Annotated in this window: 113 protein-coding genes and 2 pseudogenes; 62 read left to right on the top strand and 53 right to left on the bottom strand. The window is 65.6% G+C overall.

The window, feature by feature from the left end:
- Positions 1-5: 5 nt before the first annotated feature.
- The 4 genes from ASE72_RS02485 to ASE72_RS02470 form a co-directional block, all read right to left on the bottom strand.
- Positions 6-530 carry a hypothetical protein gene (locus ASE72_RS02485; RefSeq protein ID WP_056016216.1) on the bottom strand — a complete coding sequence of 175 codons (525 nt, stop codon included), beginning with the start codon at positions 528-530 and terminating at the stop codon, positions 6-8.
- Between the two features lie 72 nt (positions 531-602).
- Complete coding sequence (locus ASE72_RS02480) at positions 603-1,154, bottom strand: polysaccharide biosynthesis/export family protein (RefSeq protein ID WP_200916148.1); 552 nt, start codon at positions 1,152-1,154, stop codon at positions 603-605.
- A 155-nt stretch (positions 1,155-1,309) separates the two neighbouring features.
- Entirely contained in the window at positions 1,310-2,359 is a 1,050-nt protein-coding gene (locus tag ASE72_RS02475; RefSeq protein WP_056016210.1) for a polysaccharide pyruvyl transferase family protein, read from the bottom strand.
- Positions 2,360-2,365: 6 nt separating this feature from the next.
- On the bottom strand, positions 2,366-3,283 hold the full coding sequence (locus ASE72_RS02470; RefSeq protein WP_162235453.1) for a glycosyltransferase: 918 nt from the start codon (positions 3,281-3,283) through the stop codon (positions 2,366-2,368).
- 350 nt (positions 3,284-3,633) lie between these two features.
- Between ASE72_RS02470 and ASE72_RS02460 the strand changes: the two are divergent.
- From ASE72_RS02460 to ASE72_RS02445, 4 genes and pseudogenes are all read left to right on the top strand, one after another.
- Positions 3,634-4,929, top strand: a pseudogene (locus ASE72_RS02460) (outer membrane beta-barrel protein).
- A gap of 118 nt (positions 4,930-5,047) precedes the next feature.
- Positions 5,048-7,222 carry a GumC family protein gene (locus ASE72_RS02455; protein ID WP_082445856.1) on the top strand — a complete coding sequence of 725 codons (2,175 nt, stop codon included), beginning with the start codon at positions 5,048-5,050 and terminating at the stop codon, positions 7,220-7,222.
- 58 nt (positions 7,223-7,280) lie between these two features.
- Entirely contained in the window at positions 7,281-8,408 is a 1,128-nt protein-coding gene (locus tag ASE72_RS02450) for a glycosyltransferase (RefSeq protein ID WP_056016195.1), read from the top strand.
- A 542-nt stretch (positions 8,409-8,950) separates the two neighbouring features.
- Positions 8,951-9,754, top strand: coding sequence for a glycosyltransferase family 25 protein (locus ASE72_RS02445; protein WP_056016192.1), 804 nt, complete (start codon positions 8,951-8,953; stop codon positions 9,752-9,754).
- Between the two features lie 11 nt (positions 9,755-9,765).
- Here the strand turns inward: ASE72_RS02445 and ASE72_RS02440 are convergent, their stop codons facing one another.
- Genes ASE72_RS02440 through ASE72_RS02430 form a run of 3 tightly spaced genes read right to left on the bottom strand, consistent with a single transcriptional unit; the run spans position 9,766 to position 13,300 of the window.
- The gene (locus tag ASE72_RS02440) at positions 9,766-11,298 is read right to left on the bottom strand and encodes an oligosaccharide flippase family protein (protein WP_056016189.1); all 1,533 of its coding nucleotides are present in this window, start codon (positions 11,296-11,298) and stop codon (positions 9,766-9,768) included.
- The gene (locus ASE72_RS02435) at positions 11,295-12,434 is read right to left on the bottom strand and encodes a glycosyltransferase family 4 protein (protein ID WP_056016187.1); all 1,140 of its coding nucleotides are present in this window, start codon (positions 12,432-12,434) and stop codon (positions 11,295-11,297) included. The genes ASE72_RS02440 and ASE72_RS02435 overlap by 4 nt, the downstream gene beginning before the upstream one ends.
- A complete protein-coding gene (locus ASE72_RS02430; RefSeq protein WP_082445738.1) occupies positions 12,431-13,300 on the bottom strand; it encodes a glycosyltransferase family 2 protein in 870 nt (289 codons plus the stop codon). Before ASE72_RS02430 ends, ASE72_RS02435 begins: the two co-directional genes overlap by 4 nt.
- A 142-nt stretch (positions 13,301-13,442) precedes the next feature.
- Here ASE72_RS02430 and ASE72_RS02425 point away from each other — a divergent pair, with 142 nt between their 5' ends.
- From ASE72_RS02425 to ASE72_RS02405, 5 genes are all read left to right on the top strand, one after another.
- On the top strand, positions 13,443-14,600 hold the full coding sequence (locus tag ASE72_RS02425) for a glycosyltransferase family 4 protein (RefSeq protein WP_082445737.1): 1,158 nt from the start codon (positions 13,443-13,445) through the stop codon (positions 14,598-14,600).
- Between the two features lie 164 nt (positions 14,601-14,764).
- A complete protein-coding gene (locus ASE72_RS02420) occupies positions 14,765-15,442 on the top strand; it encodes a sugar transferase (RefSeq protein ID WP_327196452.1) in 678 nt (225 codons plus the stop codon).
- 359 nt (positions 15,443-15,801) lie between these two features.
- On the top strand, positions 15,802-16,278 hold the full coding sequence (locus ASE72_RS02415; protein ID WP_056016179.1) for a hypothetical protein: 477 nt from the start codon (positions 15,802-15,804) through the stop codon (positions 16,276-16,278).
- A 256-nt stretch (positions 16,279-16,534) separates the two neighbouring features.
- A complete protein-coding gene (locus ASE72_RS02410) occupies positions 16,535-18,334 on the top strand; it encodes a hypothetical protein (RefSeq protein WP_056016176.1) in 1,800 nt (599 codons plus the stop codon).
- A gap of 112 nt (positions 18,335-18,446) precedes the next feature.
- Positions 18,447-19,928, top strand: coding sequence for a CYTH and CHAD domain-containing protein (locus ASE72_RS02405; RefSeq protein ID WP_056016174.1), 1,482 nt, complete (start codon positions 18,447-18,449; stop codon positions 19,926-19,928).
- A 42-nt stretch (positions 19,929-19,970) separates the two neighbouring features.
- Here the strand turns inward: ASE72_RS02405 and ASE72_RS02400 are convergent, their stop codons facing one another.
- Positions 19,971-22,349, bottom strand: a complete 2,379-nt coding sequence (locus ASE72_RS02400) for a putative bifunctional diguanylate cyclase/phosphodiesterase (RefSeq protein WP_443024704.1) — start codon at positions 22,347-22,349, stop codon at positions 19,971-19,973.
- Positions 22,350-22,446: 97 nt separating this feature from the next.
- Positions 22,447-24,216, bottom strand: coding sequence for a fatty acyl-AMP ligase (locus ASE72_RS02395; RefSeq protein ID WP_056016168.1), 1,770 nt, complete (start codon positions 24,214-24,216; stop codon positions 22,447-22,449).
- A 198-nt stretch (positions 24,217-24,414) separates the two neighbouring features.
- On the opposite strand from ASE72_RS02395, the gene ASE72_RS02390 reads away from it, so the two are divergent.
- The 5 genes and pseudogenes from ASE72_RS02390 to ASE72_RS21085 form a co-directional block, all read left to right on the top strand.
- Positions 24,415-24,948 (top strand): regulatory protein RecX, encoded by a 534-nt coding sequence (locus ASE72_RS02390; protein WP_056016165.1) that lies wholly within the window; start codon positions 24,415-24,417, stop codon positions 24,946-24,948.
- Positions 24,949-25,084: 136 nt separating this feature from the next.
- On the top strand, positions 25,085-25,684 hold the full coding sequence (locus ASE72_RS02385; protein WP_082445855.1) for a cold-shock protein: 600 nt from the start codon (positions 25,085-25,087) through the stop codon (positions 25,682-25,684).
- A gap of 59 nt (positions 25,685-25,743) precedes the next feature.
- On the top strand, positions 25,744-26,262 hold the full coding sequence (locus ASE72_RS02380) for a DUF192 domain-containing protein (RefSeq protein WP_056016162.1): 519 nt from the start codon (positions 25,744-25,746) through the stop codon (positions 26,260-26,262).
- A 71-nt stretch (positions 26,263-26,333) separates the two neighbouring features.
- A complete protein-coding gene (locus tag ASE72_RS02375) occupies positions 26,334-26,726 on the top strand; it encodes an NADH:ubiquinone oxidoreductase subunit NDUFA12 (protein ID WP_056016158.1) in 393 nt (130 codons plus the stop codon).
- Positions 26,723-27,157 (top strand): annotated as a pseudogene (locus ASE72_RS21085) (DUF2155 domain-containing protein); the annotation flags it as partial. The gene ASE72_RS02375 and the pseudogene ASE72_RS21085, both read left to right, overlap by 4 nt.
- Before the next feature lie 35 nt (positions 27,158-27,192).
- On the opposite strand, the gene aat reads toward ASE72_RS21085, so the two are convergent.
- The 3 genes from aat to ASE72_RS02360 form a co-directional block, all read right to left on the bottom strand.
- A complete protein-coding gene (aat, locus tag ASE72_RS02370) occupies positions 27,193-27,915 on the bottom strand; it encodes a leucyl/phenylalanyl-tRNA--protein transferase (RefSeq protein ID WP_056016155.1) in 723 nt (240 codons plus the stop codon).
- Between the two features lie 12 nt (positions 27,916-27,927).
- Positions 27,928-28,638, bottom strand: coding sequence for a ParA family protein (locus ASE72_RS02365; RefSeq protein WP_056016152.1), 711 nt, complete (start codon positions 28,636-28,638; stop codon positions 27,928-27,930).
- A 179-nt stretch (positions 28,639-28,817) separates the two neighbouring features.
- Positions 28,818-29,204, bottom strand: a complete 387-nt coding sequence (locus ASE72_RS02360; protein ID WP_056016150.1) for a hypothetical protein — start codon at positions 29,202-29,204, stop codon at positions 28,818-28,820.
- A 462-nt stretch (positions 29,205-29,666) separates the two neighbouring features.
- On the opposite strand from ASE72_RS02360, the gene ASE72_RS02355 reads away from it, so the two are divergent.
- The 21 genes from ASE72_RS02355 to ASE72_RS02255 all read left to right on the top strand — a co-directional run bounded on the left by ASE72_RS02355 (position 29,667) and on the right by ASE72_RS02255 (position 54,120).
- Positions 29,667-29,855, top strand: coding sequence for a hypothetical protein (locus ASE72_RS02355; protein ID WP_056016148.1), 189 nt, complete (start codon positions 29,667-29,669; stop codon positions 29,853-29,855).
- Positions 29,856-30,015: 160 nt separating this feature from the next.
- Positions 30,016-30,996 carry a cysteine synthase A gene (locus ASE72_RS02350; protein ID WP_056018761.1) on the top strand — a complete coding sequence of 327 codons (981 nt, stop codon included), beginning with the start codon at positions 30,016-30,018 and terminating at the stop codon, positions 30,994-30,996.
- A 71-nt stretch (positions 30,997-31,067) separates the two neighbouring features.
- On the top strand, positions 31,068-31,343 hold the full coding sequence (locus ASE72_RS02345) for a hypothetical protein (protein WP_235532194.1): 276 nt from the start codon (positions 31,068-31,070) through the stop codon (positions 31,341-31,343).
- A gap of 312 nt (positions 31,344-31,655) precedes the next feature.
- Positions 31,656-32,156, top strand: coding sequence for a division/cell wall cluster transcriptional repressor MraZ (locus ASE72_RS02340; protein WP_056016143.1), 501 nt, complete (start codon positions 31,656-31,658; stop codon positions 32,154-32,156).
- Positions 32,153-33,115 carry a 16S rRNA (cytosine(1402)-N(4))-methyltransferase RsmH gene (gene rsmH / locus ASE72_RS02335; protein WP_268795872.1) on the top strand — a complete coding sequence of 321 codons (963 nt, stop codon included), beginning with the start codon at positions 32,153-32,155 and terminating at the stop codon, positions 33,113-33,115. The genes ASE72_RS02340 and rsmH overlap by 4 nt, the downstream gene beginning before the upstream one ends.
- Complete coding sequence (locus ASE72_RS02330) at positions 33,112-33,753, top strand: hypothetical protein (protein WP_056016140.1); 642 nt, start codon at positions 33,112-33,114, stop codon at positions 33,751-33,753. Before rsmH ends, ASE72_RS02330 begins: the two co-directional genes overlap by 4 nt.
- A complete protein-coding gene (locus tag ASE72_RS02325; RefSeq protein ID WP_056016137.1) occupies positions 33,750-35,489 on the top strand; it encodes a peptidoglycan D,D-transpeptidase FtsI family protein in 1,740 nt (579 codons plus the stop codon). The genes ASE72_RS02330 and ASE72_RS02325 overlap by 4 nt, the downstream gene beginning before the upstream one ends.
- 170 nt (positions 35,490-35,659) lie before the next feature.
- The gene (locus ASE72_RS02320) at positions 35,660-37,045 is read left to right on the top strand and encodes a UDP-N-acetylmuramoyl-L-alanyl-D-glutamate--2,6-diaminopimelate ligase (RefSeq protein WP_056018755.1); all 1,386 of its coding nucleotides are present in this window, start codon (positions 35,660-35,662) and stop codon (positions 37,043-37,045) included.
- A complete protein-coding gene (locus ASE72_RS02315; protein ID WP_082445734.1) occupies positions 37,033-38,424 on the top strand; it encodes a UDP-N-acetylmuramoyl-tripeptide--D-alanyl-D-alanine ligase in 1,392 nt (463 codons plus the stop codon). The genes ASE72_RS02320 and ASE72_RS02315 overlap by 13 nt, the downstream gene beginning before the upstream one ends.
- Entirely contained in the window at positions 38,425-39,495 is a 1,071-nt protein-coding gene (mraY, locus tag ASE72_RS02310; RefSeq protein ID WP_056016134.1) for a phospho-N-acetylmuramoyl-pentapeptide-transferase, read from the top strand.
- On the top strand, positions 39,492-40,796 hold the full coding sequence (gene murD, locus ASE72_RS02305) for a UDP-N-acetylmuramoyl-L-alanine--D-glutamate ligase (protein ID WP_056016131.1): 1,305 nt from the start codon (positions 39,492-39,494) through the stop codon (positions 40,794-40,796). The genes mraY and murD overlap by 4 nt, the downstream gene beginning before the upstream one ends.
- A 5-nt stretch (positions 40,797-40,801) precedes the next feature.
- Positions 40,802-42,037 (top strand): FtsW/RodA/SpoVE family cell cycle protein, encoded by a 1,236-nt coding sequence (locus ASE72_RS02300; RefSeq protein WP_056018749.1) that lies wholly within the window; start codon positions 40,802-40,804, stop codon positions 42,035-42,037.
- Between the two features lie 2 nt (positions 42,038-42,039).
- Positions 42,040-43,191, top strand: coding sequence for an undecaprenyldiphospho-muramoylpentapeptide beta-N-acetylglucosaminyltransferase (murG, locus tag ASE72_RS02295; protein ID WP_443019267.1), 1,152 nt, complete (start codon positions 42,040-42,042; stop codon positions 43,189-43,191).
- On the top strand, positions 43,188-44,618 hold the full coding sequence (murC, locus tag ASE72_RS02290) for a UDP-N-acetylmuramate--L-alanine ligase (protein ID WP_056016125.1): 1,431 nt from the start codon (positions 43,188-43,190) through the stop codon (positions 44,616-44,618). Before murG ends, murC begins: the two co-directional genes overlap by 4 nt.
- 68 nt (positions 44,619-44,686) lie before the next feature.
- Complete coding sequence (gene murB, locus ASE72_RS02285) at positions 44,687-45,658, top strand: UDP-N-acetylmuramate dehydrogenase (protein ID WP_156350192.1); 972 nt, start codon at positions 44,687-44,689, stop codon at positions 45,656-45,658.
- On the top strand, positions 45,655-46,608 hold the full coding sequence (locus ASE72_RS02280) for a D-alanine--D-alanine ligase (RefSeq protein ID WP_056016122.1): 954 nt from the start codon (positions 45,655-45,657) through the stop codon (positions 46,606-46,608). Before murB ends, ASE72_RS02280 begins: the two co-directional genes overlap by 4 nt.
- Positions 46,605-47,564, top strand: a complete 960-nt coding sequence (locus ASE72_RS02275) for a cell division protein FtsQ/DivIB (protein WP_056016120.1) — start codon at positions 46,605-46,607, stop codon at positions 47,562-47,564. Before ASE72_RS02280 ends, ASE72_RS02275 begins: the two co-directional genes overlap by 4 nt.
- A gap of 1 nt (position 47,565) precedes the next feature.
- Complete coding sequence (gene ftsA / locus ASE72_RS02270) at positions 47,566-48,828, top strand: cell division protein FtsA (RefSeq protein ID WP_056016117.1); 1,263 nt, start codon at positions 47,566-47,568, stop codon at positions 48,826-48,828.
- A 114-nt stretch (positions 48,829-48,942) separates the two neighbouring features.
- On the top strand, positions 48,943-50,574 hold the full coding sequence (ftsZ, locus tag ASE72_RS02265) for a cell division protein FtsZ (protein WP_056016114.1): 1,632 nt from the start codon (positions 48,943-48,945) through the stop codon (positions 50,572-50,574).
- A 112-nt stretch (positions 50,575-50,686) separates the two neighbouring features.
- The gene (locus ASE72_RS02260; RefSeq protein ID WP_056016111.1) at positions 50,687-52,957 is read left to right on the top strand and encodes an SPOR domain-containing protein; all 2,271 of its coding nucleotides are present in this window, start codon (positions 50,687-50,689) and stop codon (positions 52,955-52,957) included.
- Positions 52,954-54,120 (top strand): deoxyguanosinetriphosphate triphosphohydrolase, encoded by a 1,167-nt coding sequence (locus ASE72_RS02255; RefSeq protein WP_056016108.1) that lies wholly within the window; start codon positions 52,954-52,956, stop codon positions 54,118-54,120. The genes ASE72_RS02260 and ASE72_RS02255 overlap by 4 nt, the downstream gene beginning before the upstream one ends.
- A gap of 69 nt (positions 54,121-54,189) precedes the next feature.
- On the opposite strand, the gene ASE72_RS02250 is transcribed toward ASE72_RS02255, so the two are convergent.
- Positions 54,190-54,483 (bottom strand): hypothetical protein, encoded by a 294-nt coding sequence (locus tag ASE72_RS02250; protein WP_056016105.1) that lies wholly within the window; start codon positions 54,481-54,483, stop codon positions 54,190-54,192.
- A 253-nt stretch (positions 54,484-54,736) separates the two neighbouring features.
- On the opposite strand from ASE72_RS02250, the gene argS reads away from it, so the two are divergent.
- From argS to tatC, 8 genes are all read left to right on the top strand, one after another.
- Positions 54,737-56,461 carry an arginine--tRNA ligase gene (gene argS, locus ASE72_RS02245; protein WP_056016102.1) on the top strand — a complete coding sequence of 575 codons (1,725 nt, stop codon included), beginning with the start codon at positions 54,737-54,739 and terminating at the stop codon, positions 56,459-56,461.
- Entirely contained in the window at positions 56,461-57,186 is a 726-nt protein-coding gene (locus tag ASE72_RS02240; RefSeq protein ID WP_056016099.1) for an SPOR domain-containing protein, read from the top strand. The genes argS and ASE72_RS02240 overlap by 1 nt, the downstream gene beginning before the upstream one ends.
- Positions 57,187-57,255: 69 nt before the next feature.
- The gene (locus tag ASE72_RS02235; RefSeq protein WP_056016097.1) at positions 57,256-58,257 is read left to right on the top strand and encodes a glycoside hydrolase family 3 N-terminal domain-containing protein; all 1,002 of its coding nucleotides are present in this window, start codon (positions 57,256-57,258) and stop codon (positions 58,255-58,257) included.
- A 104-nt stretch (positions 58,258-58,361) separates the two neighbouring features.
- Complete coding sequence (locus tag ASE72_RS02230; RefSeq protein WP_056016095.1) at positions 58,362-59,084, top strand: segregation and condensation protein A; 723 nt, start codon at positions 58,362-58,364, stop codon at positions 59,082-59,084.
- Entirely contained in the window at positions 59,081-59,686 is a 606-nt protein-coding gene (scpB, locus tag ASE72_RS02225; RefSeq protein ID WP_056016093.1) for an SMC-Scp complex subunit ScpB, read from the top strand. Before ASE72_RS02230 ends, scpB begins: the two co-directional genes overlap by 4 nt.
- Positions 59,687-59,713: 27 nt before the next feature.
- Positions 59,714-59,953 (top strand): twin-arginine translocase TatA/TatE family subunit, encoded by a 240-nt coding sequence (locus tag ASE72_RS02220; protein ID WP_056016091.1) that lies wholly within the window; start codon positions 59,714-59,716, stop codon positions 59,951-59,953.
- A 49-nt stretch (positions 59,954-60,002) separates the two neighbouring features.
- The gene (tatB, locus tag ASE72_RS19520) at positions 60,003-60,506 is read left to right on the top strand and encodes a Sec-independent protein translocase protein TatB (RefSeq protein WP_082445731.1); all 504 of its coding nucleotides are present in this window, start codon (positions 60,003-60,005) and stop codon (positions 60,504-60,506) included.
- Between the two features lie 51 nt (positions 60,507-60,557).
- Positions 60,558-61,343 carry a twin-arginine translocase subunit TatC gene (gene tatC, locus ASE72_RS02210; RefSeq protein WP_056016089.1) on the top strand — a complete coding sequence of 262 codons (786 nt, stop codon included), beginning with the start codon at positions 60,558-60,560 and terminating at the stop codon, positions 61,341-61,343.
- Between the two features lie 88 nt (positions 61,344-61,431).
- Here the strand turns inward: tatC and ASE72_RS02205 are convergent, their stop codons facing one another.
- The 3 genes from ASE72_RS02205 to ASE72_RS20750 form a co-directional block, all read right to left on the bottom strand.
- Complete coding sequence (locus ASE72_RS02205; RefSeq protein ID WP_056016086.1) at positions 61,432-61,566, bottom strand: entericidin A/B family lipoprotein; 135 nt, start codon at positions 61,564-61,566, stop codon at positions 61,432-61,434.
- Between the two features lie 276 nt (positions 61,567-61,842).
- Positions 61,843-63,483, bottom strand: coding sequence for a sensor histidine kinase (locus ASE72_RS02200; protein WP_082445730.1), 1,641 nt, complete (start codon positions 63,481-63,483; stop codon positions 61,843-61,845).
- A gap of 11 nt (positions 63,484-63,494) precedes the next feature.
- Complete coding sequence (locus ASE72_RS20750) at positions 63,495-63,656, bottom strand: NepR family anti-sigma factor (RefSeq protein WP_156350073.1); 162 nt, start codon at positions 63,654-63,656, stop codon at positions 63,495-63,497.
- A gap of 269 nt (positions 63,657-63,925) precedes the next feature.
- Between ASE72_RS20750 and ASE72_RS02195 the strand changes: the two genes are divergently transcribed.
- The 8 genes from ASE72_RS02195 (at position 63,926) to ASE72_RS02150 (ending at position 71,995) form a co-directional block, all read left to right on the top strand.
- The gene (locus tag ASE72_RS02195; protein ID WP_056016080.1) at positions 63,926-64,729 is read left to right on the top strand and encodes a response regulator; all 804 of its coding nucleotides are present in this window, start codon (positions 63,926-63,928) and stop codon (positions 64,727-64,729) included.
- Between the two features lie 333 nt (positions 64,730-65,062).
- On the top strand, positions 65,063-65,716 hold the full coding sequence (locus ASE72_RS02185) for a sigma-70 family RNA polymerase sigma factor (RefSeq protein ID WP_056016074.1): 654 nt from the start codon (positions 65,063-65,065) through the stop codon (positions 65,714-65,716).
- 305 nt (positions 65,717-66,021) lie between these two features.
- Positions 66,022-68,709 carry a bifunctional [glutamine synthetase] adenylyltransferase/[glutamine synthetase]-adenylyl-L-tyrosine phosphorylase gene (locus ASE72_RS02175; RefSeq protein ID WP_056016067.1) on the top strand — a complete coding sequence of 896 codons (2,688 nt, stop codon included), beginning with the start codon at positions 66,022-66,024 and terminating at the stop codon, positions 68,707-68,709.
- Positions 68,710-68,861: 152 nt separating this feature from the next.
- Entirely contained in the window at positions 68,862-69,683 is an 822-nt protein-coding gene (locus ASE72_RS02170; RefSeq protein ID WP_443024702.1) for a M23 family metallopeptidase, read from the top strand.
- A gap of 75 nt (positions 69,684-69,758) precedes the next feature.
- Positions 69,759-70,097 (top strand): iron-sulfur cluster insertion protein ErpA, encoded by a 339-nt coding sequence (gene erpA, locus ASE72_RS02165; RefSeq protein WP_056016064.1) that lies wholly within the window; start codon positions 69,759-69,761, stop codon positions 70,095-70,097.
- A gap of 6 nt (positions 70,098-70,103) precedes the next feature.
- Complete coding sequence (gene xth, locus ASE72_RS02160; protein ID WP_056016061.1) at positions 70,104-70,874, top strand: exodeoxyribonuclease III; 771 nt, start codon at positions 70,104-70,106, stop codon at positions 70,872-70,874.
- Positions 70,871-71,665, top strand: a complete 795-nt coding sequence (locus tag ASE72_RS02155; protein ID WP_056016058.1) for a transporter — start codon at positions 70,871-70,873, stop codon at positions 71,663-71,665. The genes xth and ASE72_RS02155 overlap by 4 nt, the downstream gene beginning before the upstream one ends.
- Positions 71,666-71,995, top strand: a complete 330-nt coding sequence (locus ASE72_RS02150; RefSeq protein ID WP_056016055.1) for a hypothetical protein — start codon at positions 71,666-71,668, stop codon at positions 71,993-71,995.
- Positions 71,996-72,008: 13 nt separating this feature from the next.
- Here ASE72_RS02150 and ASE72_RS02145 read toward each other — a convergent pair whose 3' ends face one another.
- Positions 72,009-72,890, bottom strand: coding sequence for a class I SAM-dependent methyltransferase (locus tag ASE72_RS02145; RefSeq protein ID WP_056016052.1), 882 nt, complete (start codon positions 72,888-72,890; stop codon positions 72,009-72,011).
- Positions 72,891-72,931: 41 nt separating this feature from the next.
- Between ASE72_RS02145 and ASE72_RS02140 the strand changes: the two genes are divergently transcribed.
- From ASE72_RS02140 to ASE72_RS20085, 6 genes are all read left to right on the top strand, one after another.
- Positions 72,932-73,669, top strand: coding sequence for a ComF family protein (locus ASE72_RS02140; RefSeq protein ID WP_056016049.1), 738 nt, complete (start codon positions 72,932-72,934; stop codon positions 73,667-73,669).
- A 31-nt stretch (positions 73,670-73,700) separates the two neighbouring features.
- Entirely contained in the window at positions 73,701-73,955 is a 255-nt protein-coding gene (grxC, locus tag ASE72_RS02135; RefSeq protein WP_056016046.1) for a glutaredoxin 3, read from the top strand.
- The gene (locus ASE72_RS02130) at positions 73,955-74,782 is read left to right on the top strand and encodes a carbon-nitrogen hydrolase family protein (RefSeq protein ID WP_056016043.1); all 828 of its coding nucleotides are present in this window, start codon (positions 73,955-73,957) and stop codon (positions 74,780-74,782) included. The genes grxC and ASE72_RS02130 overlap by 1 nt, the downstream gene beginning before the upstream one ends.
- The gene (locus tag ASE72_RS02125; RefSeq protein ID WP_056016040.1) at positions 74,779-75,219 is read left to right on the top strand and encodes a DUF1178 family protein; all 441 of its coding nucleotides are present in this window, start codon (positions 74,779-74,781) and stop codon (positions 75,217-75,219) included. The genes ASE72_RS02130 and ASE72_RS02125 overlap by 4 nt, the downstream gene beginning before the upstream one ends.
- Positions 75,220-75,522: 303 nt before the next feature.
- The gene (locus ASE72_RS02120) at positions 75,523-77,382 is read left to right on the top strand and encodes a DNA cytosine methyltransferase (RefSeq protein WP_235532193.1); all 1,860 of its coding nucleotides are present in this window, start codon (positions 75,523-75,525) and stop codon (positions 77,380-77,382) included.
- Positions 77,383-77,830: 448 nt separating this feature from the next.
- On the top strand, positions 77,831-78,574 hold the full coding sequence (locus tag ASE72_RS20085) for a hypothetical protein (protein WP_156350071.1): 744 nt from the start codon (positions 77,831-77,833) through the stop codon (positions 78,572-78,574).
- A gap of 520 nt (positions 78,575-79,094) precedes the next feature.
- Here the strand turns inward: ASE72_RS20085 and ASE72_RS20080 are convergent.
- Together ASE72_RS20080 and ASE72_RS02105 are read right to left on the bottom strand one after the other, a co-directional pair.
- The gene (locus ASE72_RS20080; protein WP_156350069.1) at positions 79,095-79,334 is read right to left on the bottom strand and encodes a hypothetical protein; all 240 of its coding nucleotides are present in this window, start codon (positions 79,332-79,334) and stop codon (positions 79,095-79,097) included.
- 447 nt (positions 79,335-79,781) lie between these two features.
- Complete coding sequence (locus ASE72_RS02105) at positions 79,782-79,970, bottom strand: hypothetical protein (RefSeq protein WP_056016031.1); 189 nt, start codon at positions 79,968-79,970, stop codon at positions 79,782-79,784.
- 466 nt (positions 79,971-80,436) lie between these two features.
- On the opposite strand from ASE72_RS02105, the gene ASE72_RS02100 reads away from it, so the two are divergent.
- Complete coding sequence (locus ASE72_RS02100) at positions 80,437-80,613, top strand: hypothetical protein (RefSeq protein WP_156350067.1); 177 nt, start codon at positions 80,437-80,439, stop codon at positions 80,611-80,613.
- 78 nt (positions 80,614-80,691) lie between these two features.
- Here ASE72_RS02100 and ASE72_RS20075 read toward each other — a convergent pair whose 3' ends face one another.
- Positions 80,692-80,937 (bottom strand): hypothetical protein, encoded by a 246-nt coding sequence (locus ASE72_RS20075; RefSeq protein WP_156350065.1) that lies wholly within the window; start codon positions 80,935-80,937, stop codon positions 80,692-80,694.
- Positions 80,938-81,426: 489 nt separating this feature from the next.
- Here ASE72_RS20075 and ASE72_RS19515 point away from each other — a divergent pair, with 489 nt between their 5' ends.
- Entirely contained in the window at positions 81,427-82,587 is a 1,161-nt protein-coding gene (locus tag ASE72_RS19515; RefSeq protein WP_082445728.1) for an acyltransferase, read from the top strand.
- Between the two features lie 12 nt (positions 82,588-82,599).
- On the opposite strand, the gene ASE72_RS02085 is transcribed toward ASE72_RS19515, so the two are convergent.
- Together ASE72_RS02085 and ASE72_RS02080 are read right to left on the bottom strand one after the other, a co-directional pair.
- On the bottom strand, positions 82,600-83,676 hold the full coding sequence (locus ASE72_RS02085; RefSeq protein WP_056016020.1) for a hypothetical protein: 1,077 nt from the start codon (positions 83,674-83,676) through the stop codon (positions 82,600-82,602).
- Between the two features lie 167 nt (positions 83,677-83,843).
- Positions 83,844-85,727: an SGNH/GDSL hydrolase family protein gene (locus tag ASE72_RS02080; RefSeq protein WP_056016017.1), complete on the bottom strand. Its 1,884-nt coding sequence runs from the start codon at positions 85,725-85,727 to the stop codon at positions 83,844-83,846.
- A 42-nt stretch (positions 85,728-85,769) separates the two neighbouring features.
- Here ASE72_RS02080 and ASE72_RS02075 point away from each other — a divergent pair, with 42 nt between their 5' ends.
- Positions 85,770-85,967, top strand: coding sequence for a hypothetical protein (locus ASE72_RS02075; protein ID WP_056016014.1), 198 nt, complete (start codon positions 85,770-85,772; stop codon positions 85,965-85,967).
- An 84-nt stretch (positions 85,968-86,051) separates the two neighbouring features.
- On the opposite strand, the gene ASE72_RS02070 is transcribed toward ASE72_RS02075, so the two are convergent.
- From ASE72_RS02070 to ASE72_RS02045, 7 genes are all read right to left on the bottom strand, one after another.
- Entirely contained in the window at positions 86,052-86,501 is a 450-nt protein-coding gene (locus ASE72_RS02070) for a hypothetical protein (protein ID WP_056016011.1), read from the bottom strand.
- Positions 86,498-87,013 (bottom strand): TIGR02594 family protein, encoded by a 516-nt coding sequence (locus ASE72_RS02065; protein WP_056016008.1) that lies wholly within the window; start codon positions 87,011-87,013, stop codon positions 86,498-86,500. Before ASE72_RS02065 ends, ASE72_RS02070 begins: the two co-directional genes overlap by 4 nt.
- Before the next feature lie 113 nt (positions 87,014-87,126).
- Positions 87,127-87,423 carry a hypothetical protein gene (locus ASE72_RS02060; RefSeq protein ID WP_156350063.1) on the bottom strand — a complete coding sequence of 99 codons (297 nt, stop codon included), beginning with the start codon at positions 87,421-87,423 and terminating at the stop codon, positions 87,127-87,129.
- Between the two features lie 113 nt (positions 87,424-87,536).
- Positions 87,537-88,076: a hypothetical protein gene (locus ASE72_RS02055; protein ID WP_056016002.1), complete on the bottom strand. Its 540-nt coding sequence runs from the start codon at positions 88,074-88,076 to the stop codon at positions 87,537-87,539.
- Positions 88,077-88,079: 3 nt separating this feature from the next.
- Positions 88,080-88,256, bottom strand: a complete 177-nt coding sequence (locus ASE72_RS20070; RefSeq protein WP_156350061.1) for a hypothetical protein — start codon at positions 88,254-88,256, stop codon at positions 88,080-88,082.
- Positions 88,257-88,290: 34 nt separating this feature from the next.
- Positions 88,291-88,848, bottom strand: coding sequence for a hypothetical protein (locus ASE72_RS02050; protein WP_056015999.1), 558 nt, complete (start codon positions 88,846-88,848; stop codon positions 88,291-88,293).
- Positions 88,848-93,542, bottom strand: a complete 4,695-nt coding sequence (locus ASE72_RS02045; protein ID WP_156350059.1) for a hypothetical protein — start codon at positions 93,540-93,542, stop codon at positions 88,848-88,850. Before ASE72_RS02045 ends, ASE72_RS02050 begins: the two co-directional genes overlap by 1 nt.
- Positions 93,543-93,599: 57 nt before the next feature.
- On the opposite strand from ASE72_RS02045, the gene ASE72_RS20065 reads away from it, so the two are divergent.
- Positions 93,600-93,923, top strand: coding sequence for a hypothetical protein (locus ASE72_RS20065; protein ID WP_156350057.1), 324 nt, complete (start codon positions 93,600-93,602; stop codon positions 93,921-93,923).
- Between the two features lie 6 nt (positions 93,924-93,929).
- On the opposite strand, the gene ASE72_RS02040 is transcribed toward ASE72_RS20065, so the two are convergent.
- The 18 genes from ASE72_RS02040 to ASE72_RS01960 all read right to left on the bottom strand — a co-directional run bounded on the left by ASE72_RS02040 (position 93,930) and on the right by ASE72_RS01960 (position 108,962).
- The gene (locus ASE72_RS02040; protein WP_056015993.1) at positions 93,930-94,340 is read right to left on the bottom strand and encodes a DUF6950 family protein; all 411 of its coding nucleotides are present in this window, start codon (positions 94,338-94,340) and stop codon (positions 93,930-93,932) included.
- Positions 94,341-94,354: 14 nt separating this feature from the next.
- On the bottom strand, positions 94,355-94,954 hold the full coding sequence (locus ASE72_RS02035; RefSeq protein ID WP_056015990.1) for a hypothetical protein: 600 nt from the start codon (positions 94,952-94,954) through the stop codon (positions 94,355-94,357).
- A complete protein-coding gene (locus ASE72_RS02030) occupies positions 94,954-95,550 on the bottom strand; it encodes a hypothetical protein (protein WP_056015987.1) in 597 nt (198 codons plus the stop codon). Before ASE72_RS02030 ends, ASE72_RS02035 begins: the two co-directional genes overlap by 1 nt.
- Entirely contained in the window at positions 95,550-97,895 is a 2,346-nt protein-coding gene (locus ASE72_RS02025) for a M15 family metallopeptidase (protein ID WP_162235449.1), read from the bottom strand. The genes ASE72_RS02030 and ASE72_RS02025 overlap by 1 nt, the downstream gene beginning before the upstream one ends.
- Positions 97,896-98,221: 326 nt before the next feature.
- Entirely contained in the window at positions 98,222-98,377 is a 156-nt protein-coding gene (locus ASE72_RS21150) for a DUF7697 family protein (protein WP_443024701.1), read from the bottom strand.
- A gap of 32 nt (positions 98,378-98,409) precedes the next feature.
- Entirely contained in the window at positions 98,410-98,925 is a 516-nt protein-coding gene (locus ASE72_RS02020; RefSeq protein WP_156350053.1) for a hypothetical protein, read from the bottom strand.
- A 44-nt stretch (positions 98,926-98,969) separates the two neighbouring features.
- Positions 98,970-99,941, bottom strand: coding sequence for a phage tail tube protein (locus ASE72_RS02015; RefSeq protein WP_056015978.1), 972 nt, complete (start codon positions 99,939-99,941; stop codon positions 98,970-98,972).
- 12 nt (positions 99,942-99,953) lie between these two features.
- Positions 99,954-100,376, bottom strand: coding sequence for a hypothetical protein (locus tag ASE72_RS02010; RefSeq protein ID WP_200916146.1), 423 nt, complete (start codon positions 100,374-100,376; stop codon positions 99,954-99,956).
- A 14-nt stretch (positions 100,377-100,390) separates the two neighbouring features.
- Entirely contained in the window at positions 100,391-101,020 is a 630-nt protein-coding gene (locus tag ASE72_RS02005; protein WP_056015972.1) for a DUF6441 family protein, read from the bottom strand.
- 23 nt (positions 101,021-101,043) lie between these two features.
- Complete coding sequence (locus ASE72_RS02000) at positions 101,044-101,361, bottom strand: head-tail joining protein (RefSeq protein WP_056015969.1); 318 nt, start codon at positions 101,359-101,361, stop codon at positions 101,044-101,046.
- Positions 101,362-101,363: 2 nt separating this feature from the next.
- A complete protein-coding gene (locus ASE72_RS01995; protein WP_056015966.1) occupies positions 101,364-101,621 on the bottom strand; it encodes a hypothetical protein in 258 nt (85 codons plus the stop codon).
- Between the two features lie 85 nt (positions 101,622-101,706).
- The gene (locus ASE72_RS01990) at positions 101,707-102,039 is read right to left on the bottom strand and encodes a DUF2190 family protein (protein WP_056015964.1); all 333 of its coding nucleotides are present in this window, start codon (positions 102,037-102,039) and stop codon (positions 101,707-101,709) included.
- A 6-nt stretch (positions 102,040-102,045) separates the two neighbouring features.
- Entirely contained in the window at positions 102,046-102,351 is a 306-nt protein-coding gene (locus ASE72_RS01985; protein ID WP_056015960.1) for a hypothetical protein, read from the bottom strand.
- Between the two features lie 63 nt (positions 102,352-102,414).
- Entirely contained in the window at positions 102,415-104,463 is a 2,049-nt protein-coding gene (locus ASE72_RS01980; protein ID WP_056015958.1) for a ClpP-like prohead protease/major capsid protein fusion protein, read from the bottom strand.
- The gene (locus ASE72_RS01975) at positions 104,464-105,927 is read right to left on the bottom strand and encodes a phage portal protein (RefSeq protein ID WP_082445727.1); all 1,464 of its coding nucleotides are present in this window, start codon (positions 105,925-105,927) and stop codon (positions 104,464-104,466) included. It lies immediately after the preceding gene.
- A gap of 71 nt (positions 105,928-105,998) precedes the next feature.
- A complete protein-coding gene (locus ASE72_RS01970) occupies positions 105,999-106,223 on the bottom strand; it encodes a hypothetical protein (RefSeq protein ID WP_056015955.1) in 225 nt (74 codons plus the stop codon).
- A 2-nt stretch (positions 106,224-106,225) separates the two neighbouring features.
- The gene (locus tag ASE72_RS01965; protein ID WP_235532276.1) at positions 106,226-108,244 is read right to left on the bottom strand and encodes a phage terminase large subunit family protein; all 2,019 of its coding nucleotides are present in this window, start codon (positions 108,242-108,244) and stop codon (positions 106,226-106,228) included.
- Positions 108,245-108,332: 88 nt separating this feature from the next.
- Positions 108,333-108,962 (bottom strand): hypothetical protein, encoded by a 630-nt coding sequence (locus tag ASE72_RS01960; protein ID WP_056015953.1) that lies wholly within the window; start codon positions 108,960-108,962, stop codon positions 108,333-108,335.
- A 483-nt stretch (positions 108,963-109,445) separates the two neighbouring features.
- Between ASE72_RS01960 and ASE72_RS01955 the strand changes: the two genes are divergently transcribed.
- Complete coding sequence (locus ASE72_RS01955) at positions 109,446-110,045, top strand: hypothetical protein (RefSeq protein WP_056015950.1); 600 nt, start codon at positions 109,446-109,448, stop codon at positions 110,043-110,045.
- 43 nt (positions 110,046-110,088) lie between these two features.
- Here the strand turns inward: ASE72_RS01955 and ASE72_RS01950 are convergent, their stop codons facing one another.
- The 6 genes from ASE72_RS01950 to ASE72_RS01925 all read right to left on the bottom strand — a co-directional run bounded on the left by ASE72_RS01950 (position 110,089) and on the right by ASE72_RS01925 (position 113,466).
- Positions 110,089-110,661 carry a hypothetical protein gene (locus ASE72_RS01950; protein WP_156350051.1) on the bottom strand — a complete coding sequence of 191 codons (573 nt, stop codon included), beginning with the start codon at positions 110,659-110,661 and terminating at the stop codon, positions 110,089-110,091.
- Positions 110,662-110,691: 30 nt separating this feature from the next.
- Positions 110,692-111,186, bottom strand: a complete 495-nt coding sequence (locus ASE72_RS01945; RefSeq protein ID WP_056015944.1) for a hypothetical protein — start codon at positions 111,184-111,186, stop codon at positions 110,692-110,694.
- A 633-nt stretch (positions 111,187-111,819) separates the two neighbouring features.
- The gene (locus ASE72_RS20060) at positions 111,820-112,221 is read right to left on the bottom strand and encodes a hypothetical protein (RefSeq protein ID WP_156350049.1); all 402 of its coding nucleotides are present in this window, start codon (positions 112,219-112,221) and stop codon (positions 111,820-111,822) included.
- Position 112,222: 1 nt separating this feature from the next.
- On the bottom strand, positions 112,223-112,654 hold the full coding sequence (locus tag ASE72_RS01935) for a hypothetical protein (protein ID WP_056015938.1): 432 nt from the start codon (positions 112,652-112,654) through the stop codon (positions 112,223-112,225).
- Between the two features lie 136 nt (positions 112,655-112,790).
- A complete protein-coding gene (locus ASE72_RS01930) occupies positions 112,791-113,231 on the bottom strand; it encodes a hypothetical protein (RefSeq protein WP_156350047.1) in 441 nt (146 codons plus the stop codon).
- The gene (locus ASE72_RS01925) at positions 113,203-113,466 is read right to left on the bottom strand and encodes a hypothetical protein (protein ID WP_156350045.1); all 264 of its coding nucleotides are present in this window, start codon (positions 113,464-113,466) and stop codon (positions 113,203-113,205) included. Before ASE72_RS01925 ends, ASE72_RS01930 begins: the two co-directional genes overlap by 29 nt.
- Positions 113,467-113,535 lie beyond the last annotated feature (69 nt).

Genomic DNA, 113,535 nt, shown 5'->3' with positions numbered 1-113,535 from the left:
GCTGCTTATCTATGGCCACCGATTGGCTGCAGTGCGGCGTCCAGCGGAACATCCGTCCGATGCGGCAGCAACAGCCTCTCGACGCTGATCGGTGATGGTCGAGGGTCGGCGATGATCGGGCCGGTTGCGCGCGGACGCCGGCGCCCCGCGCCTGCAATCGGGCTCCAGCCATCATGCAGCGCGAGAGCGCGGAACCGCTGCGCCTTGAGCGGCACGACCACCGTCCCGAGCGTGCCCATCGTGACCAGCCACCGTGCGACGTCGACCGGCGTTCCCTGGAGCGCGGACCCGAATTCCGCGCCGGTGAGGAACAGCACCGCGGTCATCGCAAGATCGCCACTTCGGATATTGGGAAACGCCAGAAGCAGCGTGATCGCCAGCAGGTAACTGCCCGCGGCCGCACGGATCATGTCGGCCGAACCCTGCGCATAGACCAGCGCGATCCCAATCATGATCGGCGCGATCAGGAGCTGGGCGGCACGCTGGACATGGCGTGGCGTAATGAAACGCAGCGGGTGGAGACGAGACATATGCGCAGTGCATAGACATCGGGACCTAAAAAACGATTAACCCTGCCATATGGGTCATCGCGTACTTGCGGATCAGAAATATCGCTCGCCAACGCGAATCGTATCGCCGGGTAAAACCGGGACGGCGCTGCCACGGCCATTGACCGAACCTTCCTCGGCAGCGCGGGAGCGTCGTATGAATAGTGTCGTCGTGTTGGCCCGGGTGGTAAAACCCCCGGCCGTGGCGACCGCCTGTTGTACGGTCATGCCGTTCATGAAGGGATATTGTCCGGGTCGTACCACTTCACCGAGGATATAATAGGGGCGGTAGTTCAGGACCTCGATACTGACCTTGGGATCATTGACGATATCCTTCCCGAGTCGCGCCTGAAGCGCCGCTGATGCCGCTTCCAGCGTCAGGTTTCTGACGGGAACGAGCCCGACGAGCGGGAAGGCGATCGCACCGGACCCGGTCACGGTATATTCGCCCGTGAGGTTCGGCTCGTTGTAGACCGTGATCCGGAGCTTGTCGTTTGCATCGAGCACATAGGGTTGGTCGATCGTCCCCAGCTGCGCCTGCGATAACGGCGGCGGGTTGACTGTGCATCCCGTCATCGCTGCTGTCGCCATCGCAATCGTCATCATAACCGATATCGTAGTGCGCATATGAAATCCCCTTGATGGCGATATCTATTGAAGATGCTGGCGGCGTTCCAGTATCTATCGACGCGGATGGCTAATACGGCAAATATTTGTACGGATCTAAGTGTAGTACATACTGTTGGGTCGCTAACTCGTTATTATCGAAAGATTCGCTTCTTGGCGGATCGCAGTCCGACACCGACGCGTCTTTGCAGATCATAGGACAATGTCTTGCGTGCACGGCGCAGGTCCGACGATCCGTGTTGATCGGCGCAGGTTTCGGACCTGCGCCGGGCGGCGGCGATCGCAACCGTGTCTGCGGCCGCGGCAAGCGTGGCGTCGTGGCTGTCATGCGCCAGCGCGCGTAGCAGGGCGTGCGGCTGCGGCGTGAAGGGTGCGACCTCGAGGATGGGGGCGAGTGGCGGAATCACGATATGCGGCGCGAATGCCGCCCAGATCGATCGTGCGTCCGTCATGTTCGCGGCGAAGACCGCATCGATGCCGATCGAGCGCGCGAAGTCGGACCATTTGAACGGGACATCGAGATGGCCATTGTCCCAGAAGCAGAAGGGGCGGCCATAGGCGGCGGCCACGATCGCGCCGTGCAGCGAGGCGCTAAGGACGAAATCGGCGGAGGCGATCTGATCGAGCAGATCGCGCAGCGCCGCCTCCGACGCCGCGATTTCCGGATGCACGAGGCAATCTGCCCCTGACAAAGCGAGCAACGCGTCGCGCGACCGGCCGTCCTGGATATGCGGAATGCAGATCGCCTTGCCCGATGTCCGAGGATGCGACGTCGGGCGGTGGAGGAGCGGCGCGAGCAGCCCTGGATCGCCCATGACCGTATCCGCGGGCAGGTCAAGCGCATCGCGCGACAGCGGTCCGCGAATGCCAAAGAACCGACAATGCGCGCGTGTCTGCTGCGTCAGGCCGGCAGCACTGCGTGCGCCGCAGCACCAATAGGCGATCAGCCCCGCGACATGGCCGTTGGTGCGCGCCAGGTCGCGCCGCACCCAGCGTTCGTCGATGACGCTGCCGACAAGGCGGAACATGTCCGCATCGATCCGCGGGTAGGCGAGCAATTCCTTGCAGAACAACTCGGGAAGATAGTCGCCGAAATTCTGCGTCGGCGCGAACTTGATGAAATAGTCGATTCGGTCATCGAGCTCGGCAAAGCCATCGCCCACCCATCTCTGTCGATCGATCATGCGGTTTCACTCATCATGGTTTGCCAGTCGTTGCGGAATCTTGCGGGGGTGAACCGGTCCAGCGATGCGCGCAGCCGGTTTTGCCGGGCCTCGCGTTCGGGGGGGCGTCAGCGATGCCAGCGCGATCATCTGGGCCGCGATCTGTTCGATATCGTGCGGGTCCGCGACGAGCGCGCCGTCGCCGGCGACTTCGCACAGGACACCGCCAGCCGAGACGAGTGGCACGAGACCCCGTGCGATCGCCTCGGCGACCGGAACGCCAAAACCTTCGAGCAGGCTCATAAGCACGAACCCCGACGCGGTATCGTACAGCCAGGCGAGCTGCGCATCGGTCACATAGGGCAACAGCGTGACACCCGGTGTCGCCCGGGCGGCGTCGTCGACCGCGTCGCTACCGGGTTCGCGGGCGCCGCAGAGGACATAGCCTATACCCTGCGCCCAGAGCCCGGACTTCGCATAGGCGGCGATCGACGATGCCTGATTCTTGCGTCGCCCGATGCTGCCGACGGTGAGCAGGAAGGGCGTATCGACCTCGCGGACGGGTGAACCCTGCACCGTATCGAGATCGCGCCGCAGCGGCGGGTAGATGACGCGTCCATCGGCCGGCGCGTCGTAATGGCGTGCGAAGGCATCGGCGGATGCGTTGCTGACGAACACCATCCGGCAGCCCCGCGCGGCGATTCGGGCATAAGCGTGCGCGTAGAGCGCGGCGACCTCGCCCCCGAACAGGTCGGGATGCGTGATCGGGCCGAGGTCGTGACACAGCACGGCGTCGCGGCGCTCCAGCCTGGCATGAAGGACCGTGAACGGGTCGAGGTGCAGCATGCGTTCGCTGGGGCGAAACGCCGGGATGAGCGTGGATAGCGGCGACGCCTGCAGGGCCTGGTCGACGGTGATCGCGCGGCCAAGGCATCTGGCCATCATGCCGGTCGGATGGCGGTTCCGGGGCAGGCGCCAATAATATATTTTCTCGATGACGAGTGCCTGATCACAAATAATATCACGTCCGATGAAAAACTTACCCGTTCGGTTGTACAGTGCGGATGAAAAATCAACCGACCATTTGTCCATCGCTGAATGCCCCCACGATACAACCTCGCAATCAAGATAACAGTGTTGTGTCCGATTTTAATAGCATTTAATATTTTGTACAATATGCCAATCAATAGCGTCGCTTCGCTCGTGTTGTCTTGGTCCGGTGCAAATGACTGCTTGCACAGATCGATGGTTGAGGCCACGAAAGGCAGGGGTGCGGGGGTTAGACTTTGAATGTGATGCTGGTATCGCAACGGGGCGGGTCGATCACTGTCCCTGTCATATTGAAGGCATGTGCGGTTGCCTTTGCAGGGTTGCCAGCACTCGCGTTCGCGCAGGCTGTGCCGTCGCAGACGGGGCTTGGGTCGCGACAGGCGTCAGTCACCGCGCGCGTCGCGTCCGGATACGAGGCGATCGGCATCGATGTCGGCGGCTTCACGCTATTCCCGACGACGACGATCAACACGGGGTATGACACCAATATCTATGCAAGTTCGCGCATCGAGGTGGCGGATGCGTTCGTAACGCTGGCGCCGCGGATGACCGCGCGATCGCAATGGGGACGACATCGCCTGTCGATCGTCGCCGACGCCAACATCTAGCGTTATGCCGAGCGGACGATCGCAAACAGCACGCAATATGGCGCACAGGCCGACGGGGTCCTCGACATCGGCAGCCAGACGCAGGTCACGCTCCGTGGGACGATAGCGCAACGGATCGAGCCGCGCGGGACGGAGGGCGATACCTTTATCGGTGGCGCGCCGATCGGTTATCGGGTGATCACCTCCTACGCGAGCCTGCAGCAGCAGCTTGGCGCGGTCGGGCTTCAGGTCGGCGGCAATTACAGCGTCTTCCGGTACGGCAGGACCCGCGTCGCCAACCAGGTCGCCGACCTGTCGTTTCGCGACTTCCGGTCCGTCGGTCTGGACGGCCGGATCGGCTACCACGTCTCGGCGAGCGTCGCGCCCTATGTGAGCATATCGTACAACAAGGCCAGCTACCCCGAATCGTCGCGAACGATCGATCGCGACTCGCACGGCTATCAGCTGCTCGGCGGCGTGGCGGTCGAGCTGACCTCGCTGCTCGTCGGGCAGGTCGGCATCGGGTACATCTCGCAGAAGTTCGGCAACGCGGTGTTCAGCGATGTCGGCGGGTTCAATTATCGCGGTTCGCTCGTCTGGACCCCGACCACGCTCTCGACGGTGACGCTGCAGGCCAATCGTTCGCTGCAACGCGGGCCGACGATCGGCGTGGCCGGCGTCATTCAGAGCGAGGTGCGCGTCGGAGTCGATCATGAACTGCTGCGCAATCTGATCCTGCACGCCGATGTCGGATATTTCGACGTCGGCTATCGCGGCATCGATCGTAGCGACAACCGCCTCAATGGCGGCGTCTCGGCCCGCTACGCGCTGAACCGCAATCTGTCGATCACGCTCTCCGAGGCATATTCGCGTCAACGTCCCGGAGGGGCTTCGATCACGGGCCGATCCTATGATCGACATCAGCTCAATGCCGGCGTGGCGATCCAATTGTGACGCCCGGCACGCACGACGAACGCCGCGATGGCCGCAGGCATGCCGAACATCAAGAAGGGGGTGACACGTGGTTGCGCTGATCAAAAGCTTTCAGGGGGACGACAATGGAGGCGCGATCATGCCTTATGTCGCACCGACCCCACCGCGGTCGCAGACGGATCGGATCGATCTGCGTGCGCTCGCGGCGATCTTTCGTCGTCGGGTCGGGATCTTCCTGACCGTGCTGGTCGCGGTGATCGTCACCGCGCTGGTGCTGACGACCTTGCAGGTGCCGCGCTATACCGCGACCGCCTCGATCGCGCTCGACGTCAAGCAGGACCAGATCACCCCGGTGGGGCAGACCGATCGATCGCTTCCCTCGACCGTGCCGAGCGACGCGTATGTCGACACGCAGATCTCGGTGATCGGATCGCAGACGATGGCGATGAAGGTCGTCGATCGCCTCGGCCTGGATCATCGGCGGCAGTTCACGCGCCGCGAACCGGCCACCGGCCTCCGCGGCTGGTTGAGCCCCGATGCGGGCGGGCCGATCGAGCCGGCGGTGGCGCGAGCAGCCGCGCTTCGGTACCTGCTCGGCAACGTGACGGGCCGACGCGTCGGCGAGACCTATGCGCTCGATATCGTGGCCGAAAGTGAGGATCCACGCGAAGCCGCAGACATCGCGAACGCCTATGCGATCGAGTACACGCAGGGGGCACTGCGCGAACACCGCGCCGCGAACGAGCGCAATCTCAGATTCCTCTCGGGGCGCCTGCGCGAGGTTCAGGCCGATGCGCAGGCCGCGACGAATGCGGTCCAGCGCTATCGCAATAGCAATGGCCTGCTGACATCGACCACCGCGTCGCTCAACGAGCAGGAGATTTCGAGCTACAACCAGGCGGTGGCGTCGGCGCAGGCGCAGTCCGCGGAGGACGAGGCGCGGCTGGCGACGGCACGCACGCAGCTTCGCGGCGGCTCGACGGGTGGGGATATCGGCGAGGCCTTGGGGGCCCCCGTCATCAGCAACATGCGCGGCACGCAGAGCGCCACCGCGACGCGTCTCGCCGAACTGACGACGCGATATGGATCGGCGCACCCCGAAGTCCGGCAGGCGCGCAGCCAGCTTGCCGAGGTCAACGGGCAGATCCAGGCCGAGATCGGGCGGATCATCTCGAACCTCGATGCAAAGCGCCGGGTATCCGCGCAGCGCCTGTCCTCGCTTCGGTCGTCGCTCGGATCGGCGCAGGGCGGGCTTGCGGTCCGCAACGAGGCGCTTCCCGGTCTGAACGACCTCGAGAAGCGTGCGGCGACATCGGAGGCGCTCTACGAGAGTTATCTCAACCGGTACAAGGAGCTGAGTGCACGCGAGGGGACCGAGCAAGCCGACGCGAGCGTGCTTACCCCGGCGCTTACCCCGACGCGGGCGAGCAGCCCGAACGTGCTTCTCAACCTGATCCTCGGGATCGTGCTCGGGATCGGCCTCGGGATCGCGGTCGCGTTTGTCACCGAGATGGGGTTCGCCGGAATCACCACGGGTGACGACATCGAGCAGCGTCTCGGCGTCCGCTATCTCGGCTCGATCCCGTTGCTCGGATCGGTCATGCGCCGCGGCAAGCAGCCGCCGGTGATGGCGATCCTGAACGACCCGCGGTCCGCGTTCGCCGAATCGTTCCGGTCGCTGCGTGCGTCGCTGCAGTTCGCGCAGGCGGGGCCGGCGCGTGTCATCGCGGTCGCCTCTGCGCTGCCCCAGGAAGGCAAGACGACCACGGCGATCTGCCTTGGCCGCTCGATGGCGATGGCGGGGGAACGCGTCGTGCTCGTCGACTGCGATCTGCGGCAGCATGGGGTCAGCCGTTTCCTGCGCCGGGAGCACGATGCGCCCGGGCTGACTGAGGTGCTGCGCGGCGAGGCGACGCTCGAACAGGCGATCATCGTCGACGAATCGACGTCGATGGCCGTCCTGCCGGTCTCGACGCGGGGCGATCTCGATGCCGAACTCGTGACGGGCGAGCAGATGGACCGGCTGCTCGACGATCTGCGCTCGCTGTACGACGTGATCGTGATCGATACCGCGCCGGTGTTGCCGATCGCCGACGCGCGTCTGGTGCTCGGCAAGGCGGACACGACGGTGTTCGTTGTCCGCTGGCGCAAGACCCCGGATCACGCGATCCGTGCCGCATTCCGCATGCTGCCCGCCAGCCACGTCGCGCTCGCCGGCGTCGTGCTGACGCGTGTCGACATGCGCAAGCAGGCGCGCTTCGGCTATGGCGACGAGACCTTCTATTACCCGGCGTACAAGAATTATTATGCATGACGCGTGTCGCGTGCCCGGGACGGGGGGCGGGACGGGGGGCGGGGTTATCGAACATGCGATGACCCCGCCACCGATCGCGTCGGCGCGCCGCGGCACCGGTCCGCTACGCGTTGCGATCATCCATTACTGGCTGGTGACGATGCGGGGTGGAGAGCGGGTGGTCGAGCGCCTGCTGCATCTGTTTCCCGACGCGGATATCTTCACGCACGTCTACGATCCCTCGGCGGTATCCGACATCATCCGGGCCCGTCCGGTAAAGACCAGCTTCATCCAGAAGCTGCCGGGCGCGCGGCGGCATTATCAGAAATATCTGCCGTTGATGCCGATGGCGCTCGAGGAGTTCGACCTGCGCGGGTACGACCTTGTCATCAGCAGCGAATCCGGGCCGGCAAAGGGCGTGATCGCCGCGCCGGATGCGCTGCACCTTTGCTACGTCCATTCGCCGATGCGGTACCTGTGGGACCATTATCACGACTATCGCGATGCCGCCGGACTGGTCAATCGGCTGGCGATGCCGTGGCTGTTCCACCGGTTGCGGACATGGGACACGGCATCGGCGGCGCGCGTCGACACGTTCGTCGCGAATTCGGAATTCATTGCAAAGCGGATCGAGCGCGCGTGGCGGCGGCCATCGACCATCGTCTATCCCCCCGTCGCGACCAGCCTGTTCCACAAGGCGGACGTAATCGAGCCGCATTATCTGTGGGTCGGTCAGATGACACCGTACAAGCGGGCAGATCTCGCGGTCGATGCGTGCAACGCGCTCGGCCTGCCGCTGCTGATGGTCGGCACGGGCGAGATGGCGGACGCACTGCGCAAGCGGGCAGGGCCGACGATCCGGATCGTGCCGCGGATGAGCTTTGCGGACCTCAAACAGGCCTATGCGACGTCGCGCGCGTTGATTTTCACGCCGGAGGAGGATTTCGGGATCGTGCCCGTCGAGGTGATGGCGTCGGGACGGCCGGTGCTCGCCTATGCGCGGGGTGGCGCGCTGTCGACGGTACGGACTGGCGTGTCGGGGCTGTTCTTCGCGGAGCAGACCGTCGAGTCGCTGATCGAAGGGGTCGAGGCGATGGAGCGGTTTCTGCCCGAATTCGATCCCGACGCGGCGATGGCGCATGCCGAGCGTTTCGCGCCCGAGCGGTTCGATCGCGGAATCCGCGACGCGATCGCGGCATGCTGGTGAGGCGGCCCGTCCGTCGGGTAACGCACGCATGCTGAGCGAGCGTCGGAACACCGTCGCGTCGTTCGCGCGGGCGCGTGCAGCAGCGCCGTCGTGGTCGCGGCTGCTACACGCGACGCCGTCGGGGGCGTCGCCGTCATCGCCGCCCGTGGTCTGTGCCGGCACTCGTTCGACGGATCCGAGCGCGCCAGCCGCTGCCGCGGGCGCTGGTCCGCTTCGTCTCGGTAGGCATGCCGCCACTCGCGTCATCCGGTTTTCTCTGGTCCGCTATGTTGTCTGGGACGCCTCGGACCAAAGTCGGTTTGGCGGCCGGGCGGCGATTCGTAATTTCTGCGGTGGCGTCATGGCTGGCGATGGTCCGTTCGGGATCGGTGTGGACCCCAGGCCGATGGAAGGGGCGGGCGGCGACGCGATCGCGCACGGCACTGCGGCATGGTCGCATCGTGTCGCGCGTCCAGTCCTCTCGCGCGGATCCTCAAGATGGGTGCGCGTGCGGAACTCCGATGTCCCGGACTATTTGGGTTGCGGCTTGGAATGAGGTCGTCATGAAATGCTATTGCATCAACCTCGACCGTGACGTGGATCGGCGTGCCTGGGTCGAGGCGCAGGCGAGCGCGGCGGGGCTCGTCCTGACCCGCGTGCCCGCGGTACTGGGCAGCGCGCTTGGCGCCGAAGAGCTCGCGCGCCACCGCGCGGCCACGGATCACGCAGGGGCCGTCGCGTTGAAGGACTTGTCGCCCAACGATCTCGCGCCGCATGACCTGTCCCCGGGCGAAGTCGGCTGCCTGCTCAGCCATGTGCGTGCGCTTCGGCTGTTCGTCGAGAGTGACGAGCCACATGCGCTCATCATCGAGGACGACGTCCATATCGCGCTGGATGCCCGTAAACTGCTCGCCGACCTCGCCGCAGAGCATCTGCCGGCGTTCGACCTCATCAAGCTCGAGGCGACGCCGATGCGGACGTTCGTCTCGCGGGCCTATCGTCGGCTTTCCGGTGAGCGGCGGCTATACGATCTCTTGTCGTTCAATCTCGGAACGGCGGCGTATCTGGTGAAGCGATCGACCGCGATCCAGTTGATCGAGCGCCTCGAAAGCTCGATGATGCCCTGCGACTATGCGCTATGTTCGCCGGAGACGAACGGCCTGAAGATCGGGCAACTGCAACCCGCGCCATTTATCCAGGACAATTTCACCCATGGGGTGACGACGCTGCGGAGTTCGATCGGTGAACGGCCGTCGCATCGCCGCCGGAAGCATCGACTTCTCTGGGCCAAGGCCTTGGCAAACCAGTTCTACAATATCGTCCAGATTCCGCGGGGGCGGCAGCGGATCCGGATTGTCTGGCGGTGACGCCGGACATCTCACGCGGGTGACGACCGTATGCCGGGCTCGCCTATCATGGCGGTTTCACCGGTCATGACGCCGGATTTGGTGTCGGTCGCGGCGTTGGTTTCGGCCGGGGCATGGCTCAGCGAATGCAGCGCATTCAGGACGTGGCGGCGCAACAGGGCGATACTCATCGCCCAGCCTCCGGCGCCGAGGATGATGACGATGACGAGCTGCGCGATCGCGTCGCTGGCGACATGTGCGGCGATGATGTCACCCGTGACCGCAGCGATGACCGTCGCGCACAGCGGTATCACCATGACCGCCGCAGCGGTCCGCAGCTGGCGCGATCCGAAACCACCCTGCCTCGCTGCGAAATACACCAGCCCCCCTCCCGACACGACGGACGAGCAGGCGGCGGCGGTTGCGGCGCCGATCACGCCCAAGACGGGGGCGAACAGCAATGTCAGGCCGGCACTGGCAATCGCGGTCACGATCTGGATGATCAGCACAAGACGTTGACGATCATAGACGAACAGCGAGGTGCCGGCGAAGATCGTGAAGAATCCCCCCATCCGCGCCATGCACAGGATCGAGATCACCGGGCCCGCAGCGGTCCATTGTTCGCCAAGCGCGATGGGAGCGAGCCGGTTCGCGACGATCGCCATGCCGGCGAGTGCGGGCCAACCGAACAGCGCGATGCCCGACAGCATCGTCAGCCACTGGCCATCGGCGGGGTTGCCCGCGGCATATCGGCGCGACAGGCCGGCCATCGACATGATCGCTGCCGGCTGCGCGAATATGTCCGACGCTGCCCCGACGATCCGGCTGCCCGCCCGGTACACGCCCGTCGAGGCCGGCGAAAGGATTGCGCCAAGGATCAGGTCGCCGCTGTAATTGTTGGTGAAGGACAGGATGACCGAGCCATAGCGGCTGATCGACCACCGTACGACCGTCGCCAGATGATGCGGGTCGACACGCCGGAGCCTTGGCAGGGTCAGCATGCACCAGTAGCCGATCGTCAGCAGCACGGCGCGGACGTAGTTCTGCACGATCAGCGCGATCAGGCCATATCCCCTGACGAGCATGACGACCGCCAGCCCGGAACTGACCAGTTCGACGCCGGTCGTGATGGCATAATATGTGCGGATGTTGCCCTGTCGCAGGAGCTGTGACTCTTCCCAGCTTGCGACGGCTGCAATGAGGATGGACGGCGCGAGCATCAGCAGCACGGGTTCTACCGCGGGCGATCGGAAGATCAGCGGCGACAGAAATGCGATGCACGCCAGCACGATCGTCGACGCGGCGGCGAGTAGCGCATTGGCTACGAGACATTCGAGCGCGGACTTTTCGAGATCGGGCGCCTTCATGAGATATTCGAACGGCCCGGCATACAGCAGCGTTCGCGCCAGCGTCACGAACGCGGTGGCCAGCGCGAAGACCCCGAAATCGGCCGGGTCCAGGTAGCGGGTCGCGACCAGCGTCACCCCGATCAGGACGACCTGGCTGCTGGCACGCGACGTCATCGCGATCAGCGTCGCGATGGCACCCTGACGGCCCTTGCTCATGCGATTGTCTCGACCTCTACGGGGGCGGGGTTGGCGTCTTCGTCGCCGTGCACGGATGCCCGCTCGAGAATGGCCGCAAGCAGCTGCTCGCCCGCCGCCCGCCAAAGATACCGTGCCGCGAGCGCGCGGCCGGCAACGATCTTTTCCGCGCGCAGCTCGGGATCGGCGAGACGGGAGAGCGCCTCTCGCCAGCTCGCGGGATCGTCGACATCGGCATAGAGTACCGCATCGCGACACACCTCCGGAAGCGCCCCCGCGGGCGTCACGATCGCCGGACAGCCGCACAGCATCGCCTCGACCGGGGGCAGACCGAACCCCTCGGTCCGCGACGGGAACAGCAGCGCATACGCACCTTCATACAGTGCACGCAGCGCCGCATCGTCGCACGCACCGGCAAACACCGTGCCGGGGGGCGGGGTGAGGCCTGCGGCATGAAGCGCCTGCCGATCCGGGCCGATGAGGACGAGGCGCAGGCCGCGGACGTCGGTCGCCAGCGCGTCGAACACGACACGGTTGTTCTTGTAGGCCTTTGCGCTGCCGAACAGCAGGACGTAGCGCAGCGGCTGGATGCCGAGCTTCGACAGCGCATCGCTCGACGCGGCGACGTCGTGGATATGGTCGCCGCCATTGTGCATCCGTCGCGTGCGGGCCCGGGCCGACACGCCGAGCAGATCGAGCATCTGACGCGAATAGTCGGACACCGTCAGGACGATCGCACTCGACCGCGCCATCCGCGGCACGAGTAGCCGATAGCCGATCCGCTGACGCCATGGATAGGAGCTGTCGGGAAACAGGAACTGGGCATCGTGCAGCAGCAGGATCTTGTCGGGATGCGACAGGGGGGCGAGATTGGCGAGGTTCACGAGCACGCCACCCCGGGCCAGACGCGGCAGGACGCGCTGCTCCCAGCGCTGGCCGAGAGCACCTGGCTGTTCCGCCACCGTGATCGCGCGGAGCGTGGGCTGCCATCGCCGCTTCTCGGGTATGAACAGGACCGCCTCAGGCCGCGACTCGATCGGCATTTCCCACAGCAGCGTATCGACTTCGCGGATCAGCCGGTCGGCAACGCGGTGAACGCCGTTCAGAGCGCCGGCGTAGAACTTGCCGTTGAAGTAGACCGCGCGCAAGTCGGTCACATCTGCTCGATGCGGCGTGGATCGACGCGGCCACGGATGACGTCGATCAAGGCCATCGCATTGCCGATCAGCCGTCCCCGCCGATCGATCAGCGGTTCCGGACGAAAGCTGCGGATCAAGTTGGCGGCGATGTTCTTGCGTAACAAAAGGCCGCCCAGGCCCGGCTGCATCGTGCCCTTTCGCCTGAGATAGACGATATTCGCGACCTGCGAGTAGCCGAGTTTGCGACCCGACGTGCGCCCGCCCTTTGCCCCCATGTGCACGCCCGTGACTTGCCCTGTCGAGATCAGGCGGCCGCGGCGACCAAGTTGATAGGTATAGTCGATATCCTCCTGCCACCCATAAAGCGGGAGCGCCTCGTCGAACCGCAGATCCACCGCGGCGCTCATCCGGATCGCCATATTGCATCCGTATAACGCCTCCCGCGTCTTGATCCGCGCGGGCAGCGACGCGGCGTCACGCGCGATCAGCATCTCGGCCTCGTCGACGGTGAAGCCTGGACCGCCGATCCCGTCCGCAACGAGGTCGCCGGTGATGCCGACGACGTCGGGATGCGCCATGAACAGCCGTTCGACGGATTCGAGATAATCATCCGCTGGGATGAAGTCGTCGTCGAAGAAGACGATGATATCGGCGTCGTGCTGGAGCAGGTCGAGCGCGCGGTTGCGTTGTCGACATAGCCCGCGTTCGGCAAATGCGATCCGCGGGGGGGTGGGGATTGCATCGACCCCGTCGACGTCGGCCGGAGACACCGAAACAACGAGCACGCCGTCGGCCCGCCGTGTCTGACGCGCGAGACGCGCGACCGTCGATGCGACGAGCGCCGGTCGCCCGACTGTCGCGATCGCTACATGTATCGCGAGCATTCGATGAAACCTCCCGAGATCGGCAATCATCATCTAGAGTATCTATGCATTAGATGGCAATGCTATGCTGCAGAGCAGTACAGAAATATTGGAACAATATGACGTATAGACCATGCTCTATCCCGAAATATAGCTGAATCCCATGGACAATTCAGTCGCACAAATTGTAATTAATGGCAGATTTCTGACCCAGCCGACAACCGGAGTACAGCGCGTTGCCCGCGAAGTGACGCGGGAGCTCGATCATCTTGTTTCGGAAGGTAAAGTTGCACTGAGGCTGCGGCTGGTGTGCGAGCCGCGCGCCGATGTGTCGGATCTCGACTTGCGTGTGACGCAGGTGGACCGTGTCGGTGGTGCGACGGGCCATGTCTGGGAGCAAGTGCTGTTGCCGTTGAGCCTGCGTGGTGCGCGGCTGCTGTGCCTCGGCAACACGGCCCCGGTCGTAACGCTGTTTACCCGGCGGCGTGTCGTGTTGATGCTGCACGACCTGTCGTATCGCCTGTACCCGGAGGCTTATACGTGGCGGTACCGGCTGGTTCATGGCCTGATGCTGCCAATCCTGCTTCGTCGGGCGGCGCCGATCATGACCGTTTCGGAAACCGAAAAGGCGATGCTCGCGACGATCGCGCCGAGCTCGGCGAAGAATATCAAGGTTGCCCAGAATGGCGGCTGGCGCGACGATGACGACCTGTTCGTAACCGGCGCGCAGTCCCGCGGTGCGACGCCTGACGTCTCTGTGGCCGCCATCGGCAGCCCCGAGGTGTCGCGCGATCAGCCGGGCTATGTCCTCTATGTGGGGTCGTTTTCGCAGCGCAAGAACTGGGATGGCGTGTTGCGGGCCGCGATCCGCTTGGCGCGCGAAGACAATGTCGCGACAATCCTGGTCGGCTCGCGTGGAGGGTATCTTGCGCCGGGGGGCGTCGAGATTCCCTGCGACGTGGCCGGGCTCGTCCATCTCAGGGGGCAGGTCGAGGATCTTGCAGAGCTTGGCCATCTCTACGCGAATGCAGCCTGTCTGCTCTTTCCGTCCTTTTACGAAGCGTCTCCGCTGCCGCCACTCGAAGCCATGCATTTCGGCTGCCCCGTGATCGGGTCCAGCATCCCCGCGATTCGGGAGCGCTGCGCAGATGCAGCCGATTATTGCGATCCCTTTGATATCAACGACATCGTCGCTTCCGTCCGACGGGTGATGAATAATCCCGCCTATTCGAGACAACTCGTCGAGGCCGGGTACGAACGCTGCCGGCTCTATTCATGGCGGACTCAAGTGCAAAAACTGGTCGATGCCATCATTGAGTGATGTCTTGGTAATTCAAATACATCGATAATATTTGTATTAAAAGAACCGGCAAATACATCATTCATGGTGCAGATTCAGACTCGATATAGTAAAATGACGTAGTAATAAAATACCGATGGAACTATTGTGCGATGCACAAGCATTGTCGTCGGGGGAAGAGCGCGATGTATCATCCGGCAGCGTTGAAGCCATCAAGTGCGATGCCGCCGGTGAAAATATTCGGTATGACATCGCGATATGGCGTCGCTCGCCTCTTTGACATATCCGTCGCGCTGACGGCGTTGCTGTTCTTCAGTCCATTGATGATATTGATCGCGATTACGATCTACGTGCGCGATCCGGGCCCGATCCTCTTCGCGCAGCGCCGGATCGGCCATCGTGGCCGCAAATTCGGATGCTTCAAATTCAGATCGATGGTCGTCGATGCAGAGGCGCGGCTTGCCGAGCTGCTGGCGTCCGATCCGGCCGCGCAAGCCGAGTGGAATCGCGACCACAAGCTGCGCGACGATCCGCGCATCACGCTGATTGGCAGCGTGCTGCGCAAGAGCAGCCTCGATGAGCTGCCCCAGCTCTTGAATGTCCTGCGCGGCGACATGAGCATCGTCGGGCCGCGGCCGATCGTCGATGCCGAAGTTACGCGGTACGGACGGTACTTCGCCCATTATTGCCACGTCAGGCCTGGCATCACGGGTCTGTGGCAGGTCAGTGGGCGCAACGACGTGTCCTATCGGCGGAGAGTCGCGTTCGATGTCATGTATTCGCGCCGGCGATCGATGATATTGGACATCAGGATCATTGCGATGACGGTGCCCAGCGTCCTGCTTGCACGCGGCTCATATTGATCACCGAAATCTCGGTCGCCTGAGCCCCCCGCAGGCGCGGCGCGTCGACCAGAGCGCGCGGCGTCGCGGTCTTTCCCGTCCTGGTCTCGCAAAGGCTGCGATCCGGACGCGAGGCGCGCGATATGCCCCATGGCACCACACAGTGCCGCTGGGAGCGTGACCGTGGTCGGGATAAGTGCCGCCCGTCGAGCGGACCGCTGGTCCCGGTATAGGCGGTCGGCAATACATCGTGGCTCGAACTGCCCGATCTATTCAATACTTACAATGCTTGCCAATATTTGGAGGAAAATGTAAAGAACTCATCAATCGACAGGACTTGTTAACGGGCGATCATTAGCCGTGTCCTGGCAGGAGGATTGATGTCGATATTGGCTACCATCGAACTCATCGGCCAGCCCGCGGCCGTGCGGGTCGCGCATGGCAATCGACACGACGCGCGTGCGATCGGTTCGGCTGGGGGCGGGAACGGCCTGGTGCGCGACGTCATGGTTCATGACGTCTCGACGACCGGATGCCGTTTGACGGGGCTCACGATGGATGTCGGCACCAGTTTCAGGCTTGGCCTGACGGGGGGAGGCGTCGCGCAAGGGCATGTCGTCCACGCCGCGGAGGAGGGATATGGATGTGCCTTCTCGCCCGAACTGTCCGAGGCCGACTTCGCCAGATCGTTCGATCCCCGTCCACCCGTCACCGCGCTGCAGACACCACCGGCTGGTCGCGAGACCATGGCGGAGCCGGCACCGGACCGGTGGCCAGCGCCGGTGCGTCTCGTGACGCTGATTGGCTCGGCCGTCGCGGCCTGGGGTGTCGCCTTGACGTTGTACCGGCTGCTGTAAGGCAAGTTACGCTCTGGGTGTCGAGGCTATATCACACTGGTCGCCGTTTAATTCCCTGCTATCAAAACAAGTCTTTGATTAAGGGTTATAATATAGTCATGCTCTGCATCGGGTTGAGATGATCGCGTATTAGACCCGTTCTGATTTTGATCGATATAAGCACAAATCGTAACTAACGATTCCCCCATTCTCTATAATATACGCATCAAGAGAGAGCCTTCGCAGGAATTGGGCTGGGTCTCGGAGGGGGTGGATCATGACCGCAAAACGCTCGATGAGACTGGCCGGCGTGGCGACGATCATCGTCGCGGCCGCATTGGCAGCCGCGACGACCAATGGGAGCGGGGCATCCGCAGCGGCGGTGACGGTCGTCGCGGCCGGTGCGACGTCAAATGGCGCAGGTGCTATCAACGGCGCACCAGCGACATCGGTCGGCCGGACCGCAGAGGCGGCGACCATTCCTGCCCCGGCGACGGGCTTTCAATTCGGCGTCCAGACGCATTTCAGCCAAGGCTGGCAGCCTTCATGGCTGGCGTTGACGTCGCAGATCGGTACGCGCGTCATCCGCGACACGGTGAACTGGGCGAGCGTCGAGAAGACACCCGGGACCTATGTCTTCACGGGCACCGCGATCGACACGCTTGCCGGTTTCTGCGCGACCGGCGGCAAGCTCAGTCTGACGATCGTGCCGCGCAACGCGCTGTATGACGATGGCAAGATGGTCTATTCGAGTGCCGGACAGGCGGCATTTGCGACCTATCTTCGCAAGTTGCTCGACCGGTTCGGCGGATGCGTCACCGCGCTGGAAATCGGCAACGAGATCAACGGCAACAACGCGCTCGACTATCCGGCCGGCTATGACCAGTCGCAAACCTATGTCGCCACGCTCCGCGCCATGTATCAGCCGCTCAAGACGGCGCACCCCGAAGTCTCGATCCTCGGCGGATCGACCAATACGATCGGCACCGGGTTCCTCGACAAGATGTTCGCTGCCGGGATGCTCGACGTCGTCGACGGCGTCGCGGTGCATCCCTATCGTCCCGAGGCGGAGGGGATCGACCTCGAGATAAACCATCTGAACGACGTGATGCGGCGGTACGGAACGCCGAAACCGGTCTGGGCGACCGAATATAGCTACGGCGTTCCCGATCCGAGGCTCGCGTCTGCATCGCTCGTCAAATCGGTGCTGCTCCTCTACGCCTCGGGCGTGACGCATGCGAACTGGTACGCGCTGGTCGAGCAGAGCGGCTTTCCGTACATGGGGCTGTTCGCGTCGAACACGATCAAGCCGGTCGGCGTGGCCTATCGTGCCGTGGTCGATCATATCCTGCCATTCGGTGCGCCGGTGCGTGTCAATCTCGGCACGCGCCCGATCTATCTCTACAAGATCGGAGCCGATCGCTACGTCGTCTGGGGCGGCGGCGGCACGATTGCCTTCACGGGGACCACGACGCTCCGCGACATGTACGGCGCGGTCATTCCCGGTGGTGCCGGCGGGGCGATCACGATCCGGCCCGAGCCGGTCATCATCAGTGGTGCGACGGGGTATACGCTCGGCGAGGACAGCGTGATCGCGGACACGCTGCTGCAATATGGCGTCGCACCCTGGACGTATCTGCGGCGTGATGGGGCGGGCAAGAACACCGCGCTCGAGCTGTTCGATAACAAGTTCACGAGCTATTTCGGCGACATCTGGTCTCAGCCTCTTCGCATCAACACCACGTCGGCAGCGCCGTCGGGCGATGGTGCCGCGCCGATGCGCGCGGTCATCCGCTATACCGCGCCCAAGGCCATGCAGGTCGATCTCAATGCCTGCTTCATGAAAGCGGTCGCGGGCGATGGCGTCGACTACCGCATCGAACGCAATGGCGTCGCACTGGCCAACGGCGTGCTGATCGACAAGATCATGATCACGGCGCTTCCCGTCAATGTCGCGGCCGGTGACAGGATCGAAATCTCGTTCGGTCCGAACAAGACATACGGCAACGACTTGCTGTCCTACCACGCCACGTTGAACAAGCGCGGGGCGGTGGCCCCCGCTCTTTGCTATGCCTGAGCACGCATGACCAAAGCCGCGCGCGAACTGGTCGGTTGATGCCCGTCGTGACTTGAGGCTGTCAGCCGCGCTCGTACGTTGTCCCGTGAGACAATCGCGATCGGGAAACGTCATGGCGCAGGAAATCGAGCTGAAGCTGGTGGTGACGGATGCCGCCGCCGACAAGGTTGGTGACCTCGTTGCGGGCACGCTGTTTCCCGATGTGACCGGCAGTACCGCGACGTTGAACGCGACCTATTTCGATACGCCCGATCAGCGGCTGCGCAAATACGGCGCCTCGCTCCGCATTCGACGCAGGGCGGACGAGCGGATCCAGACGATCAAGATCGATTCGGCCAAGGGGGCGGGGCTGTTCAGTCGTCCCGAATGGGAGCGCGCGGTCGACGGCGACACTCCGATCCTTGACGATACGACGCCGCTGGCGCTCTTGCCAGGTCCGCCACTGGAGGGCGTCGGCCCCGTGTTCACCGTCGCCGTCGAGCGGACGACTTGGCGGGTGCGGGATGACGTCGCGGATATCGAGATCGTACTCGACCGGGGTAGCGTGACCGCCGGGGATCGAAGCTCTCCCGTCTGCGAGATTGAACTCGAGCTCAAGCAGGGCGATCCCGCCGCGTTGTTTGCGCTGGCGCGGCAGATCGGCGGGCTGATCCCCGTCCGGCTCGGCGTCCTGACGAAGTCCGAGCGGGGATACGCGCTCTCCGACGCCAGCGCGCGCGCGTTCAAGGCAGAGCCGGTGAGGCTCGACGCGGCCATGACGCCTGCGGCGGCGCTGCAGGCGATCATCGGCGGGTGCCTGCGGCACTATCGGTTGAACGAGACGATCCTGCTCGAAACGCGCGCGCCCGAGGCGCTGCATCAGGCGCGCGTCGCACTGAGACGGCTTCGCTCCGCGCTCAAGATCTTCAAATCCGTGGTGGGAAAGGAAGACGCGGGCCGGTTACAGGCGGAGGTGCGGCCGCTGGCGCGCATCCTCGGCACGGCACGCGATCTCGACGTGCTGTCCGACGCCGTGATGAGCAAAATCGGTCGGGGGCCGGTCCATACGCAGATCGAGTATCTCCGCGATACCGCGTATGAAGCGGTCGACGCCGCACTCGGATCGCCACGGACGATGCAGGTGATGCTCGATCTCGTGGCATGGTCGGCAACGGGTCCCTGGCTCGATGCGACCGCGACGGCGACGGCCCGGGCGATGCCGGTATCGGAATTTGCCGCGATGAGCCTCCGCAAACGACGCAAGCAATTGAAGATCAATCACGCGTCGCTCGAGGAGCTCGACACGAACGCGCGGCATCGCCTCCGCAAATCGGCCAAGACCTTGCGCTACGCTGCCGAATTCTTTGCCGGGCTCTTCGAGAAGGATGGGCAGAAGCGGCGGCGCGCGGGGTTCGTCCGCACACTGGAAAAAATCCAGGATCGGCTCGGGATACTCAACGATCGTTCGACAGCGCCGATGCTGCTGCGGGACCACGGCCTGCTCGAGCTGGACGGCGCGGCGGCGCTGATCGATCGGCACGGGGTGGACAGGTTGGTCCACCGGGCGGGGAAAGCGCACCGCAGGCTGCTCGATCGGAAGCGATTCTGGGATTGATCGGGAGCGACCGGCATAGCTGTAGCCCATCTGGCGATGAGCTCAGGCCGCGATGATGGTGGTGACCAGTTCGTTGGCGAGCGCGCGCGCTTCCTCGACGGGCAGGGGGCGGCCAAACAGATAGCCCTGCGCCCGCGTGCAGCCGAGTGCCTCGACGATCCGGCGCTCGGCCTCGGTCTCGACGCCTTCCGCCGTGGTGGCGATGCCTAGGCTGTGCGCGAGCGCGACCACCGCGCGGATGATCGCAAGCGCCTCGCGGCCGCCATGCGATGCCGCCTCGACGAAGCTGCGGTCGATCTTGATGGACGAGAAGCGCGTCCGGCTGAGATAGCCGAGCGATGATTGTCCGGTCCCGAAATCATCGAGACTGAGCCGTACGCCGAGCTTGAGGATCCGATCGAGAACGATGCCGACGCCGTGTCCCTTGTGCAGGAACAGACCCTCGGTCACCTCGAGCTCGAGCCTTTCGGGTGCGAGGTCCGCATTTGCGAGCGCGGCGGTGACCATCGCTACGAACCCCGGGTTGTAGAGCTGCTCGGGCGAAACGTTGACGGCAACGCGCACGTTCGCCGGCCAGCGCGCCGCCTCGCGGCACGCGGTTCGCAGTACCCAGTCACCGATCGGGGCGATCAGCCGCGTCTCCTGCGCAATCGGAATGAACTTGGCCGGGGAGACGTCGCCCAGATCGGCGCTCCGCCACCGCAGCAGCGCCTCGAAGCCCTGCAACATCGTCGTGTCGGTATCGACGATGGGCTGATATTCGAGATGCATCTCGTCCCGTTCGATCGCGCTCCGCAGCGCGATCTCGAGGAGCCGACGCTCTTCTGCCTGTGCGTGCAATTCGGGTTCGTAGGTGCGGTAGACTCCGCGGCCGGCATCCTTGGCGCGGTAGAGCGCCAGATCCGCGGAGCGGACCAGCATCTCGGAAGTACGGCCGTCGCGCGGGCCGACGGCGATTCCGACGCTCGCGCCGATGTACAAGGTGTGGTGATCGATCTCGTAAGGGCGTGACAGCGCGTCGATGATCCGTTGCGCGAGCGTCTCGACGCCGGCGACATCGGTCGCATCCGGAATGATCACCGCGAATTCATCGCCGCCCAGCCGGCCACACGTCCCGCTTGCCCCCATCAGCGCGTCGAGGCGCGCGGCAACGCCGCACAGCAGCCGGTCGCCGATCGGGTGGCCGAGCGTGTCGTTGACCGCCTTGAAGCGGTCGAGATCGAGCATCATGAACGCGTACCGGCCGATTGCCGGATCGGTTTCGCTGATCGCCAGCGACAACGTTTCGTTGATCATCAGCCGGTTGGGCAGGCCCGTCAGCGCATCGTACCGGGCCATGCGATTGATCTTGTCGGCCGATGCGCGCTGGTCGGTGACGTCCGACCCGACCCCCCGGAAACCGCAAAACGTCCCCCGATTGTCGAAGCGCGGCGATGCCGAGACCTCCCACCAGCGCTCTTCCCCCGCGATCCACACGGGCAGGCGCACGGCACTGAAGCTTTCCCGCGCCTTCAACTTCTTGGCGAGGGTGCGCAGTCCGGGGGCAAAGTGACCGGTATCCCATGTCGGGCCGGCAAGGACCTGCAGAAACGGCATGCCCTCGAGAAGCGCGGCGTCCTGCTCGCATGCGACCGCGAGTTGCCTGTTGGCACGTACGATACGACGTCCGCCGTCGATCTCCCACAGCCAGTGCGCGCCCGTCGCTTCGAACTCGCGCAGCAGGAGGCTGACGGTCTCGTCGCGCTCGTCAAGCGCCAGTCCCGCGGTCTCGATGATGGCGAGCGCTTTCGCGCGGCTCATGCAGATCGTCAGCAGCAGGATCGTGAAGATCAGCGTGGCGACACCCGCCACGGGCGCACCGGTGAGCACGAGGCACGAAGCCGTGACCAGACCGAACGCAAGCAGGAAGGCGGTGGTCGCCAGCGCCAGCGGTGCCATGAAGAAGGCGGTGGCGGTCGAAAACAGCATGAGCGCGATGCCCGGGCCGAGGGCGCGGATCGGCTTTCCCTGCATACACAGGAGTATCGGCAGAACCGACAGGACCAGCCCGAGTGCAAGCCCGTTCCACGCGGTCTGACGGATGTCGGTTCGGCTCGCGTGACTGAACGCACGGGCAGGGGTCAATGCCATCCGGACCGCCCCCGCTGCCGCCGTCGCCACGGTCATGACCATCCAGAGGAGGATCTCCCACAACGGCATGCTGTGATACAGCAGCGCGCCGCAGAGCGTTACGGTGAGCACCGCCGCGCCGAGCATCAACCAGATACGGTGTCGCCCCGCCAGCAACTGGCGCGCACGGATCAGGCCCCATTCGTGAGAATCGGTCGCCGAAAACGTCAGCAACGCCTTCAAAGTGACGCGTTCCGCCTCCTGCGGGACGCAAGATAACGTTTCGTTGGGGAGAAGCGACAATCTGTTCACCCCCCTGCACTTAACGAATGTTAGTTATCACATCCCTAGGAACGCCGATTTTGTAAGAAATAACTGGTCCATTTTGGGGCTATCGGTCAGCGCCCCCTCAAGCGGCGATATCGTAAGGCTTGATGTCACCGCTCAGATACAGGTTGCGTGCCTTCGCGCGGCTCAGCTTGCCCGACGACGTACGCGGCAACGTCCGCGGCGGTATCAGCTCGATCACGCAATTCATCCCGGTCACCGAGCGGACGCGCTCGCGGATCTCGTCGCGAAGACGCAGGCGCTCGCCCTCGTCCGAGCTGCGGCACTGCACGAGGACCGCGGGCGTTTCCTCACCACCGGGCGTGGTGATCGCGAACGCGGCGATGTCACCGGCCTTGAAGCCCGGCAGCTGTTCCACCGCCCATTCGATGTCCTGCGGCCAGTGGTTCTTGCCGTTGACGATGATCATGTCCTTGGCGCGGCCGACGATGTAGATATAGCCGTCGGACATGTAGCCCATGTCGCCGGTGTCGAGCCAGCCATCGGCCATGCACGCGTCGGTCGCCGCGTCGTCGCGGAAATAGCCGACCATGACCGACTTGCCCTTGCACCAGACCTTGCCGATCGCGCGCTCGGGCAGCGGCGTGCCGTCCTCTTCGCGAATCTCGATCCGCATGTCGCGGACGGGTTTGCCGCAATTGACGATCGCGCGGTAACGCTGCGGCCGGTCTTCCCCGCGCGAGCCGCCCGAAAGCTGCGTTTCCTCGACCAGCTCGACGCGGATGCCTTCGCCTGGCGGCATCAGCGACACGGCCAACGTCGCCTCGGCGAGGCCATAGCTCGGGAGGAACGCCGACGCCTTGAAACCGGCATCGGCGAAGGCATCGACGAACGACTGCATCACGTCGGGGCGGATCATGTCGGCACCGTTACCCGCGACGCGCCAGCGCGACAGGTCGAACCGTTCGCTCGCCTTGGTCTGCGACGACATGCGGCGTGCGCAGATATCGTAGCCGAACGTCGGCGAATAGCTGAGCGTGGTCCCCGTGTTGCGGCTGACGAGGTCGAGCCAGGCGAGCGGACGACGCGCGAAATCCTCAGTCTTCAGATAGTCGGTCGAGACCTGGTTGGCGATCGGCGACAGGAAGCAGCCGACCAGACCCATGTCGTGATACCAGGGCAGCCACGACACGCAGCGATCGGTCGCGCAGATCTCCATGCCGTGGCTGTGCGCGGCGAGGTTGTTCAACAGCGCTTCGTGCGTGATCACCACGCCGTGCGGGAACCGGGTCGAACCGCTCGAATATTGCAGATAGGCGATATCGTCGGAGCGGGCTTCGGGGAGTGTCGCTTCGGGGGCATCGCGCGTCGCGAATTCGGACCAGTCGACGCCGATCGTGTCGGCCAGACGGGCCGCCTCGCTTGCCATCTGCGCGAGTTCGGGCGGATAGATCAGCATCTTGGGATCGCAGCTCGACAGCTGAATCCGGAGTTGCTCGATATAGGACACGCGGCCGCCGAACGACGTCGGCAGCGGCAGCGGCACCGGCCAGGCGCCGGCATAGACGACGCCAAAGAACAGCGCGGCGAACTCGGCGCCGGTTTCGGCGACCAGCGCGATGCGGTCCTTCGGTGCAACCCCCGCGGCGATCAGGCGATCCGCCATCTTGCGCGCATCGCGCTGAAGCTGCGCATAGGGATAGGGCTGCGCCAGCGTACCGCGCGCGTCGTGGAAATTGAGCCCGCGTGTCCCAGTCGCGGCATAGTCGAGCGCATCACCGAGCGTCGCGAAGTCGGCGAAGCGACGCGGCAGCGCATCCTCGGTCGGGGTCGCCGTCACGTTCGGGGCAGCCCGGTCGATCGCCGGCTTCGCCAGCGGGTCGGTCGTCATCGCCCGAGAAGTGTCGATCGTCATCTGCGTCCTGTCTGTCCCGTCGCGGCCTGTCTTCGGACATTCCACTCCTGTGACCTCGCATGCCGCGCCCCGTTTTGGAGCACGCACGCAGGCCGTGGCGTTCAAAATCCTATCCCAGTGTGGCACAATGATGGCGTGACCAAAGACCGTCGTCGAGAAAAGCCTGAAAAACGCGTGCCGAAGCCGCTCGATGCTGCGTCGCTGGAGCGCCTTGCGCTGCATTATGTCGAGCGATTCGCGACGACCCGCGGACGGCTGAGCGACTATCTGCGTCGCAAGCTGCGCGAGCGCGGCTGGGCCGACGGCGCGGGCGCGGCGCCGGATCCCGATGCGCTGGCGCAGCGGCTCGCCGATCTCGGCTATATCGACGATCGGGGTTTTGCCGAGGCGCGCGCGGCGTCGATGCAGCGGCGAGGGCTGGGCGCGCGGCGGGTGGCGGGTGCCTTTCGCGCGGACGGCATCGAGGACAGCGACGCGGACGCGGTGGCGCCCGCGATCGCCGATCGCGGCGTCGATGCCGCGCTGGCTTATGCCCGTCGCAAGCGGCTTGGCCCGTACGGCGATCCCGATCGCGTTCAGGGCGACGATCGCGCGGTTCGGCAGAAACAACTCGCGGCGATGATCCGTGCGGGTCATAGCTTTGAGTTGGCGCGCAAAATCCTGGCGGCTCCCGCCTCGGACGAATTCGATCCAGCGGATTTCGCGTGACAGTACATCGCATGTTGTTGCGGCTGCGAGGAAGCGTGCTAGCAAGGGGTGGGGGTGCGTAAGGATGCGTGGTGAGACGCAAGTTGGTGGTGACGTGGACAGGGCGGCGCGGCAGGTTGCTGACGCCGTGATCGGCATGCCCGTCGCGATGGCGATCAACGCGGTCCCGAACATCGGGATAGCCGGAGAGCAGGCGCCCGTGGCCGAGCCGGCGGTCTATGGCGGCGTCGTCAAATGGTTCGACGTCACGCGCGGGTTCGGCTTCGCGGTCGCCGACGATGCCGCGATCGGCGATATCCTCATCCATTTCTCCGTCCTGCAGCCGCATGGCCGCCGCAGCCTGCCCGAGGGTGCGCGGATCGAGGCGGTGGCGGTGCAACGCGGGCGTGGCTTTCAGGCGCGCGAGATCCTCTCGATCGATCTGAGCAACGCGGTCGATGAAACCGCGATCCGTGCCGCCGCAAGCGCTGCCGGCGCACCCGACCGGATCGATCCCGTCACGCTGATCGATGCGGCCGGGCCTTTCGAACCCGTGATGGTCAAATGGTTCAACCGGCTGAAGGGCTATGGCTTCCTCGTCCGAGACAGCGATGGGCGCGACGTCTTCGTCCATATGGAGACGCTGCGGCGCGCAGGGATCGATGCGGTCGAACCCGACCAGCCGCTGCAGGCGCGGATCGTCACGGGTCGCAAGGGGCCGCTTGCGGTTGCCGTGGAGCAAGGGCCCGGGGCCTGATACAGCGCGTGCCGGTCGGCCCGACCGCAGCCGCGTCCGGTCTAATTTGGGATAATGTCATGCGTAAGATCTTGCTCGCGTCCGTTCTCGCTCTGGGGCTTTGCGCCTGCTCGAGCGGGGATGCCAATGGTGGGGATGTGCGGGGGGATCGGGGTTCGGCGAACGGGGGAGTCGCGGACGCCGCAAAGACGCTGACGGTGACGATCCGCAGTGCAAACGGTGCGCATGTCTTCACGGTCGAGCCCGCGCGGACCGAGGCCGAACAGGCGCAGGGACTGATGTACCGCACCGACCTTAAGCCCGACCGCGGCATGCTGTTCGCGCCCTATCCCGCCGGTGGCGGCGGGCCGCGCGAGGCGAACTTCTGGATGAAGAACACGCCGAGCCCGCTCGACATCGTCTATATCCGCGCGGACAAGACGATTGCGCGCATCGCGGAGAATACCGTGCCGTTTTCCGAAGCGCCGATCCCGTCCGGCGAGCCGGTCGCCGCGGTGCTCGAGATCATGGGCGGGCGCGCCGGCGAGCTCGGGATCGCGGAAGGCGATCGCGTCGAATGGACGGACAAGGCCGGCTGAGCGCGGTGCGGTTCGACGGCGTGATCGCGTTCGAGGTTGCTGGCGCCGCGCTCACTCGCTAAGCGGCGGCTATGGGATTTCTCGCATCGACCTTCACGTGGTGGAACGGCGCCACCCTCGGCACCAAATTCGGCCTTCGCGGCAAGACGCGGATGGGCGAGGACGCGCTCGGGAACGTTTATTACGAGGGCGGCAAGGACACCGCGGGCAACCCCCGCCGCTGGGTGATCTACCAGGGCGCGACGGATGCGAGCCGCGTTCCCCCGGCGTGGTTCAGCTGGCTGCATCACCAGGTCGCCGATGTTCCCGACCGCGCGCTGCCGCCGGTCCGTGCTTGGCAGAAGCCGGCGGTCGCGAATCTGACGGGCACCGCCCTGGCCTATCGTCCCGCGGGGGCACTCGAAAAGGGTGGACGCCGAGCGGCGGCGACGGGCGATTATGAAGCCTGGACGCCCGAAGGATGACCCGGCGGATCGCTGCGGCGATCCTGATTGTCGTCGTGGTGATCGGGGGCTGGCTGGGATACCGCGCCATGTCCGACCGCCGCGCCGCACCGGTCGCTGCGGTCCAGCAGGATCTTCCAGGCGCGGACCAGCCCGGCGACGATTCGATCGAGACAATCGACACGGGCGCGGCATCGCTGGCCAATGGCGGCACGCCGATGGCGCAGCGCGTCGCGGTGATCGGGCTGCTCAACAAGCGTAACGGCGATACCCGGGAGGTCACGCTCAAGCCGGGGCAGGCGACGCGCATGGGCGATGTCGTGTTACGCCTGCGCGCCTGCGAACAGACCGCGCCATGGGAGACGGAGCAGCTGACCGGTGCGTTCGTCCAGGTCGTGGTGCGCGGCACCGACAAGCGCTGGCGACAGACATTTTCGGGATGGCTCTACAAGGAGCGTCCCGCGCTGAACGCGGTCCAGCACCCGATCTACGACGTTTGGGCCAAGAGCTGCGCGATGACGTTCCCTGCGACCGGGCCCGATACCGCACCCGTCGCGGAAGCCGCGGCGAAGCGGTCCAGCGCGAAGAAATCGCCCGCCGCCGAGCCAGTCCCGGCTGAATCCTCGCCGGCCACGCCCTCGATCGCGCCCCTGAGCAACGCGACATAGGCGTTGCGGTCGATCTCGACGGCGCCCAGCGAAGCGAGGTGCGCCGTCTGGAACTGACAATCGAGCAGGTCGAACCCGCCCGCCTTCATCCGCGCGACGAGATGCGCGAGCGCGACTTTCGACGCGTCGGTCGCGCGGCTGACCATGCTCTCCCCGAAGAATGCCCGGCCCAGCGCGAGCCCGTATAACCCGCCAACCAGCGCTTCGCCGTCCCAGCATTCGATCGAATGCGCGAACCCCATCGTGTGGAGCTGAAGGAAGACGCGCTCGATCCCGGTGTTGATCCAGGTCTCGGGTCGGTTGTCGACGCTTTCCGCGCACAACGCGAGGATGTCCGGGAACGCGGTGTCGACCGTGACGCGGAAGCGATCCCTGACAATCGTCTTGCGCAGCGAGCGCGCCAGATGAAAGCCGTCGAGCGGCAGGATCGCACGGCGCCGGGGTTCGACCCAGTAGACGCTGTCCGCGTCGCGGCTGTCGGCCATGGGAAAGACGCCGACGGCATAGCCACCGAGCACGATTTTGGGATCGAGTTGCTCCATGGCTGTGGACAATCAGCCTGCCAGGCGCCGTTCGATCGTGCGCCACAGCGTGTCGAACGCGGCAGCGGCGCTCGATCGCGGCGCAAAGACGCCGACGGGGGCGCGGTGCGCGGTCATCGATTCGATCACGCTGCTCATCGGGATCACCGGCCATTCGGGTCGCGCGGCGACCGCGTCGGCATGCAGACGTCGGCGACGATCGACCATCACATGCACGGGAAGAATCGGGGTCCGGCCGCCCAGATGCCGCACGACATCCTCATAGGCGCGCTGCGACAGCGGCGAGGGGATGACGGGCACGACGATCAGGTCGGCGGCGCGCATGACCTGATCCGCGGTCTCGGTCAGCCCCGGCGGACAGTCGAGAACGACACGGTCGTAATCGATCAGTTCGGCAATCAGCTTTTCCAGCCGCTTCTTCTTGTCGATCGCATGGAAGAGGTGATCCAGCCCACGCAGCGACGCGTCGGCGCCGATCAGGTCGAGATGGGGGATCGCGGTCGGCTGCGCGCGCTTGCGAACCGCGATGTCCTTCGAGAACATCGCCTGCGCCTGATCGCGCCCGGCACCGCCATGCATCAGGAAGGTGCTGGCGGCCTGCGGATCGAGATCCCAGAGCAGGGTGCGTCGCGCGGACCGCGCCGCCGAGCACCACGCCAGATTGACTGCGAGCGTCGTCTTTCCGACGCCGCCCTTCAGGCTGTAGATCGCAATGGTTGCCATGGCGGTCAGCGTGGCGCGGCGAGCAGCGAATGGCAAGGCACGCTCCCCTGAGCGGCAAGCGCGGAACTGGGCCGCGGGGCCGGGCGTGGCGCCGGGCAGTCCGTCGAACCGAAAGCGGGGAACGGTCGTGGACACACCACGACCATTCCCCGACGGCATCGATCAGGATCGAACAGCGATCAGATGTGGCAGGTCTGGCTGCCCTTGCCGGGCCGCGTCAGGTCGATCGCCTTCTCGTTGCCGGTCATCGACCAGCCACCCTCTGCAACCAGCGGCTCGCCGGCAGCGGGGGCCTTGAGCGTGGTGGCGGTGTCGCCTTCCTTGAGACGGATATTGGCCTGCTTGTCGCCCTGGAAGAACGTCACATAGACCAGGCTGTTGTCCTTGCAGCGCATCGTCTGCTCGGACTTGATCGATGGCGGCAGTTCGACGGGGCCGGCATTGGCGAGCTGGTTGGCCATCGGATCGGGGTTGCTGTCGACAACCTCGGGCGCGGCGGGCTTGGAGTTGCAGGCGGCCAGCGCGAGCAGCGCGGCGACGGCGGTGATGGGGAGGGGGGTCTTCATGGTGCGAAGCGACTTCGCGCATGCAGCAAATGCCGTCAAGCCGTAGCGGTACCGTTACCGGCGCGCGCGTTCGGACCATCCCTGCGGCAGGTCGGCTCGCCGCAATCGGCATGTTGGACCATGCAACGCCGACGCGCGAAACGTTGTTTTGGCGGGGATATGTCGGGCATTGCGGTCGGGCAGCGAACGGTTGATCGGGCAGGCTGTGGTCGGCCGGGACAGGCGTGCCGGGCACGGCGTTGGCGAGGCGGAGCTGGATCGTTTTGGTGCACTGCCGTCCGGGACGCCTGATTCTGCTCTTTCGCTCGAGGCCATGGCGGGCCCATGGGCACGATCGAGAGAGCGCCCCGGCGAATCGGGGACGACGGCGCGGGGATGGTGGCGCCGGCGAAAAACATGGCGGCGGCAACGGTGCGATCAACGGCTGCGCTATAGTATGAAACACCGTCGAAAGGACGACGCATGACGCGAAATGACGACCCGTTCGATCGCCTGACCGCGATCGCACAGTTGATTGCGGACGCACTCGCGCTCGCGGACGAAGGCAGTGAATCGCTGCTCGGCGCCAAGCTGTCCGATGCGCAGGCCTGCGTGGACTCGCGCCTCGAGATGCTGGCCGGCGGCCGGCGGCTGGGCTGCGGGCGGTCCTGAGCCTGCTCGCCCCCTAACCGCTGGCCCTCATGCTCCCGGCTCCACGCGGGGCTGGCCTGTGCGATCCGCGTTATCCCGGCCGTACGGAGATCGCTTCTGTGGCGTATAGATTCGCGTGCTTGCCCTTGGCTGGGGTCGGCGCCATCTAGCCCGGATGCAGATGACAACCGATACGCAGACGCTACCCGACACGCTCGCCCTGATCGGCAACACGCCGCTGGTACGCCTCAAGGGGCCCAGCGACGCGACGGGCTGTGACATTTTCGGCAAATGCGAGTTCGTGAACCCGGGCGCGTCGATCAAGGATCGCGCGGCGCTGTCGATCGTCGAGGACGCCGAGGCGCGCGGGATGCTGGCACCCGGCGGAACGATCGTCGAGGGGACGGCGGGCAATACCGGGATCGGTCTTGCGCTGGTCGCCAATGCGAAAGGGTACAAGACGATCATCGTCATGCCCGAGACGCAGAGCCGGGAGAAGATGGACACGCTGCGCGCGCTGGGCGCGGAGCTCGTCCTCGTTCCCGCGGCGGCGTTTTCGAGCCCCTGCCACTTCGTCCACACGTCGCGGCGGATCGCCGAGGAGACGCCGGGCGCGATCTGGGCGAACCAGTTCGACAATACCGCGAACCGCCGCGCGCATATCGTCGGCACCGCCGAGGAGATCTGGGCGCAGATGGACGGCCGGATCGACGGCTTCACCTGTGCGGCGGGCACTGGGGGCACGATCGCTGGTGTCGGTCTCGGGCTCAAGGCCAAGGACGAGGGGGTCTGCATCGCGCTGACCGACCCGCACGGCGCGGCGCTGTATAATTATTATGCGCATGGCGAACTGAAATCGGAGGGATCGTCGGTCGCCGAGGGGATCGGGCAGGGGCGGATCACCGCCAATCTCGAAGGCGCACCGATCGACACGCAGTTCAGGATCTCGGATGCCGAGGGCTATGAATGGACGCGGCGGTTGCTTGACGAGGAGGGGCTGTGCCTCGGCCTGTCGTCGGGGATCAACGTCGCCGGCGCGGTCGCGCTCGCGCGGCAGCTGGGGCCGGGAAAGCGGATCGCAACGATATTGTGCGATACCGGATTTCGCTACCTGTCGACGCTCTATAATGCCGAATGGCGCGCGTCGAAGGGACTTGCTTGAGAAGCATGCAAGCCACCCCGGACGCGGCCGTTCGACAAATGCGCGGTGATCGGGTAGCTAAACACGCCAAGATGCAGAACGGACACGTACCTTCGCAGACCATGCAGCGGATCAAGGTCGGTATGATCGGCCTTGCCGCGGTGGTTCTGTTCATCGGCCTCGCCAGCGCGATCATCGGATCGGCGACGCGGGAACGGCCCGTCGTTGCCGCGGGCTCGGCGCAAGCGGATGTCGTCGCGAACATGGCGGTCTCGAACACCACAGCCTCCGACGGCACTGACGAGCCACTCGCCGAAATGGGGCTCGCGCCGAGCGTCAACGCGCAGGCGCCTGCCGCCAAGCCTTAACCACCGGATGCTGCCGGATCACGCCGTCCTTTCGTGGTTTGCGCGCTATTGGCCTTGCGCCCGGCTTTCCCTTGAGTCTCAATATCATGGCGTGTGGCTTGGCCCGCCGTTGGTCGCGCGTGCCCGCTCGATTGGACGAATTAACCTTCTGATTCCGTGAAATCCCCAAAAATCCCGTTGCGTCCCCGTTTCGCTGTGATAGACCGAGGTTAACACAGGGGCACGGTCACCGAGCGCGATTGCGCGGTCGGATCGCAGCGCGAGCTGCGATTCGAAGCGGGAAGTCGTGCACGCCATTCGCGGGATATTGGCGTGTCGGACAGAGGGCGGTATCAGGGAGACGGCATCGGCCTTGTCGACGACAAGGGTCGGGTAGCCATCCCTTCCGCACTTCGGACGATCCTGTCGGCAAACGCCCCCAAGGCAAACGGCAAGGACGGCGGAACCATCATCATCGGCGCGCATCAGAAGAACCGGTGCCTGGTCGCGTATGACCCGGGCTATGTCGCGCTGCTCGCTGAAAAGCTCGACCGGCGCGAGGCCGAGAACACGCGCGAAGACGGCGAATACGACTACAACATCAAACGTCGCGCGGCGTCCGGCGAGGCGGTGCCGTTCGATGGGTCGGGTCGTTTCATCATGCCCACCTTTCCGCGCTTCTATGCCGGGATCAAGACGCACGCGTTCTTCTACGGCGTGCTCGACTATATCGAGATCTGGGACCCCGCGGCGCTCGTCGCGACGCCGGACATGCCCGACGTCGTCAAGGAGATGGCGCGCTTCTACATGGCCGAGAAGGGGGTCGCACTGTGAGCGATCTGCTGCCCCAGGACGGTGCGCCGCACGTCCCCGTGCTGATGGACGAGGTGCTTGCCGCGCTGGCCCCCGCACCCGGCGAGACGATGGTCGACGGGACGTTCGGCGCCGGCGGCTATACCCGCGCGCTGCTGTCGCGAGGCGCGCGCGTGATCGCGTTCGATCGCGATCCGGACGCGATCGAGGCGGGTCGCGCGCTCGCCGATGCGCATGACGGCCTGACGCTGGTCGCCGCCGACTTCTCCGCGATGGTCGCCGAGCTCGAGGCACGCGACGCGTTGCCCGTCGACGGGATCACGCTCGATATCGGCGTGTCGTCGATGCAGCTCGACCAGGCCGAGCGCGGCTTTTCGTTCCAGTCGGACGGTCCGCTCGACATGCGGATGGCGCAGGCGGGGATGTCGGCCGCGGATTTCGTCAACGAGGCGGACGAGGCCGAGATCGCCGACGTGCTGTATCAATATGGCGACGAGCCCAAGTCGCGGCGCGTCGCGCGTGCGATCGTCGCGGCGCGGCCGCTGACGCGTACCGGCGAGCTGGCGCACGTCATCCGCCGCGCGCTCGGCTACAAGGCGCACGACAAGAAGGATCCGGCGACGCGCGCGTTCCAGGCGATCCGCATCCACGTCAACCGCGAGCTCGGCGAACTGGCGGATGGCCTGCTCGCCGCGGAGCGCGCGCTCAAGCCCGGCGGGCGGCTCGCGATCGTGACGTTTCACAGCCTCGAGGACCGGATGGTGAAGCGGTTCCTGCGCGCGCGGTCCGGCGCTGCGCCTTCAGGTTCGCGTCATCTTCCGCAGGCGAAAAGCGTGTCGGAACCGAGTTTTACCGATGTCGGACGCCCCGTGCGCGCCGGCGAGGACGAGCTGGCACGCAACCCGCGTGCGCGCTCTGCGACTTTACGAACGGCGCGGCGGACCTCCGCGCAACCTTGGACGGAAGAGGTGACGACATGACGGCGGCGTATCGGTTGAAGGGTGTGGGCTGGTTCGGGGGCTGCGTGGCCGTCGTGCTCGGTTTCTACCTCGTTTCGCTGCAGGTCGCCGCCGAGCGCAAGAAGCTGGAGGCCGTCAATGGCCAGATCCGGTTCGCCGAGCGCGACATCCGTGCGCTCGAGACCGAGTTCGACACGCGCGCCAACCTGGTGCAGCTCGAACGCTGGAATGGCGACACGCTGGCGTTGTCCGCGCCGACCGCCGGCCAGTTCGTCGCAAGCGAATCGGCGCTGGCCGCGCTCGACGTGAACCAGATCGGCAACCGCGGGACGATCCAGACTGCGCAGCTGCTGGTGCCGTCGATGCCCGTGATCGCGCCCGTTGCAGCGCCCGCAGCGGTGCCCGCAGCCGTGACCAACGTCGGCGTGCAGACCGCCGCGGTCGCAGCGGCGCTGAAACCCGTCGTGATCCGTGCGTCGGTCCAGATGCCCAAGTCCGCCGAGGCCGCGATCGTCCGCGCCGCCTCGACCGAGCGCCTCGCCGCGGTGGCCAAGGTTCGTCCGCAGGCGGTCGCGATGCTCGATCGCAAGCTGCTGTCCGATACCACGCTCGGCTCGATCCTGAACGGCGCCCGCGCCGAGGCCGGGCGCCTGCGTTGACCACGCTCGTCGCCCGGCCAGTCTCCGAGCGGCGTACCGCGACGCAGCGCCATGCGCTGGTCGCGACGGCGCACATGCGCCTGATGATGCTGATGTTCCTGTTCGGCGCGGCCGTGTTGCTGGTCATCGGTCGGCTGGGCATGCTGGCGATCCAGGGGTCGCTGAGCGATCCCGCGGCACGCGCCGCCGCGATCGCCGCCCGCGGCGACATCGTCGATCGCAACGGCGCACCGCTGGCGCGTACGATCGATGCCTGGACGATCGCGGTCCATCCCAAGAAGCTGATCGGCGACCCGACCGAGATCGCGGCGCGGCTTGCGGCGCTGATGCCCGACCGTGGCGACCAGGCATTCTTCTATGCGCTGCTGACCAAGAATGTCAGCTTCAGCTATCTCCAGCGGCGCGCGTCGCCTGCTTTGGTCGAGCAGGTCAACGCGATCGGCGAACCCGCGATCGTGTTCGCGCGCGAGACGCAGCGGCTGTACCCGCAGTCGACGATGGCCGCGCATGCGCTGGGCTTCCTGTCGACCGACGGGCACGGCATGTCGGGCATGGAGCGCGTCCTTGACGAGCGGCTGACCAACCCGGCGCTCAACGGCACGCCCGTCGCGCTGTCGATCGACACGCGCGTCCAGGCCGCGATGGAAAGCGAACTCGCGCGCGCGGTGGCGTCGTTTCAGGCCAAGGCGGCGTCGGGCATCGTCCTCGACGTCGATACGGGCGAGGTCATCGCGATGACCTCGATGCCCGTCTTCAATCCCAACCGGGTCGGGATGGCGGGCACCGAGCAGCTGCGCAACATGGGAACGCAGAGCGTGTACGAGCTCGGTTCGGTGTTCAAGCCGATCGCGATGGCGGCCGCAATCGACACGGGCGTCGTCACGTCGATGTCGCGCCGGTTCGACGCGACGGCGCCGATGCGCGTCGGCGGCTACACGATCCACGACGATCCGGGCGACGAGGAGAAGCGCTGGCTGAACATCCCGGAAACGCTGATCTATTCGTCGAATATCGCAACGGCGCGGATCGCCGACCAGATCGGCGCGACGGGCATGCAGACGATGTTCCGCAAGCTCGGGTTCGACACCAAGCCCGATATCGAACTGCGCGAGAAGGGGCGTCCGATCTGGCCGACCTTCTGGGCGCGGACCACGGTCATGACGTCGGCATATGGCCACGGGATCGCGGTGACGCCGCTGCATCTTGCCAACGCCTACGCGACGCTCGTCAATGGCGGGATCTGGCGGCCGACGACGCTGCTCAAGATCGATCCGGCGCATATCCCCGCAGGGCGGCGCGTGATCAGCACGACGACGAGCGCGCGGATGCGCCAGCTGCTCCGGCTGATCGTGCAATATGGTACAGGTCGCAAGGGCGAGGCGCCCGGCTACCGCGTCGGGGGCAAGACGGGCACCGCGGAGATCGCGCAGGCGGGCGGGTACAACAAACATACCAACGTCTCGACCTTCGCCGCCGCCTTCCCGATGGACGCGCCGCGCTATGTCGTCGTCGTGACGCTCGACTCGGCGAAGGGCAACAAGGAATCCTACGGGTTCACCACCGCCGCCTGGACCGCGGCACCGGTCGTCTCGCGCGTGATCAGCCGGACCGGATCGATGCTGGGGGTGATACCCGACACCAATCGCGATATCGACGAGAGCGACTTGCTCCCGTTGTTGTGGCATGCGCCGGGGACTCCGGCGTTCGGTGCGAAGCCGACGACCGGCGCGGAGTAAGCGGCTGAACGTCCGGTCATGAGATTTGGCCGTGACGGGACGGCCATGGGGATTGTGCCAATGAGGATGTTTGCATGAAACTGGCTACGCTGATCGGCGAAGAGACCGGCAGCGGCGGACATGCGTCGTCTGGACAGGCCGCCGTCCGACCGGTTGCATCCGGCGGAGACATGGACCGCAACGTCACCGGCTTCGCGATCGACCACCGCAAGGTCGCACCGGGGACGGTGTTCGGCGCGTTCAGGGGCGAACGCGTCAATGGCGAGGATTTCATCCCCGACGCGATCCGCGCGGGTGCGATCGCGGTGGTCGCGCGCCCCGGGCTGGTGATCGACGGCGCGGCCTATATCGCCGACGAGACCCCGCGCGAGCGTTTCGCGCAGCTCGCGGCGCGGTTCTTCGCCCCGTTCCCCGAGACGACGGTCGCGATCACCGGCACCAACGGCAAGACCAGCTGCGTCGAGATGACCCGGCAATTGTGGCGGATGGCGGGGTTTCACGCCGCCTCGATCGGGACGCTCGGCGTGACGACCGCGGACGAGCGCGTGACGACCGGGCTGACCACGCCCGACGTGGTGACGTTCCTGTCGAACGTCGCCGGGCTGGCCCGCGAGGGCGTGACCCACCTCGCATTCGAGGCATCGAGCCACGGGCTGACACAGTATCGGACCGAGGGGCTTCCCGTCTCGGCCGCCGCGTTCACCAATCTCAGCCGCGATCACCTCGATTATCACGGTGACATGGCGGCCTATTTCGCGGCGAAGATCCGCCTGTTCTCTGAGGTGCTCGGACGCGACGGCGTTGCGGTGGTCTGGGCCGACGATCCGCAGGCGGCGCGCGTCATCGATCTGGCGCGCGAACGCGGCAACCGGCTCGTGACCGTCGGCACGCGCGGCGACACGCTGCGGCTGGTCGGGCGCGATCCGACCTTGCTGGGGCAGGGGCTGAGAATCGAGGCGGGTGGCACGACGTACACGGTGACGTTGCCGCTGATCGGCGGCTATCAGGCGGCGAACGCGCTTGTTTCCGCAGGGCTGGTGATCGCGACCGGTGGCGATGTCGCGACGACGATCGCCAATCTCGCGCGGTTGCAGCCGGTGCGCGGGCGGCTCGAACGCGCGGTGATCGCGCGGTCGGGCGCGCCGGTCTATGTCGACTATGCGCATACGCCCGATGCGCTGGAGGCCGCGATCGCCGCGCTCAAGCCTCATGCCGGGGGGCGGCTGATCGTCGTGTTCGGCGCGGGCGGCGACCGCGACACGGGCAAGCGCGAGACGATGGGGCAGGTGGCGGTGCACTATGCCGACCGCGTCATCGTCACCGACGACAACCCGCGTACCGAGGACGCCGCGCTGATCCGCCGCGACATCCTGAAGGGCGCGCCCGGCGCGATCGAGATCGGCGATCGGCGTGCGGCGATCAAGGCGGCGATCGACGAGGCCGGCGGCGACGACATCGTGCTGATCGCGGGCAAGGGGCATGAACAGGGGCAGATCGTCGGCGACATGGTGTTGCCGTTCGACGATGTCGGCGTCGCGCGCGAGTGCGCCGCGTGACCGGCGCCGCACCACTGTGGACCGCCGCGGAGATCGCGGCGGCAACCGGGGGGACCGCCTCGGCGGACTTCGCGGTCGGCGGCGTCGCGTTCGATTCGCGTGAGGTCGGCCCGGGCGACCTGTTCGTGGCGATGAAGGGCGAGGCGAGCGACGGTCATCTGTTCCTCGACCAGGCGTTCGCGCAAGGCGCGGCGGGCGCGATCGTCTCCGAGCCATGCGATCATCCGCACGTCCGCGTCGCCGACAGCTTTCGCGCGCTCGAGGATCTGGCACGCGCGAGCCGGAAGCGCAGCGGTGCGACGATCATCGGGGTGACGGGGTCGGTCGGCAAGACCAGCGCGAAGGAGGCGCTGTACGCCGCGCTCGATCGCGGCGCGCCCGGCGCGGTGCATCGCTCGGTCAAGAGCTACAACAACCATACCGGCGTGCCGTTGAGCCTCGCGCGGATGCCGCGCGACGCGCGCTTCGGCGTGTTCGAGATGGGGATGAACCATGCCGGCGAACTCGCGGCGCTGACCCGGATCGTCCGCCCGCACATCGCGGTCGTCACCGCGATCGCACCCGCGCACACGGCGTTCTTTCCCGACGAGAGCGCGATCGCCGACGCGAAGGGCGAGATCTTCGAAGGGCTCGAGCCCGGCGGCCGCGCGATCGTGCCGTTCGACAGCGTGCACCGCGATCGGCTCGTCGCAGCGGCAGCGCCGCATGCGGCGACGGTCGTGACGTTCGGGCTCGAAAAGGGTGCGGACGTCCGCGCGATCGAGACGGTGCGGCTGGCGACGGGGTCGACCTTCGTCACCGCGCAGTTCGGCGCGCATGAACTGAGCTTCACCATGGCGCAGCCCGGCATGCACTGGGTATCGAACGCGCTCGCGGTCCTCGCTTGTGTCGATGCGGCGGGGGCCGATCTGGGGCTCGCGGGGCTGGCGCTTGCCGAACTCGGCGGGCTGCAGGGTCGCGGCGCGCGGTTCATGGCGTCGCTGCCGGACGGCGAAGCGCTCGTGATCGACGAGAGCTACAATGCCAATCCGTCATCGATGCGCGCGACGCTCGCGGTGCTGAAACAGGAACCGGGACGGCATGTCGCGGTCCTCGGCGAAATGCGCGAACTGGGCGCGGCGTCGGCCGACTATCATGCGGGGCTCGCCGAGCCGATCCTTGCGGCAAATGTCGAAATGGCGCTGCTGGTCGGTGAAGCGATGGCGCCGCTCGCGCAGGCGCTTGAGGGGAAAGTCGAAACCGTCCATGTGGGCGACGCTGCGGCCGCGCTGACGTCGTTACGGACGATCCTGGCGCCGGGCGATGCGGTTCTCATTAAGGGATCGAACGGTGTAGGGCTCGCGCGTGTCGTGGCGAGCCTCGGGGGCGGGAAGACGTAAATGCTGTACTGGATCGCCGCACATCTGGGTTTCCCGGGTATATTGAACCTGCTGCGCTATCAATCGACGCGGACGGGCGGCGCGGTCGCGACCGCGCTGATCATCGGCCTGATCATCGGGCCGCGGTTCATCGGTTGGCTGCGCGTCCGACAGGGCAAAGGGCAGCCGATCCGCGCCGACGGCCCGCAGACGCACCTCGCCAAGCGCGGCACGCCGACGATGGGCGGGCTGATGATCCTGACCAGCATGACGCTGGCGATCCTGTTGTGGATGGACCTCGCCAACCCCTATGTCTGGGCCTGCCTGTTCGTGACGCTGGGGTTCGGCACGATCGGGTTCATGGACGATTACGACAAGGTGCGGAAGGCGAGCACCGCGGGGATTTCGGGGCGCACGCGGCTGCTGCTCGAATTCGCGATCGCGGGGATCGCCGCGACGATCATCATGTCGCAGAACGGGCCGCATCTGTACCTGCCGTTCACGTCGCGCATGTATATCGATCTCGGTTGGTTCTTCCCCGTCTTCGCCGCGTTCACGATCGTGTCGTTCGGCAATGCGGTGAACCTGACCGACGGGCTCGACGGACTGGCGACGATGCCGGTGATCATCGCGAGCGTCGCGTTCATGGTCATCGTCTATCTCGCGGGCAACGTGAAGTTCGCCGACTATCTCGGCATCCCGCACGTGCCGGGGGCGGGCGAGCTCGCGATCTTCTGCGGCGCGGTCGTCGGCGGGGGGCTGGCGTTCCTCTGGTTCAATGCGCCGCCGGCGGCGGTGTTCATGGGCGATACCGGGAGCCTCGCGCTGGGCGGTGCGCTCGGGACGATCGCGGTCGTCGCGCATCACGAGATCGTGCTCGGGATCATCGGCGGGCTGTTCGTCGCCGAGGCGCTGAGCGTGATCATCCAGGTGTTCTTCTACAAGCGGACCGGCAAGCGCGTGTTCCGGATGGCGCCGATCCACCATCATTTCGAACAGCTCGGCTGGAGCGAGCCGACCGTGGTGATTCGCTTCTGGATCATCGCGCTGGTGCTGGCGCTCGTCGGCCTGTCGACGTTGAAGCTGCGGTGATCGTCGCGCAGGCCTGGCGCGGGAAACGCTTCGCGGTGCTCGGGCTCGCGCGGTCGGGCGCGGCGACCGTCCGGGCGCTGGTCGCCGGCGGGGCGAACGTCGTCGCCTGGGACGCTGACGAGTCGAAGCGTGCCGTCTTCGCTGCCGACCCCGTGCGGGGAGACGACGCGTGTCTCGAGCTGGCTCCGCTCGAGGATCTGGCTGGGTTCGACGCACTGATCGTGTCCCCGGGTGTGCCGTTGAACACGCATCCTCTCGCCGCGAGCGCGCACGCGGCCGGAATCCCCGTCATCGGCGATATCGAGCTGTTCGCACAGGCACGGCGCGACCTTCCGTCACACAGGGTCGTCGGGATCACGGGCACGAACGGCAAGTCGACCACGACCGCGCTCGTGCATCATATCCTGAAGACCGCGGGCGTGCCGACGCTGATGGGGGGCAATATCGGCCTGCCGATCCTCGGGCAGGATCCGCTGCCCGAGGGCGGCGTCTACGTCCTCGAGCTGTCGAGCTACCAGATCGACCTGACCCAGGCGCTCGACTGCGACGTCGCGGTGCTGCTCAACGTCACGCCCGACCATCTCGACCGCTATGACGGGTTCGAGGGCTATGCCGCGTCGAAGGCCCGGCTTTTCGCGATGCAGACCGCAGCCAGCGTGGCGATCGTCGGGACCGGCGATGCGACATCGGGCGCGATTGCCGCGCGGCTTGGCGGCAGCGGTCATCGGCTCGTGCCGATCGCGGCGGACCCGGACGTGTCGAATGCCGACTGGCCTGCCTTGCAGGGGCCGCACAACCGGCAGAATGCCGCCGCGGCGATCGCCACGGCCGAGGCGCTGGGCGTCGATGCGCGCGATATCGACCGCGCGCTGATCAGCTTTACCGGCCTGCCGCACCGGATGGAGCGGATCGCGACGATCCGCGGCGTCGGTTATGTCAACGACAGCAAGGCGACCAACCCCGAGAGCAGCGCACCTGCGCTCGCGGCGTTCGAGCGGGTGCACTGGATCGTCGGTGGCCGGGCGAAGGGCGACGATCTCGACGCCTGCGCGCCGGCGTTCGGGCACGTCGTCCACGCCTATACGATCGGGGAGGCGGGCAGGACGTTTGCGGATCTGCTCCAGCCGGCGATGCCGGTCGAGCAGTCGGTCACCCTTGCGGTCGCGGTGTCGAGTGCCGCCGCCCGCGCGCAGCCCGGCGACACCGTGCTGCTGTCGCCGGCATGCGCGAGTTTCGATCAGTTTGCCGATTACGAAGCGCGCGGCGCCGCGTTTCGTGCCGCGGTGGAGCAGTTGGCATGACCGATATGCGTGCTAGGACCATCGACATGGGGGCACAACGGACCGGGATTGTCGCGAAGATGAAGCGGCGTGGCGGCCGCGGCGACCAGTCGCCGCTGGGCACGTGGTTCTGGGACATCGACCGGATGCTCCTGCTGCTGACGCTGTTCCTGATCGCGATCGGCCTGATCGCCGTCGCAGCAGCGTCGCCCGCGACCGCGGTTCGCTATTCGGGCGAGCATCACAAGCTGACGCCGCTTTACTATTTCTGGCGACAGCTGATCTGGGTCGGCGTGTCGATGCCCGTGCTGTTCGGCGTGTCGATGATGCCCGTGTCGATGGCGCGGCGGATGGCATTGACCGGGGCGGTCGTGCTCGTCGCGATCCTCGCGGTGACGCCATTCGTCGGCGCCGAGGTCAATGGCGCGCGGCGCTGGATCGGCTTCGGCTTCGCGCAGTTCCAGCCGTCCGAATTCCTGAAACCGATGTTCATCGTCACCGTCGCATGGCTGTTGTCGCTGCGCGCGAAGGACCCCGAGCTGCCGACCGTGCTGATCACCGGCGCGCTGACCGGCGCGATCGCGGTCCTGCTGATGCTCCAGCCCGATTTCGGGCAGACGATCATCTATTGCACGGTCTGGATGGCGCTGTTGATGATCGCCGGAACGCCGCTGCGCGTGATGGCCGGGCTGGTCGCGTGCGTCCCCGTCGGGCTGGGGGCGGCGTACATGTTCTATGGCACCGCGCGGTCGCGGATCGACGCGTTCCTGTTCCCCGGCGTCGACGGCGAGGGCGCATCGGATCATTTCCAGACCAATGCCGCGCACCATACGCTGACCGCGGGCGGCTGGACCGGGACGGGGCCGGGCGGCGGCGTCGCGAAGTTCGGGCTGCCCGAGGCACACACCGACTATATCTTCTCGGTGATCGGCGAGGAATTCGGGCTGATCGCGTGTTCGGTGATCGCGGTGACGTTCCTCGCGATCGTCGTGCGGGTGTTCGTCAAGCTGCTGGACGAGCAGGATGAATTCAAGCTGCTCGCAGCAGCGGGGCTGGCCACGCAGTTCGGCGCGCAGGCGCTGGTGAGCATGGCGGTCAACACCGGCCTTGCGCCGTCAAAGGGCATGACGCTGCCGTTCATCAGCTATGGCGGGTCTTCGATGATCGCGTTGTCGATCGGCATGGGGTTGCTGCTGGCGTTCACCAGGCGCAATCCGTTTCTCACGCGGAGCCCGTATGTCGTCCGCTGGAGTGGGGAATGAGTGTGAATCAGCGTCCAAGGCATTTCGTCCTGGCAGCCGGCGGGACCGGCGGACACATGGTGCCGGCAGCGGCGCTCGCGGCCGAACTGACCAAGCGCGGCCACCGTGTCGCGTTGGTCAGCGACGAGCGCGGCGTACGGTTTCCGGGCCTGTTCGAGGGAATCCAGACGCATGTCCTGCCAGCCGGCCGCCTCGGCGGCGGACCGCTCGGCTGGGGCAAGGCGATGCGCGAGATGTGGCGTGGCCGGACGATGGCGCGCGAACTGTACCGCACGTTCAGGCCCGCCGCCGTGATCGGGTTCGGCGGCTATCCCGCGCTGCCCGCGCTGCTGGCGGCGTTCGCGGACAAGATCCCGACCGCGGTGCATGAGCAGAATGCGGTGCTGGGGCGGGTCAATCGCTTCGTCGCGCGCCGCGTCGATGCGATCGCCACCTCGTCCGAGCCGACCGAGCGGCTGGCGCCCAAGCTGCTCGCCAAGACGCATCTGGTCGGAAATCCGGTGCGCGAGGCGGTGCTGGCGCTGCGTACGCGCCCCTATCCGCTGCTCGAGGAGGACGGGATCTTCCGGATCCTCGTGACCGGCGGAAGCCAGGGGGCGAGCATCCTGTCGCAGGTCGTGCCCGACGGTCTGGCGATGCTGCCCGTGACACTGCGACGCCGGCTGCAGGTCACGCACCAGGCCCGGATCGAGGATATCGACGCGGTCCGGAAGAAATATGCCGAACATGACATTCCTGCCGAGCTCGCAACGTATCTTCCCGACATGCCCGAACAACTTGCCTGGGCGCATCTGGTGATCGCGCGCGCGGGGGCATCGACGATCTCCGAGCTGACCGCGGCGGGGCGTCCGGCGATCCTCGTCCCGCTGCCGGGCGCGACCGACGATCACCAGACCGCGAACGCGCGCGAGATCACGCGGGCGGGCGGCGCGCGGACGATCGCGCAGGGAGACTTTACTGCAGTGGAACTGGCGAAACAGATGCAGAAACTCGGGCTCGACCCGGCCGCGTTGCAGAACGCGGCGGGACGCGCGCGCAGTTGCGGGCGGCCCAATGCCGCGAGCGATCTGGCGGATCTGGTCGAGAGCCTCGATGCGCCCGTGTCGCGGGTTCCGGTCGGTGCGCCGTCCAAGCCAAAGGCGCAGTTCGCATGAAGGGTGTCGCAACGGATATCGGCACGATCCATTTCGTCGGCATCGGCGGAATCGGCATGTCGGGCATCGCCGAGGTGATGAAGAATCTCGGCTACCGCGTGCAGGGATCGGACGTGGCCGAGGGCTATGTCGTGCAGGGTCTGCGCGACAAGGGCATCCCGGTGGCGATCGGCCATGCCGCGGCGAATATCGGCGATGCCGCGGTGGTCGTCGTGTCGACCGCGATCGTGCGCTCGAACCCCGAGGTCGAGGCGGCGCTCAACGCGCGCGTGCCCGTGGTGCGGCGCGCGGAGATGCTCGCGGAGCTGATGCGGCTGAAGTCGACGGTCGCCGTTGCCGGGACGCACGGCAAGACGACGACGACATCGATGGTCGCGGCGCTGCTCGATGCCGGTGGCGTCGATCCGACCGTGATCAATGGCGGGATCATCAACTCCTACGGGTCGAACGCGCGACTGGGTGCGAGCGACTGGATGGTGGTCGAGGCGGACGAGAGCGACGGCAGCTTCCTGCGACTGGACGGGACGATCGCGGTCGTCACCAACATCGATCCCGAGCATCTCGATCATTACGGATCGTTCGACGCGGTGAAGGATGCGTTCGTCGAGTTTGTCGAGAACGTGCCCTTCTACGGTGCGGCATTGCTGTGCCTCGATCATCCCGAGGTGCAGGGGATCCTGCCGCGCGTGCGCGACCGGCGGATCGTGACCTATGGCTTCTCGGCGCAGGCGGATGTCCGCGGGGTCGAAGTGACACCGATCCCGGGCGGCAACCGCTTCGATTGCGTGGTGCGGACGCGCGACGGCGCGACGCGGACGATTGCGGGGATCGAGATGCCGATGCCCGGGCGGCACAACGTCCAGAACGCGCTGGCCGCGATCGGCGTCGCGCTGGAGCTCGGCATCGAGGATGCGACGATCCAGCAGGGCTTTGCCAAGTTCGGCGGCGTGAAGCGGCGGTTCACCAAGGTGGGCGAGGTTCCGGTCGAGGGTGGCGGCGTGGCGATCATCGACGATTACGGGCATCACCCGGTCGAGATCCGCGCGGTGCTGGCCGCCGCGCGCGAGGGGGCGAAGGGGCGCGTGATCGCGGTCGTGCAGCCGCATCGCTATTCGCGGCTCGGCAATCTGATGGAGGATTTCCAGACCGCGTTCAACGACGCGGACCGCGTGCTGGTGACGCCGGTCTATGCGGCGGGCGAGGCACCGGTCGAGGGCGTCGATGCGGCGGCTTTGGTCGAGGGGCTGAAGCGGCGCGGGCACCGGTTCGCGGGCGTGGTCGCGGATGCGGATGCGCTGGCGGTCGAGCTGGCGGCGACGATCGAGGCGGACGACATGGTCGTCTGCCTTGGGGCCGGCGACATTACCAAATGGGCGGCTGGGCTGTCGGACGCGATCGCGGTCGAGCGCGCTAAGGTGCCGGCGTGAGTTCTGCATCTCCTTGTGTCCCCGCGAAGGCGGGGGCCCAGACTGGGCTCCCGCCGTCGCGGGAGAGCATCAGGGGGAGCGTCGAGGCTGGTGGGTCGCTCGCGGACTTCATCTGGTTTCGGACCGGTGGGCCGGCCGAGTGGCTGGTGCGGCCTGCGGATGTCGCGGATCTGGCCGGGTTGTTGAAGGCTCTTGATCCTGCGACGCCGGTTCTGCCCGTTGGCGTCGGCTCCAACCTGATCGTTCGGGACGGTGGCGTGCCGGGTGTGGTCGTCCGGTTGCCCAAGGCGATGGCGAAGGTTTCGGTGCAGGAGGGTCGCGTTCGGGCCGGGGCGGGGGCGATGGGGATCACCGTCGCCAGCGCCGCGCGCGATGCGGGGATCGCCGGGCTCGAGTTCCTGCGCGGGATTCCGGGGACCGTGGGCGGTGCTGTGCGGATGAACGCGGGGGCCTATGGGCGCGACGTCAGCGATATCCTGATCGAGGCGACCGTCGTCACGCGAGACGGCGCGGTCGAGACATGGCCCGCGGCGCGGTTTGGGTATGTGTACCGGCATTCGGACCTGCCGGCGGGCGCGGTGGTGGTCGAGGCGGTGTTCGCGGGCACGCCCGGCGAGCCGGCGGTCATCGGGGCCGAGATGGACCGGATCGCCGCCGAGCGCGAGGCGTCGCAGCCGTTGCGGTCGCGGACGGGCGGATCGACGTTCAAGAATCCCGAGGGGCACAAGGCCTGGGCGCTGATCGACGCGGCCGGGTGCCGCGGGCTGACTCGCGGCGATGCGCAGGTCAGCGAGAAGCATTGCAATTTCCTGTTGAACCTCGGGTCCGCGTCGAGCGCGGAGATCGAGGCGCTGGGTGAAGAGGTACGGACCAAGGTGAAGGCGCATTCTGGGGTGACGTTGGAATGGGAAATCCAGCGGGTGGGTGTCGCTGCTCCCTCTCCCCTGCGGGGAGAGGGTCGGGGTGAGGGGCTGCCAAGCAGTGCCGCGCCTGGAACTGCCCCTCACCCAACCCTCTCCCCGAAGGGGAGAGGGCTATGAGCGGCGCCCTTCACATCGCGGTGCTGATGGGCGGCTGGTCGGCGGAGCGTGAGGTCTCGCTGATGTCGGGCAATGGCTGTGCCGATGCGCTCGAGTCGCTCGGGCACCGAGTCACGCGGATCGACATGGGGCGGGACGTTGCTGCGCGGCTGGCCGACGCCAGACCCGATCTCGTGTTCAACGCGCTGCATGGGACGCCTGGCGAGGATGGTTCGGTGCAGGGGCTGCTCGACCTGATGGGGGTGCGCTACACGCATTCGGGGCTCGCGACGTCGGTGATCGCGATTGACAAGGTGCTGACCAAGCTGCTGCTGGTGCCCGCAGGGATTCCGATGCCGGGCGGGCGGATCGTCAAGTCGGCGGACCTGTTCGAGGGCGACCCGATGGCGCGGCCCTATGTCTTGAAGCCGGTCAACGAAGGGTCGTCGGTCGGCGTCGCGATCGTCACCGATAGCAGCAACTACGGCAACCCGATCGCGCGCGACGCGGTCGGGCCGTGGATCGATTTCGAGGAGCTGCTCGCCGAGCCCTATATTCGCGGGCGCGAGCTGACGACCGCGGTGCTCGGCACCCGCGCGCTCGGCGTCACCGAGTTGAAGCCCAAGACGGGCTGGTACGATTACGAATCAAAATATACCGACGGGATGACAGAGCATGTCTGCCCGGCGGAGATCCCCGACGAGATCGCCGACGCGTGCAAGAGCCTCGCGCTCGAGGCGCACCGGCTGCTCGGCTGCAAGGGCGCGTCGCGGTCGGATTTCCGCTGGGACGACGAGCGCGGGGTCGACGGGCTGTTCCTGCTCGAGGTGAACACGCAGCCGGGAATGACTCCGCTGAGCCTCGTGCCCGAACAGGCGCGGCATATCGGCATGAGCTATGCCGAGCTGGTGCAGGCGATCGTCGACGAGGCGCTCGCCGATCATCCGCTCGCGCAGGCCGGCGCGCCATGAGCCGGACGATCAAGCGCGGTCCGCCGCCCAAGCGGCCCGCCCCGCGGCGGAAAGTCGCGGTCAAGAAGGTGTCGGTGCTCGACCGGCTGGTCGGAATGCTGCCCGTCAGCGAGGAGACGCTCAAGAAGATCGCGACCTGGTCGATCCTCGGCGCGGGCGGCGCGGTCGTGATCGCCGCGGCGACGTGGATCGGGATTCCGGGGATGATCGGCGGCGCGATGGCCGAGGGCGCGGGGCGCGCGGGCTTCAAGGTCGACCAGATCGAGGTGACCGGGCTCAAGCGGATGGACCGGATGTCGGTCTATGCGGTCGCGCTCGACCAGCAGTCGCGCGCAATGCCGCTCGTCGATCTCGAGGCGGTGCGGCAGAAACTGCTGCGCTATGGCTGGATCGCGGACGCGCATGTATCGCGGCGGCTGCCCGACACGCTGCTCGTCGATATCGTCGAGCGGACGCCCGCGGCGGTGTGGCAGGACAATGGCAATCTGACGCTGATCGATGCGTCGGGCGTATTGCTTGAGCCGGTGCAGCCCGATGCCATTCCCAATCTCCCGCTGGTGATCGGGCCGGGAGCGGACCGGCAGGAGGCGTCGTACCAGGCGCTGCTGGGCGCGGCGCCTGCGCTCAAGCCACGCGTGAAGGCGGCGACATGGGTCGGCAATCGCCGCTGGGACCTGACGTTCGAGAGCGGCGAGACGCTGGCGCTGCCCGAGGACGGCGCACCGCGCGCGCTGGTGAAGTTCGCCGAACTGGACGGGGCGCGACCATTGCTCGGGCGCGGCTGGATCCGGTTCGACATGCGCGATCCGACCAAGCTGGTCGCGCGCAAGCCGGGCGCGAGCCTCGCGCACAGCGTCGACGTGCCGGCACCGGTCACGAGCGAGACGAATTCGAGCAACATAGAGACGACTCCGTCGCAAACGGCGGGCGCGGGCGCAACGGGCGGGGAGGGATGACATGGCGAAGGTGGCACCGGAAGGGCTGATCACGGCGCTCGATATCGGGTCGTCGAAGGTTTCGGCGATGATCGCGCAGAAGGGGGACGGGGGCGAGCTGATCGTGCTCGGCACCGGCCAGCGCGAGAGCCGCGGCGTCAAGCGCGGCTATATCGCCGACATGGCGACGACCGAGGCCGCGGTGCGCGAGGCGGTCGAGCAGGCCGAGCGGATCGCGGGCATCAACATCGAGAATGTCTGGGTCGGGTTCTCGGCCGGCGGACTCGTGTCCGACGTCGCCGAGGTCGAGTTCGAGCTGGGTGGCCACCGTGTCGAGCAACAGGATATCGACGCGTTGCTCGCCGCGGGGCGCAACTCGATCGATCCGCAGGGACGCATGGTCCTGCACGCGCAGCCCGCGCTCTACACGCTCGACGGGCTGACGGGGGTGAAGACGCCGCTCGGGCTGCATGCCGACCGGCTTGGCGTCCACATCCATGTCGTCGCGGCGGACGGCTCGCCCGTGCGCAACCTCGACCTGTGCGTGCGCTCGGCGCATCTCGAGGTGAAGTCGATCATTGCCTCGCCGGTCGCGACGGGGCTCGCGTGTCTGAGCGACGAGGAGCGCGAGCTGGGCGTCGCGCTGGTTGAGATGGGGGCGGGGATCACCAACGTGTCGCTGTTCGCAGGCGGCATGCTCGTCGGGCTGACCTCGATCCCGATCGGCGCGCAGGACATCACGGACGACATCGCGAGCGCATTCGGGACGCGGCGGCAGAATGCCGAGCGGATGAAGTGCTTCCACGGATCGGCCAATGCCAGCCCGCGCGACAATCACGACATGATCCCGGTCATGCCGATCTCGGCCGAGGACGGTGCGGGCGAGGGGGCGCAGATCACCAAGGCGCAGCTGATCGGCGTGATCCGCCAGCGGCTCGAACATCAGATGGGGGAGGTGCGCAACGCGCTGACCACGTTGAAGTTCGAGGGGCCGGTCGGGCGGCAGGTCGTGCTGACCGGCGGCGGCGCCGAGCTGAAGGGGATCGCGGATTACGCGCAACAGGCGCTCGGACGCTCGGTTCGGATCGGCCGACCGCGCGGATTGACCGCCCTGCCAGAGGCGCATGGCGGACCGGCGTTTGCGACGCTAGCGGGACTGGCCTTCTATGCGGCGACCGATCCGGTCGATCTGCGCGGGATCGCGTCGCAACGGACGATCGTCCACCGGCCGAAGGGAATCGGGATGGTCCGCAAGTTGATTCAGGCGGCCCGCGCGAATTATTAAGAGTTTCGAAGCGGCTGGCGCTATTTCGGCTGGAACAGCCGGTGGCGTTGGTGCACACAGGTTAATCAGGGGCCCGGCCGTAGCGTATCACCGGGATGGGCGGAGAAGCAGGCGATGAGCATCGAATTCCTTAGTCCCGAAGTGGACGAGCTGGCCCCCCGGATCGCAGTGATCGGGGTCGGTGGCGCGGGCGGTAACGCGATCGCGAACATGATGAGAGCGGACGTGCAGGGGGTCGACTTCCTCGTCGCCAACACCGACGCACAGGCTCTCAAACAGTCGACCGCACCGCAGCGGATTCAGCTGGGCACCAAGATCACGCAGGGTCTCGGTGCCGGCTCGCGTCCCGAGATCGGCCGCGCGGCTGCCGAGGAGACGATCGACCAGCTCGCCAAGATGCTCGAAGGCGCGCACATGTGCTTCATCACCGCGGGCATGGGCGGCGGCACCGGCACGGGTGCGGCGCCAGTCATCGCCAAGGCGGCGCGCGACATGGGCATCCTGACCGTCGGCGTGGTCACCAAGCCGTTCGCATTCGAGGGCAATCGTCGCGCCAAGTCGGCCGATGGCGGGATCGAGGAACTGCAGAAGTACGTCGATACGCTGATCGTCATCCCGAACCAGAACCTGTTCCTGATCGCCAACGCGAACACAACCTTCAAGGAAGCGTTCTCGATGGCGGACGAGGTGCTGCAGCAGGGCGTGCGCAGCATCACTGACCTGATGGTCATGCCCGGCCTCATCAACCTCGATTTCGCCGACGTCCGTTCGGTGATGCAGGAAATGGGCAAGGCGATGATGGGCACCGGCGAGGCGAGCGGCGACAACCGCGCGCTCGAGGCCGCGCAGAAGGCGATCTCGAACCCGCTGCTCGACGGCGTCAGCATGCAGGGTGCCAAGGGCGTCATCATCTCGATCACCGGCGGCGACGACATGCGCCTGCTCGAGGTCGACGAAGCCGCGAATCACATCCGCGACCTGGTCGATCCCGATGCCAACATCATCTGGGGCTCGGCATTCAACCAGGAGCTCGAGGGCAAGATCCGCGTCTCGGTCGTCGCGACCGGGATCGACGCGGACGCCAAGCCCGCCGTCGCACCCGAGCCGACGCGCTCGTTCAGCTTCGGCATGGGGCGCAAGAATGACGAGACCACGTCCTTCCGCCCGAGCGACGCCGCGGGCCAGTCGACCGGATCGGCCCCTGCGCCGATCGCCGCCGATGACGAGCCGCTCGACCTGTCGAGCGCCGACGCGGTGAACGACGGCGGCAGCGGCGACGAGCTGGTTCTCGGCAGCGAGACGATCGTGCAGGCCCCTGCTGCGGCGCAGCCCCAGGCCAAGCCGCAGCCGGCACCCGCGCCGGTGCAGCCGATGGCACGCGCGCCCCAGCCCCAGGCACCGAGCTATACGCCCGCACCGCGGGCCTATGCCGATGATCGCTACGCGCCGGCGCCCGCCGTGCCGTCGACCCCGGCCGCACCGCAGTCGGCGTCACCCGTGACGCCGCAATCGGCGCCGGCGCCGACGCCTGCCGCCGACGAAGGTGGTGCACGTCGCCGCTGGCTCGCGCCCGGCGCCGAAGGTGCACCCGAGGGTGTCCCGGCGGCGCCGCGCGTCAAGCTGGGCGGAACGCTGTTCGAGCGGATGTCGAACGCCGCCCGTGGCGCAGCCAAGGACGACGCCGATACCGCGCCGCAGGATCCGCTCGATATTCCGCGGTTCCTGCATCGTCAGAACAACCAGTAGGACTTTTTGCGGCAGGCGCGCCGGTTCACCGCCGGCGCGCCCCGCTTCGGCGCGCTGCCCGCAACCGGATATTGCCGGTTGAGACGCGTTGGGGTCTAGCAACGGGCTTCCCATGACTCGCTTGTCCCATCACATCCTGACCGCCAGCCTGGCGCTCGTGCTTGCCGCCGTTCCACAGGCGGTTGCAGCGCAGGAGGTCGTCCAGCCGCTGCCCGGGACGACCGACGCGGATCGGCTCGCGGATACGATGCGGCAGCTCGCGTCCAATCCGCGCAACGTCGACGCGCTCGTGCGCGCGGGCGAATTGTCGCTGGGGCTTGGCGATCTGAGTGGTGCCGCGGCGTTGTTCGCGCGCGCCGAGAAGGTCGATCCGCGCAACGGCCGGATGAAGGCGGGGATGGCGTCGATCCTCGTCCGTTCGGAGCGGCCGGGGCAGGCGCTGCGCTATTTCGCGCAGGCCGAGGCGTTCGGATTGCAGCCGCGCTTTTTCGCCTCGGATCGCGGACTCGCCTATGACCTGATCGGCGAACAGGATCGCGCGCAACGCGACTACCGTGTCGCCTTGCGCGATGCGAGCGACGACGAGACGATCCGGCGCTATGCGCTGTCGCTTGGCATCTCGGGGAAACGCGACCTCGCGCTGAAACAGCTCGATCCGTTGGTCCTGAAAAAGGATCGCGGGGCGTGGCGCGCGCGCGCGTTCATCCTCGCGATGAGCAACGATCAGCGCGGCGCGGAGACGATCGTGACGACGATGATGCCCGGCGCTGCGGCGCAGGGGCTGCAACCCTTTTTCCAGCGGCTGCCGACGCTGTCGCCCGCCGATCGCGCGTTCGCCGTGCATTTCGGCGAGGTGCACACCACGCCGCAGCGGATCGCCGATGCGCGGCTGACGCCAGCCTTGCCCGTCATGGGCGTCGATCCGACCGCACCCGTGATGCTCGCTCAGGTTCAGCCGCAGGTGGTGCCACAGGCGGCTGCATCGGCGAATGCCGGTCGACGGGAGAAGTCGCGTGACCGTCGCGAGCGGCGTGCCTCGCCCGGGCGCGTCGAGATGGCGGCGGCCGTGCCCGTGCCCGTGCCGGTGCCTGCAACCGTCGCGCCGACAGCCGCGGCTGGCGTACCGGCAACGGGCAGCGCAGCCGGTATGCGCGTCGCGTCGACGGCGGGTGTTGCATCGCCGGCACCGTCCACCCCGGCCGCCTCGACGCCTGTAGGTACCGCCACGCAGTTCGCGAGCGCGCAGCCGCTTCCCCGCGCGACGGCGCCCGTGACCGCGCCGACGCAGCCCGGCTCGGTCGTCGCCTCAGCGTCGCCCTCGTCGACGCCCGCGCCCGTATTCGTCCAACCGCTGCCCGTCCGGCCGCCCGTCGCGCTGGCGGGCTCGTCGACGCGCGCGCCCGGTGTCGCGCTGGCGACAGCGCGGCCGTCGACCACCGTGTCGACGCCAACGTCATCGGGTACGCTGCCGGAGACATTGACCGCGCAGATGGCGGCGCTGCCCGCGTCGTCGGCAGGCACGCCGATCGTGTCGCGCGCTGGCGCGACCGTGGTCGCTGCCGAACCGGTCGCGTCCACGCCTGCGCAGGTGGCTGCGGCGCCAACGCCGACGCCAACCCAAACCGCCACGACGTCGCCGACGCCCGGCTTCACGTCGGCCGCTCCGGTCGAGCTTGCGGCCAACACGTCGCGTATGCCGACGCGAGCAGTTACGGCGAGCGAGGACTCGATCCTTGCGCGTATCGTCGCGAGCCTGTCGATCCCGGCATCCGAGCTCGACGTTGCGCCGCTTGCACGTCCCTCCGCGGCGCAGCCCGCGGCCGCTGCGGGAGCAGCTCCCGTACCCGACGACGGAGCGCGCGTGGTTGCCGAAGCACAAGCGAAAGCCGCGCGCGACGCGCTGGCCGATCGCGCCGCGGCGGACGCGCTCGCGGTGACGAAGGCGGCCGAGGCCAAGGCGGCGCGCGCCAAGCTCGCCGCGGACAAGAAGGCGGCCGGCCGCAAGGCCGTGGCGGACAAGAAGCTGCTCGCCGAGAAGAAGGAAGCCGCCGAGAAGAAGGCGATCGCCGACAAGGAGGCGGCAGAGGAGAAGCGCATTGCGCGCGCCAATCCCGAGCGGATCTGGGTCCAGGTGTCTACCGGCGCGACCGAGGGTGATCTTCCCAAGGCGTGGAAGAACGTGAAGGCCAAGGCGCCGGCCGTGGTCGGTACGCGTGGGGGCTGGACGACACCGTGGCGCGCGACGAACCGCGTGCTGGCCGGGCCGTTCAAGACCGCGGCCGAGGCGCGTACGTTCGTCAACGCGCTCGCCAAGGAAGGGGTCTCGACCTTCTCCTTCACCAGCGACGCGGGTCAGGTCATCACGAAGTTGCCCGCGAAGTGAGGCCGCACGCGCCCTGGGCTTCGGACCCGGCGCGCAGCAAAGGTCGGCTTCACGAGGAACAGAACGGGACCGTCCGTGGTCCGCGCGATGCATTCCAGCGCGATCGCGACCGGATCATCCACTCGATCAGCTTTCGCCGGCTGCGTCACAAGACGCAGGTCTTCATGGCACCCGACGGCGATCATTTCCGCGTCCGCCTGACGCACAGCCTCGAGGTCGCGCAGATCGGTCGTGCGGTCGCGCGGACGCTGGCGCTCAACGAGGATCTGACCGAGGCGCTTTGCCTGGCGCACGATATCGGCCATCCGCCGTTCGGCCATGCCGGTGAGGACGCGCTGAAGATCGCGCTGACGGGGCGGGGCGGATTCGATCATAACGGGCACACGCTGCGCACGCTGATGGAGATCGAGCGGCCCTATCCGCGGTGGAACGGCCTGAACCTGACCTGGGAGACGCTCGAGGGGCTGGCAAAGCATAACGGGCCGGTGCGGCATCCGGGCTGGGCACTGCGCGCGGCGGACGACGCGTTTCCGCTGGCGCTCACGAGCTTCTCGTCGCTCGAGGCGCAGGTCGCGGCGATCGCGGACGACATCGCGTATGATAATCACGACATCGACGACGGATTGCGCGCCGGACTGCTGACGCTCGACCAGCTGATGGCAGTGCCGCTGATCGCGCGCGGCTGGAGCGACGTCTGCGCGCGCTTCCCGGACGTCGATCCCAAGCGGCTGATGGGCGAGCTCGTCCGGTCGCAGATCGGGACCATGGCCAACGACCTGATCGCCGAAACGCAGGCGCGAATCGCGGTGAGCGGCGTGGGGAGCGTCGAGGACGTACGCGCGGCGGGGCAATGCCTCGTCGGGTTCTCCGCCCAGATGCGCGAGGAGGAGCGCGACCTCAAGCGCTTCATGTACGCCAATCTCTATCATCATCCGCGCCAGATCGCCGCGGCGGAAGCGGCGCACGGGATCGTGACGGGGCTGTTCGCAGTGTATCACGACGATCCTCGCGCCATCCCCGAGGAATGGCGCGAACGCCTGCCCGAGAGCGATCCCGACCGGAGCCGGCACATCGCCGACTTCATCGCGGGGATGACCGATCGCTATGCGATCTCGCGGTATCAGGCGTTGATAGGGCCGATCGACCTGCCCGAGGGCTTCTGAATCAAGCGCGTACGAAAAAGGGGTGTGCGACGCGTGTCGCACACCCCTTTTCAAGCCCGAAGGCGCGGTTCAGCGCGCGACGGCAGCGATACCGCCAGCGGCGCCGGTGGCTTCAGTCGTCTTGAAGGCAACGGGGACGCCGCCCGACACGCCCGACACGCGGTTGCCGTTGACGACGAGGCGGAACGCCTGCCCCGAGGGATAGCGACGACCGCTGATCACCTGACGGCCATGGTCGACGTTGCTCGTGTAGACATAGGTGTCGCCCTCATGGACGAACGACTGCTTGCCCTCGTCGGCCATGCCGATCGTCGAGGTGAGTGCGGCAGCGGCGGCGGCCAGGATGTATACGGTCTTGCGCATGGTCTGTGCTCCGTCTTCCAGGGGTGTCGGGCGGGATCGTTAAAGCCCGACTGTCATGCCCAAAGATATTGCGGTGCAGCATGGGTCGCAAATGCAAAGGAGTCCGTCGCGGTTGCACGTCGTGCACGGAAACCGACAGCCGCGGAGCGTCGGCGGTGCTCCGCGGGGTGCGCGAGGGATGAATTGAGCGCGGGAAGCGTTTGGGCTAGAGCGCCGGGCTGAATATTTACTTCTTTACGATACCGGAATTGCCATGACGCTCTACACCCGCTTTGCCGCGCATATCGATGCGGCGCTCGATACGCTGACCGAGGCGGGACTCCTGCCGGCCGGGCTCGATCGCAGGAACGTGACGGTCGAGCCGCCGCGTGACGCCAGCCACGGCGATCTCGCGACGAACGCGGCGATGGTCCTCGCCAAGCCCGCAAAGACCAACCCGCGCGTGCTGGCCGATGCGCTGGTCGTCGAACTCGGCAAGATCGACGCGGTCGAAAGCGCGAGCGTCGCCGGCCCGGGGTTCATCAACATGAAGCTCACGGACGATTCCTGGCGCGACGAGCTGGCCGCGGTACCCGTTGCGGGCGCGGATTATGGCCGCTCGACGCAGGGCGCGGGGATCACGGTCAACATCGAATATGTCTCCGCCAATCCGACCGGGCCGATGCACATGGGGCATTGCCGCGGCGCGGTGGTCGGCGATGCGCTGGCCAGCCTGCTCGAATTCGCCGGGCACCGGGTGATCCGCGAATATTATGTCAACGATGCGGGCGGGCAGGTCGACGTGCTCGCGCGGTCGGTGCATCTGCGCTACCGCGAGGCGCTCGGCGAGACCGTCACGATCCCCGAGGGCCTGTATCCCGGCGATTATCTCGTGCCGATCGGGCAGGCGCTCGCGGCCGAATATGGCGACCGGTTCGTCGATGCGCCCGAGCGTGACTGGCTGGCGACGTTCCGGACGCGCGCGGTGGCCGCGATGATGGTGATGATCCGCGCCGATCTCGCGCTGCTGGGGATCGAGCACGCGGTGTTCTCGTCCGAGGCGGAATTGCAGGCGCTCGGCAAGCCCGAGGCGGCGGAGGCCGAGTTGCGGTCGCGCGACCTCGTCTATGACGGCGTGCTCGAGGCCCCCAAGGGCGAGATGGCGGACGATTGGGAGCCGGTCGAGCTGCCGCTGTTCCGCTCGACGCAGTTCGGCGACGATCAGGATCGCCCGATCAAGAAGTCCAACGGGTCATGGACCTATTTCGGCGCCGATCTCGCCTATCATTTCCAGAAGAGCCAGACCGCGGACCAGCTGATCGACATCTGGGGCGCGGATCATGGCGGGACCGTCAAGCGGATCGTCGCGGGCGTCGCGGCGCTGACCGGCGGCAAGACGCGGTTCGACGTCAAGCTCGTCCAGATGGTGCGGCTGCTGCGCAACGGCGAGCCCGTCAAGATGTCGAAGCGGTCGGGCAACTTCGTCACGCTCGCCGACGTCGTCAACGAGGTCGGCAAGGACGTCGTGCGCTTCACGATGCTGACGCGCCGCTCGGACGCGCAGATGGACTTCGACTTCGCCAAGGTGGTCGAGGCGTCGAAGGATAACCCGGTCTTCTATGTCCAGTATGCGCATGCGCGGATCGCCTCGCTTCACCGGCGCGCGGCCGAGGCTGGAATCGCGGAAATCGAGGCCGACCTGTCCCGGCTTGATACGGACGAGCTCGCGCTGATGAAGCTCGCCAGCCAGTTTCCGCGGATCGTCGAGACCGCGGCAACCGCGCGCGAGCCGCACCGGATAGCCTTTTATCTCTATGACTTGGCAGCAGCCTTCCACGCGTTGTGGAATGTCGGGAACGACCGCCCCGATCGCCGCTTCCTCGTCGTCGAGGATCCCGGCGCGACCGCGGCACGGCTTTTCCTTGCTGACGCAATCGGGCAAATCATCCGCAACGGCCTGGCAATCATGGGCGTCGAGGCGGTTTCGGAGTTGAATTGATGGCCGACGAAATGGACCTTCGCGACGAGGATCGCCTTCCCTGGCTCGAAACCGTCGAGCCCGACGACCGCGAGGGGCCGTCGGCCGCGCGCGTGGTCGCGCTCGTCGTGCTCGGGCTGGGCGTACTGGCTGCGATCATCTTCGGGGTTTATTCGTTGCAGAACCGCGCGCCGACCGGCGACGGACGGCTGATCGCGGCCCAGGAAGGACCGTACAAGGTCAAGCCCGACGATGTCGGCGGGCTGAAGGTCAATGGTGAGGGCGACAGCGCGATCGCGACCAGCGCGGGCAAGGGCGCGGGCAATGGGGCGATCGACCTGACCGGCGTTCCCGAGGCGCCCGTCGCGGGGACGCGCTCGACGGCAAAGGTCGCGGAACCGAGCGGTGAAGCCGGACGCAATGCGGTGGCGCAGGTGCCCGAATCGGGCGGTAAGCTCGTCGCCGCGGCGCCGCTGCGCGCCAAGCCGGCGGCTGCGGGGACGGCTGCCGGAGGGTCGCTGGTTCAGCTCGGTGCGTTTCCAAGCGCGGCCGTGGCCAATGCGGCCTGGACCAACTTTTCCAAGCGGTTCAGCTATCTGGCACCGCTCGCCAAGTCGGTGGAACCCGTCGCGCGTGGCGGCAGCACGCTGTACCGGCTGCGCGTCGACGCGGGCAGCGCGAACCAGGCAGCGGACATCTGCGGGCGCCTGCGCGTCGCGGGCGAGACCTGCTTCGTCGCGAGCTGAGGTCTGCCGGTCGAACGGCATGACGGGTTTAGCGTGACGCACCGGGAGTGAGTGGGTAGATCGGCGGGCATGAAGCCCGTCATCTTCGGCCTGTCCGGCCCCGTGCTCACCCCCGACGAACGCGCATTCTTCGCCGAATGCGAGCCCGCAGGCTATATCCTGTTCCGGCGCAACGTCGTTGATCGCGCGCAGGTCCGTGCGCTCACCGATTCGCTTCGCGCGCTCGCAGGGCGTGACGATCTGGCGATCCTGATCGACCAGGAAGGGGGCCGCGTCGCACGGATGGGTCCCCCCGAATGGCCTGCGTTTCCGGCAGGGCCGATTTTCGATGCGGCCTATGACCGGGCACCGATGACCGCGATCCAGGCGGCGCGGGCGAACGCGCATGCGCTGGGTCTGATGCTCAGCGAAGTCGGGATCACCGTCGACTGCCTGCCGCTGCTCGACGTCGCGCAGCCGGACACGACCGAGGCGGTCGCGACGCGGACCTATGGATCGGACCCGATGCGCGTCGCGGCGCTGGGCCGCGCGACGCTCCAGGGACTTGCGGCCGGCGGTGTCGTCGGCGTCGTCAAGCACATGCCGGGGCATGGCCGTGCGCGCGTCGACACGCATCATCACCTCCCCACCGTCACTGCGACCGACGCGGAACTCGAGGTCGACATCGAACCGTTCCGCACGCTCAACCGCGCGCCGATGGGGATGACGTCACACATCGTGTTCGATGCCTGGGATGCCGATCGTCCCGCGACGCTGTCACCGGTCGTGATCGAGCGCGTCATCCGGGAGCGGATCGGCTTCGACGGACTGTTGATGACCGACGATATCGACATGAAGGCGCTGTCGGGAACCGCGGGCGAAAAGGCCGCGGGGGCGATCGCGGCGGGATGCGACCTGGTCCTCGACTGCTGGGCGCGCATGGACGAGATGATCGAGATCGCGGGACGGCTCGGCGAAATTTCGGACGTGTCGCGCGCCAGGCTCGATCGCGCGATGGCGTCGGTGGGGCGCGCGACGGGCGACTTCGCGGAGATGATCGCGACGCGCGACGCCTTGCTCGCGCGGGTCTAGGCGCGCCTCGGTCCCCACGCTTTGCGGTCAATCCTGACGCCGTCGACCCGGACGCTGGCGACAAGCCGGCTGCATGCGGCGCGTCGATGGTGTAGGCCGCGGTCATGGACGATCCACAGCTGACGCTCGATCTGGAGGGCTGGGAAGGGCCGCTCGATCTGTTGCTTTCACTCGCGCGGGGTCAGAAGGTCGATCTTCGTGCGATCTCGATCCTCGCGCTGGTCGAGCAGTATCTGGCGTATGTCCGCTCGGCGCGCGTGCTCAAGCTCGAGCTGGCGGCCGATTATCTGGTGATGGCCGCGTGGCTCGCCTATCTCAAATCGGCGCTGCTGCTGCCGCGCGATCCGCTGGCCGAGCCGGATCCCGAAGCGATGGCGGCGCGGCTGCAGCGACGGCTCGAACGGCTCGATGCGATGCGGGAGGCGGGTGCGCGGCTGATGGCACGCGACCGGATGGGCCGCGACGTGTTCGTACGGGGCGCACCCGAGGGGCTGAAATCGATCCGCACCGCGGCGTGGCGCGTCGAGCTCTATGAGATGCTGGAGGCGTATGGACGGGTCTCGGCGCGGAGCCGTCCGGTGATGCACGTCGTCGCGGACCGTGCGGTGATGACGCTGGAGACGGCGCTCGCGCGGGTATCGGCGTTGCTCGGCGAGCGGATCGACTGGAGCGAGATCGCGAGCTTCCTGCCGGAGGCGGACGTGCGGCTGCGGCGGTCCGCGCTGGCGTCGAGCTTCGTCGCCGCGCTCGAGCTTGCGCGGCAGGGGAAGGTCGAGCTGCGCCAGACCGGGCCCTTTGCGCCGCTGTATCTCAGACGGTGCGGATGAGCCCGCCCGACGCGGTGACGCGCGCGGTGGAGGCGGTGCTGTTCGCCGCCGAGGCACCGCTGACGATCGATGCGATCCGCGGGCATGTCGGTGGCGCGGCGGGGGACGTCCGCGCGGCGCTCGACCGCCTCGTCGCCGATTATGCGGGACGCGGCGTCGGACTGGTCAGCCGCGGCGAGCGCTGGCATTTCGAAACCGCCGCGGACATGGCGCATGTCGTGCGGCATACGCGCGAATCGCCGCGCCGGCTGAGCCGCGCCGCGACCGAGACGCTGGCGATCATCGCCTATCACGAGCCCGTCACCCGCGCCGAGATCGAGGCGATCCGCGGCGTCCAGATCTCGAAGGGCACGCTCGACGTCGTGATGGAGGCGGGCTGGGTCCGGCCTGCCGGGCGGCGCGCGGTGCCGGGGCGACCGTTGCTGTTCGCGACGACGCCGGCGTTCCTCGCGCATTTCGGGCTCGCCAGCCGCGCGGACCTGCCGGGAATCAGCGACCTTCGTGCCGCGGGGCTGCTCGATCCGGTCGATTGTGCCGAGGAAGAGCGTATCGAGGGCGCGAACCGCGAAAGCGCTGTGGCAAACGCGGACGATGACGCCTAGATAGTAACCGGTCTTAGGAGAAATATCATGGGTGGTTTCAGCCCTATCCACTTGCTCGTTCTTGCGGTCGTCGCGATCCTGCTGCTCGGTGGTGGTCGATTTTCCAGCCTGATGGGCGATGTCGCCAAGGGTGTGAAGAACTTCAAGAAGGGCATGGCCGAGCCCGACGACGACGCGACCGCCAAGCCATCGGCGCGCATCGAGGCGCAGAAGGCCGCCGACCCCGCGTTCGATCGCGACGGCAACCGCGTTCGCGAAGAGCGCTGAGCGTCGGTTGACGCGGCTAGTTTCGATGCGACCAGACAGGCGGGACTGAATGTTCGATATCGCTCCCTCCGAGTTCCTGCTCGTGGCCTTTGTCGCGCTCGTCGTGATCGGTCCAAAGGACCTGCCCAAGGCGATGCGCGTGGTCGGCTATTGGGTCGGCAAGGCGCGTGGCGTCGCCCGGCAGTTCCGGTCCGGCTTCGATTCGATGGTCCGCGAGGCCGAACTCGAGGAAATGGAGAAGCGCTGGGCCGCCGAGAACGAGCGGATCATGCGCGAACATCCGCCGACCGAGCCGGCCAAGGACGATGACGTCGCGGCGATTTCGTCGCACGGCACGCAGGATCCGGTCGATCGACCCGCGGACGATCACAGCGGTGATCCGGTGATGGTCGAGAAGCCCGTGGTCGCGCCCGCACGGTCGATGGACAGCCTCGACCTGTTCGAGGACGCGCATGCGACCGATGCCCCGGCGCCCGACACGTCGTCTGGCAAGCCCCGCGCCGGTGCGAAGGGCGAAACGCCCGCCGCGACGTCCGACATCGCCCCGTCGTGACCATCGTGACCGTCGAAGAATTGCAGCCTCGAATGCCGAGAGCCTAACCGCATGAGTGAAATCGACGAAAGCCGGGCGCCGCTGCTCGACCATCTGATCGAGCTGCGTCGACGGCTGCTCTACTGTATTGCCGCGCTGGTGGTGACGTTTGGCATCGCGATGTATTTCGCCGAGGACATTTTCGGGTTCCTCGTCCACCCGCTGCTCGCGGCGGGGCAGGACACGGTGATCTATACCGAAATCTTCGAGGCGTTCTTCGTCCAGGTGAAGGTCGCGTTCTTCGCCGCGATGATGCTGTCGTTCCCGGTCATCGCGAACCAGCTGTGGCAGTTCGTTGCACCGGGGCTGTACAAGAAGGAGAAGCGTGCGCTGCTGCCGTTCATCCTCGCGACGCCGGTGCTGTTCCTGACGGGCGCCGCGATGGCCTATTACATCGCGATTCCGATGGCGTTGCACTTCCTGCTGGGGTTCGACGGCGTCGTTGGCGGGGTGAAGCGTGAGGCGCTGCCCGCGATCGGCCATTACCTGTCGTTCACGATGCAGTTCCTGTTCGGCTTCGGCCTCGCGTTCCTGCTGCCCGTCCTGCTGATGCTGCTCGAGCGTGCGGGTATCGTGACGCGTCAGCAGCTCGTCGGCGCGCGCCGCTATGCGATCGTGGCGGCGTTTGCGATCGCCGCCGTGCTGACCCCGCCGGACATCGGCTCGCAGCTGTTGCTCGCGATCCCGCTCGTCATCCTGTACGAGTTCGCGCTTATCGGGATCTGGTTCACCGAGCGAAGCCGCGAGAAGGCCAAGGCGCTCGAGACGGATGAGGACAGCACCGATCTCGTTCCCTGACCGCGCATCGCGCGCGGTGTCCCCAGGCAAACAAAAACGGGGCCCGGTGCATGTGCACCGGGCCCCGTTTCGTTTTAAGCGCAAAGGCTTACTTGGCGTCGCTCGCGGTCTTCGCAACGGTGCGGCCCGCCGAACTCACGTCCTTGCCCGCGCCTTCGACCGTGTTGCATGCCGACACGACCAGAGCACTGGCAACAATCGCCAATCCAACCAACTTACGCATGATATTCCTCCTAGACGGGCTTGATGCCACCGACAGGTCAAATGTCCGGGCTGCATTTTCGTTCCGACACCGGAACCAGACAAATGCCGCGACATGACCCTAGACGATAAAGGCCCGGAAGCATCACCGGGGGGGGGAGGGTGATACTTCCGGGCCTATGACTTGGATAGCGAGAGCGGGGGGGCATAATGTCGCTATCCGAAGTGTAGAACGGCGGCGGTGGTCGTCGGTTCCGGCGGTCGTGAGGAATTTTTTAAGGCGCCGAATTTAGCGTCTTCAGTCGCGTCCGATCACCGCGAATGCGATCTCGTAAGCGCCCACCAGCGGGTCGTGGTGAAGCGCGGAACGCAGCTGACGCGACAGCCCCTCCATCACGCGTCCATAACGCTGCGACGCCTCGCGGAGCGCATCGCTCTCGATCAGCGCGCGCGAAATGACGCGGAGCACGGCGCGGTTCGGATCGTCGCCGGGCTTGATCGAGACCCGGATCTGCGCCGCCGGATCGCAGCTCATCGCCAGCTCGATCGTCTCGGTGGCAAGGAACGCCACCGCGACCGCGACGTCCTGGTTGACGAGATAGGGATCGACGTCGAGCGTGATGCCGAGCCCGTGGGACCGGCTGGAGGCGGTGGCGCGGATGTTCGACGACAACTCGCCCAGCATCGTCCTGAGGTTCAGCCCGCGGTTTTCCTCGAGTTCGGCAAAGTGGTTCCGGTGAACCACCGCCAGCGCATCGACGCGGCGCTGGATCGAGGAATAGGCATCGGTCGCGTCGTCGCTGCGTGCGCTGCGGGCGTGGAAATTGATCAGGCTGGAGATGACCTGGAGGTTGTTCTTGACCCGGTGGTGGACCTCGCGCGTCAGCTTGGTCTGCCGGACGAGCCCTGCCGCGAGCCCGGCCTCGTGCGCCGCAACCGTCTGGCTGATCGACTGGAACGTGTCGCCGAGTTCACGGATTTCCTGCGCCGGCAGCGCGCGCACCGTGCCCGTATCGATGACCTCGCCGGGGACATAGGCCGCGACGGCTGCGCGAAGCTGGCGCAAGGGGCGGATCAGCAGGCGGTCAACGACGAACCAGCCGATCCCCGCCGCCGCCGCCCACATCAGCAGCGGGAGCAGCATCGCGATGACCAGCGACGAGGTAATCGGCGCGCTCCGGACGCTGGTGCGCAGCGCCAGTCCCGCGACGCCAAGATCGGTGCGCATCGTTTCCATGCGGTCGAGCGGTGCCTCGTCCGAAATCATCTCGAGCCGCAGCGCATCCTGGCCAAGCACGAGCGCGCTGCTGAAATCGAGCGTGTTGGTTGACGGGCGGCCGATCCGTTCGAGAAACATCCGCGGAAAATAGGCGCGCGCCGAGGTGTCGCCGCCGGGCCCGGTGATCGCGAGCACGAGCCCGCGGTCGGGCAGGATCGCGGCCTCGACCGGGTTCGACACGGCGTTCAGCGCGACCGGATCGGGAAGCGCCTGGCCACAGAGTACGCGGCCCGCGCGGTCGGTGATGACGAAACGGGTCCCCGCGGACGATTGCTGCGCGAAGACTCCCTGTGCGCGGGCACAACTCGGCGCGTCGGCAGGGTCTGAGCCGAGCGCGTTCACCGCGACGCGCAGCGCAGTCATGTCGCCAATGAGTTCGATCGCGATCGCGCGCGCGCTTTCGGCAGCGGCAACGCGCAGGCGTGCGCGCGCCTCGGCATCGACGACACGCGTCGTCTGGAGCGTGGCGAACACCGCGATCAGCGCAAGCGGCAGCAATGCCGCGCTGAGGATCAGGAAAAGCTTTGCCCCCGTCGGCAATCGGCCGAGCGATGCGGACAAGGCCGAGCGCTGTCGTACGACGGGGGCGGCTGTATCGCCCCCGTCAAGGTCAGGGGCGGCCGGGGATTCGAAACGCGGTGGCGATGAGGGCGAGGCCATCCGGCCCGCCGTCAGTCTAGCTTGCCGAGCAGCGCGAGAAACTCGTCCGGAACGGCCTCTTCAACGGTTTTCTGATAGACCGAGCGCAAGGCGCTGCCCATCTGCCGATCCTTGTCGGCGGTGGAACGGGGCGTCTTGCTTGCCGGGGTCTTCTGTTGCGTGTCGTGGCCCAAACTCAAACTTCCCCCTGCACGACGCACGTTACGTTGGCGAGCATGTGATGGCGAATGCGCACCGGACGCGACGCGACCGGCACACACTCGGAATATTGTTCGTGAAACCAAATAGCCTCTCGATGGTTCCCCGTTCGAGCGAAAAATCGACACCGTCGTTACGAAAGGGCACAACCCGGACGATATTGCGACGGACGAAGGCTCGTGGCGCATTACAATGACGGCGTTCCAGTCGGGGCGTCGTACCGATCAGGGAGTTACCAATACCCATGTCGCTTGGACAGCAACTTGCCCCGCATCTTCCTTTTTTGCGGCGCTACGGCCGGGCTCTGACCGGCAGTCAGAGTCATGGCGACAAATATGTGCGCGCGACGTTGGAGGCCATCGTCGCGGCGCCGGAAGAATTTCCCAAGGACGTCGACCCGCGTCTTGGCCTGTACCGGATGTTCCAGGCGATCTGGGCCTCGGCCAATTATGACGAAGTCGCCGACGAAGGCCCGGGCGACATGGACGGCCAGGCGGCTGTCGCGCGTGCCCGCATGTCGCGAATGACCCCGTTGTCGCGTCAGGCCTTGCTGCTCACCGCAATGGAGGGCTTCACGCCCGAAGACGCGGCGTATCTGATTGACGTCGAGCCGAGCGAAGTCGAGGAACTGGTCACCGAGGCGCTTGCGGAGATCGAGAACCAGACGCGTGCGCGCGTGCTGATCATCGAGGACGAGCCGATCATCGCGATGGATATCGAGACGATCGTCCGTGATCTGGGTCACGACGTGACGGGCGTCGCGGTAACGCGCGACGAGGCGGTCGCGCTGGCGATGGAAGAGCGTCCCGGCCTCGTGCTGGCCGACATCCAGCTGGCGGACGACAGCTCGGGCATCGATGCGGTGAAGGACATCCTCGCCGAGTTCGAGGTTCCGGTGATCTTCATCACTGCGTTCCCCGAGCGCCTCCTGACGGGCGAGCGGCCGGAGCCGACGTTCCTGATCACCAAGCCGTTCCAGCGGTCGACCGTGAAGGCTGCGATCAGCCAGGCGCTGTTCTTCGACCAGGCGACAGTTCCCGGCCTCTAAGCTGGCGCTGTCATCGAGCGGCATGGCCCCGAGAGGTCATGCCGCTCGATAAGTTTCGAAGGTTACGGACCCAAAACGGTCCTTGGTCGTTTGACCGAAATGGCTGATCCAAACGAACCGATCCATGTCGATGGCGAAGACGCTCGCGCAGGCGCAACGCCGCACATGACGCGGTATATCCTCGCGATATCCCTCGTTCTTGTTATTGCGATCTTTGCTTTTCTGGTCATTCGATAGCATATGACGACAGGTGCGGGGCGGTGTTTGCCGATCCGTGCTGCCATGGCGGCTGGCTTTCGGGCACAGTCGTCCTAACGAGACGATCGGAATTACATGATACAGTCTGCTCAGCGTGACGACGAGGTCGACGCCGGTGAGGCCGAAGTCGCGCCGCTCGAGCACGTTTCGCTTTCGGATGCCGAGTTCAAGGTCCAGCTGGCCCAGGTGATTCCGCATCTTCGCGCGTTCGGGCGTTCGCTCTCGGGTAGCCGCGATCTTGCCGATGATCTCGTCCAGGAGACGCTGTTGAAGGCTTGGGCAGCGCGTCTGCGTTTCCAGGCCGGCACGAACATGCGCGCTTGGACGTTCATCATCCTGCGCAACCTGTATCTGTCGCAGATGCGTCGCGCGCGCTTCAAGGGCGAATGGGATGATCTGGTCGCGGACCGTATCCTCGCGGCACCCGCCAGCCAGGATCGTCACGTCGAACTGGGCGACATGCAGCGTGCGCTCATGCATCTGCCACAGCCGCAGCGCGAGGCGCTCATTCTGGTCGGCGCCGGTGGCTTCGCATATGAAGAGGCTGCCGAGATCTGCAACGTTGCAGTCGGCACGATCAAGAGCCGCGTCGCGCGCGGCCGCGTCGCGCTCGAAACCATCCTGACCGACGGGTCGCTGCCCTCACGCCGTGATCACGAGACCGATGCGAGCAAGAGCGCGCTCGACTCGATCATGGGCGATGTCGAGCATTTGAGCCGCGGTCGCTAATCTGGCCTTCGGGTAAACCGGGTGTCGGTCGATCCGAGGCCTCTCGACCTCTAGTGCGCGCGGTGCTGCGCGTCGTCGAGCTGGGCGAGAAGCGCGGCGAAGTCCCGGGGCATGGTCGACGGACGTCCGTAGACGCGGCACAAGGAGGCCCCGATCGCATCGGTGCGGCGGGGAGCGCGTATGACGCGGCCGCCATCCTCGACGCCGCGCGAGATTTGAGGTTCGTAAGTCATGCGTCCATAACGATGCGCCACACTCTTCGTTGCATTCTGACTTGACTTTACTTGTCTTTTGCGGGGTGCGCGATGATCCGGGATCCTGAGCCAGCGACGTATCCGGTAGGGCAGCTCGCGGACGCGCTTGATCGGGCACGACGCTGGTCGCCGTTTCTGGCGATGATCCTCACTCGCGAACCGGCGGTCGCCGAGGATCTGGCGAACGGCCGCCTCGACCTGGCGCACCAGATATTTGCCGATGACGTCCCCGTCGGTCGCCAGTTGCGACTGCAGCGGCGTGCGCTGGCGCTCAAGGTTGCGGTTGCCGATCTGGCGGGCGTGCTGGACCTCGGCGCGGTCACGACGGCGCTGACGCGGTTTGCCGATCACGCGCTCGATACCGCCATCTGCACCGCGATCCGGGAACGGACACCGGACGCCGAGGTCCGCGGTTTCGTCGCGATCGCGCTGGGCAAACAGGGCAGCGGCGAACTCAATTATTCGTCCGACATCGATCCGATCCTGCTCTACGATCCCAGCACGTTGCCCGTTCGGGGCACCGAGACACCCGACGTCGCCGCGGTACGGATTGCGCGACGCGTCGTCGAATTGCTTCAGGCGCGCGACGGCGATGGCTATGTGCTCCGCGTCGACCTGCGATTGCGGCCATCGCCCGAGATCACCCCGATCGCGCTGCCCGTGTCGGCCGCGATCAGCTATTACGAGGCACAGGCGCTGCCGTGGGAGCGCGCGGCGTTCATTCGCGCGCGCGCCGCCGCGGGCGATATCGCACTGGGCACCGCGTTCCTCGACACCATCCGCCCGTTCGTCTGGCGCCGGGCGCTCGATTTCGGCGCGATACGCGAGCTTCGCGGCATCTCGCGCCGCATCCGCGACCATTATGCGCAGGGGCAGGCGTTCGGCGCGGGCTATGATCTCAAGCGCGGGCGTGGCGGGATCCGCGAGGCGGAGTTCTTTGCGCAGATCCACCAGCTGATCCACGGCGGGCGAGATCCCGCGTTACGGGCGCCCGCAACGCGGACCGCGCTCACCCGGCTCGCCGATGCCGGATGGATCGGGCGCGACGAGGCGGGGGCGCTGAGCGCGAGCTATACGTTGTTGCGGACGATCGAGCACCGCGTGCAGATGGTCGACGATCGCCAGACGCATCGTCTGCCCGAAGGCGAGGCGCTCGACCGGCTGGCATGGCTTCACGGGGCGGAGAACGGTGCCGCGCTGCTCGCGGAGATCGCGCCGCATGTCGCGTCGACGGGGCGGATCTACGACGCGCTCGACGATGATGCGGCGGCGGGGTTGCCGCACGATCCGCGCGGGCTCGAGGCCAATCTCGTCGACGCGGGCTTTGCCGATCCCGATGCCGCGCGGCGACGGATCGATGCGTGGCGCGGCGGTGCCTATCCGGCGCTGCGAAGTGCCGCCGCACAGGAGGCGCTCGAACAGGTGTTGCCGACGCTGATCCCGGCGCTTGCGACGGCCCCCGAGCCGCAACAGGCGCTGATGCGGCTCGATGCGATGATCGAGCGGTTGCCGAGCGCGATCAACATCTTCCGCCTGCTCCACGCACGGCCCCCTCTGGCGACGCTGCTGGTCACGATCCTCAGCCATGCACCGACGCTGGCGGATGAACTGGGGCGTCGCGCGAACCTGCTCGACGGGCTGATCGACGCGAGTGCGCTGATGCCCGTCGCCGATCTCGAGACGCTCAAGGCGTCGATGCACGGCGGTGATACCGATGGCGACTATCAGGCGCTGCTCGATCACGTCCGGCGGACCGCGGGCGAGATGCGGTTCGCGCTGGGGGTGCAGATCGTCGCGGGGACGTCCGACCCGCTCGACGTCGCGTCAGGCTATGCGCGCGTCGCGGAGGCGGCGATCGACGTGCTGGCGAGCGCCACAGTCGCGGCGTTCGTCGCGACGCATGGTCGTGTCGCGGGGAGCGAGCTCGTCATAGTCGCGCTGGGGCGCATGGGTGGCGCGATGCTGACGCATGCGTCCGATCTCGACCTCGTCTATCTTTTCACCGGCGACTTCAACGCGGAGTCCGATGGCACGAAGCCGCTTGGTGCGTCGCTCTATTACAATCGGCTCGCGCAGCGGATCACCGCCGCATTGTCGGTCCCGACCGCGGCGGGGCCGCTCTATCAGATCGATACGCGGTTGCGCCCCATGGGGGGCAATGGCCCGCTGGTCGTGTCGCTCGACAGCTTCCGCCGCTATCAGCAGGACGAGGCGTGGACGTGGGAGCATATGGCGCTGACCCGCGCGCGCGCGGTGTTCGGCTCGCCGACGGCGCGCGCCGCGGTTACCGGCGTGATCGCGGCTGTCCTGTCGGGGGACCGCGTCGCGCACGACATCGTGGGCGACGCGCGCGAGATGCGCGCGAAGATGGCCGCGCACAAGCCGCCCCAGGGACCGCTGGACGCAAAGCTGTTGCCCGGGGGGCTGGTCGATCTCGAATTCGCGACCCACGTCGTCCAGTTGACCCGCAAATCGGGGTTTGACCCCAATCTGCGGACCGCGATCGCGCGCCTGGTCGACGAGCGGGCCATGCCTGCGTCGATGCTCGAGGCGCACGACGTGCTGACACGGTTGCTGGTGACGCTGCGCCTCGTCGCGCCCGATGCGGTGCTTCCGGGTGACGCGACGCAGGCGGTCATCGCGCGGGCGCTCGGGGTGTCGGACTGGGGCGGCGTGGAAGCGGCGCTCGAGCAGGTCTGTGCCGACGTGATGCGATTCTGGGGCGAAATCACCGTGTGAAGTGCGTTGCGGCCCGGCGAAGGTTTCAACGGTTCGCCGTGCGCGGCTCCCGGTCTGGCCCGACATCACGGCGCCGGACTTGCTTAACGCGGCGGTATCGGCCCTAAAAGCACGGTCTGGAGCGCGGAGGGGCTGCGATCAGAGACATTGCCTTGGCGCCGGGTCCCGAAGGATCCGCGCTCGATATCTGTCGGGGACTAATGGTCAACATCACCGGTACCGCTGCAGCGTTCGCTTCCAAGGCTGTGGGTAGCATCAAGCGTCACGTCACGGTCCTCGCGATTGGCGCCGTCGCCTTCGGCCTTCCCGCTTACGGCACCGCGCAGGCCGCCGACGGTTCGCCCGCCGCGAAGACCACCGCACATGCGACCCGGGCTGCGATGGGTGGGCCGCTTGCCCCCGCCGACAGCCCCGAGACGCTCGCCGATCTCCGCGCCGACTCACAGTTCCGCACGCTCTTCCAGACCTGGAAGAAGGCCGACACGTTGCAGCAGGGCGTGATCGCGATCCCGTCGGTCCAGCCGGTTCACCTGCTGTCGTTCACGAGCAATTTCGGCATCCGCTCGGATCCGTTCCGCGGTACGGCCGCAATGCACGCCGGCGTGGATATCCCCGGTCCGGTCGGCACGCCGATCTATGCGACCGCCGACGGTATCGTTTCGCACGCCGGTCGCCAGGGCGGCTATGGCAATCTGGTCGAGCTGAACCACGGCAAGGGCATCGCGACGCGCTATGGTCATCTGTCGAAGATCCTGGTGGGCGACAATGTCCGCGTGACGCGCGGGCAGCTGATCGCGCTGATGGGGTCGACGGGGCGTTCGACCGGTCCGCATCTGCATTACGAGGTCCGGATCGATGGCCATGCGGTCAACCCGATTCCGTTCCTGACCACGGCAGACTATCTGCTCGCCGCGCAGGACCGGTCGGTCGGCGCGATCCCGGTTTCGACGAGCGGTCCTGCCGCACAGGACTGAGTGCTTCGGCGCATCGAGGCGGCGGATAGGTTTACTTAGGTTGCCGCGGTCCTGCCGACCGCCTATCTCGGGTGCATGGCAACGCTTGCACCCGACATCATCCTGACCCCTTCCGCGGCGGCCCGCGTCGCTGCGATCGCCACCAAGCAGGGTAAGCCTGCGATTCTTCGCCTTTCCGTGGACGGCGGCGGATGCTCCGGGTTCCAGTATAAATTCGGCTTTGCAGACGACATCGACGCGGATGACGTGATCGCCGTGACCGACGGCGTCCGACTGGTCGTCGATGCGGTCAGCATCGATCTGGTCCGTGGCTGCGCGGTCGATTATGTCGAATCGCTCGCCGGTGCGGCTTTCAAGGTCGAGAATCCGAACGCCGCATCGGGATGCGGCTGTGGCTCCAGCTTCTCGGTTTGATGTCGCGTGAAGATCGTCACCTATAACGTCAACGGCATCAAGGCGCGGTTGCCGCGGCTGATCGAGTATCTGACCGAAGACCAGCCCAACATCGTGTGCCTCCAGGAACTCAAGTCGAGCGACGAGACGTTCCCGGTCGCCGAGATCGAGGCGGCGGGCTACGGTGCCGTCTGGCACGGGCAGAAGGCGTGGAACGGCGTTGCGATCCTCGCAAAGGGGGCGACCCCGGTAGTGCGCCAGCGCGGGCTGGACGGCGAGCCCGAAGACGAACACAGCCGGTACATCGAGGCCGAGGCAGGCGGGATCGTCGTCGCCGCGCTGTATCTGCCGAATGGCAACCCGCAGCCGGGGCCGAAATTCGACTATAAGCTGCGCTGGATGGACCGGCTGGCGGCGCGCGCGCGCGTGCTGCTCGCGGAAGAGGTGCCCGCGGTCCTCGCCGGCGATTATAATGTCATCGCGAACGACGACGACACCTATTCGGTACGCGCGATGCAGGACGATGCGTTGATGCAGCCCGAAAGCCGTGAACGCTATCGCGCGCTGGTCGGGCAGGGCTGGACCGATGCGCTCCGGACGCAGTTCCCCAAGGGTGGCGTCTGGACGTTCTGGGACTATCAGGCAGGAGCGTGGCAGCGCGATGCGGGGTTCCGTATCGACCATCTGCTGCTCAGCCCGCAGGCGGCAGACCGGATGATCGATGCCGGCGTTGACAAGGCCTATCGCGGCCGCGACAAGGCCAGCGACCACGCACCGACCTGGGTTCGGTTGCGGTGAGGCTGCTGCCGCTGCTGGCGGCTGCGATCGCTATCACGGGGACTTCGCCGGCCTTCGCGCAGGACCGGCCCTATTGCCCCGAACGTCCGGGGATCGATACGCCAGCCTGTACGATGGCGAAGGGCCGCGTGTCGGTCGAGACGTCGATCGCCGACTGGACGCGCGACGATCAGTCAGGCACGCGTGAGGACAATGTGCTGGTCGGTGATACGCTCGTGCGGGTCGGCGTGTCGGACACGATCGAGGCCAGGCTTGGGTTCACGCCGTTCGGCCATGACCGGACGCGCGATGGGGCGGCGGTCGAGTCCGCCAATCGTGTAGGCGACGTATCGCTCGGGATGAAGGCCAATCTGCGCGATCCGGACGGCAGTGGTCTGGCGATCGCGCTTCTGCCGTTCGTGAGCTTGCCCGTCGGGCGTCGGCCGATCGGCGATGGCGATTGGGGCGGCGGCATGCTGCTGCCGGTTACCTATGAGATCAGCGACAGCGTCTCGGTCGATCTGACCCCCGAGGTGGATGCCGCGGTCGACGATGATGGCCACGGCCGCCACGTCGCGTTCAGCACTGCCGCGGGACTCGCGTTCAAGCTCGGCAAGTCGCTGACCGCGATGGGCGAAGTCCAGGCGTTGCGCGACGATGACCCCGGCGGCGCGACGACGCAGGCCGTGGCGGCGGCATCGCTTGCTTGGCTGGCGACGGACGATCTGCAGTTCGACCTGTTCGGCGCGGTCGGCCTGACGCATGATACGCCCGATGCCCGGCTCTATGCGGGTATTGCGCGGAGATTCTAGATGCTGGCGATGCTGCTGATCCTGCAAGGCGTCGCCGGCCCACCGGCCCCCCGTATCGCGCGCAAGACCCAGCCAGCCACGGTCCCGTGTCCCGAGATCGTCCCGGGCGATGAGATCATCGTCTGCGGTCGCCCCGACGACCAGCGGCTTGGCCGTCTGCCCGAACCGCAGCGGCGGGCACCCGACGCGCCGTTGACCTTCCGGCTGCCGGGAGGCGGGCAGGGGAACGTGCATGCGGTCCAGAGCACGCTGCCCGGAGCGACGGGGTCTGGCGCGGTCGTATCGCTCAGGTTCCCGTTCGGCCGATCGAAGCCCGCTACGCCGGAATAGCCTGCCTGTTGCGCTAGGCGGGGTCGGATGGCGGCGGCGGACCCGCCTTGCGCAACGCCTCGGTGAGCGAGGTTCGCCCGCTGCCGCGGCGCGCGGGCTTTGGCTGCGTCGGGGACGGGGCCCAGCCGGTCAAGAACACGATCTCGAACCGTTCGGCGGTCCGGCCATCGTCGTCGCCTGCGGCACCAAAGGCCTGTGCCAGCGCGACCAGCGTGCTGCGCGTCATCGCGGTGCGCGTCGCGAGTAGGTTCGATGCCGCCATCCCGCGCAGGTCGCCAAGCAGGCGCCCGACGTCGCGGTAGCCGACATTCAGCGTCTCGACATCGGCAACGGGAAGCGCGAACCCCGCGCGCATCAGCAGATCCCCCGAGGACCGCACGTCGATCTGCGGATGCAGACGCGCGGCGGGACGCTCTGCCTCTGCCATCCGCAGCGCGCCGCGCAACGCGGGCAGGCTGCCCGCGCCCGCGAACGCGCCAAGGAAGAGGCCGTCGGGCCGCAGCACCCGGCGGATCAGGCTCAATGCGCCGGGCAGGTCGTTGACCTGATCGAGGACGCCCGCACTGATCACGAGGTCGAACGAGGCATCGGCGAACGGCAGGCGATCCTCGTCTGCCTGGACGCCGCCATGAGCCGCGGCAAACGCATATCCCGCATCGCACCGCGCGACGCGCGCGCCGGGCGGCGGGACGAACGCGCCGTCGAAGCTGCCAAGATCGAGCACGTCGACGAAATCGCGTTTCACCGCACCGAGTCGCTCGGCGATTCCGTCGAGCATCGTCGCGCGGACGAAATCATGATCGCCATAGACCGGCGCCGCGCGATCGCGGCGGGTCCGGCGGGCGGCACGGTCGAATATCTCGGGCGCGGCGTGGTGGGGATCGGGGGTTTGCACGCCGTGCTTGTGCCGCGTGCATGGTTTGACGACAAGGGTGCGTGCGATGGCTCGATCCGATTGGCGCGGCCGCGCGGCTGGCGCTGCCGCCGCGATGCCCCGGATGCGGGACTCCTGTCGCGGCCGATCACCGTTTCTGTGCGACGTGCTGGAACAGCCTGCGGTTCCTCGGTCCGCCCTGGTGTGCGGCGTGCAACCTGCCGTTCGCGCATGATCGCGGCGACGACGCGCGGTGCGCCGTTTGTCTGGCGGATCCGCCGCGTCACGCGGGTCTGCGCGCCGCGGTGGCCTATGGGCCGGTCGCGCGCAGTCTCGCGCTCCGGTTGAAATATGGCGGGCGTATCGCGTTTGCCGAGACGATGGCGGGGCCGATGGCGCGGTTGCTGCCAGACGGGGCCGACCTGATCGTCCCCGTTCCGCTGCATCGCTGGCGGCTCTGGTCGCGCGGGTTCAACCAGGCCGGGCTGATCGCGGCGGGCGTGGCGTCGCGGTCGGGGGTTCCGGTCGATCATGATGCGCTGCTGCGTCGGCGTCAGACGCTGTCGCTGCGCGGGCTTGGCGGCCGCGCGCGGGCAAGAACCGTCGCGGGGGCGTTCGCGATCAGCGGCGAGGCCAGCCGGGAGGGACGCGTGCGCGACAAGGCCGTGGTGCTCGTCGACGACGTCTGTGCGAGCGGTGCGACGACAGATGCCTGCACGCGCGTGCTGCGGTCGGCGGGTGCGCGGTCCGTGACGATCCTGTGCTGGGCGAGAGTGCTGCCCGAGACCGGAGATTATTGACAAGCCAGGGGTGAGACCACAGGTGGGAAACATGGCAAAAGTTGAAATCTACATCAAGCAATTCTGCCCCTATTGCTCGCGGGCGATGAAGCTTCTCGCATCCAAGGGCGTCGAGCCCGAAACGTTCGACGTGACGATGGGCGGCCCGAAAAAGGCAGAGATGGTCGAGCGCTCCGGCGGTCGCATGACGATGCCGCAGGTCTTCATCGACGGGCGCCATATCGGCGGCTCCGACGACCTGGCGGCACTGGATGCCAGGGGTGGGCTGGACCCGCTGCTGACCTGATGCCACGGATCGGCGTCCTTCAGATGACCAGCGGGATCGATCCCGCCGGCAATGCCGAGACGCTTGTCGATGCGATCCAGGCGGCGGCGGCGGGGGGTGCGGCAATGCTGTTCACGCCTGAAATGTCGGGGCTGATCGATCGTGATCGCGCACGCGGATCGGCCTCGATCACCACGGAAGCTGACGACGCAGTTCTCTCGTCGGTGCGGCACGCGGCGGCAGACGCCGGACTCTGGGTCCATCTCGGGTCGCTCGCTATCCGGCGCGCCGACGGAAAATTCGCCAATCGCGGGTTCGTGATCGATGCGGAGGGTGCGATCCGCGCGCGCTACGACAAGCTCCATCTGTTCGACGTCGATCTGCCGACTGGCGAGAGCTGGCGCGAATCCGCGGCCTATGCTGCCGGCGAGACGGCGACGGTTGTCGAGACCCCCGCCGGGATGCTGGGGACATCGATCTGTTACGACGTGCGGTTTCCCGATCTCTACCGCGCGCTGAGCGACGCCGGCGCGACGCTGTTGTCGGTGCCGGCCGCGTTCACGCAGCCGACCGGCCGTGCGCACTGGGAAGTGTTGTTGCGCGCGCGTGCGATCGAGGCGGGGGCATTCGTCGTCGCGGCGGCGCAGACCGGTATCCACGCCGACGGCCGCGCGACCTATGGGCATTCGCTGGTGATCGACCCCTGGGGCGATGTCATCCTCGACATGCGCGAAGCGGCGGGTCTGCAATTCGCCGACATCGACCCGGCGCGGCTCGACGACGTCCGCGCGCGGATCCCGGCACTGTCGCACCGACGCGCGATCCCGCGCGTGACCGTGGTTCGATGATCGTCTTCGATCTCAAATGCAGCCGGGATCATGTGTTCGAAGCTTGGTTCGGATCGACCGCAGCCTATGACGCACAGCGCGCGAAGGGGCAGGTCCGCTGTCCGCTCTGCGACGATCATGACGTGGGCAAGGCGGTGATGGCGCCAGCGATCGCGAGCAAGGGCAACAGCCGGCCTGAGCGGTCGGGCAAGTTCTCGCCAGAGGCCGCAAAGGCCGCCGTCACCGCGCTGGCCGCGTTCCAGGCGGAGGCGCTCAAGACATCCAAATGGGTCGGAGACCGGTTCGCCGATCGCGCGCGGGCGATGCATCTGGGCGACGAGACGTCGGGTGCGATCTATGGCGAGGCCAGTGTCGCCGAAGCGCGCGCGCTGATCGATGACGGCGTGCCAATCGCGCCTTTGCTGCTGCCGGTGGTTCCGCCGAACAAGGTGAACTGACACGCGCATCGCGCGCGTTAGCCTGGCGTTTGAAGCGCATGCAGGCACGGCACCGCGTTCAACGAAGGCGCATGCGTCGTGAAAGCTGGTGCCCCCGGCGAGATTTGAACACGCGGCCTACGGTTTAGGAAACCGGCCGCGTGTCGTCGCCCACGAGGGAAAGCGACGGATTTCCGCCGTTGCGAGCCCTGTTTGTTCCGGTCTTTCCGGCGAACATACGGGGATCAAGGTGCATGGTGCACCAGGGGGAAGTGGTTGCGCTTGGCCGCTGCGCGCCTGCGCTCATGTGGCCGGGGGTGCGGCATGAAGACGCCGGACATGCTCGACGGTGTAATTGCCGCCGCACTCCCGTTCCATCGGGACTATTCGATCGGCATCATCGTCGACAATTTCGCAGGCGGGGGCGGTGCATCCACCGGGATCGAAGCGGCGACCGGTCGAGATATCGATGTAGCGATCAACCACGACGAGGAAGCGATCGCGATGCACACCGCGAATCATCCTCGGACCCGACACCACTGCCAGAGCATCTGGAGCATCGACCCGCTCGATGCCGTCACCATCGACGGGACGCCCCAGCCAGTCCGCCTCGCTTGGTTCTCGCCTGACTGCACGCACCATTCGAACGCCCGCGGCGGGAAGCCGCGCGAGAAGGGCATCCGTGACCTTGCGTGGGTCGTGGTGTCGTGGGTCGAGCGCCTTGGGCCGAAGCTGAAGCCCGCCGTGATCAAGGTGGAGAACGTCGAGGAATTCTTGACCTGGGGTCCGCTCGACGACGAGGGCAAGCGGATCCCCGGCCGGAACGGCGAGGAATTCGCGAAGTGGGTCGCCGCGCTCCGGCGCCACGGCTACAAGGTTGAGTGGAAGGTGCTGAAGGCGTCGCGCTACGGGACGCCGACCATCCGCAAGCGGCTGTGCCTGATCGCCCGGTGCGATGGCCTGCCTATCGTCTGGCCGGAAGAGACGAACGGCCCAGGCACGCCTGCCCCATACCGGACCGCGGCCGAATGCATCGACTGGTCGATCCCATGCCCGTCGATCTTCCTGACGAAGGAAGAGGGCCGCGCGAACGGCGTGAAACGCCCGCTCGCGGACGCGACGATGGCGCGCATTGCGAAGGGCATCCAGCGTTACGTCATCGACGCGGCGCAGCCGTTCATCGTCAACCTGACGCATCATGGCGGTGACCGGGGCGAGAGCGTTGAGGAGCCGTTCAAGACGATCACCGGCGCGCAGCGCGGCGAGAAGGCGCTCGTCGTGCCGATCGTTTCCTATGCTCAACAGGGCGGCGGGAATCGCAGCGTTCAGGATCCGATGCTCACGATCTGCGCATCGACCAAGGATCAGAACACGATCATCGCGGCGCATATCACCAAGTTCCACGAGGGATCGGTCGGACATGCGGCCGACGAGCCGCTGCATACGATCACGTCGAACAGTTACATCAAGCGACCAGGTGGAAACGTGCCGCTCGGTATCGTGGCCGCGACGATGGTGCAGACCGGATACGGCGAGCGGGAAGGGCAGGCGCCGCGCGCGCTGGACATCGAGGCGCCCCTTGGCACGGTCGTCGCATGCGGCGGCAAGCACGCGCTGGTCTCGGCGTTCCTCGCTCAGCACAATACGATGCCACACGGCGGCATCCACGCCGGACATAGCGCCGAGGAGCCTATGTCGACCGTCACAACGACCGGATCACATCAGGGCGTCGTCGCGGCGCACCTGATCAGCCTGAAGGGATCGGATCGCCGGGATGGACCGGTCGACGAGCCAGTCCCCGCGATCACCGCCGGCGGCCTGCATGTCGGCGAGGTCCGGGCGTTCCTCCTGAAATACTATGGCGGGGAAAGCAGTGACGAGGGTCACGACATCGATGCCCCGCTCGGCAGCGTGACCACGCGCGATCGCTTCGGCCTCGTGATGGTCCAAGGCGAGCCCTATAAGATCGTCGACATCGGGATGCGCATGCTGACACCGCGCGAGCTCTTCGCGGCGCAGGGCTTTCCCGCGGACTATGTCATCGATCCGATCGGCCCGAGCGGGAAGCCGCTAACGAAGACCGCGCAGATCCGCATGTGCGGCAACTCGGTATGCCCGCCGCTCGCCGCCGCGCTGGTCCGCGCGAACTATGAGCAGCCCGCCGCCGCGGAGCTCGCCGCATGATCATCGACACCCTTAATCGGCGAGTGGGAGGGCTATTTTCGGATAAAAGTCGGATCGCCTATTTAGTATTAAAATGGGCAAAAAGCCCAAGATGTTGGATTCGCGCGTTCGTCAAGTGTTAGCCAACAGGCATCAAGCTCTTGCAACCGGTCGCGCATTGCAACACCTTGCTGGTGTTGGGGTCTTTCTCAGTCTCAACCGCTAGGCGATCGCTGAGCGTAACCCCTTGGAGATAACGTCAAACAACCGAACTGCAGCGTCGTAAGATGACGCCTTAGCTAAAACTGTAACCATGTCCCCCGGCCGATTGTCGTCTTCCTCGAAGACGAAATAGCCGCGATCCCCGCCCAACCCAGAGCCAACCGAGGACCGATATGTCTGGCGAGATATCGAAGAGACGCAGACTCTTCGTGAATCGCCGATATCGGCCGAAAGGAAGAGGTCTTCCATGCCGTCAAAACCCAAATACCGCGAAGTCGCCGAGCCAGCGATATCCGCAAACCAGCTTGCTGAGTATCTGACTGCAACTCCCCACGGACGCAAGCGGATTATTCAAAGCGCGCGCTGGCAGTCAACCGCGGTCGTCGCGCGCTATAAGCACGCACGATCCGCCATTGCCGGTTGTCTTTGCGATGCGACGAAGAGCCCTAGCACGTATGCTAAGCATCGATCTGCCTTGGAGGATAAGCTCTCAGCAGCGACATCAGGATGGGAAAAGACCGATCTTGAGGCGTCGATCGAGGCATTGGACAGATATAATGCGACGTTGAACCAAACAGGCGCGAACAAACTTGATTGCACGGCACTGACGGGTTCGGTGCCGCCCTTACTTATCGGGGGCCTAAAGGTCCGGGTCACACCCGACGTCACCATCGCGAAAGACGACCCGAAGGCGCTGGACCCGCGCGTAGGCGCCGTTGTCACGATGATTGCCAAGGGTGAGAGTTCCGGTACGAAGCGCGCAGAGAAGGCAAAAACGGCAGCTGTGCTAGTTTGGCTGTTTGCAGAGAAGCATCTGACGGGAAGGGGCACACCCGACCGAAAGCTATGCTTCTCATTCGATGTCTTCGACGGCAATTTGGTGGCGGCGGGCGCCAGCATCGCCACCCGTATCAATAACATCACCGCCGCGTGCGAAGAAATCGCTCATGGGTGGTCGAAGGCAAGCCCACCCGACGATCTGGACGGCTAGGTCAAGCCCCGAACTCCGGCCCTTCCTCATCAGGATAGAACGCGTGGGGATCGTAGACCGGTCGCGCCGCGGGCCGCATCGGGCGAGACTGCGCGGACTTCGGAGCATCAGGGGCCGGGTCGAGCAGGGTAGAGACACCGCCTCTGAACCGGATACGGATATAGGCCCCGTTCCCGTTTATCGCCTGCAAGACGGCGATCGTGCGGCCCGGCAAGACTGCTCCCTTAAATCTTGAGGTATCGATCAGCAGTCCTCGACAATGGCGACATTTGAATAGGATCGGCAACTGGGGGGATCAGACGTAGCAAGCGCGATCACCCCAGCGACGAGTGCAAGGGCACCAGTGTATGCAAGAGTCAGCTGGAGGCCGGTGGCACCGCGATGATCGGGATCGGGGCTGCCAGCGAATGATGCGATTATGAAGGCAATGACGCCGAAACATACCAGGGGAATAGCAATCATGCTTCCCGTTTCCGTTGTTGATGATCGTAATGCAGGGGCCGCCGCTAAGGTGCCACGATCAAAGGTAGACGCGCCATACTAAATCGGCGCCAAAGTTGCCCCAGTGCGCCCGGCGGTCGCTAGCAAGTTCCTCGAGCTTGCCTATTGGATCACCAGCCCAATACGCTGTGATCTCGCGCCAGGCTGCCTGACTGACATCAACGGTAACATGATCGCCGAGTTCGCTGCGGGCATTAAAGCGCATCGCGCCATCTACAGCCCAGCGGTCGTTCGCTCTACGACTTATCGTGAGTTTCATGATCCGTCTGCTGCCCTTCAGGGCGGCAAATATCAAGGCAGAGCGAACCTGCACTTCCTACCTAAGCCCGTTCTGCTGCCGACTGGAGCCCCCGGTTGGTCTAATATCATCCTGCCGTGGATTAATGCCCGGAACGAACTGCCGCTCCTGACCGCTTGAAGAAACCAGGAGAACAGGCATGCTGACAACGTTGCGTCCTGAGATATTAAGCGTTTCGGCAAATGAAGGCAGGGTTCTCATAGATGCCCCCGGCCTTGCAGTCACGTTAGATATTGAAACGGCGTCATTTCTTTCGGACGAACTACTTGCAGGGTGCGCTTCGGCTCGTCGCCAACAGCATGCGACGATCGCTCAGTCAACGCACTTGGGCCAGTCTAAACCGGGGTAAACAGGATGGCCATTATCTACCGGAGCCGCCGCGGTTCGCACCGGGCGACATTGCACGGTTTACCCCTCTTTCAGCTGACCAATAGGCAGGTTTGGCTGACCGCTGGAAAAATCCTTGCGACGCATGCTGAGATGACCGCCGATTACGTCCGTGACGACCTTGGTGACACGATCGGGCCAAAAATAGGGTTCGAAAATCTGCGTCGGATTGCCGCTGCCGTTGACGCGATCGTGATGGTCGGACCGCATATGCCTAGGTGTTAACGAACAGATTTGGCGGATCGTCCGATTCATTAACGCTTCAAATCTACGCCCGGCGCGGTGAGGGATGCCGTGGCATGATTGACTATGAGCGCTACCTGATTGAGCTCGCCCTGACCGTTCTCCAAGAGGTAGCCGAGGCGCCGGCAGCGGAGCAAAAACCGTCAAGCGGAACTAGGCTAGCCCTTCGAGTCCTTCGTCCTCACTGTCCTGATCAGTGGCCTCTTACGCAATTCTGGAGCGGCATCAACGCAACAGATGACATGGTTCGCCCGCAGATCGTCAAAGCATCGTTGAACGGCATAATCCATCAACTGGAGAAATCGGGCGCTCGGACCATAAACCGGTAGGCGTAGGTGCCGGTAATTTAGCGCATGCCGTCGATCGAGGCGGTCAGTTCGTTTATTGATATAGATTGCCCGAACCGTTCAGGGACGCATAGGCTATGTGGATGATGAACGACCGCGAAGTCTGGCTAAAGGCGATGGCGATCGTGGAAGTGCATGGCACGATGGAGGCCGCTCCGATCGTTGATACAATCCTCGATGTGCTGGGCGACGAGCCCCACAAGAATGATTGGGCGCGTGTCGCCGCGGCTGTCGACGTAATTCTGGAGGGTCAGGCGCAGTGAACGCAGGTCGCTTTGTCAGCTTCCATAATCGTTGAACCGGCTGGCCACCCCGGGAGGAGATGACCAGCCCGGTCATACTTACTGCGGCTTTGTGGAGCTCATGCTCCCCTGAGTTGCCGGCGTATGGTTCATGGTTGCCGGCTTCGATGCTTTGGCCTTGGGCTTCTTCGCCATCGCCTTATCGCCGTTCTGAATCTTTTTTCCGGAAACGGCGACCTTGGCATCCGATCCTGTTGGCGAGCCGGCGCCAGTTGATCCAGTTTGCTGGGCCATCGCGCCTGTGGCCATCATTATTGCGGCGATACCGATACTGAGCTTCATCATCATCGTTCTCCTGCTTGGTCCAGAGGCAACGGGCGACCTGTTCCTTTGATCCTACAAGATGGCGCATCTTAACTTCGACGAGTCGCTTTTGATCCGCTCAAGCGCGGCAGTGACGTGGCTGAGGCTAGGAATCAAAGACCGTCCACAGTTTTCAAACGCCGCTGCTAGCCGAATCGTTCTCTTAATGTTCTATGTGACGGATGGCCGATCCCGCCCCATGACCCTAGCAAATATGCGCGCGATCGGGATTCGGACCCTGTCGGTGCTCTGCCGCTGCGGCCGAGAAAGGGAGGTCGAAGTCGATTGCTTCAACGGCGCCCTCGTCGTCATTCGCATGCATCAGCACTTCCGCTGCGGAGAATGCGGGCAGCGGCCCCAGTCCGTTCGCCCCGGCCCTATGGGGCGCAACGCGATCGGGGGAGGTAGCGGGCACTGGCCGGGAGAGCGAGACCCGCTCTACCGGCCGGGTGATGAAGCTCTATTAATGCTGTGATTCCGATCAAGCTTTGCTGCGTCGCGATGGCGGTCGGCGGTTCGAGCGGTTGGCGAGCAATAGAGGAACCCGCTTGCGAGGACGGAGAGCAGGTCGTAGCGACCACCGGTCTGGGGGAATCTGCAATGGCAATTTCGAGCGCTAATGCGTCAGTTCGGGATCCTTATTGGGATCAGGTAAAGGGTATCGCCATTTTGGCGGTCATCACGATCCATAGCTGCTATGTTGCAGGCTTGCCCCAGAATAGTTTTGCCCTCAGCGCAGTTTTAGCTTGGCGGCAGATTGCAAACTTCGCTGTTCCGGTATTTCTAGCAGTATCCGGCTATCTTGCAGGACGTAGTAAGAGTCCGAAAGATTGGCATTGGGTGTTTAGGCGACTAGGTCTGTTGCTGCCTGCGTACCTGTTTTGGACGATAGTTTTCGTATTGCTATTTCATCGTCGTGATCTGATCGATCCTGTCAAGATGATGGAGCGTCTGTTTTTTGGAACCGGTATTGGCATAGGATACTTTGTCATCGTTCTTGTGCAGATGACATTTTTAACGCCCTTAATCGATCGAGTTCATAAATCATATTTACACGTATTAGCGATGATAACTCTGACGGTCTTAGGAATATCGTTCACGTATACAATGCAATTATACGAGATTGAGCCGTTCAATACCTTCCCTATGTCTGCACTTTTTTTCGCAGTGTGGTATCCTTTTTATCATCTCGGATATTTCGCGGGAAAGCGCGATTGGAACCCTTCGTCAAAAGCTGCGCTAGGCTTGGCGATCATCACGTTGGCGCTGAGCTTCGCCGAGGCATTCTTCTGGAAAGGGACACTCCCGGCGTTCGCCGCCTCACAGACGAAGGCGACATCGCTGGCTTTTTCGCTATCTATTACCCTTCTAATTTTGGCTAACCGAGACGTTGCTGAGCGCCGTTCGGTGGCCTTTCTCGCTTGGCTGGGACGCGCTTCGTATTTTGTGTATTTATTTCATCTAATTCCGGTCTCTCTGAGCAAGACGATTGCTCACAAAGTCGGCCTGCCAAAGTTTACATTGTCAGAGATGTTGTTTGTAGCCATGGCCACAATCCTGATTTCCATATTGGCGGCGTTTACTGCTCAAAAGACGGTGCCGAGCTTCGCCAAAAGGTGGGTTCTTGGATAGAAAGTCAGCGAATTATCGTTTTCGCTGATCGACGATTTCGTACCACGTGCCGCTGACGAGCTTTAGCGTGTCGTTTTTCTTCAAGAGGATCGGCGAACCGCGTGCCTTGATACGGGCGTTGATACGGGCAATGATCTCCGGCGTGGCGAGGGTAATAGTGCCGTTGCCTTTCCGGTCGACCAGTACCTCGCCCACATCGAACCCACGTGGCGCAGCGACCGTCATCGGCGTGTTCACCGCATAGCCCTTGACGTCCATCGCGCAGGACTTGCCCAGGGAGAGCTTTACGTTCGAAGCTCTCCCGCCATCGTGATATCGAACGAATGGAGTGCCTGCAGGGACGTCAATCACGCACTCGTCGATGTTGATCACGGCATTCGGTCCCAACGAAAACAGCGCCTGCTTGCCCGTCGATCGGAAGGTCACGCGCTTAGCGGTCAGCGAGCCCGCGCCCATGCCGTACTTGCCATCGTTGCGCGTGCTGGTCTCGATATGGACCTCGGTCGGGTTGATGCTCTCGATGCTGGTCGCCGTGTGCATCGAATACCAAAGGCGGAAGCTCTTCTTGTTGCCGATCGCAGTGACCCGGTCGAGCAGGTCATTGCGCGCCTTGCTATCGTATCCGCCATCGGTGCAGCCCGACAGCACAACGTCGCGCAGCGTAAGGCCGACAAAGCCCCACTCCGCGTCGATGCAATCGCCCTGTCGATATTTGCCGTTCGCGATCGTCGTCCAGTCGCGGATCGTGGTGCGCTCGATCAGGAGATTGCGGCCATGTTCGGCATAGATCCCCGCAGGGAAGATCGTGTTCGCCTGCGGCTTGACGCCGCTGAACACGCTGTTGCGGATCGTGATGTTGGCGCTCTCCTTTTCGAGATTCACCCCGCGCTGGCTGGCGGTGATCGTGGCGTGGTCGATTACCGTGCCCGACGGGTCGCCCTTGTTGTCGTCGAACCATCGGTAGGCGCCAGCGGACGTGTACGGCTTTTCGGCTGAACCGATGCGGGCGTTCGGCTTTGGAGTGACGCTCGAGGCCGCCAGTACGGGGGCGGCGAACAGGGTGGCAATAAGCGCGATGCGAGCGGGCATTCTTCCAATTCCCTTGCGTTGACAGTGTGGAGCGATCAGGAGCGGTGACCCAGAAGGAGCGCTAGATGATCGAGTGGATTGACCGGATGCTGCTTGCATGCGTCGAATGGTTCGAGCGCGAAGCCAAAGACGCTTGGGACAACCAAGACGATAGCGTTTGGTAAGCATTACAGCGCGCCGAACACGAGGTTATCAAGATGGGCACCAGACCCGGCGCCGAAGCCTGAGCCGCCCGAGGCAGTCTGGAACCGAGCACCATAGTTCAGACCAAGGCCGCCAGTTTCGTCGGTTGCATCCGTTGCGGTGATTATCGGGGTCGTGTCCCCGTTCAGATACACTCGCTGGAAACCTGGGCCGACTTCGAGGCGCAGAGTGAACGACGACCCAACGGTGGCTGCGAACGTGTAATTTGTACCGAGGATCGTCGCGGCGCCAGCGACTAGCTTCTGGAGCGAAATGTTCTGCCCGTTGTAGCGAGCGAGATACCCCGTAGTGCTCGTCGCGCTGTTGTTGTGGCGCAAGGCCAGCCCGGTCGCCAGGTTCGTATTATTCGACAACGCGATGAACGTGGCTTGAGCGTACACGCCGTTGCCCACCGCTACCTGCCCATAGCTGCCAATTTCAAAAGAGCTGGCCGCGGTCGGGCCTCTGAGCGCGTTTGTCGCAGTGATGGCCGATGTATTAGGCGACCCCGTTCCCAAAGTGATGGCACGCGTCGACCAGAGCGCACCGGAGGCTGCGTCGTTGAAGTCGTCCGTCCGCAGTACGCCTGGGCCGCCAGCACTTGCAGCCATAACGACGTCAGCAGCAGCAAACGCCCAAGGACTGTAGGTCCCGTCGCTAAACTTGGCGCGAGCCTTTATCCGGTATGTGTTCTCGGCCATGCCGGTGAAGCGAGCAGTGGTAGCTGCGACATCAGACAGCGCAACGACCATCACCCCGGCAACTAGAGCATAGTAATCGTAGCTCACCGCCCCAGCAGCAGCCGTGAGGGACACGTCGATAATACCAGAACCTGGGGTCGGGGTAGGAGATGTGACCCCTGTTGGTGCGGTTCTAAGGTTCAGCTGAACACCGTCCAGAATGGTGTTCGCATATGCGGTGTGGCCTGCGTCATTCGGGTGTAGACCATCACCGCCAACCAAAGACGTTTGGTTCAGCGTCGCCTCGTAGACAGGCGCGTAAAACGCACCGAATTCAGTAGCGACATCCTTTACTGCCTGCGCGTGTGCCGCCAGCCCGGCCTGCGTTTGTCCGTTAAAATCGGCGTCGTTCGGGTTGTTCGTCAGATAGTTGTCTGAAACCCAGAACGGGGAGGCGAGCGCGACCGTGTCCTTCGTGTACCCGCCAACGAACCAGATATTCATGCATTCGCGTAGATCATTCTTGAAGCCGGCCAAGTTGATCGACGCAGGTGCGCCCATATACCTTTCGTCGTTTACGCCATACGCACAGACGAGGAATGCCCTCTTGCCCCCTGCCAGAACTGCCGACGTACGGTCGCGCCCGTTGTCGGTGCGCGGAAGCCCCGTTTTATCGGGGTTGTTCGTCAAGAAGGTGCTGCCGATCCCGGCGTTATACACCGAGGCGCCGAGGGCAGTCGCTACAATGTTGATGTAGCGCCGACCGGACGAGCTGGCCCCTGCACCTGCCATCATGCTGTCGCCGAAACCTGCGATCGAGGCAAACGATAGCGTCCGGAGCGTGCCCGGTGTCGGCGTAGGCGTTGGCGTAGGGGTAGGTGTTGGGGTGACGCCGCCAGGGATCGGGCTTCCGATTGCCGCGAGCAAGCCCGCGGCCGCTCCGACCATTACCACGCTGTAGGGCAGGAAGACCCGGCGCGTCGCGGTGCCGGGGCCGTGCTGAAGCACCACCTCGGTCAGCATGGTCGGATCGAGCGCGCCGCCCGCCGACAGCGCACCGGCCTCGGCAGGGTTGGCCGCGGCGGCAACGCCCGCGCGCACCGCGGCTGATGCGACTGCGTCCTCGACCGTGAGGCGCGCGGGACGGCGATCCGGGAACCGGGGGTCCCAGAGTAGAATGGTTTTCATCGACGATTTCCCGTATCAAGAGGGGCGAAGTTAGGATCTGAAATGAAGCGACGCGTGACGGTGCAGGGGCGCCATGTTGAAGTGCAGATTGACGAGACCTCGCCGGGCGTATGGACGGCGAGCGCAGAGCATCGCGGCGAGCTCCTGAAGACCACCGGCCCAGCGGCAAACCGCGCAGCTTCAGATTGGCGGGACGCGGCCAACGAGATCGAAGGCAGGCATTACCTGGGCCAAGCCTGAACCGCTAAACCGCGGCGCGCATCACATAGGGCGAGGTCGGCACGCGCGTCTCGGATGGAGCCCTCGGCGTCTGCGCTGTTCGAGCTACCGTCTGACTGCCGGCGTACCGGCGTCGCCGTGCAGGGCTTCGTCGCCTCCATCGGGACTGGCGGGATCACCGGCGAATAGTTCAGCGTCGAGCGCGTCGATCCCGCGCACGCGGTCAGCAGGCAGACAGGCAGCACGGCCAGCATCAGTTTGCGCATAGGTCCTCACGGTGTCAGTGGATCGAAGAATGATGGGTTCGCGATTCGCGAGGCGGTCGGCGAAGGTCGTCAGCGCCGTGGTTTGCTGGACCGCGAACCGCTTTTCCGCCGCAGCGCGCAGCTGCTCGGCTTTCGCAATCTCGGCAGTCCACGACGCGCGTTCGGACTTCAGCGTGGCCGTACGATCGGCGAGCGTCTCGCGGGTAAAGAGCAGCGCGACGAGCAGGCCAATCATGGGGACCGTCCACCAGAAGCGGCGCAGCAGGGCGAAGCCCGCCGCCCAGGTCATGCTTCGTTCGAAGATGAGGGGACGCCCGCGGTCGAGGTCATCAACCGGGGCTTCCCGATGACAGCACGCCGGATCGGCCAGCGCCGCGCGATGCACCGCGACTTCTCCAGCCGCATGATGCTGACCCGGTCGCCCTGATTGCCGCCGAGGACGTGGTAGCTGGTCTTATCCTCGCCGAGGTAGAAGCCGACGTGTCCACCACCCGGTCGTTCGAAGACAAGAACGGCGCCGGGTGCAATGCGATCGGCCGCGATGTTCGCGCCCCACGTCGCCCAGGCCTTCGCGCGCACCGCGATCGGCGCGGCCGGGATGCCGTCTTCGGCGAGGCAGTGTGCGACGAACAGCCCGCACCACGGCACGCTGTCGGCGTTGTAGAGCATGCCCAGCGCCTTCGCGCCGAGCCTCTTCGCCCACCCCATGATGGTCGGGCTGTTCGCGGCCCCCGGTGCCTCGCGGGTACCAAGAAGCGACCGAGCATGGCGAAGCCACGCCGGCTCTGATGCCGTCGTCATGATTTTTTCCTTCGATGTGAAGCTATTGGTCGGATTGGTCGTTATCGACGCGCCTAGCTAACCCTAATCGGCTCGGGCCGGCCCGCCAGAACCCCTCCCGGTTGGGCGGGCCGTTAGAGTTTCTTGTCGATCTCGCGCAGGGTCGCCGTCATTTCAGCGGGAACCGCTGGCTTGCCGGGGAGGGCGGCGTCGAGCGCGTCGATGGCGCTCTGTCCGCGCCGCTTGAAGAAGGTGATGATTCCGGTTCCGATCGCGCCGAGTGCCCCCCCGGTGCCAAGCGCGGCGAACAGGTTGACCTGCTGCTCGGCGATCCAGACCGCAGTGACGAGCATCGCGATCCCCGTCACGATCGCGTCAAGCGCCCAGCGCTTCGGGCCGGGAGTGTCCAGCGTGATGAAGAGCCGCACCATGAGGCACGCGAGAAGCCCGACGATCATCGACCCGGCTGGAAAGCTATACCCAAGGAACGACCAGATAACCGGTACCGATACGCCCGGTACCGCAGCGATAGCCCCCTCTCGCATTACCGCAGCCCGACGGCAGCGGTCGCCATCAGCAGGCTTACGACGAGGATCGCGATCGGGCGCCGCAGCTGCGGCCAGCGCGACCACATGTCGACGGGCAGGGGGGCCTTGCGCAGCTGGAACTCGAGCATTGGTTCGGCGAGAATATGCAGCGCCATCCAGGTGAACCCGAAGCCGACCGAAACCGGATCTAGCCAGCGCTTAAGCTCCGCGACCCGCTCGATCGTCTCGGCATCGCCCGAGCTCCACGACCATAGGCTGATCGCCTCCGCGCCGCCCCGGGTCGCGACCGCGCAGCCGGCAAGGAAGACGATGATGCGGTAGAGGGACACCGGGTCGGTCGGATGATCGAAGGCGCGGCATGCCCAGATGCGGCGCGCCTGCTTCCCGGCCATCATCAGCCCGAGGCACATGGCCGCGGTCATCACGAACAGGTTCCAGGCAAGCAGGCCCGGATTGTCCGCAAGCGATGGCGGCGCGAGCGCGGCTGTCGACCGCATCGCCTCGCCGATATAGTTGCTCGTGGCTGTCGCGGTCATGGCTCAGGCTGCCGCGCGCAGATAGATGACGATCATGTTCGGCTCGCCGGTGTCGTCGGATCCCAGGGTCATCTGGCTCATCGCCTTGCCCGGGGCCATGAGCGCGATAACCGCGTCGACAGCTTCTTGCTTAGGGGTCTTTGCAGGCACGTCGGTGCTCTTGGTCGACTTGGTCGCCATGGTCGTTCTCCTTCGTGAGTATCGTGACGGCCGGTCAGGCCGACCAATTCCAGTTGATGACGGCAAAGACGGTGCGCTTGGCGGCCGCGGTCGGCGCTGCCTTGATGTCGCGCTTTGCCTTCTGCGAGATTGCCTCGATCCGCGCGTTCTCGGTTGCCGATGCGTTCATGCCAGCCTCAAACCGGGCAAGGACGGTCGACAGGGGCTCGCCGGTCAGTGCGCTCTCGGCATACGCGAAGGGATATTTCTTCTTCTTATCGACCAGCGTCAGCGCGTTGAGCAGGCTGGCGACGATACCGCTCGCGGCGATCGCCTCGGCTGCCTTCCGATTATAGACGTACTTCTTCGCCCCGCCCGCGGTCAGCACCGTCATCTGGGTCGTCTCGCGCCGGGTATCGACCTGCATCAGCAAATCAGCCTCGACGCGCACGGCATCCTCTACCGCGGTGCGGCCCGACCACGTCCAGTAATAGTCCTTCGACCAGTAGTTCGTGGGCAGCGGCACCAGCCGGTCGGCGCTGTAATGGTTGAGGCTGTCAGGCGTCACCTCGCCCTGGAACTCATTGCCGAGGAACAGCGCATGGGTGTGCATTACAGACGCTCCAAGACGTAGCTGAGCCGGAAGCTGCCGGAGTTTCCGGGCTGACCCGATCGGGTGTGCTGGATGACCAGCGTCGCGGCGCCCGCGCTCGCGTTGGCGATCAGATTCGAGGATGCGGCGAGTAGGTTCGCATCGTTCAATTCGCCGTCTGAGTTCAGAAACGCGTTCTTGTCGAACAGGGTCTGCGAGGTGCCGTTGGCGAAGTTGACGGTCGCGATGACGCGGGCACCGAAAAAGCTCCCGCCGGTGTTGTTCACCGGGTCTGTGCCGGCCAACGTCAGTCGGAACTTGCCGCCGGCAGCAACGCTGATTGCGGAGGACACGACGACGGTCGAGCCCGTGCCAGAGTTGGCGATGTTGATTGTCGCTGCGCCGTCGCTGAGCAGAACCTGCCCGGCCGCGCCGTCAGCACCTGGGGGGCCTTGCGGACCCTGGGGCCCTTGGGCACCATCCGCGCCCTTAACGAGGGACCATGCGTAGGCTGCCGGGTTGCCGCTGTCGGCTACCTGCTGGTCGACATAGAAGCCCACGTACGTCCGGCCTGCCGGGTTATCGAGGCTGAAGTCGACATTACCGTCTGCAGAGTTGGCGTACGCGATGTGGATGTATGTCGGCTGCCCGTTTGCCCCGGGCGCACCGGGCGTGCCGTTCGTGCCGTTCAGGCCATCCGCGCCCTTGACCAGCGACCACGCGTAAGCCGCGGGATTTGTGCTGTCGGCGATGGTCTGATCGACCAGCGTCCCGAGATACGCCCGACTGCCGGGCGCACCGGTCGTAAAGTCGACAGAGCCATCGGGGGAGTTCGCATAGGCAATATGCAGGTATGACGACTGCCCATTGGCGCCGGGCGCGCCGGGCGCGCCGTTGTTACCATTCAACCCGTCCCGGCCATCGGTGCCCACGGTACCGGCCGCGGTGAACGTGATGTTCGTCGCGCGTGGGTTCGACGAGGCCATTGCCGCGACGAAGTAAAGCGGATCGGGCTGCCGGCCCCAGGCGAACGTGCCGAACTGAACGCCGTTGGCAAAGTAGCGAACCGTCTCGCCGTCGAAGTGGAGCTTATAGTTGTTGTCGACGCCCGTATTGACCACTGGCCCGGCGATGATGCCGTTGCCGTTCACTCGCGCGTCGACATACCCGTCCTGCTGCTGGAAGATCGAGAACGTGATGCCCTCGAAGCTGGTGCCGCTGGTCTGCGCCACGCTAAGCCCGATCATCGCATTCTGCGCATTGGATCCAGCGGGGATAGTCCATGTCGCAGCGGCACCACGCGCATAACTCTCGATGCTATGCGCGTGAACAGAACCCCATCCGCCATCGGGCGGCATGCCACGGATTTCAGAACCAGAGACATAGGTGCGCGGCGTATCGCCCACTAGATTGACCGCCGGCGCAATCTGCGAGCCGCCGGTGAATGTCAGATCTTCAAGGCGACAGATACTGGCCAAACTGCTGTCGAAATAATATGTTAGCCCCCGCCCTACCGCAATTTGGCGGCGCGGCACGTCGTCGATGAAATAGGTGATCGTACGCCCGTTGTAATCGATCCGCAGCCTCGTGGCATCAGCGACGCCACCGAAGCCGAATGCCTGAACGCCGCTTTCATAGGCAAAGAGTTGAACGCCGGAACGATAGAATGCGTAATCCAGACTCATGTATGATGAGTCGGTAAGGGGGTCCGTATTGAGGCCCGCCATGATGTCGCCACCACCGGAACTTGTAAGGCGAAAACTTACCGAAGCGGCGCCGGTATAAGCGCTTGTCGAGAACGCATCACTGTCCCATCCGCCTTCATTGTTGCTCCGCAGCACAGTGTTGCCGACCACCACCGCGCTTCCACGCGTGGCGATCCCGAACGGCGGGCCACGGTATTGCGACCATGTATAAGAGGCCGGTGTCGTCGGCTCGTAATTCGACGTCAGGTTCGCGCAGATGCCGATGAAGCCGCGCGCACCGGGCTCGCCCGTCGTGAAGTCGACCGACCCGTCTGGCGAGTTCGCATAGGCATAGGCGGTATAACTGCTGACGCCGTTCGCACCGGGGGCACCGGGGAGGCCGTCGTCGCCGCGCGTGCCGGGCGCGCCGTCTGTGCCGGCCGTGCCCGATGCGCCGAACGATATGGCTCGAATCTCGCTGCCGGTGCCGCCGGCGATCGCCGCGTCGAAATATAGCGTCAGGCCCGCAGCTGCGGCAACTTCGCGCTTCAATACGCCGTCGAGGTAATAGCGGACGATCTTGCCGTCGTAGGCTACCTGGAATCGCGTTCCGTTTCCGAAGGTCCCGAAGCGTCCGCAGTACCCTCCGCTTTCGTAGATGTCGCAGCCGCCGTCGTTCGCCATGTACCAGGCATAGTCGATCGACTCGTAGCTATCGTTCGCCGACGGATCGGTGTTGAGACCCGCCATGATATCGACGGGCGGAGCCTGGCTGGTCCAGGCCGCCTGCGCAGCATTCTTCCAGCCTTCGGTCGAATAGCCGCCGCCGGTGCCCCAGCCGCCGGACGAGCGCTTCACCAGCTTGGATCCAGACACGACCACGTCACCCGACGCTGCGAGGCCGAAGCTGCTGGGCCCTACGTACTGCGCCCAGACATACGAGACGGGATTGGTGCTATCAGCTGCCGTGAAGTCGGTGTAGATCCCGACGAACGCACGGTTACCCGGGGCCTCCGTCGTGAAGTTGACGGCACCGTCCGCGCTGTCCGCATAGGCGTAATGGACATAGCTGGTTCGACCATCCACGCCGGGCGCGCCGGGCAACCCGTCGGTGCCAGGCTCTCCCTTTGTCGAGATGTCGGCAGTCGTGACCGGGCCAAGAAGAAGCCGGTCGCCGATAACGCCGCGTGCCCGGTACCGGACGCCGACCTCGTAAGCCGTGGCAGGGAGCAAACCTGTGATCTCGGTTCGCGTGACCGAACTGGCCTCCAGATTTGCGCCCGTCCAACCTGCCTCAGGCAATGCACTGGCGTCGTAGACGCGGTACTCAAATATGACCGCGTCTACGTTCCCGTTCGAGACGGCGCCCGTTACGACGATCGTCGGGGTCACGATACCAGCACTCGCGTCTATCGCGGATGCTGACCAGCTGTCAGGAGAGGGCGGTGGCACGGGCGGATCCGCAGGCCGGACCGTCGCCGTCGGCGGGGGCGTGGTCGTCTGCCCAAGCGCAAACGGATGCTTGCCGTCCGTCTCCGACCGCATTTCGAACGTCACGACCGCGCTGGCGGGGTCGATGGTCCGCTTCAGGATCAGCATTTTCTGGCCGAACGCCTCGGGGACCTCGAGCGTGACGCAGTCACCCGCCTTATAGTTCAGCCATTTCGGCTTGAGCGGCATCGTGACGGGGCCGAACTCGCGCGTGTTCTCAATATCGTAGCGCGCCAGGGACGCCGCCTGCGTCACGTTTTGGACGAGGCTGTATTCGATCTCCTTCGACCGCTCGTCGCCATCCTCAGCGATATGCGCAGGCACGACGATCGGCGCCGCTGGCACGATCTCCCAATCGTTCGCCTCGGACCGGTACCGCGGCGTGACAGTGTTCAACCGGCTGCGGATCGGCTGCATGGCCGTCAGCTTGGCATCGCCGATGATGTCCGCGACCGTAATCGTAGAAAGACTGACCCGGGGCGTGTTGATCAGGCACCCGATGCGGGCTCCGACACGCAGCGGCTCGCCCGCGCCGGCTTGCAGGATCTGCTTCAGGACGTTCCATTTGGTGTCTGGACGCGAGTAGACGACGCCCCCGACGGTCCACCCGTTCGCATTGGCGACGTTCGCACCCTCGACGAAATCGGATACGATGATCTGATCGATCGGAGCGCCAAGGCCCATGACGCGCTTGCCATTCTGATGGCGGCCGATGACCCAGGCAAGCGCGTGGAGGTATGGGTTTTCGCTCCACGCCCATGTCGCTTCGTTGTCCCACCGGTGCGAGCCGGAACCGCCAGGATAGGTGCTGTCGAGCCGCGGGTCGTACACCTTTACGCCGCGGATGACCCAGAGAGGGGCAGGGACACCATTCTGGAAGAAGCGCTGCTTGCTGTCGTAGCGCAGGCGCCAAATGGCAGCGGCGAGACCGGGAAGCTTGTGCGAAGCCGACCATCCGTTCGGCCGCGCCGACGATCCGGCCTGAACCGTGAGCGCCGACGGCTCGGGACAAGCGCCAAGCTGGCGACGCTGGAACATCTTGTCACGGAACTCGCCGATCGCATTGCCGGCGCCGTCGAAGGAGATGGGCGTCTTGTCGGACGTGAAGCTCTCGTACCCGTCGACCGGCCCCGCGCCCGAAAAGATCGTGATCAGGTCGCAGAGGTCGTTCGGCGTATCCTTGAGCGACCAACCGTCTGAGGCTTGGCGAAAGACTATGTTGCCCTTCGTGCCTGTGCGCCCCATCAGATATGGAACGCCGGCGAACGGGTCGGCGCTGAATTCTGTCTGGCTGCCGCTGCCACTGCCCGCGGGCTTTTTGGCGGTCAGGGCAGACGCGACCGAAAGGCCGGCTGCTGCGACCTGTGCGACGGTCGCAACCGTCGCAATGGTTGCCAACGTCGATACGGTAGCGGCCGAAGCGCCCGCCGCTGCTGTGGTAGCTCCGAGCAGGCCGATGCTGCCCACCGCCCCGACGCCGGTGGCAGCAAGCGCAACGGCGCCCACTACAAGGGCTGCCGTGCGGAAGGCTTTCGACATACAGTCACCTCGAAATAGGAGAGTCAGACGATTCGGATACTTCTCGCGACGGCCGTCGTGGCGCTGACCGGATGCAAAACGTCGGGAGATATCCGCGAACGCCAGGTTCGCGCGCAGTCGACATCGGCAAAGTCGGTGGACGTTATTGCTGGATGCATAGCCCTGAACGCTGCCCCAGAGCGGGGTGTTGAAGTGTCCAAGGCTGACATTCCAAACGGCGTTTCGATCGCCCAGTCTGTACGCGTGGCAGGGGTTAAGTCGGTCGTTGCCGTTTGGGATATCGAAGACCTCGGCACCAGCCGCCGGGTCACCCTTTACGTCGTCAACAAAAGCAATCGTGCAACCAGCTCTATTGAGGGACCTGCGGCGAACTGCCTTTGAACGGAGCTATGTTCGCCAAGCGGCCACGAACTCGATCGGCATCAGAATTTCTGCACCTTCGAGATCCTGATGATATCCCAGCGTGCGCCCGTTACCGACGGCAACCTGAAGCGCGCCGCCGAAAGATCCCTCGCCTGGGACCATGATGATGTCGGCGGGCAGCGCCGCCGCTGGAGCGATACGCTGGAGTCCAAGGGCGTCTAAGGCGTCCGCCAGGCTTTCGTAACCAGACCGCTTTAGAGCTCTCTGCGCGCCTAGCGCATTGGAGTAAGTGCCGGCCTTCCCCAACTGTGGGCGATGCCCGCGCTTCCGCAGGACGAAGGCAACCATCCTCGCGCAATCGTTTTTGCCGAACACCATCGGCTGGTCTTTGAATCGATCGATTGCGGCCTGCGCCGCATCTCGCCGATCAAGCATGACGTGTGCTGATCTCACTTTGTTACCACCGATCCAAGGTTATTAGTGCCCCATGGCACCGTCTGGGTAACACCGGTCACAAAGGATAGGCCAAGTGCTCCGGGCCAGACACTTTGCAGCCAGCTGTCGGACAGACGAATACCTTCTTCCAGATCGAAAAACCGTTCGAAGACTGAGACGATGTCGTAATCGACGGTGCGCTTCTTGTTGCCCCAGTTCAGCGTCGCAACGTCAAGGACGCCGTCGAAAACGAGCATAGGATCGGGAACGACAATCCCGGTCGCGGCATCGACAACGCCGAGCCAGCAGCGAGTGCGCGAGCCTTGCATGTTCGCCGCCACGAGGTTGCCAGCTGCGGTCGCAGACGATGGCAGAAGGGTCAGGCTGATACCGGGCGCCTCGTCTCCAGACCCGTCGGAAATACTATCGACCCCGCCAAGAACGCCGAATACCGGGTCACGAGCGAGAAAGCCGTCCCATGGTGCGGATTTGAACGCTGCGGGGGCATCGATAAGCTTGAGACTATATTCTGGAAAATCGATTTGTACGGCACCGAATAGGCGCACGACGGTCGACGCCAGCGCGACCTGCATGGCGGGCGATAGCTCAGCCATTATTCGACCTCGGTGATGGTGAAGTTCAAGCCTTGCGTGCGGGCGATGACATGCGTCCAGCCCTTCTCGTTGCCGGAGAGGGCGCCTTCGATCATCGGCGCGGCGAACTCGCAGATGGCGCCATTCCCCGGCGAAACGCGCAGGGCGGGCCAGAGCGGGAGCAGTGCCCGGCCGCTCGCGTCAGCGATCCGATCGGCGACGACAGCATAAAGGTAACGCCGCCCCGCGATGATGACGCTGAAGAATTGTCCCTCGCGGATGGTATACCCCGCGGCAAAGCCTCGCACGGAAATTGTCTGGCCTGCCTGGCCGGCGCCATCGACGACGGGCGAACCGGGGTTGCCGATCACGATACCCGGTTGCGGGAAGGGCATGATGACGAGGCCGCTGATGCCTTGCAGCAATCGCGAGACCCATATCCGGCTGTCGGGCTCAGGCTTCAGGCCAGGCGTCACTGCGTCCATAGCGAAGCGGCTGCCGCCCCGCTCGAGCCGCTGTGCAGGGCCGCCCCCGTCGGGAGTTTGCCAAGTCCCGAAATCCATAGGACGAGGGGTGGCCGACTTCAGGTTCGGCGTGGTTGGCAACGCGATCGCCATTACGCAAGCACCCGGCTCTGCTGTCGCGAGACTTCGCGCTGCGCCATCTGGCTGCCGCCCGCGGCACCGCGCACGGCCGCGCCGTCATCGCCTGCTTGAATCTGTGCCCAAAATTCGGGGGTCATCAGGTTCCCACTGAAATAGTAGTGCTTGTCGCCGCCGCGCATTCCAGCGCCGTCAATTCGTCCTGTCGCTCCCGCTGGCGTAACGCGCGTGCCCTTGGGCAGCCACGCCCGCTCCGGGCCATGTTCGCCGAGAAGCGCGGTGCCGCCGGACCAATATTCGGTGCCCGACGCCAGCTTCGGCAGATTGGTCGAGCCCATGGCGCTGATGGTGACGACATTGAGATCGGCACCGGCGAATGAGCTACCCGCGATCGCGGAACCACCACGGAACAGCTTGGCGAACGAGCCGAGCAGGCCGCCGCCGCCCGCGCCGCCCTGGCCGAGCGTCCACTTAGCCAGCATCTCGGCGATAGCATCGAGCCCGCGTTGCCGGAACATATCCATGATCGACTTGGTCCCGCCGGTCATTGCGTCGCGGTAATAGCTTGCAAGGTCGCGGATCCCGTCCTTGCGCCGATCATAATCCTCGGTGCGCGCCTCGAGTTGAAGGTCGCGCTCGCGATTGTAGCTGGCGATCGTCTCCGCAAGGGGGTCTTCGTTGCCGAACAAAACCTTGAACTGGGCAAGCTGCGCCTCGGCGCGCTTGGTCTGCTGATCATGCATCGCGGCGAGCCGGAAGTCGCCCGCCTCTGCCGGATTGAGCCTGCCGCTGGAAACGAGTGCGGCGATTTTCGCCAGCGTCGCCTGGTAGGCGTCCGCCGCGGCGCGCGCCGGGTCGAACTGATTCACGACGTCCGCAAGATCGCTATCGAGCTCGCGATTGGCCTTGGCGAGATCGCGCGTTTCCTTGGCGGCATCGGTCGCAGCGGTCCGCTGGGCCGCCGTGCGTGCCCATTCCACATGCCAGTGCCCTGTCTCGGCAAAGACCTTGGTCAGGCGCACGCCTTCCGCGGCGAACGCGTCGCGGATCTTCTTCGCGGTCACGCCTGCCTGAAACTGGATATCGAGCGCATTGCCGCGCTCGTGCGCGCTCGTCCCCGGCCTCGCGACCGGGTTCTCCTTCGGCTTCCCCTTGGCAATCCAGTCGTCATACAGCTGCTGCTGACGCGCGGTGCTGCGGTCGGCGCTGTTCACTTGCAGGCCAGCCGCCCGCGCGATCGCCGAGGCCTGCGATGAGGTGACCTCGCGGCCGTACTGGCGAACGGTCTCACGCGATGCCGAGACCTTGTCCGATTCGGCCTTCAGTGCGGCGATCCGGTTCTTGTCGATCTGCGCCAGTTCGCGCGTCAGGGAGGCGCCGACGTCCTCACCAGCCTTGACCCTGGCACGGGCCGCGGCGCGCGCGCCGTCCGCCTGGTCCTTATACTGCCTGGCGATGCGCGCTGACGCGTCGTTCGACCGCGCTGCGCTTTCGGTTGCCAGATCAACGCGGGTCAGGTTCAGGTTTTTCGCTGCCGCGTCGATCTGCTTCTGGTTGGCCTCCAGCTGCTGGCGCAAGCCCGCAACGCGACCGCTCGATTCGGTCAGGGCCAAAGTGCCAAGCTCTCCGCGCTGGCCGGTGCCCTGCGACCGCTGCCGGTCTACGCTCTCTTGCGCGATCGCCTGCTCGAGCAGCGCCGCGGTGACGGCGCGGATGCTCATGACCCGCTGCAGATTGACCTTGGCGAGGATGTTCGCGCGCTCGGCCGCCGAACGTTCCTGGATCGCCGATTTGCCGAGCTCGTCCGACTGCTCGCGGATCGCCGCGGCGACGCCTTCCGCCGATCGGGCAAAGCGCTCCTTCGCGATCCGGGTGTTCTCGGTCTCGGTCGCGTCCTTCTTCAGCTTGTCGACGCCGTCCTCGATTGCGTTGCTGAAATCGAACAGCTTGCCGACCAGCGGCCCGAGCACGAGCGCGGCTGCCGTCAGCGCGAGGCCCCATGGTCCGATCATGAACCGAGCGAAATCACCGGCGCGGCCTTCGAGGCTGGAAAACTGGCCTGCCACCTGGCCGCCCTGAATGGCGAACACCTGCAGGACGTTCGTACCCATGCTGATCTGGGTGAACGTGTCCTGCAGCTGGTAGCTCAGGCCCTGCATCGCAGCGCGCTGCGCGCCCGCCGAGTTACCGGCACGGCCATGGCCGACCGATACCGCGTCGAGCGCAGCCTGCTCCTGCCGCAGCTTGGCAACATAGTCGTCGAGCGAGATGGCGCCGGCGCTGATCAGGGTGCGGGCTTCCGCCATCTCCTTATCGAAACGCTGCTGCGCACCGAACGCGGGATCGATCGCCGCGCGCAACGCTACGGCGCGTGCCTCCATTTTTGCATAGGCCGCCTCGAAGACCGCCGCAGACGATTCCGCGCTCTTGCCGATGCCGTCGCGCACGCCCGCAGCCATATCCAGCTTGGTCGGGTTGAGCCCCGGCAGGAGGGCCGCGAGTTTCGACGCCTGCTTGTTAGCGAATTCCATCGCGGCATCGGCGTCGCGTCCGGCCTTTACAGCCGACTTCGCCAGGCGGCTGAATGCGGCGTCACCGGTCGAACCGATGGCGTCGAGGTCGGCGACGACCTGCGCCTTGCCCTCGGTGCCGAGACGAATAGCGATCTGACGTGCCATCGGACCTCCTATTCGCTGAAATTGTCGGGCTCTTGGCCGGACAGGTTGTCGATGATGATCGGCTCGACTGCGGGCATAACGTCAGCCAGCAGCGCGAGGTCGGCTTTCAAGGCGGTGCCCATCGTCATGATCGCGCCGAAGTCGAGGCCTATGGGCGCACCCATCGGGCCTGACCGCAATTGGCGGTCGCAAGCGGTCAGGACGCGCCAGACACCTTCTTCGGATTCCGTTTGCGGCTCGTCGACGATGTACGGGCATTCGTTGCACCGGCGCCCCGTTTCCGCGGCGCAGGCTTGCTGGCAGTATCGCTGTCCGGCATCGCCGCCGCCCCAGTGCCATTCGGAGAGGCGGCGAAGGCGTTTCCCGGCTCTTCCCGCTCGCGTTCCGCGGTGACGAACGGGACGACGTACGCGGCGTCAAACGCCTCGAAGGTGACGGGATCCGCCAAAGCCATCGCAAGATTGTCCGCGGAGAAGGCGAGCGACTCGCCGGCGCCATCGTCGCTTTCATCCGCCATGAGGCAGACCCCGCGCCAATCCTGAGCGCCCTCGGTGATCAGGGCGCGGCTCATTGCGTCACCCATTTCCTCGAGCATATCGAGCGCCGAATTTCCGTCATCATCAGGCTCGGATGCCGATACGGTGCGCGCGGCGCGGCGCGCCCGCATCAGCATCGAGCGATCGATTGGCGCGAAGAGCACCTCGGCGCCCATGACAGGGGTCCAGACGGGACCTTGGGGTTTGCGGACGAGAAGCATCAGGCGACGTAGGACGGGACGTCGTTGATCAGCGTGACCACGACCGAGTTGCCGGACGCCGCCTTCGACGACTGCCAGTTGAACGACTGCATGATGCCGTTCGGGCCGGTCACCGGCTTCTTCGCCTGCGGCATAAACACGCGGCCGACGAGGAAGACGAGACTGAACGCGCCGAACTGCCAGCCGAAGGCCAATTCCATCGGCGTGGGCGGCTGCGCGGTCGCTGCGTCGAGCAGAACGCGGTCCTTGAAGCGGACGTTCACCGATCCGGACATCTGCGCCATGCCGGGGTCACTGTCCTCGATGCGCCCGTCCGGTTGGATCGTCTCGACCTTTTCCAGGTTGTTCGAGAACGAGAAGTCTGCGCCGACGACGCTACCCAGCACTTGGCCGTCCTTCCGGACGAACCCGACCGCCTCCGGAAAGCGAGTCGTGGCGAGCGACGCGGGGCTGGCAGCGCCGACGGTCGCGGCGACTGGCACGGTTTCCCCGATGCAGATCAGGCTGCAGGTCGCGTTGAGCAGCCCCGATCGCGCGAGCGAGATCCGCAGCTGGTTGCCGCGCGCGCCGCGGTTGACCGAGAATGCCGGCACTTCGGGTGCGCCGACCTCGATCGACATCGATGGCAGCGTGACCGCACCGGATTTGAACACGTGCGTGTATGTGCCGGACGCACCGGTGACGGTCGGATCGCCGAAGAACAGGCGCAGCCAGCGGCCAAAGTTGCGGACGTCGACGGGCACGACGATGTCGCCATCGTTGGTCGCGACGTCGGGGGTGGGATCCTGCATTTCGCGGCCGGTGCCGAGCAGATCGCTTTCGATCAGGGGGCGCTCTTCGCCCAACGAGTGGCTGACCAGCGGCACATTGAACCACGGGTCGGTGCTGCCTGGCACGATGCCGGGCGTGGTCTCGAATGCAGCGACGACCCGGGCGTTAGAGCCGCGGGCGCGGGTAGGGGCGACGGCCATTCGGCTTCTCCTTCAGGACAGTTCGGAATCGGTGACGTAGGTGGCGGTGAGCACGAGCTCGGCACCGCGGGGCGGCTCCGCACCATCGGTGTAGATGTCTTCGGTTCCCGGCGCGGCGATGCCGAGCCAGTCGCAGAGGCCACCAAGCTGACGGTCAGCGGCGATCGCGGCGCCGAACCTCACCAGCATGGCGTCGAGCGCTTCCTCGCTGGTCAGCGTGGGCGTCTCGACGGCGACGAACTCGATCGGGATACGGTGGGACCAGTTGTAAGCGAGGGGGCTGAGGTCGATCTCTGGCTCGCCCGGGTCGCCGGTGCGGATGACGATGCGGCCGTTCGGGGGGATGCGCGCCGGCGCCGCCTCTTCTCCATCCAGGGCGACGACCTCAGCTAGAGGCACGGCGACCGCAGTGAGCAGCTTCAGCGCCTTCAGCACGTCCAGTCTCTTGCTCACAGCGCGCCCATTCGTTTGGTGAACTCGCTCTCGAACCGAGCTTCCCACCGACCGGCGACCGCGTTCAGGTCGAGCAGCTTCGGCATCCGTACAGAGGGAACGAGCGTGAACATGAGGATCAGCTCCTGCTTTGCGCCGTGACCGATCCGCCCTTTGCGGACCTTGCGCAGCGCGCCCCGCTTCGTCTCACCCCGGTTCTGCGCGATGAAAGCCAGCCATCGGCCGGCCTTGCCTTTGCGCAGGACGAATTCCTGATTGAACTCTGCCTGCACCTGCTCGGGGTTCATGCGCCTGGTTGAAGTAGCGCGACCGCTGCCCCGAGCCCGAGGAACGGACCTGGTCGGGATCCACAGAAACTTGCGACCGCCGGTCGGTGCGATCGTCGCGCCGCGGGTGAATGCATCAATAATGTCTGGCGCGTTCGACCAGATATATCCGCCCGGAGTGAGGCTGTTGCGCTTCAGCGGATACACCTTGTCCTGCCAGGTGTTCGCCAGCCGCGTGCCGAGGCCAGAAGATGTGATCTGTTCGCGAAGCTCTTGCTTGGCGCGGGTGGTCGTGTCGCGCATTGCGCCGGTCGATGCGCCCGCGATGTCGCCTTCTATGCCGTCCATGAGCTTCTTCATGTCGGACACCCCGACATCAATCCTCACGCGACCTGGCTTCCGCCAATGGTGGATGACAGGCCTTCGACGTCAGTCATTGCTTCGCCGAGCAACTTGAAGCGGACGGCGCCGATCCTGACGATCGCGCCACGCTGAGGATCAGCGACGTCAGACTTGCGTATCTCGAAGACGTTCGTGCCCTCGACGACCTGCTGGCCGCCGAAACCGATTTCTCTGTCCGGCTGCCCGCGGATCACGCGGATCGGGTCAGGTCGTTCCGCGCCACCTCGCGGCGTATAGAATGCCTCGTCCGAGCCTGGCGCGTAGAACAGGACGTCCAGCGCCGCGGCGAACGGGTCCATGATCAGGCCTTGTTCTGCCGGCGCGCGCGTATCGCGGCGATCAGGTCGTCCTTCAGCACCGCAGGACCGACGGATACGGACTCGGCAAGGGCGATGGCGCGGAGCTCGTCGACCTTCAACGAGTCGAGGTCGTCGACGCGGGCAAGCCCCGCCTTGACGAGGTCATCCGCCTGCTCTGGCGAAGTCTCGATCACGCCGTCGGACGGATAGCGCAGTTTTGTGCCGACCATCGCCGCGCCGATCAAATAGATCTTCTTCATCGCTGATCTCCAGCAAAGGGGGGCGGCGCAACACTGTCACGCCGCCCAGGTGCACCGGGCAAAGGGAGGTAGCGGAGCCCGGGTGTTAGGCGACCTGACCGGTCAACAGCACGCGGCCGACGGTGTCGGCGCTGGCCTGCGCCTGCGTCGCGGCGCCGATCAGCGTGTTGTTGGTGGCCGTGGTGGTGACGTTGAACGCGGTATTGTCCCAATAGACCTTCTGGCCTTGGGTCCACGCGCCGGTCGCCTTCGCAAGGTCGAACACTTCGACGCGACGAGCTTCGACGGGCTGGCCGGCCGCGGCATCGGCAAGGGCAACGGCAAAGATCGCACCGACGAGGATGCCCGAGCCCGACGCGACGGTGCGCGGGGCGATGAGGGTGAGGGTCTGACCCTGCTGGACGTAGTTGCGTGCCATCTCGGCTTACTCCTTGTCTGCCGCGGCCTTGCGGCGCGTCGGCTTGGCTTCGGTCTCAGCAGCCTGGGGGGCGACCTCGGCCTGATGCGGGTTCACAGGCTCGGCAGCGTCCGTCGTCCCGCCTGGTGCGGTGTTCGTCTCGACGGGCGCGGCCTTGTCCTGCTTGGCGGTGAAGTCGTCGGACACGTCGGTCGCGACGCCGTCGGCGACGAGCTTGTCGGCTTCGTTGTCGTCGACATGCAGGACACCCTCATGGGGGTGCCGGAGACTGCCGCCGACATAGGCGGCAGTCAGGAGGCTCAGGAATTTCATCGGGTATCTCCAGAATGGAGGGGGCGGCGCGCGCCGCGCCCCTCATCCGTCAAAGGGCGGCGTTCAGGCGCCCGGCTGCTTGTACGCGGAGCGCCAGTTCACGGCGCCGACGCCGTAATCATGGCGGACCTTCCACTCGACGCCATCCACGCGCCAGCCGTCCTGGCTGTCGGTGAACGGCTCGGTGACGCCGTTGAGGAACACCACCTCGATTGCTGGCGCGACGTTCGGATCGGCGAACGCATAGTATGCAGTGCCGGCGAGGCGCTTGCTGGCAACGATATCGGCGAACAGGCCCTTCACGATGTTGGGCTTCTGCAGTTTCGACACGGCATCGGGGTCATACTCGCTGCCGTTGATCGTCACGGCCGCACCGCGCAGGCCACGCGGTACGAGCAGCGTGTTCGGCGAGATCTCCAGATACTCGTTGCCCGAGAGATCTTTCTGCGACGCCATGGCGACGTCGATCGCGTCGAACGATGCGACACTCGGGATCGCCCCAGCCGCAGCGAGATTGCCGTGCTGCGACGAGAACAGCGCGAAGCCGTCGTTCATCAGCGGGTTGCTGTTCAGCAGCGCATAGACATCGATCTCGATGGTGAGCTTGGCGGCGCGACCGAGGTCGACTGCGAGGCCCGAGAAGATGTCCATGTCGTCGTTCACGATCATCTGCCGCGACAGGTTGATCATGTTGCCGACGGTCTTCGCCTTGATCAGCTCCTTCGCCAGATCGGGGATCGGCTTGTCCTTGAATTCGCCGGCCTCGTTGACCTGATCGAGCGCGCCGAAAGTGCCGCGCAGATAGCGGGTGTGCAGACGGAAGTCGGTCACGGTGCCGGTGCCGGCAAAGCGCGACCACGTATCCGGCGTCGTGGCATAGGCTGCCTGAAGCGTCCGGTGGATCGCGTTCTCGAACAGGACGGGGAAGTCGCTGGTCGTTTGCGTGATCACGGCTGCGCGCGGGCTCATCGCCTCGCGAACGATCGCGTCGGGATCGCGCGACGTGACGTTCATGCCGATGTTGGCGAGCGACTCGCGTGCCAGATCGACGTTGCGGACGCCGCGGAACTCACCTGGATCGATCTTTACGGTTTCGCCGCGCAGAGCCGCTGCCTTCTCGACGAGGTGGGCGACGCCCGCCTTGACGAGCAGCCAGTTGGTGGCGCCTTCCCGAAACTTCTCGCGCTGATCGACGGTCACGCGCGCCGGGCTGTTGTGGCCGACGTTGGCCGCGTCACCGCCCTCGGCGAGCTTGTCGAGGATCTTCTCGCGCGCGACGGCGAGCGTGGTGTCGCCGTTCACGAGCTCGTCGACGAACTCGTTCGTCATGCCGTGCTTCGTGCCAAGCGCGCGGATGCCACCGACGCGGGCGCGCTCGGATGCGACCGCAGTGTCGATACGCGCCTGCGCATCTGCGGGGGTGATGGTCTCGGCCGGCTTCTGCTCGCCCGCCGGCTTTTTGTCCTGCTCGGACATAGTCGTCTCCTGGTTGGGTAGGGGAGCGGCGGGTGCCGTCCGGTGTGCGCTCGCCATCGCCGACGTGGTGATGAGCGGGCTATCGGGGGCCTTGCGGAACCCGAATGCTTTGACGTTGATCGCGGCGGACGCGGTGATCGCGCTGCTGATCGACGTGATGAAGTTTTGAGCGAGGGCCTCGGTCGCCGTCATCCACGTCTCGGCATCGAGCATGGAAATGAGGTCTTCGGCGGCGAGCCCCGTCTGGCCGGAATAGATGCCGACCAGCTGGTCACGAATGCGATCCAACTGGTCGGCAGCAGCGCGAAGCTCCTTCGCGTCGCCGCAGGCGCAATCCCAGGGATTGTGAATCATCATCAAAGAATTGTCGGCCATGATGATCTCGTCGCCGACCATCGCGATCGTCGACGCCATCGACGCGGCCAGGCCGTCGATGTGCACGGTAATCTTGCGGCCGCCCTGCTTTGCGCGGGCGAGCGCGTTGAAGATGGCGAGACCTTCCATGACGTAGCCGCCGGGCGAATTGATCCGGACGTCGAGGTCATCCGATCCCGCGGAGATCAGCGGGACGAGCGTTTTCGCGTCGAGACCGTCCCAGCTATCGCCGACGATCCCATAGATGAGGATTTCAGACATTCAGGCCCCCTGGGCTGCGCCATTGGTGGATGCGGCTGGCGCCGCCGGGTTGCCGACCGCCGTGACGTGGCGCGGATCGGAATCGAAGATCAGGCCGAGCGCGTCGATCTTCTCGGCATCAGCCTTCCATTCGGCGAGGAACGTGTCGGGATCCTCGCCGCGCTCGCGCGCCGCCTGCGAGATCGTCATCTGGCCGGACCGAATTGCATCCCGGTTGGCCTTCACTTCGTCCGACGGGTTGATCATCGCCCGACCGGGCGGGGTCCACCGGACCGTGACACCTTCGACGTCCTCGCCGACCATGATCAGCGCATCGATCATCCACGCGGCGACAGAGTCACAGAACTGGGGAATGAACATCGTCCACTGCCACGTCGCAAGCGATCGCTGGTATTCGAGCCAACCCATGCGGCCGGACGAGAAGTTCACGTTCGACAAGTCGCCGGTCAGCGCCTCGTACGGAACGCCGAGGCCCGCCGCGACGGCGCGCAGCGAGACCTTGGTATAGTCGGCATAGCCATCGACGCCGGGGGGCGACGAGAACGACACCTCCTCGCCAGGCCGAAGATACTGGAACGTGCCGGGTTCGACATAATCGAGCGGCTCGCGGTCCTCGACAGCGTCATCGGTCGCGATGCCGGGAATCGCATTGCCGTCATCATCGCCGGTGACGACGCCCACGAAAGCGGACGCGAGCTTCTGCCGGGTCAGCTGCGCGTCTTCGAAGTCCGCGAAGTCCTTCATTCGTAGCACGATCGGTGCAAGCCAAGTCGCACCGTGCTCCATCTCCGGCCGGTCAGCGCGGAAGACGTGAGCGATGTCCACGGCAGGAATAAAGGTCGAGCCCAGCGACGTCGTTCGACCGCTGCCAGGGTGGCCGTTGTACAGCCAGTACCCCTCGCGCGCGCCGATCGGCGTGAACTGGACGCCGTTGATCAGGAAGCCGCCATTGGCGCCCGGGGCCGCGGCCAGCGGACCATGCTTCGACGGGTCGATATAGTCAGGCTCAAGCACCTGCATCTGAAAGGGCAGGGGCAGCCGGTCGGACATGCGGCGCCAGCGGCGGCGAAGCACGACCGCACCACTTTCCACGATAGTGCGCGCTGCCTGAAGCTGCAGGCCATAGAGATCATGCCGGCCGCTGGAATCGCACGACTTCGTGTCGAAGTGCCTTCGCGCGATCTTGTTTAGCCGGTCGTCGATGACGCCGTTGCGGTAGACCTGAAACGTGATGCCGGTGCCGACGAGGTTGTTTGCGATTGTCGCGACGCCCCGCGCTGCGAACGGATTGTTCCGGACGAGGTCGCGAGCGATGCCCCGAAGTGCTGCGGTGACCGCCGGCGATAGCTCGCCATTCGCGTCCCGCTGCGTGCGCCGCCACCCCGCCGAACGCCGCCCGAAGGTTGCACCGTCATACTCTGCCCGCGCGCCGCGACCGCGCGCGATGCGTTGCTTTGGTGCCACTGGCGTGGAAGGCGTGACCTGCTGCGACTGCCGGCGAAACAGCCGATCGATTAAGGTACGATCCGACAAGGTCAGAGCCCGCTGCGGTAGTAGGGGACGCGGCGACGCAGCACGCCACTTGCGGCGCTGGCCTGCATCTTGATCTGCGCCTCAACGACGGCGATCGCCGCGGTGACTGCCTCGACCGATTGGAAAGTCGTCTCGCGTCCGTCGGCGAAGCGCACCTTCTGCGCGCCCATGGCAACAGCCAGCAACGACTGGTGCAGCTTGTCGAGGTCGGATTGCTGATATGCCATGCCTACCTCCTTCGGTTGCTGGTGAACGGGTTCGTTTTGATCCGCTTGGCCTTGGGAGTTGGCTCGCGGGTTTGATCGGCGCTCGTCGAGAGCCATTCCGGCTTCGGCTTCGCGGCGCGTTCTTCGGCTTTTTGCTTCGCTACCGCCTGAGCGACTTCCGGATCGGTCGAGGCCGCTGCAACAACCATGTTCAGCTTCATCCCAAGCTGGAGAAGACCGGCCAGCGCAGCCATGGCGTTGACGCGACAATCGGTTGCCTCGTTTGCCTTGCCCTTTGGGCAGTCCCAGACCTGGTAGACCCGGCCACTGGCGACCTTTGGGACAAGACGTTCCGCGGTCAGTTGCTCGTACCAAGCCAGCTCGCGCTTGGTGCTGAAGTGCATGTAGCCCGGCCCGGGATCGGTGAATGTGAGCCGCGCCCGCAACGTGTCTTTCGCGGAATTGACGCCGATGATGATCGGCTTGAACGTGGTCCGGGTCCGGTTGCTCGGTTTGACGGTCGGCCATAACGGCGATCGTTTGCCAGTCCGGTCAGATGCACCCTTCGTTGCCCAAACTTTGCGGCCGAGCCGGGCCTTCGAGAACTCGTAGACCTCCTTGGCGCGGTGACCGCCGGAGTCGATGCACGTCGCGTCGACTGCAAATTCGCGACCATCGGCACGCTTGAATGTCCGCAGTAGCTGGCGGTCGACTTCGTCCCACGTTGCCTTCTTCGAGGTGTCGCCCTCGACGACGACATACTGCAGAGACCAGCTTTCCTCGTTCGCGCCCCAACCGACGAACTCGAGCTCGACACGGTCATCCTGCGTATCGCCGCCGACCGTGATAACGCCGACGCCGTCGGGGACTTCCGCCGCCCAGTTTTCCGCGCGCGCAGCGAGAAGTTCGGCAACGACCTCCTTCGACGACGACCGCTTATGCGGCTTGCCCAGCTGGGTGTTGTCGAACTTCACCCGTTTGTCGGGATCGTTCTTGCTGGCGAGCCACTTCGCCGCGATCTTGGGCGGCGCGTCGTTCGGCCAGGGGCTGAACACCTTGCCGGCGGTGAAGCTAGCGTGCTCGTTCGGCACCGGCCATGTCCCGCAGTCCGGGCAGCGCGCCCGGTACACCGCATGACGTGGTCCCTCCCACCAGTCCCACGTAAGGGCGACTGCATCAGAATCCGGATCAGCTTTCCATGCCGCCGCGTACGCCAACAGCGGGTCGACGTGCTTACCGCAGCAGCGGAAACGCTTGGTCTGATGCCACCGGATTGTGCCCAGCGCGGTCAGGCGCTGGCCTTCGCTCCACCCGCATCCGCATTCTTCACAAAGTACCTGCGCTGTTCGAGGATAATGCGCGGTGACGTTGCCGTCCTCGTCGTAGTCCTTGTCCCAGTTGATGTGCTTGAAGAAGTCGAGGAAGTTGCGATGCCCGCATTCCGGACATTCTACTGAGGCCTGCCGCTGATCCCCCTCGAGGTAGCTGCTTTCGATCAGGCTTTCGCCCTCGATCGTGGGCGAGCAGACCCGAACCGATAGCGACCCGACGTAGGTTGCCATGCGCTCGTCAGCGAGACCGATCGGGTCACCTTCGCGGGTGATCGGATATTTGTCGGTCTCGTCGCAGAACACCCTCTTGACCGGACGACGCGCCAGGTTGTCCGGACTGCCAGCGCCGGCGAGAGCGAGGAAGCCGCCGGGAAACGCCTTATACAAAAGCGTCTCTTCGGCCGATCTCGTCTTCTTGGTGCCGATCAGCTTGCGCAAGACGGGCGTGGCACGAATGAGCGGGGTGATCCGCTCCTTCGAGAACTGCTCGGCAGCCGCCTCCTTGGGCTGCACGATGAGCATTGGTGCGGGGTCGAGGTGAACGAAGAAGCCGACTGCGTTCTCGATGAGCGCCGTCTTCATCAGCTGCGTGCAGACCATGCCGGTGATCGTCTCGACGCCGAGCTCGGTCACTGCGAGCATCGGCCCGCGCGCAATCTCCACTGTCCGGGTCGACCAATCGCCCGACGTAGAGCCAGCCTCAGGCGCCAGCTTGCGGAAGCGATCGGCCCACTCGGGGACGCTGATGCGTGGCGGTGGGGTGAGCCCCCGCCGCCACGATCGTTCTAGCCGTTCGCCCTTACTCTGCGTTTGCGAAGTCGGCTTCCGGCTCGCCGAGGGAGGCGAGGTGCTGCTGGACATGCTCGTTCAGCGCCTCCAGCAGCGACTCGACAGCGATCCCAAGGGAGGCAGCGATCAGCGGCGAGACGCGCGACGGCCAATTGAGCCAGGCATCACGCAGCGACCGCGCCATGTTGAACATAAGGGTCTCGGCGACTTCGAGATCTACGACGTCGCCAGCTTCGCGCCGGGCCGCCAGCAGGCTGCGAGCGGCGAGCCCGTTCTCCTTTACGCGCTCGGCCTCACCGGTGAGGGCGAACCGGCCGGCAAGGACCTCGGCGATGAAATCCTCGTCGTCGAGACGTAGCGGATCCGGGCCATCATCGGCGGGTGCGGACACTTTCGCCGCGCGCTTCGAGGTGCGGACAGCGGGTGCGGACATTTGCTTGGTGTCCGCACCACTGTCCGCACCCTCGGCGGCCCTCCGGTTGGTCCGTCGCCAGCCCGTTCCAGCGAGGGCGCGATCAAGCTTCCCATCGGCCGAAACCCGCAGTTTTCCTTCGCTTATTGCGCGGCGGACTAGCTTGTCGCTGCACCCATCAATGCGGGCAAACTCGCGGATACTGACGGTGTCGGAGGGTGCGGACATTTCAGGTGCGGACCCCTTTGGCGATCTGTAGCTGGGGATCGTTCACGCCTTTGCCCCCCGTATTGCCTGAGAGCCCGGGAAGGACCCAAAGGGGTGGGGCTCACCGCCCTCGGACAACGGCTCGGAGGTCGATCGCTGCCTGCTCAGCCTGCTCAATGAGCCGTTCGCTGCGCCCTTGGTGACGAGATCCACTCGCCATATCCTCGGCGATACGCAGCACGCGCATGCCGATCGCCTCCACCACGTCCGCGGTAGTTGGCTGATACCGCGTCGTCACATGACGCCCTCCGTGGCACATACGAAAAGAGCCGCAACCCTTGCGGGCGCGGCTCTGACAACTGGTCATCTGGATACGTTGCGGGGGTGAAGTAGTCAACGTCCAAAATATATCGATAATGGATGTTCTAACTGATTGACCAGATTGCGGATTGCCCACAGTCTTCGTGCGCTCGGCCTGGGGAGGCCGATGAGGAGGGGATACCAATGAAAATCGCTATCAGCGCGCTTGTTTGCGCGCTCACTTTTTCTGCGCCTGCTGTCCAGGCTCAAACAGGTCCGACCGCGGCGGCAGCAATCACCACCGGCACGCTGCGCGCCGGGACCTCAGTCCCGCTCAAAATGTCGGAGGCACTGACCACAAAGGGCAAGAAGCTGAAGGTTGGTCAGCGCTTCCAGCTTGAGACGGCAGATAACGTAACGGTGGACGGGAACGTCGTAATTCCTGCCGGCAGCCCTGCCGTCGGAGAGATCACCGAGGTGCGTAACAAGGGAATGTGGGGCAAGTCGGGGCGCATCAATGCGCGCGTCCTATACGTCCGGGCGAATGGACGACAGATCCGCATGACTGGCGTGCTTGATGACAAGGGCACGACCGGCACCGCTGGGGTTGTCGGCGCTGTTGCGCTTCTGCCGGTTGCTGGGTTCTTCATGACCGGAACAAGCGCGGAGATTCCATTGGGCTCGCCGGTCAAAGCGTTCGTTGATGAGGACATTTCGGTTGCGGTTGTACCGAATGCCGCACCGATGGTGGTGGCACCGGCCGCCCCGGTTAGCGTCCAAACTGGCGTGGCCGTGAAGAATTAAGTTCATGCCCCTTCGGTCGGTTGATCGGCCGAAGGGGCGTCGCCTACGACAGCCTCTCCTTCATGGCGATAATATCCGCGACGAACTGGACGGTGACACGCGCTGTCGCCACCTGATCATTTCGGCAGTCGGTCAACGCCGATCCAGCGAAACCCGCGGTCTCATCGAAACGACAAACGTTCTCGAAAACCGACCAATACTTGGCCGGGATATAGGCCTTGATCCGCTTCAGATCGTCGAGCGCTTCCTGCTCTGCCCAGCCATTGCCCTGACCAGCGCCGGGAATGCGCGCCAGATCCATAACCAAGGCCTTGCCGCCCAGTTGCGCCCATAGCGTCTCGCAATGATCGATAGCAGCGACTTGGCTCTCCGACAGCAGCTTGGCCGCCTTCCACCGCGCGACCGGCGTGCCGCCTCGATTTATCAGTGTGTGCTCGGTCACCACACGGCCGGCATCACGCAGCGGGACGTCGACGATAGCATGCATCCCACGCGCCACCTGGATCGCGGGTGCGCCGATCGCTTCGCCCTTGGCAGTCACAGCTTCGGCCATGCGCTGCTCTGCCGTCTTCGGCTGCCGCTTGATTTTTGTGCTCGCCTTCGCTGCTCGCCCCATCGTCTCAACCCCTGCTCTTATAGGTATGTGTCATGCTGCTCGATCGACGAAGCGGATGATCTTGTCGTCGGCCTGGCGCTGGCTGATGATGAACGGGCGGCGCGACTGTCGAACCCATGACATGGCATTGAGCTTGTCACAGTGAGCGCGCAGCTGCTCGGTGCCTACATCGCTGCCGCGGACGGCATCGGCCTGAACTGCCAAGGCGGCCTCACGAAGCTCGCTGGCCTTTGGCATGAACTTGCTTTCCCGCGCCCAGCGCCGCGCCGCGCTGTCGAGAAGAGGCGGGGGCATGTCCGCGCAGTCCTCAGCCAGCAGCACGAGGGCCTCGGCGTGAGCCTCAAGATCAGCCTTTCCAGATGGTCGATAGCGCAAGCCGAGGTTCGCTATGATCTCCCCGATGATCGGGGGCACCGTTGCTCGCCTGGGCTGCTCGCGCTGCTCGTCGCATGTCGAGGGCAGGGTCAGGGCGCGCCCCGCGAAGATCGGATTGATGCCCTGGTCGTCCAGATACCGCGTTGCCATTTCGGGGTTCCCATTTCCTTGAATTCTTGACCCAGGTCCTCCACGAGGCCTGCCAATCTGCGCTCAGTGTTGCCCTCACCCGATGATGATCGGCGAAGTGCTCAAGCTCGTCCTCGACCCTGCCGGGCGGCCAACCGCTGACGGTTGTCTCGGTTATGGATCCCGACTTCATCACCGGTGCGAAGTCGTCTGGCAGATGGGTCATGGACGGCTTGACCGGCTTGGCTCGCGAACCCGAAGAAGGCGCAGCCTTCTGAGGTATGGTGGTTCTTGGTAGTTTGGGTGCCACAGTGGCGGGGGTAGGCGCCTCTCTGACGGGGGTGACTGTGTGACGGGGTGCCACAGTGACGGGGGGGCCAGACTGACGGGGGTGAACGAGATATATCCGACCCCGGCCAGGCAGGTCCTGCCAGTTGATGTGGCCCGCATCTTTTAACGCTTGCACTGCGCGCTGGACGCTGCGCTCTGACAGCTTCGTCTTGGCCGTCAGCCCGGTCGGACCGTTGATCCCGGGCCAGCAACGAGCCTCGTCGTTCGCCATGATGGCGAGCACGTTCAGCACGCTTTGTTCAGGCGCGCTGATGCCTTCGACATTCATTGCCGCTCGGCACAGGTCAAAGCCCGTCAGGAGGGTCACGCGGCAATCGCCTCCGCACGAAGCTTGGCGGCGTGCTCGACCATCAGCGCGGCGCGCGCGTCGAGCGCATCGGCCGCCGCCCGAAGATCGTCACACGACACGCCCCGCTCGGCGCTGGTCTTCGCGCGCAGGCTGCGTGGCTCGATGTTCATAGCCTCGGCGAGCGCCGCGGCACTGCCCAGCAGCGCGCCGGCCTTCATCAGCCCAGCCATGCGCGGGACCGATAGAAGGTGCGTGTGAGCCGCTTTGGAGGCTCGCTTAGCGGCCTTCCGCTTGGCCTGTTCGGCTGCCTCCTGCTGGCGCCGGGCGTCGCCGCGCGCGCGCATGGCCGCGTCGAGGTCTGCCATGCTCGACAGGTGAGCCGGTTTAGCGGCGCAGCTATGAGTATCGGTCTGCATGTCAGTGCATCCCGATCGAGGTAGCGTCAGCCATGCGCGCGATCTGGGCGGGGCTGTAGAGCGTCAGGATCTTCGCTGTGGCGACAGAGCAGCCGAGCAATTTGGCTTTGTGCTCGAACATCCGAACCATGGCCCGCCGCAGCTGTTCAGACGGGTCGATCTTGTCCGGACGGTTCTTGGTTGGAGCGCTCGAGCCTCGAAGCGCGCGCGCCGGGCGCGGGCCAACCCAGACCGGCTTCCCTTCGCGCATCATGCGCTTCCGGGCGTATCGGATCCGATCATAGGTGACGCCGGCACCCGAGACGGTGCCCGAGAGCATCGCGTAGACGTCCTGCAGTGAGTGCGTGAGCAACAGCGCCTCGACCAGCGACCGCTGCGCCGCTGCGGCGTCGACGGCTACCGCTGGCGTGGTGCGGCTCTTCGGGCGCGTCACGCTGCGATCCCCGCGCGCACGTCGTAGTGCATCGGCCGCGAAGAACCGTTCGCAGAACCGGGCTCAACCGGCACTGCGCTACTGAGCGCGTCCATAGTCATCTCCGTTGCGGGGTTTTCCGCGTAATATTCGTCAGTTATTCGTCGACCGCGTCCGACAGCTGGGCGATGACGGCGCGGGCGCGCGTTTTCAGCTTGGCTGCCTCGACGTGATCAATCTTGCCGTCCGACCGAGCGACACAGACCTCGGCAACAAGGCCCGATGCAGCAGCGGCGATACCGTCCCAGCAGGCTTCCGACTGCTCGATCGGCGTGAAGCGGACGTCACCTGGCTCGGTCAGCATGTTCATGGCCTCGCGAGGCAGGAACTTGCGGAGCACGAGGGCGACATGAAGGGGCATGGCCGCGCCATTGGCGTAGCTCTTGAGCGTGCTCTCGGGGATCCCGGTACGCACTGACAGCGCGGCGCGCGTCATGGGCGTGCCGGGGCCTACGAACATCGAGAACATCATCACCTGACGTTCCGCGACTTCCTGTGCAATTCGCGACTCAGTGGACATGATGCTGTCCCGCGTCACGCGTAGAAGACCCGGCATGAACGTCGAAACCATCCATGCTGCCAGTGCCCATCCAGGCGAGCTCGTCGCCGTATTTGGATGGGTCACCGACGCGGCCGCTCGCCGTGTTCAAGACGACGGATACGGCCACCATCCAGGCGGCGCCCAGCAGATAACCGGTGCCGATCTGGCGAACGGACTGGCTGAGGACAGCCGCGGCGATCAGCGCGATCAGCAGGCCGACGACGACGATCAACGCAAGCTTTCGCATCAGGCGGCCTTTCGATCACGGGAGGGGCAGACCGGCGTTTGGCAGGACCGAACC

It is taken from the genome of Sphingomonas sp. Leaf20, from assembly GCF_001421535.1.
Lineage (GTDB): Bacteria > Pseudomonadota > Alphaproteobacteria > Sphingomonadales > Sphingomonadaceae > Sphingomonas.
The sequence above is the reverse complement of the archived record's forward strand: the minus strand, read 5'-3'. Positions and strand labels throughout refer to the sequence as shown.

What these genes read in the sequence shown, in the direction of transcription:
- ASE72_RS02485 (WP_056016216.1), bottom strand. Translation starts at nt 530, where the DNA reads ATGTCTCGTCTCCACCCGCTGCGTTTCATTACGCCACGCCATGTCCAG.
- ASE72_RS02480 (WP_200916148.1), bottom strand. Translation starts at nt 1,154, where the DNA reads ATGATGACGATTGCGATGGCGACAGCAGCGATGACGGGATGCACAGTC.
- ASE72_RS02475 (WP_056016210.1), bottom strand. Translation starts at nt 2,359, where the DNA reads ATGATCGATCGACAGAGATGGGTGGGCGATGGCTTTGCCGAGCTCGAT.
- ASE72_RS02470 (WP_162235453.1), bottom strand. Translation starts at nt 3,283, where the DNA reads ATGATGGCCAGATGCCTTGGCCGCGCGATCACCGTCGACCAGGCCCTG.
- ASE72_RS02455 (WP_082445856.1), top strand. Translation starts at nt 5,048, where the DNA reads ATGCCTTATGTCGCACCGACCCCACCGCGGTCGCAGACGGATCGGATC.
- ASE72_RS02450 (WP_056016195.1), top strand. Translation starts at nt 7,281, where the DNA reads ATGACCCCGCCACCGATCGCGTCGGCGCGCCGCGGCACCGGTCCGCTA.
- ASE72_RS02445 (WP_056016192.1), top strand. Translation starts at nt 8,951, where the DNA reads ATGAAATGCTATTGCATCAACCTCGACCGTGACGTGGATCGGCGTGCC.
- ASE72_RS02440 (WP_056016189.1), bottom strand. Translation starts at nt 11,298, where the DNA reads ATGAGCAAGGGCCGTCAGGGTGCCATCGCGACGCTGATCGCGATGACG.
- ASE72_RS02430 (WP_082445738.1), bottom strand. Translation starts at nt 13,300, where the DNA reads ATGCTCGCGATACATGTAGCGATCGCGACAGTCGGGCGACCGGCGCTC.
- ASE72_RS02425 (WP_082445737.1), top strand. Translation starts at nt 13,443, where the DNA reads ATGGACAATTCAGTCGCACAAATTGTAATTAATGGCAGATTTCTGACC.
- ASE72_RS02420 (WP_327196452.1), top strand. Translation starts at nt 14,765, where the DNA reads ATGTATCATCCGGCAGCGTTGAAGCCATCAAGTGCGATGCCGCCGGTG.
- ASE72_RS02415 (WP_056016179.1), top strand. Translation starts at nt 15,802, where the DNA reads ATGTCGATATTGGCTACCATCGAACTCATCGGCCAGCCCGCGGCCGTG.
- ASE72_RS02410 (WP_056016176.1), top strand. Translation starts at nt 16,535, where the DNA reads ATGACCGCAAAACGCTCGATGAGACTGGCCGGCGTGGCGACGATCATC.
- ASE72_RS02405 (WP_056016174.1), top strand. Translation starts at nt 18,447, where the DNA reads ATGGCGCAGGAAATCGAGCTGAAGCTGGTGGTGACGGATGCCGCCGCC.
- ASE72_RS02395 (WP_056016168.1), bottom strand. Translation starts at nt 24,216, where the DNA reads ATGACGACCGACCCGCTGGCGAAGCCGGCGATCGACCGGGCTGCCCCG.
- ASE72_RS02385 (WP_082445855.1), top strand. Translation starts at nt 25,085, where the DNA reads ATGCCCGTCGCGATGGCGATCAACGCGGTCCCGAACATCGGGATAGCC.
- ASE72_RS02380 (WP_056016162.1), top strand. Translation starts at nt 25,744, where the DNA reads ATGCGTAAGATCTTGCTCGCGTCCGTTCTCGCTCTGGGGCTTTGCGCC.
- ASE72_RS02375 (WP_056016158.1), top strand. Translation starts at nt 26,334, where the DNA reads ATGGGATTTCTCGCATCGACCTTCACGTGGTGGAACGGCGCCACCCTC.
- aat (WP_056016155.1), bottom strand. Translation starts at nt 27,915, where the DNA reads ATGGAGCAACTCGATCCCAAAATCGTGCTCGGTGGCTATGCCGTCGGC.
- ASE72_RS02365 (WP_056016152.1), bottom strand. Translation starts at nt 28,638, where the DNA reads ATGGCAACCATTGCGATCTACAGCCTGAAGGGCGGCGTCGGAAAGACG.
- ASE72_RS02360 (WP_056016150.1), bottom strand. Translation starts at nt 29,204, where the DNA reads ATGAAGACCCCCCTCCCCATCACCGCCGTCGCCGCGCTGCTCGCGCTG.
- ASE72_RS02355 (WP_056016148.1), top strand. Translation starts at nt 29,667, where the DNA reads ATGACGCGAAATGACGACCCGTTCGATCGCCTGACCGCGATCGCACAG.
- ASE72_RS02350 (WP_056018761.1), top strand. Translation starts at nt 30,016, where the DNA reads ATGACAACCGATACGCAGACGCTACCCGACACGCTCGCCCTGATCGGC.
- ASE72_RS02345 (WP_235532194.1), top strand. Translation starts at nt 31,068, where the DNA reads ATGCAGAACGGACACGTACCTTCGCAGACCATGCAGCGGATCAAGGTC.
- ASE72_RS02330 (WP_056016140.1), top strand. Translation starts at nt 33,112, where the DNA reads ATGACGGCGGCGTATCGGTTGAAGGGTGTGGGCTGGTTCGGGGGCTGC.
- ASE72_RS02320 (WP_056018755.1), top strand. Translation starts at nt 35,660, where the DNA reads ATGGACCGCAACGTCACCGGCTTCGCGATCGACCACCGCAAGGTCGCA.
- mraY (WP_056016134.1), top strand. Translation starts at nt 38,425, where the DNA reads ATGCTGTACTGGATCGCCGCACATCTGGGTTTCCCGGGTATATTGAAC.
- ASE72_RS02300 (WP_056018749.1), top strand. Translation starts at nt 40,802, where the DNA reads ATGCGTGCTAGGACCATCGACATGGGGGCACAACGGACCGGGATTGTC.
- murC (WP_056016125.1), top strand. Translation starts at nt 43,188, where the DNA reads ATGAAGGGTGTCGCAACGGATATCGGCACGATCCATTTCGTCGGCATC.
- ASE72_RS02280 (WP_056016122.1), top strand. Translation starts at nt 45,655, where the DNA reads ATGAGCGGCGCCCTTCACATCGCGGTGCTGATGGGCGGCTGGTCGGCG.
- ASE72_RS02275 (WP_056016120.1), top strand. Translation starts at nt 46,605, where the DNA reads ATGAGCCGGACGATCAAGCGCGGTCCGCCGCCCAAGCGGCCCGCCCCG.
- ftsA (WP_056016117.1), top strand. Translation starts at nt 47,566, where the DNA reads ATGGCGAAGGTGGCACCGGAAGGGCTGATCACGGCGCTCGATATCGGG.
- ftsZ (WP_056016114.1), top strand. Translation starts at nt 48,943, where the DNA reads ATGAGCATCGAATTCCTTAGTCCCGAAGTGGACGAGCTGGCCCCCCGG.
- ASE72_RS02260 (WP_056016111.1), top strand. Translation starts at nt 50,687, where the DNA reads ATGACTCGCTTGTCCCATCACATCCTGACCGCCAGCCTGGCGCTCGTG.
- ASE72_RS02250 (WP_056016105.1), bottom strand. Translation starts at nt 54,483, where the DNA reads ATGCGCAAGACCGTATACATCCTGGCCGCCGCCGCTGCCGCACTCACC.
- argS (WP_056016102.1), top strand. Translation starts at nt 54,737, where the DNA reads ATGACGCTCTACACCCGCTTTGCCGCGCATATCGATGCGGCGCTCGAT.
- ASE72_RS02240 (WP_056016099.1), top strand. Translation starts at nt 56,461, where the DNA reads ATGGCCGACGAAATGGACCTTCGCGACGAGGATCGCCTTCCCTGGCTC.
- ASE72_RS02235 (WP_056016097.1), top strand. Translation starts at nt 57,256, where the DNA reads ATGAAGCCCGTCATCTTCGGCCTGTCCGGCCCCGTGCTCACCCCCGAC.
- ASE72_RS02230 (WP_056016095.1), top strand. Translation starts at nt 58,362, where the DNA reads ATGGACGATCCACAGCTGACGCTCGATCTGGAGGGCTGGGAAGGGCCG.
- scpB (WP_056016093.1), top strand. Translation starts at nt 59,081, where the DNA reads ATGAGCCCGCCCGACGCGGTGACGCGCGCGGTGGAGGCGGTGCTGTTC.
- ASE72_RS02220 (WP_056016091.1), top strand. Translation starts at nt 59,714, where the DNA reads ATGGGTGGTTTCAGCCCTATCCACTTGCTCGTTCTTGCGGTCGTCGCG.
- tatB (WP_082445731.1), top strand. Translation starts at nt 60,003, where the DNA reads ATGTTCGATATCGCTCCCTCCGAGTTCCTGCTCGTGGCCTTTGTCGCG.
- tatC (WP_056016089.1), top strand. Translation starts at nt 60,558, where the DNA reads ATGAGTGAAATCGACGAAAGCCGGGCGCCGCTGCTCGACCATCTGATC.
- ASE72_RS02205 (WP_056016086.1), bottom strand. Translation starts at nt 61,566, where the DNA reads ATGCGTAAGTTGGTTGGATTGGCGATTGTTGCCAGTGCTCTGGTCGTG.
- ASE72_RS02200 (WP_082445730.1), bottom strand. Translation starts at nt 63,483, where the DNA reads ATGGCCTCGCCCTCATCGCCACCGCGTTTCGAATCCCCGGCCGCCCCT.
- ASE72_RS02195 (WP_056016080.1), top strand. Translation starts at nt 63,926, where the DNA reads ATGTCGCTTGGACAGCAACTTGCCCCGCATCTTCCTTTTTTGCGGCGC.
- ASE72_RS02185 (WP_056016074.1), top strand. Translation starts at nt 65,063, where the DNA reads ATGATACAGTCTGCTCAGCGTGACGACGAGGTCGACGCCGGTGAGGCC.
- ASE72_RS02175 (WP_056016067.1), top strand. Translation starts at nt 66,022, where the DNA reads ATGATCCGGGATCCTGAGCCAGCGACGTATCCGGTAGGGCAGCTCGCG.
- erpA (WP_056016064.1), top strand. Translation starts at nt 69,759, where the DNA reads ATGGCAACGCTTGCACCCGACATCATCCTGACCCCTTCCGCGGCGGCC.
- ASE72_RS02150 (WP_056016055.1), top strand. Translation starts at nt 71,666, where the DNA reads ATGCTGGCGATGCTGCTGATCCTGCAAGGCGTCGCCGGCCCACCGGCC.
- grxC (WP_056016046.1), top strand. Translation starts at nt 73,701, where the DNA reads ATGGCAAAAGTTGAAATCTACATCAAGCAATTCTGCCCCTATTGCTCG.
- ASE72_RS02130 (WP_056016043.1), top strand. Translation starts at nt 73,955, where the DNA reads ATGCCACGGATCGGCGTCCTTCAGATGACCAGCGGGATCGATCCCGCC.
- ASE72_RS02125 (WP_056016040.1), top strand. Translation starts at nt 74,779, where the DNA reads ATGATCGTCTTCGATCTCAAATGCAGCCGGGATCATGTGTTCGAAGCT.
- ASE72_RS02120 (WP_235532193.1), top strand. Translation starts at nt 75,523, where the DNA reads ATGAAGACGCCGGACATGCTCGACGGTGTAATTGCCGCCGCACTCCCG.
- ASE72_RS20085 (WP_156350071.1), top strand. Translation starts at nt 77,831, where the DNA reads ATGCCGTCAAAACCCAAATACCGCGAAGTCGCCGAGCCAGCGATATCC.
- ASE72_RS20080 (WP_156350069.1), bottom strand. Translation starts at nt 79,334, where the DNA reads ATGAAACTCACGATAAGTCGTAGAGCGAACGACCGCTGGGCTGTAGAT.
- ASE72_RS02105 (WP_056016031.1), bottom strand. Translation starts at nt 79,970, where the DNA reads ATGCGGTCCGACCATCACGATCGCGTCAACGGCAGCGGCAATCCGACG.
- ASE72_RS02100 (WP_156350067.1), top strand. Translation starts at nt 80,437, where the DNA reads ATGAACGACCGCGAAGTCTGGCTAAAGGCGATGGCGATCGTGGAAGTG.
- ASE72_RS20075 (WP_156350065.1), bottom strand. Translation starts at nt 80,937, where the DNA reads ATGATGAAGCTCAGTATCGGTATCGCCGCAATAATGATGGCCACAGGC.
- ASE72_RS02085 (WP_056016020.1), bottom strand. Translation starts at nt 83,676, where the DNA reads ATGCCCGCTCGCATCGCGCTTATTGCCACCCTGTTCGCCGCCCCCGTA.
- ASE72_RS02080 (WP_056016017.1), bottom strand. Translation starts at nt 85,727, where the DNA reads ATGAAAACCATTCTACTCTGGGACCCCCGGTTCCCGGATCGCCGTCCC.
- ASE72_RS02075 (WP_056016014.1), top strand. Translation starts at nt 85,770, where the DNA reads ATGAAGCGACGCGTGACGGTGCAGGGGCGCCATGTTGAAGTGCAGATT.
- ASE72_RS02070 (WP_056016011.1), bottom strand. Translation starts at nt 86,501, where the DNA reads ATGACCTGGGCGGCGGGCTTCGCCCTGCTGCGCCGCTTCTGGTGGACG.
- ASE72_RS02065 (WP_056016008.1), bottom strand. Translation starts at nt 87,013, where the DNA reads ATGACGACGGCATCAGAGCCGGCGTGGCTTCGCCATGCTCGGTCGCTT.
- ASE72_RS02060 (WP_156350063.1), bottom strand. Translation starts at nt 87,423, where the DNA reads ATGGTGCGGCTCTTCATCACGCTGGACACTCCCGGCCCGAAGCGCTGG.
- ASE72_RS02055 (WP_056016002.1), bottom strand. Translation starts at nt 88,076, where the DNA reads ATGACCGCGACAGCCACGAGCAACTATATCGGCGAGGCGATGCGGTCG.
- ASE72_RS20070 (WP_156350061.1), bottom strand. Translation starts at nt 88,256, where the DNA reads ATGGCGACCAAGTCGACCAAGAGCACCGACGTGCCTGCAAAGACCCCT.
- ASE72_RS02050 (WP_056015999.1), bottom strand. Translation starts at nt 88,848, where the DNA reads ATGCACACCCATGCGCTGTTCCTCGGCAATGAGTTCCAGGGCGAGGTG.
- ASE72_RS02045 (WP_156350059.1), bottom strand. Translation starts at nt 93,542, where the DNA reads ATGTCGAAAGCCTTCCGCACGGCAGCCCTTGTAGTGGGCGCCGTTGCG.
- ASE72_RS02040 (WP_056015993.1), bottom strand. Translation starts at nt 94,340, where the DNA reads ATGCTTGATCGGCGAGATGCGGCGCAGGCCGCAATCGATCGATTCAAA.
- ASE72_RS02035 (WP_056015990.1), bottom strand. Translation starts at nt 94,954, where the DNA reads ATGGCTGAGCTATCGCCCGCCATGCAGGTCGCGCTGGCGTCGACCGTC.
- ASE72_RS02030 (WP_056015987.1), bottom strand. Translation starts at nt 95,550, where the DNA reads ATGGCGATCGCGTTGCCAACCACGCCGAACCTGAAGTCGGCCACCCCT.
- ASE72_RS21150 (WP_443024701.1), bottom strand. Translation starts at nt 98,377, where the DNA reads ATGGGTGCGCCCATAGGCCTCGACTTCGGCGCGATCATGACGATGGGC.
- ASE72_RS02020 (WP_156350053.1), bottom strand. Translation starts at nt 98,925, where the DNA reads ATGGGCGCCGAGGTGCTCTTCGCGCCAATCGATCGCTCGATGCTGATG.
- ASE72_RS02015 (WP_056015978.1), bottom strand. Translation starts at nt 99,941, where the DNA reads ATGGCCGTCGCCCCTACCCGCGCCCGCGGCTCTAACGCCCGGGTCGTC.
- ASE72_RS02005 (WP_056015972.1), bottom strand. Translation starts at nt 101,020, where the DNA reads ATGAAGAAGCTCATGGACGGCATAGAAGGCGACATCGCGGGCGCATCG.
- ASE72_RS02000 (WP_056015969.1), bottom strand. Translation starts at nt 101,361, where the DNA reads ATGGACCCGTTCGCCGCGGCGCTGGACGTCCTGTTCTACGCGCCAGGC.
- ASE72_RS01995 (WP_056015966.1), bottom strand. Translation starts at nt 101,621, where the DNA reads ATGAAGAAGATCTATTTGATCGGCGCGGCGATGGTCGGCACAAAACTG.
- ASE72_RS01990 (WP_056015964.1), bottom strand. Translation starts at nt 102,039, where the DNA reads ATGGCACGCAACTACGTCCAGCAGGGTCAGACCCTCACCCTCATCGCC.
- ASE72_RS01985 (WP_056015960.1), bottom strand. Translation starts at nt 102,351, where the DNA reads ATGAAATTCCTGAGCCTCCTGACTGCCGCCTATGTCGGCGGCAGTCTC.
- ASE72_RS01980 (WP_056015958.1), bottom strand. Translation starts at nt 104,463, where the DNA reads ATGTCTGAAATCCTCATCTATGGGATCGTCGGCGATAGCTGGGACGGT.
- ASE72_RS01970 (WP_056015955.1), bottom strand. Translation starts at nt 106,223, where the DNA reads ATGGCATATCAGCAATCCGACCTCGACAAGCTGCACCAGTCGTTGCTG.
- ASE72_RS01960 (WP_056015953.1), bottom strand. Translation starts at nt 108,962, where the DNA reads ATGTCCGCACCCTCCGACACCGTCAGTATCCGCGAGTTTGCCCGCATT.
- ASE72_RS01955 (WP_056015950.1), top strand. Translation starts at nt 109,446, where the DNA reads ATGAAAATCGCTATCAGCGCGCTTGTTTGCGCGCTCACTTTTTCTGCG.
- ASE72_RS01950 (WP_156350051.1), bottom strand. Translation starts at nt 110,661, where the DNA reads ATGGGGCGAGCAGCGAAGGCGAGCACAAAAATCAAGCGGCAGCCGAAG.
- ASE72_RS01945 (WP_056015944.1), bottom strand. Translation starts at nt 111,186, where the DNA reads ATGGCAACGCGGTATCTGGACGACCAGGGCATCAATCCGATCTTCGCG.
- ASE72_RS20060 (WP_156350049.1), bottom strand. Translation starts at nt 112,221, where the DNA reads ATGCAGACCGATACTCATAGCTGCGCCGCTAAACCGGCTCACCTGTCG.